The organism is Pseudomonas baetica (assembly GCF_002813455.1).
Lineage (GTDB): Bacteria > Pseudomonadota > Gammaproteobacteria > Pseudomonadales > Pseudomonadaceae > Aquipseudomonas > Aquipseudomonas baetica.
The window spans coordinates 3786045-3897949 of record NZ_PHHE01000001.1; the positions used below are offsets into that span (position 1 = coordinate 3786045).

A 111905-nucleotide genomic window follows, 5' to 3' on the forward strand; every position below is an offset into this window, starting at 1 on the left:
GCCCTCTGCGGTGAGAATCGCCGAGGCTCGCAGGCCTTCGGCTTCAAGGATCTGCGCACGCTTGATTCGTTCGGCTTTCATCTGACCGGACATGGCGGCCATCAGGTCGGCAGGCGGGCTGATGTCCTTGATTTCGATCCGGGTGATCTTGATGCCCCACGGTGCGGTGGCTTCGTCAACGGTGCGCAGTAATCTCTCGTTGATGTTGTCCCGCTGGCTGAGCATGGCGTCGAGCTCCATGGAGCCGAGCACGGTGCGGATGTTGGTTTGCAGCAAGTTGCGAATGGCGTGTTCGAGGTTGTTTACCTCGTAGGCGGCCTGGGCCGTGTTCACCACCTGGAAGAAGCACACGGCATCAATTTGTACCGTGGCGTTGTCGGCGGTGATGACTTCCTGCGGCGGGATATCCAGCACGCTTTCCATCACGTTGATCTTGCGACCGATGCGATCCATCACTGGAATGATGATGTTCAGGCCCGGTTTAAGGGTGTTGGTGTAGCGACCGAAGCGCTCGACCGTCCACTCGAAACCCTGTGGCACGACTTTGAAGCCCATGAACAGAATGGCGATTGCCAGGGCCACAAACAGTAAAAGCACACTTCCGGTCTGCATAACGATTCCTTGTTGGATGGATCAATTGAGGTTGCAATGGCGCAAGTGTAACGGCCTGGAGCGGGGTTACGAACAGATTGATGGCAATCTGCTCATTTCTGCTCACTCTGCGGCGTCACCCGCAGCACCTCCTCAACAGTCGTCAGCCCCGCCGCGACTTTCTGCGCGCCGGACAGACGCAGGCTGCGCATGCCTTCCTTGAATGCCTGACGCCGAATCGCCGTGAGATCGGTGTCCGGGGTGATGAAGGCCTTGAGGCTGTCGCTCAATTGCATGATTTCGTAGACCCCGGCGCGGCCGTGATAACCCGTGTCGCGACACTCCAGGCAGCCAATGGCCCGTTGCGCGTTACTCGGCAGGGGCGCTTGCCAGGGGCGGGTCAGAGTCTGCCAGTCCTCTTCATCGAGGGTCAGGGGCGCCTTGCAATGCGGGCATAAGGTACGCACCAGACGCTGGGCCATGACCCCGAGTACGGTGGCCTTGATCAGGTAATGCGGGACCCCGAGCTCCAGCAGACGGCTGATCGCGCTCGGCGCATCGTTGGTGTGCAAGGTTGACAGTACCAGGTGCCCGGTCAACGCGGCCTGAATCGCCATTTCGGCGGTTTCGAGGTCGCGGATCTCGCCGATCATGATGATGTCCGGGTCTTGCCGCATCAGCGCGCGGACTCCGGCAGCAAAGCTCAGCTCGATGTTGTGCTGGACCTGCATCTGGTTGAAGGCCGGCTCGACCATCTCGATCGGATCTTCGATGGTGCAGAGATTGACCTCCGGCGTGGCGAGTTTTTTCAGCGTGGTGTAGAGCGTGGTGGTCTTGCCCGAACCGGTCGGCCCGGTGACCAGGATGATGCCGTTGGGCTGGCGCGTCATGTCCTGCCAGCGGCGCAGGTCGTCGGCGGAAAAGCCAAGCTGATCGAAGTCCTTGAGCAGTACTTCCGGGTCGAAAATCCGCATGACCATTTTTTCGCCGAACGCAGTGGGCAGCGTTGATAGCCGCAACTCGACTTCGCCGCCGTCCGGGGTCTTGGTCTTGACCCGGCCGTCCTGGGGTTTGCGTTTTTCGGCGACGTTCATCCGCCCCAGGCTTTTCAGGCGACTGACGATGGCCATGGTCACCTGCGGCGGGAATTGATAGACGTTGTGCAGCACGCCGTCGATGCGAAAACGCACGGTGCCTTGCTCGCGACGCGGTTCGATGTGGATATCGCTGGCACGCTGCTGGAAGGCGTACTGGAACAGCCAGTCGACGATGTTGACGATGTGCGCGTCGTTGGCGTCCGGCTCCTGATCACTGGCGCCGAGGTTGAGCAACTGTTCGAAGTTGCCGAGATTGCTGTTTTGCTGGTCGGCATTGCTCGCGCCACTGACCGATTTGGCCAGACGGAAAAACTCGACGCTCAAGCGCTGGATGTCCGTCGGGTTGGCCACCACCCGTTTGATCGGCAGCTTCAAGACGTGGGTCAGGTCGGCTTCCCAGCCGTTGACATAGGGCTGGGCGCTGGCCACGGTCACCGAGTCACGGTCGACCGCCACGGCGAGAATCTTGTGCCGTTGGGCAAAGGCGTAGGACATCAGCGGGGTAATGGCGGCGACGTTGATCTTCAGCGGGTCAATACGCAGGTAAGGCTGGCCGGCCTGTTGCGCCAGCCACAGGGTCAGGCTTTCCAGGTCGAGGTGTTTGCCCGGACGACTGAGGTCGTCCAGTTGCTGGCTGGCGATGAATTCCAGCGGGTGCATCTGGCCATGGGCGGCATTGCGACGACGAGCATTCAGCGCCTGCTCGGCCGAGTCCTGGCAGATAAAGCCTTGGGCGACCAGTTCACGCAACACATCGTTGAGTTCCAGCCAGCGGTCCTGAGTGGCAAGTTGAACGGACATGCGGGCTTCCTTTTGAGCGACAGTGCGAAAAAGGATAGTCGTGGCCCTGCAGACCGTTGGGCCACTACCCGACGAAGCCGTTGCCGGATTTTTCAGCCAGTCGCCTGTGCCCGCGCATCCCACGCGCTGTCGGCGTTTTGCAGATTCACCGAACAGACGCTGATCAGGTTACGAAGTTTTTCCGCAATCACCTGTGCGCGATGCCAGCTCAAGCCGCCCATGACGAGGTCGATCGACAACAGATCGTCCATTCGCTGCACGTTCACTTGCTCAGGCGTAAGAAACTGCAGCGCGAACAGGTTGAGCACGCGCACCAGCAGATCCGGTTCGGCCTCGGCGAGAATCTGATACTGCGCCAGGCAGTGGGCGTTACTGACGTTCCAGACATCGGCGCGGGTCGGGGGCGTGTTGACGGCTTCAAGGTGCGGCATGGCAGGGCTCCAAAATCACTGGAGGAATTTTTACATTCGCTGGCGGGTATTTCTTATCTAAGATGGGCGTTATTGGCGTTTGATCAACTGGATCAATTCGCAGAATGTTCTGTTTGAGGTTTTTCTATGCACAGCGAGCTGGACAGCTACGACCGCAAGATTCTCGCCTTGCTGCAAGAGGACGCTTCGCTTTCGAGCGCGCAGATCGCCGAGCAGGTGGGCTTGTCGCAATCGCCCTGCTGGCGGCGGATTCAGCGGATGAAGGAGGAGGGGATCATTCGCGGGCAGGTAACGTTGCTGGATCGCAAGAAAATCGGCCTGAACACGCAGATCTTTGCCGAAATCAAACTCAACGCGCACGGCCGATCGAACTTCACCGAATTCACCGAGGCGATTCGCGGTTTTCCGGAGGTGCTGGAGTGCTATGTGCTGATGGGCGCGGTGGATTTTCTGCTGCGCATTGTTGCGGCGGACATCGAGGCGTATGAGCGGTTCTTCTTCGAGAAGCTGTCGCTGGTGCCGGGGATTCAGGAAGTGAATTCGATTGTGGCGTTGTCGGAGATCAAATCCACCACCAGCCTGCCGGTTTGAGGCAAGGCAGCTGGCCTCTTCGCGAGCAGGCTCGCTCCCACAGGGGAGTGCATTCCGATGTGGGAGCGAGCCTGCTCGCGAAAGCGGTGTTACATGCGCAGCAGCATTTTCCACGCGCGATTCTGGTAAACCGCAATCGCCTGCTGCTTGCGCGCATCGAGCAATTCGTCAGTGATCGTCGGCTCGTTGGCCAGTTGCGCCAATTTGTTCAGCTCGCCGTACAGGCGATCCATTTCCGCAATATCCAGCAGGTTACGTGCGTGGTGCAGCCAGACCTGAATGCGCTCGATGCGCGGTAGCTGTTCGGCGAGATCTTCCGGCTGCTGCTGGTAGCGCTGCAGTTGCAGGGCTGTGGCTTCTTCGCCCAACAGGCGCGGCAACCAGCTGTGTAGTTGCGCGGCGCCCTGACGGTTGCCACGAACGTTGCGCTCAGCGGTCCAGTTGCGTGCCAGCAACCAACGCGAAGCGTTCAGCGAGAACAGGCCCCAGCGCGGGTCTTCCAGTTCCTCGAGGAACTGCTCCGGCGCGGCTTTGCGCACGTCTTCATCTTCGATACCGACCTGAACCAGAGGGCGCCAGTCTTCCAGCAAAGCGTCGAGTGCCACGCGCAGATCATGGGTCGATGGACGCGGTGCGGCCTGGCCGAGGCTGCTGAGCAGGGCGCGCATTTCGGCGAGGTTCTCGACCCAGTCCAGCAACAGGCGCCAGTGACCGTTGAAACGGTACTGTTCGGCCAGACGCTGACTGCTGCCGAGCAAGTGCCAGCCCAGCGCGGCAAAAGCGTCGTCGAGTTGGGTTTCCGGGGTCAGCTCCGGTGCCGGCAGGCTCAGCGAGTAGCTGTTGGCGTCGTACAGCCGATAGCCGCGCTCGGCCTTGCTGATGTCACATGGCATCAGGGCCAGGGTCTCGGCCAGTTCGGCAGCCAGTTCCAGCAGCGCGGCAGGTTCGCCTTCGCGCAGTTCCAGTTCCAGTTCGCAGATTTCTTCTTTCTGCTTGCCGACCACCACGTGGCCCAGATCCAGAGCGGCTTCGATGACCACTTTGGCCTTGCCGCGACCCCAGGCGATTTCGGCGCGCTCGCGGACGAAATCGGTGGTGAAGATCGGTTTCAGGGTTTTCTTGTCCAGCTCGGCCAGCGACTCGGGCCAGCATTCGCCGTCGAGTTTCTTCACGTCGAGCTTGGCTTTGGGCAGTTTCCAGTCGTACTCGTTACGCTCGGACAGGCCGGCGACGCTCTGGCCGCGGGTCTTGAGGGTCTGAATCACCTCATCGCCATCCTTGCGCAGGCGCAGGGCGACTTTGGCCTGGGCCAGATCGCGCTCTGGAGTGTCGAAGTATTGGTTCATCAACTCACGGCGTTCCCAGCCATTTTTGTTGCGCTTTTTCAGTAACGGGTGCTCGCGCAGGGCAGCGAGGGTTTCGCGGCTGACGCGGAGTTTGATTTCGGTTTCTTTCTGCATGGCCGGAAAATCCAGGATCGGGAGCGCAGCCGGGGGAATGTGTGGCTGCCAAGGCCGTGCAGTGTACAGGACTGAACCTTCCTACGCTTTGCGGCGGTTTATTCCTGGCGCCGGATGGTTCTATGATGGACCTCAATTCGGGAGTTGGAGTCAGCGATGCCTTTGCCATCCATGAAAGACCAGTTCGCTGCGCTGATTGCCGCGCCATCGGTCAGCTGCACCCAACCGAACCTTGATCAGTCCAACCGTGCGGTGATCGATTTGCTCGCCGGATGGCTCGGTGATCTGGGCTTCAGCTGCGATATCCAGCAGGTCAGCCCCGGCAAATTCAACCTGCTCGCCAGTTTCGGTTCAGGCCCGGGTGGTCTGGTGCTGGCCGGGCACAGCGACACGGTGCCGTACGACGATGCGTTGTGGCAGACCGATCCGCTGAAACTCACCGAAGTCGACGGCCGTTGGGTAGGTCTGGGCAGTTGCGACATGAAGGGTTTCTTCGCCCTGATCATCGAAGCGGTGCAGCCATTGCTCGACCAGCCGTTCAGGCAGCCTCTGCTGATCCTCGCCACCTGCGATGAAGAAAGTTCGATGTCCGGCGCCCGCGCGCTGGCCGAGGCCGGGCGTCCGCTGGGCCGTGCGGCCGTGATCGGCGAGCCGACCGGGCTCAAGCCGATCCGCATGCACAAAGGCATCATGATGGAGCGCATCGACATTCTCGGGCAGAGCGGCCATTCGTCGGATCCGCGCCTGGGCCACAGCGCTCTCGAGGCGATGCACGATGCCATCGGCGAACTACGTGGTCTGCGCCTGTTGTGGCAGCGTGAATTCAACAATCCGCAATTCAGCGTGCCGCAACCGACGATGAACTTTGGCTGCATCCATGGCGGCGACAATCCCAACCGCATCTGCGGCCAGTGTTCGCTGGAGTTTGACCTGCGACCGCTGCCGGGCATGGACCCGAAAGTGCTGCGTGCCGAGATTCTGCGCAAGCTCAACCCGGTTGCCGAACGGCATCAGGTGAAGATCGACTACAAGCCTTTGTTTCCCGAAGTACCGTCGTTCGAGCAGTCTGAAGACGCCGAATTGGTGCGCATCGCCGAAAAGCTCACCGGCCACAACGCCGAAGCAGTAGCGTTCGGCACCGAAGCGCCTTATCTTCAGCGCCTTGGCTGCGAAACCATCGTACTCGGCCCCGGCGACATCGCCTGTGCGCATCAGCCCGGCGAGTACCTCGAAATGTCACGTTTGCAGCCTACCGTGCATCTATTACGACAGTTGATTGAACATTACTGCCTGACCCCGGACAAACCCTGATTACCCCTTGGGGGAGCGGGCTTGCTCGCGAAAGCGGTGTGTCAGTCGATATTGATGTACCTGCTACACCGCTTTCGCGAGCAAGCCCGCTCCCACAGGGGAATGTATTTTGTTCGGGCAAACGCTGTAAATTGCCAGCATTCCAACCCGTATTCATGAGGAGAGCGCGCGTGTCGCCAAGCCTGTTCCGACGATAACCATCAGCCCGCTGTGCGTTTTCCGTTTCGCCCCATTTTTCGGCTGCTATTTATTACAGGCCCAGGTTCATGCCCGAATATGTTAATTGGCTTCGTCACGCGTCTCCCTACATCAATGCCCACCGCGACTGCACCTTCGTCGTCATGCTGCCCGGTGACGGCGTTGAGCATCCGAATTTCGGCAACATCGTCCATGACCTCGTCTTGCTGCATAGCCTCGGCGTGCGTCTGGTGCTGGTGCACGGCTCGCGCCCGCAGATCGAAACCCGCCTCGCCGCTCGCGGCCTGACCCCGCATTACCACCACGGCATGCGCATCACCGATGCCGCGACCCTTGAGTGTGTGATCGACGCGGTTGGCCAGTTGCGCATTGCCATCGAAGCGCGGCTGTCGATGGACATGGCTTCATCGCCGATGCAGGGCTCGCGTCTGCGCGTGGCCAGCGGCAACCTGGTTACCGCGCGGCCGATTGGCGTGCTTGAAGGTGTCGACTATCACCACACCGGCGAAGTGCGCCGGGTCGATCGCAAGGGCATCAACCGCCTGCTTGACGAGCGCTCCATCGTGCTGCTGTCGCCACTGGGCTATTCGCCGACCGGGGAGATCTTCAACCTTGCCTGCGAAGACGTCGCCACCCGCGCGGCCATTGATCTGGGCGCTGACAAGCTGCTGCTGTTTGGCGCTGACCTCGGTCTGATCGACGAGAACGGCAGGCTGGTGCGCGAACTGCGTCCGCAACAAGTGCCGGCGCATCTGCAGCGTCTGGGCAGTAGCAGCTATCAGGCAGAACTGCTGGATGCCGCCGCTGAGGCATGTCGTGGCGGCGTGGCGCGTAGCCACATCGTCAGCTATGCCGAGGACGGCGCGCTGCTGACCGAACTGTTCACCCGTGACGGCGGCGGTACGTTGGTGGCGCAAGAGCAATTCGAGCTGGTGCGCGAAGCGGCGATTGAAGACGTCGGCGGTTTGCTCGACCTGATCAGTCCGCTGGAAGAGCAGGGAATTCTGGTGCGTCGTTCGCGTGAAGTGCTGGAGCGCGAGATCGAGCAATTCAGCGTGGTTGAACGTGAAGGCATGATCATCGCCTGCGCGGCGCTGTATCAGATTGCCGATTCGGATGCCGGCGAGCTGGCGTGTCTGGCGGTGAACCCGGAGTATCGCCATGGCGGCCGTGGTGATGAACTACTGGAGCGCATTGAAACCCGTGCGCGGGCGCAAGGTTTGAAGACGCTGTTCGTCCTCACCACCCGTACCGCGCACTGGTTCCGTGAGCGTGGGTTTGAGCCGAGCAGTGTTGAGCGTCTGCCAGCGGCGCGGGCGTCGCTGTACAACTATCAGCGTAATTCGAAGATCTTCGAAAAGACCCTTTAACCGAGTTGCTCCATTCGCGAGCAGGCTCGCTCCCACATTTGGAACGCGGCTTCCTGTGGGAGCGAGCCTGCTCGCGAAGCTTTCATTGCGCCACGAACTTCGTACTGACATACGGCGAATAGTCCGGCAGCACCGTTTCAACCTTGCCCTGTTCCTTCAAAAATTTCGCCGTCTCCCCAATTGCTTTCGCCGTGCCGCCATCCAGCAGCGCAGTGGTTTGCTGCGCCTTGGCATCCGGGAAGGCTGAACCGGCCAGTAATTCCGGGACATCGGCGGCATTGGCACCAGTCAGTTTGGCGATTTTTTTCACGGGCTCCGACTCGGCAGTCCAGCTGTCTTTATGCGCCGCATAATCCGCGAACGAGTCCAGTGTGACCTTGGCAAATTTGGCCACGACCTCAGGATGCTTCTCGGCGAAGTCCTTGCGCGCGACCCAGACTTCGAAAGTTGGCGCGCCCCATTGGCCGACCTGCGCGGCGTCGGTCAGGGTCTTGCCGGTCTTGCGAATTTCACCGAGCGCCGGCGACCAGACGAATGCGCCGTCGATATCCCCACGTTTCCAGGCCGCCGCGATTTCCGCTGGTTGCAGGTTCACCACTTTGACTTTCGAGGTGTCCAGACCCCAGTGCTTGAGGGCGCCGAGCAGGCTGTAGTGGGAGGTAGAGACGAAAGGCGTGGCGATGGTTTTGCCGATCAGATCCTGTGGGCTATTGATACCGCTGCCATTGCGTACCACCAAGGCTTCGGCGGCGTTGATCTGTGCCGAAACGATGAACGCAACAATGGGCAGGTTGCGCGAAGCGGCTGCAGCCAACGGGCTGGAACCGAGATTACCGATCTGTACATCGCCGGAGGCAATGGCTGTCACAACTTCCGGGCCACTGTTGAAGCGGCGCCAGTCGATTTTCTCGCCAATGGTTTTCTCGTAGACGCCGTCGGCCTGGGGGACTTTGCTTGGGTCGATCCCGGTTTGATAGCCAACCGTAATATTGGCTGCTTGGGCTGAAAAAGAAATCAGCGCTGACACACAAACTGTAACAAATTGACTAGATAGTGCGCGTTTGGCCATCATGGCGTCGCCTTTTCGATAGGGTTTGACGATTCGGGGTTGCGCCAAAGCTAATCGATCTAAAAAAAGGCCAATAAATACCATTTAGGAATGAGCTTAGGCGCCGATACGCTGTATCCCGGCGGCGATGGCCAGATAATGGCTATATTCCGAAATGATATGAAAAAGAATTAATAAATTCTTTTTGGGCTTATCAGGAAATCTTTACTCTGCACGGACCAAATCACTGCGATTAGACCTTGGTCGTAGACACACAAAGTTACGATTGACTTGTCAGTCACAGTCTGGCGCTAATCGCGCATCTTAGGACCCAGGGGCGTCAGATCCCGGGCCAGGAACACAAGAATTAGAAACGAGAGGAGCTTTACATGAACAAGTCCACCTTGGCCCTGGCTGTGGCCGTAGGGGTTATGGCGCAGCAGGCAGGCGCCGCCGGTTTCATCGAAGACAGCAAAGCGACTTTGGGGCTGCGTAACTTCTACATCAACAACGATAACCGTGACTCCGGTGCTCACTCTACCCAGAGCAAAGCTGAAGAATGGGGCCAAGGCTTCGATCTGCGCTTCATCTCCGGTTATACCCAAGGCACCGTCGGTTTTGGTATCGATGCGATCGGCCTGTTGGGCGTGCGTCTGGATACTGGCGGCGGCACCAACGGTGCAACCAGCGCCACTTCGTACGGTGGCACGGTTTTTCCGAGCAAATCCAATGGCGAAGCTGTTGATAACTTCTCCAGCCTGGGCCTGACTGCCAAAGCCAAAATTTCTCAAACCGAATTGAAGCTGGGTACGCTGCAGCCAAAACTGCCAGTTATCGTCACCAACGATGGCCGTCTGTTGCCACAAACCTGGCAGGGTGGCCAGATCACTTCCGGCGAGATCAAAGACCTGACTCTGGTCGGCGGTCAGATCGAAGCAGTGAAAGGTCGTAACTCCAGCAACAACGAGAACCTGTCTATCAATGGCGCGGCACCGCGTACCGTTAACAGCAACAAGTTCATCTACGCCGGTGGTGACTACAAAATCACCAAAGACCTGACTGCCCAGTACTACTACGGCAACCTGGAAGATTTCTACAAGCAACACTTCCTGGGTCTGGTTCACAACTGGGCAATCGGTCCGGGCGTGCTGAAGTCTGACTTCCGTTACTTCAACAGCTCAGACGACGGCGCCAACGGCAATACGCCTGCTTACTTCAGCACCGGTAGCTACGCCGGTTTCGCCAACGGTCGCGGCAAAGTCGACAACAACCTGTACAGCGGCTTGTTCCTTTACACCGTTGCCGGTCACACCTTTGGTGGCGGCTATCAGGTAAGTAACGGTAGCAGCGATTTCCCTTGGCTGAACCAGGGCGACGGTTCGTCGAACTACACCATCACCGACATGCAAATCCAGAAGTTCGGCCGTGCCGGCGAGCGCACCTGGCAAGCACGCTACTCCTATGACTTCGCCAAGGTCGGCGTGCCTGGCCTGACCGCTGGCATGGTTTACCTGCGTGGCGACAACATCGATACCTACAACGCCGGTCGTGCGCAAACCTCGAATGGCGCTTCCGAGTGGGAACGCGATTTGACCGTGGCGTACGTTGTTCCGGAAGGCCCGTTGAAGAACGTTGGCTTCATGTGGAAAAACGCTACCTGGCGCAACGACATTGCCGGTCAGCGCGACCAGGATGAAAACCGCCTGATCGTCAGCTACTCGATCCCGCTGCTGTAATAGCGCGTCTCGATTCGCGGATGTAAAAAAGCCCCGTCCGGCATCGCGCCGGACGGGGCTTTTGCGTTTTCGAGTCAGGCCCACCCCCGTAAGCCCTCCTCGACATTTCCCTCTTTACAGCAACTCAAGGCCTTCTCGAACCTTGCGACCGATGTTCGTCTGGATACCCTCAAGCGTCCAGTGAACAGATGTTTAATATTCTCAAATGATCTAGATATCTCATTATTTATTCTTTTTCATGATGGCAAAACCCAAGCTACAGTTGAGGTCTCCAACCACTCATCAGGAGCAGCACCATGAGCCTCAGACTCGGCGACATCGCCCCCGATTTCGAACAAGACTCCAGCGCCGGCAAGATTCGTTTCCACGAATGGCTGGGCGATAGCTGGGGCGTGCTGTTCTCCCACCCGGCGGACTTCACACCGGTGTGCACCACCGAGCTGGGCTTTACCGCCAAGCTCAAGGATGAGTTCAGCAAGCGCGGCGTCAAAGCGATCGCGCTGTCGGTCGACCCGGTGGACTCGCACCACAAGTGGATCGAAGACATCAACGAAACCCAGAACACCCTCGTCAACTTCCCGATCCTGGCTGATGCCGATCGCAAAGTCTCCGATCTCTATGACCTGATCCACCCGAACGCCAACGACACCCTGACCGTGCGTTCGCTGTTCGTGATCGATCCGAACAAAAAGATCCGCCTGACCATCACCTACCCGGCAAGCACCGGGCGCAACTTCCACGAGATCCTGCGGGTGATCGACTCGCTGCAACTCACCGACAACTACAAGGTGGCCACGCCGGCCAACTGGCAGGACGGTGATGAGGTGGTGATCGTGCCGTCGCTCAAAGACGAGGAAGAGATCAAGAAGCGCTTTCCGAAGGGCTATCGGGCGGTAAAACCGTACCTGCGCCTGACGCCGCAGCCGAACAAATGAATCAGTGAGATATTTGTTGTTGCCGCCACCGCTTTCGCGAGCAAGCCCGCTCCCACAGGGGTAACGCATTCCAAAATGTGGGAGCGGGCTTGCTCGCGAAGGCGTCAGTCCGGTCAACAGAGAATTAAGAAACACTAAGCAGGGGATTTCAGGCCGTTTCGACGGCCTTTTTTTTCGCCCGAAACAAAGCAATCTGCATATCTCTAAAACGCATAACCAAATGAATAAATATGATTTATGGATATATAAATCAGCTGGTAAGGTCACTCCCATCGAAGCGAGATCGCAATCCGCGAATCGCCTGTAACGCGCAAGGAATCGTCTGAATGCTGGTCGTCTCACTCGGTGGCAGTCCCAGCCAACGCTCCCGTTCCGGGGTGTTGCTGGAGCGCTCGCAACGCTGGTTGCAGGAGCAAGGGGTGGAAGTGGTGAGCTATCAGGTGCGGGACTTCCCGGCCGAGGATCTGCTCCATGCCCGCTTCGACAGCCCCAAGGTGCTCGACCTGCTGGTGCAGATTGAAAACGCCGACGGCCTGCTCATCGCCACCCCGGTGTACAAGGCTTCCTTCTCCGGTGCGTTGAAGACCGTGCTGGATCTGCTGCCGGAACGCGCTCTGAACCACAAGATTGTTCTGCCGATGGCCACCGGCGGCAGCATCGCCCACATGCTGGTGGTCGACTACGCCCTCAAGCCAGTGCTGTCGGCATTGAAAGCTCAGGAAATGCTCCAGGGGATTTTTGCCGAGGACAGCCAGATCGCTTACGGCGAAGGCAGTGCCCAGGCGCAGTTGGCACCGGCGCTGGAGCAGCGTCTGCATGAAGCGCTGGACCAGTTTGTCAGTGCCATGGCCCGCCGGCCGAAACCGCTGGAGCCGGGCTTGTTGAACGAGCGTTTGTTGAGTGCTCGCTGGAGCATTTAAGCCTTATCGAAACTTGAAGTACTGGCCTTACTCGCCCGCCAACGGGCAAGCAGGTGCAGCCAAAACCCAACAGCAAAAAGGAGAGCGCTATGCGCACTGTATTTTTGCGTCGCGGTCTGGTCGCTCTGTTTGCTGCGGCTGTGTCCTTCGGCGCCATCACTCAAGCTCAGGCCGATACGTTAAGAATCGGTTATCAGAAGTACGGCACGCTGGTGCTGCTCAAAGCCAAGGGCACGCTGGAAAAACGTCTCGCCGCCCAAGGCGTCGACGTGCAATGGACGGAATTTCCCGGTGGCCCGCAACTGCTTGAAGGCCTGAACGTCGGCTCGATCGACTTCGGCGTCACTGGCGAAACTCCACCGGTATTCGCCCAGGCTGCCGGCGCCGATCTGCTCTACGTCGCCTACGAACCGCCAGCGCCAAACAGCGAAGCGATCCTCGTGCCGAAAGACTCACCGATCAAATCGGTGGCCGATCTGAAGGGCAAGAAAGTCGCGCTGAACAAAGGCTCCAACGTCCACTACCTGCTGGTGCGCGCACTGGAAGACGCCGGCCTCAAATACACCGACATCCAGACCGTGTTCCTGCCGCCGGCCGATGCCCGCGCCGCGTTTGAACGTGGCAGCGTCGACGCCTGGGTCATCTGGGATCCGTACCAGGCAGCCGCTGAGAAACAACTGCAAGCGCACACGCTGCGCGACGGCAAAGGCATCGTCGACAACCATCAGTTCTATCTGGCGACCAAGCCTTACGCGCAGAAAAATCCCGAGGTGATCAAGACCCTCGTCGAAGAAGTGCGCGCCGTTGGCGAGTGGTCCAAAGCCAATCCTGAAGACGTGACCCAACAGGTCGCGCCCCTGCTCGGCCTGCCGGCGGACATCACCCTGACCTCGGTCAAACGCCAGGGCTACGGCGCGCTGTTCCTGACCCCGGAAGTGATCGCCGCGCAACAGAAAATCGCTGACACGTTCTTCCAGCTCAAGCTGATACCCAAGCCGTTGAGCATCAAGGATGTGATCTGGACCCCACCGGCCGCTGTGGCTAAAGCGCAGTAATTCGAATCCCCAAGGAGACCACTCCATGAGCCTCAATATCTTCTGGTTCCTGCCTACCCACGGCGACTGCCATTACCTTGGCACCGCCGAAGGCGCTCGCGCTGTTGACCACGGCTATTTGCAACAGGTCGCGCAAGCGGCGGATCGTCTGGGTTTTGGCGGTGTGCTGATCCCTACCGGTCGTTCTTGCGAAGACTCCTGGCTGGTGGCGGCGTCGCTGATCCCGGTGACCCAGCGTCTGAAGTTTCTAGTCGCCCTGCGCCCCGGGATCATTTCCCCGACGGTGGCAGCGCGTCAGGCTGCGACGCTGGATCGTCTCTCTGGCGGGCGGGCGCTGTTCAATCTGGTAACCGGTGGTGATCCGGAAGAATTGGCCGGTGACGGTCTGTTCCTCAGTCACGAGGAGCGCTATCAAGCCTCGGTGGAATTCACCCGCATCTGGCGTCGGGTGCTGGAAGGCGAAACCGTTGATTACGACGGTCAGCACATCAGTGTGAAGGGCGCCAAATTGCTCTATCCGCCGATCCAGCAACCGCGTCCGCCGCTGTACTTCGGTGGCTCGTCGGAAGCGGCGCAGGATCTCGCTGCCGAACAGGTCGAAATGGTTCTGACCTGGGGCGAGCCGCCCGCAGCAGTGGCAGAGAAAATCGAACAGGTACGTGCCAAAGCGGCCAAGCTCGGACGCACCGTGCGCTTCGGCATTCGTCTGCATGTGATCGTTCGCGAAACCAATGCAGAAGCCTGGCAAGCGGCGGATCGGCTGATCTCGCATCTGGACGACGACACCATTGCTCGTGCCCAGGCTTCCCTGGCGCGCTTTGATTCGGTCGGCCAGCAACGCATGGCCGCATTGCACGGCGGCAGTCGCGACAACCTCGAAGTCAGCCCTAACCTGTGGGCCGGTGTCGGTCTGGTGCGCGGCGGTGCCGGCACGGCGCTGGTCGGCGATGGCCCGACCGTGGCCGCGCGGGTGAAGGAATACGCCGATCTGGGCATCGACACTTTCATCTTCTCCGGTTATCCACACCTTGAAGAATCGTACCGCGTCGCCGAATTGCTGTTCCCGCACCTCGACATCGAGCGCCCGGAACTGCCGAAAAGCGCCGGTTATGTCAGCCCGTTCGGCGAGATGGTCGCCAACGACATTCTTCCCAAAGCCGCGTCGCAGAGCTGAGGCGCGCCATGAAGAAAATCATCCACAGCCTCGCGCCCTGGGCGTTGCCAGTGTTGCTGCTGGCGGTGTGGCAGTTGTCGGTGTCGGCGGGCTGGTTGTCGACACGGATTCTGCCGGCACCGGTGGCCGTGATCGAGGCCGGCGTGAGCCTGGTGCGCAGCGGCGAAATAGGGACGCACCTGGCAATCAGCGGCTGGCGCGCCGCGCTGGGCTTCACCATCGGTGGCAGCATCGGTCTGGTGTTGGGCTTCATCACCGGTCTGTCGAAGTGGGGCGAACGCCTGCTCGACAGTTCGGTGCAGATGATCCGCAATGTGCCGCATCTGGCGCTGATTCCGCTGGTGATTCTGTGGTTTGGTATCGACGAGTCGGCGAAGATTTTTCTGGTGGCGCTGGGTACGTTGTTCCCGATCTACCTCAACACCTATCACGGCATCCGCAACGTCGACCCGGCGCTGGTGGAGATGGCGCGCAGTTATGGTTTGAGCGGTTTGAGCCTGTTCTGGCAGGTGATTCTGCCGGGCGCGCTGCCTTCGATTCTGGTCGGTGTACGCTTCGCACTGGGCTTTATGTGGCTGACGTTGATCGTGGCGGAAACCATCTCGGCCAGCTCCGGCATCGGCTATCTGGCGATGAACGCCCGGGAGTTCTTGCAGACCGACGTGGTGGTGCTGGCGATCCTGCTTTACGCGGTGCTCGGCAAACTCGCCGACCTCGCGGCCCGTGGACTTGAACGTGTCTGGCTGCGTTGGCATCCGGCCTATCAGGTTGCCAAGGGAGGTGCGGTATGACTGCTCAACAACCTCCACGCCTGCTGCGCGGGATACCGCTGGCGGTGCGCAATCTGCAAAAGACTTTCGGTTCACGCCAGGTTTTGCGTGACATCGATCTGCACATTCCGGCGGGGCAGTTCGTCGCCGTGGTCGGGCGCAGTGGTTGTGGCAAAAGTACCTTGCTGCGCCTGCTCGCCGGGCTTGATCAGCCGACTGGCGGCGACCTGCTTGCGGGCTCTGCGCCGCTCAGCGATGCGCGGGAAGACACCCGGCTGATGTTCCAGGAAGCACGGCTGTTGCCGTGGAAAAAGATCATCGACAACGTCGGTCTGGGGCTCAAAGGCAACTGGCGTCCGCAAGCACTGGACGCACTGGAAGCGGTGGGGCTAGCGGATCGCGCCAATGAATGGCCGGCCGCCTTGTCCGGCGGACAGAAGCAGCGTGTCGCGCTGGCCCGGGCGCTGATCCACCAACCGCGTCTGTTGTTGCTCGACGAGCCGCTCGGCGCGCTGGATGCGCTGACCCGGATCGAGATGCAGCAACTGATCGAGCGGCTCTGGCAACAACATGGTTTTACCGTGTTGCTGGTGACCCATGATGTCAGCGAAGCGGTGGCGATTGCCGACCGGGTGATTCTGATCGAGGACGGCGAAGTCGGCCTCGATCTGCCTGTGGAACTGCCGCGGCCGCGAGTGCGTGGTTCGCACCGATTGGCGGCACTGGAAACCGAAGTGCTTAACCGCGTTCTCTCCCTGCCCGGCGAACCGCCGGCGCCGGAACCTGTTTCACCACTGCCTACGCAACTGCGTTGGGCTCAATAACTCAAGCAAACGACAGGAATCATTGCCATGACTATCAAAGCCATCAACGTGCGCAACCAGTTCAAAGGCTCGATCAAGGAAATCGTCCTCGGTGACGTGCTGTCGGAAATCGACGTGCAGACCGCTTCCGGCATCGTCACTTCGGTGATCACCACGCGCTCGGTCAAAGAGCTGGAACTGGTGGTGGGCAGCGAAGTGATCGCCTTTGTGAAATCCACCGAGGTATCCATCGCCAAGTTGTAAGGCTGTGGATAAAAAACAACCCCGGAGGGTGTGAGCCCTTCGGGGTTTTTTCATTGCTTGGTATTGGTGGTACTGCCTTCGCGAGCAGGCTCGCTCCCACAGGGGATCGCGTTCCAAATGTGGGAGCGAGCCTGCTCGCGAAGACGCCAGCGAAAGCGCTAGAGATTGCGCTTGGGCAGATACGTCGGCAGGTACAGCCCGATATAAGCATCAAACACGCGCATCCCTTCTTCCGCCATGCGCGGCGTGATTTGCCCATGCTGCTGTACAGAACGCGCATACACCCGGTCGCCCAACTCCATTGCCAGGGCAAACACATCGACATCCTCCGGCAGCCTCGGCAGCTCGAAGTGATGGTCGAACAGCTTGTGCATCAGGTCGCCCAGTTCGATGTCGTGCTGGCGGTCAGCCTGTGTGACCTCAGTCAGACCATGCTGGGCCAGGATCAACTGGCGAGCCGCCGCGTCTTCGTCGTAGATCTCCAGCATCCGTTGCTCAACCAGTCGTGACAGATCACGCCAGTCGCGCAGGGCCTCATGATCAATCGGCGCTTGCAGGCAGGCGCGAAAGGCTGCGTGTACGTCTGCGGTGAGAGCTTCGAGCAGCGCCGGAACGCTGGCGAAGAAGTGGTAGACGGAGGAGGGCGGAATCTGTGCGCGCTCGGCCACGCTGTAGATCGATAGACTCGCCACGCCCTCGGCAGCCAGCAGCGTGCGCGCGGCGTCGAGTATCGAATCGATGCGCGCCTGACTGCGGGCACGGGGTTTGCGAACGGGGGCGGGTCGCGTCATGGAAGTCTCCTGCGGGGCAGCGGGCATTGTACGAGCCGGTTTGTGTGTTGTCTGCCAGTACGCCTTCGGGAGCAAGCCCCCTCCCACAGGGATCTCCAGTGAGATGAAATTTTTGTGTGCACAGTAAACCCCTGTGGGAGGGGGCTTGCTCCCGAACCGCCGCAGGCGGCCATAAAAAAAACGCCGCTGGCTGCGAGAGCCGGCGGCGTTGTGTTTGGCACTACAACCGCTTAAACGGTATGCAGGTACCAGTTGTACTCGAGGTCGGAGATGGAGTGTTCGAACTCCTCCAGCTCGCTCTCTTTGCAGGCGACGAAGATATCGATGTATTTCGGATCGATGTACTTGGCCATCACTTCGCTGTCGTCCAGTTCACGCAGGGCATCGCGCAAGTTGTTCGGCAGGCTTTGTTCGTTCTGCTCGTAGCTGTTGCCTTCGACTGGCGCGCCCGGCTCGATCTTGTTGGTCAGGCCGTGATGCACGCCGGCCAGCACCGAAGCCATCAGCAGGTACGGGTTGGCGTCGGCGCCGGCTACACGGTGTTCGATACGCACGGCATCGGCCGAGCCGGTCGGTACGCGAATCGCCACGGTGCGGTTGTCCAGGCCCCAGCACGGCGAGTTCGGCACGTAGAACTGTGCGCCGAAACGACGGTACGAGTTGACGTTAGGGCACAGGAACGCCATTTGGGCGGGCAGGGTCTCGAGCACACCGCCGATTGCGTGACGCAATGCGGCGTTCTGCTCGGGATCCTCGCTGGCAAAGATGTTCTTGCCTTCTTTGTCCAGAATCGAAATGTGCACGTGCAAACCGTTGCCTGCCTGGCCCGGGTAAGGCTTGGCCATGAAGGTGGTGTCCATTTCATGGTCGTAGGCGATGTTCTTGATCAGACGCTTGAGCAGTACCGCGTAATCGCACGCCTTGATCGGGTCGGCGACGTGGTGCAGGTTCACTTCGAACTGCGCCGGGGCACTTTCCTTGACGATGGCATCGGCCGGGATGCCTTGCTCTTTGGCACCTTCCAGAATGTCCTGGAGGCAGTCGACGTATTCGTCGAGGTCGTCGATCAGGTAGACCTGAGTCGAGTGCGGGCGTTTGCCGGAGATCGGCGAGCGTGGCGGCTGTGGACGGCCGTTCACGTTTTCCTGGTCGATCAGGTAGAACTCGAGTTCGAAAGCGGCGCAGATGGTCAAGCCCAGCTCGTCAAACTTTGCAACAACTTGACGGAGCACTTCGCGCGGATCCGCAAAGAACGGGTCGCCTTCGAGTTCGTGCATGGTCATCAACAGTTGCGCGGTAGGGCGCTTCTGCCATGGCTCGTTGCACAGGGTGTCGGGGATTGGATAGCAGATACGATCGGCGTCGCCGATGTCCAGGCCCAGGCCGGTGCTTTCCACCGTAGAGCCATTGATATCCAGAGCAAATAGAGAGGCCGGCAGGTTGATGCCTTTCTCGTAAACCTTGTGGAGGCTGGTGCGTTCAATGCGCTTGCCGCGCACCACACCATTCATATCCGCAATCAGAAGGTCAACGTACAGAACCTCAGGATGTTCCTTAAGGAACGCGTTCGCTTCGTTGAGCTGAACGGCACGCGGGGGTACCGACATGATGCAACACCTTTGTTGTTAAAAATATCAATCATTGATCTTTTCTGGTTTCAGTCAACCCGAACGGCCTGCCGAAGTCAAGCGAGGCCTTTTTTGCCCTAAAAAAGCGCTGTGAGGGCGTTTATGGGGCAATTTTGGGCGTTTTTTTGTCCTTGGGCGACTGGGCACCCGCAGGCTTGAGCAGGCCGTGTTGTATTTTTTACGGGGGTGTTGTGTAAAAAAATGAACAAGGCTAAGCTCCGATCAAACCCATAACAGCAATAATACCGGGGTGCTTCATGTCTCGCCTGCCGTTAATCGGCATCACCGACTGCTCGCAACAGTCCGGTCTGCATGCTCATCACATCAGTGGCGACAAATCCGTCAGTAGCGCAGCCAGCATGGCGCGCAGCCTGTTGACGCTGCTCTCGTCTGCAGCAGCCCGGACGGCACCGTCCGATATTCTGGACGTACGGGCAAGCATCCGCTTTATGGCGTCTCCTTCCAATATAGATCTCTTTCTCTCCCAAAGCCCGTGCCGCTCTCCTCGTCGTGCTCATGATTGTGCACGTCATGAGTTTGCACAGGAAATGCAACGCCAGCGTAAAGGGCAGGTAAGCTCCTCTTTCATTGTCTATGCGCGGTGCCAGGCGTAAGCCGGCACTGCGCGCAAGCAAGCCCCCTTTAACGCGACGCCCAGGCGTCAAACTTTGCCTGACATCACGTCAGGAGACTCAGCCCAGAGGCATTTATGAGTAACAACCTCGACCAGCTCACCGATTGGTTGAAAGACCACAAGATCACAGAAGTCGAATGCATGATCGCCGACTTGACCGGTATCACCCGGGGCAAGATCTCGCCGACCAACAAGTTCATCGCCGAAAAAGGCATGCGCCTGCCAGAGAGCGTGCTGTTGCAGACCGTGACCGGCGACTACGTCGAAGACGACATCTATTACGAACTGCTCGACCCGGCCGACATCGACATGATCTGCCGCCCCGACCAGAGCGCCGTGTATCTGGTGCCATGGGCCATCGAGCCGACGGCCCAGGTGATCCACGACACCTATGACAAGCAAGGCAACCCGATCGAGCTGTCGCCGCGCAACGTCCTCAAGAAAGTCCTGAAACTCTATGCCGACAAGGGCTGGCAGCCGATCGTGGCGCCGGAAATGGAGTTCTACCTGACCAAACGCAGTGACGATCCTGACTATCCGTTGCAACCGCCAATCGGCCGTTCCGGGCGTCCGGAAATCGGTCGTCAGTCGTTCTCTATCGAAGCCGCCAACGAATTCGACCCGCTGTTCGAGGACGTCTACGACTGGTGCGAACTGCAGGAGCTGGACCTCGACACGCTGATCCACGAAGACGGCACGGCGCAGATGGAAATCAACTTCCGTCACGGTGACGCACTGTCGCTGGCCGACCAGATTCTGGTGTTCAAGCGCACCATGCGTGAAGCAGCACTCAAGCACGACGTGGCCGCGACTTTCATGGCCAAGCCAATGACCGGCGAGCCGGGCAGCGCGATGCATTTGCACCAAAGCATCATCGACATCGAAACCGGCAAGAACGTCTTCTCCAATGAAGACGGGACCATGAGCCAGTTGTTCCTGCATCACATCGGTGGTTTGCAGAAACTGATTCCTGAGTTGTTGCCGCTGTTCGCGCCGAACGTCAACTCGTTCCGCCGCTTCCTGCCGGATACCTCGGCACCGGTGAACGTGGAGTGGGGCGAAGAGAACCGCACCGTGGGCCTGCGCGTACCCGATGCCGGCCCGCAGAACCGCCGTGTGGAAAACCGCTTGCCGGGCGCCGACGCCAACCCGTACCTGGCGATTGCCGCGAGCCTGCTCTGCGGCTACATCGGCATGATCGAAGGCCTGAACCCGAGCGCGCCGGTGGTGGGCCGTGGTTATGAGCGCCGCAACCTGCGCCTGCCACTGACCATCGAAGACGCACTGGAACGTATGGAAAACAGCGCGACCATCGAGAAGTACCTGGGCAAAACCTTCATCACTGGCTACGTCGCGGTAAAACGGGCCGAGCATGAAAACTTCAAGCGCGTGATCAGTTCCTGGGAGCGTGAGTACCTGCTCTTCGCCGTCTGATACGCCGGGCGCGGCTGGCAGCAGCCGCGCCTTCACCGATAACAAGGAGAATTGGCATGACCAGCAACAACCCGCAAACCCGTGAGTGGCAAGCGCTGAGCAGCGACCACCACCTGGCCCCGTTCAGTGACTTCAAGCAATTGAAAGAGAAGGGCCCACGGATCATCACCAACGCCAAAGGCGTTTACCTGTGGGACAGCGAAGGCAACAAGATCCTCGACGGCATGGCCGGCCTGTGGTGCGTGGCCATCGGCTACGGTCGCGATGAACTGGCCGACGCCGCCGCCAAGCAAATGCGCGAACTGCCTTACTACAACCTGTTCTTCCAGACCGCACACCCGCCGGCACTGGAACTGGCCAAGGCGATCGCCGACGTCGCGCCAGAAGGCATGAACCACGTGTTCTTCACTGGTTCCGGCTCCGAAGGCAACGACACCATGCTGCGTATGGTTCGCCACTACTGGGCGATCAAGGGCCAGCCGAACAAGAAAGTCATCATCAGCCGCAAGAACGGTTATCACGGTTCCACCGTGGCCGGCGCGAGCCTGGGCGGCATGACCTATATGCATGAGCAGGGCGACTTGCCGATCCCGGGCATCGTCCACATCGGCCAGCCGTACTGGTTCGCTGAAGGCGGCGACATGTCCCCGGAAGAGTTCGGGATCTGGGCGGCCAATCAGCTGGAAGAGAAGATTCTCGAAGTCGGCGTCGACAACGTCGGTGCCTTTATCGCCGAGCCGATCCAGGGTGCCGGTGGCGTGATCATTCCGCCAGACAGCTACTGGCCGCGCATCAAGGAAATTCTCGCCAAGTACGACATCCTCTTCGTGGCGGACGAAGTGATCTGCGGTTTCGGCCGTACCGGTGAGTGGTTCGGTAGCGATTTCTACGACCTTGCGCCCGACATGATGACCATCGCCAAAGGACTGACCTCCGGCTACATCCCGATGGGTGGCCTGATCGTCCGTGACTCGGTGGTGGCGGTGCTCAACGAGGGCGGCGATTTCAACCACGGCTTCACTTACTCCGGTCACCCGGTGGCGGCGGCGGTGGGTCTGGAAAACATCCGCATCCTGCGCGACGAAAAAATTATCGAGAACGTCCACAACGAAACGGCACCGTATTTGCAGAAACGTCTGCGGGAACTGAACGATCACCCATTGGTGGGTGAAGTTCGCGGGGTCGGGCTGCTGGGGGCGATCGAGTTGGTGCAGGACAAGGCCGCTCGCAAGCGTTACGAAGGCAAGGGCGTCGGCATGATCTGCCGCCAGTTCTGCTTCGACAACGGGCTGATCATGCGCGCCGTGGGCGACACCATGATCATCGCGCCGCCGCTGGTGATCAGCAAAGCCGAGATCGATGAGCTGGTTACAAAGGCACGCAAGTGCCTGGACCTGACCCTCAGTGCATTGCAGGGCTAGGTGCTAGGCTTCGAGCGGGGGAGCTGCGGCGCACTCGCTCGAAGCTGTCAGAAAAGCGGGTCTTTTCTTGAAAGACCGCCTCGGATCTTGCCAGACTAGCCGCGGTTCCAGTTGTCCGGGTTCGGCCGCTGAACAAAGTGGTTCAAAAAAGAAAAATTTGGAGCATGACGCATGAAGGCATTAGGTAAAAAGCTTGCTGGCAAGACACTTCTCGCGCTGTCCATGGCGGGCTTGATGGCGGGTGCGGTTCAGGCGGACGACAAGGTATTGCACGTCTATAACTGGTCCGACTACATCGCGCCGGACACGGTCGCCAATTTCGAGAAGGCCACCGGGATCAAGGTCGTCTACGACGTATTCGACAGTAACGAAACCCTGGAAGCCAAGCTGCTGGCCGGTAAATCCGGTTACGACATTGTGGTGCCTTCCAACAACTTCCTCGCCAAGCAGATCAAGGCCGGTGTTTACCAGGAGCTGGACAAGTCCAAGCTGCCGAACTGGAAGAACCTCGACGAAGACCTGCTCAAGGCCGTTGGCGATGCCAGCGACCAGGGCAACAAACACGCGTTCCCGTACATGTGGGGCTCCATCGGGATCGGTTACAACCCGGAGAAGGTCAAGGCTGCGCTGGGCATCGACAAGATCGATTCCTGGGACATTGTGTTCAAGCCTGAGAACATCGAGAAACTCAAAAGCTGCGGTGTAAGCTTCCTCGATGCCCCGACCGAAATGATTCCGGCGGCTCTGCACTATCTGGGCAAACCGACCAACAGCAAGGACAAAGCTGATCTGAAAGCCGCCGAAGACCTGTTCCTCAAGGTTCGTCCTTCGGTTGCCTATTTCCACTCCTCCAAATACATCTCCGATCTGGCCAACGGCAACATCTGCGTGGCGGTCGGCTATTCGGGTGACCTGGAGCAATCCAAGACCCGCGCCAAGGAAGCCGGTGACAAGGTCAAGCTGGCCTACACCATTCCGAAAGAAGGCGCCGGTACTTTCTACGACATGGTCGCCATTCCCAAGGATGCCGAAAACGTCGAAGCCGCTTACAAATTCATGAACTACCTGCTTGAGCCCGAAGTGATGGCCGGGATCACCAATGCCGTGCGTTTCCCGAACGGCAACAAGGCGGCCACGCCGCTGGTGGACAAAGACATCACCAGCGATCCGAGCATCTATCCGTCGGCTGCAGTGAAGAAACAGCTCTACGCGATCAGCGATCTGGATGCCGCCACGCTGCGCCTGATCACCCGTAGCTGGACCAAGATCAAATCCGGTAAATAAGCCGGTTTGACGCAGCAACCGCTGGCCGTCGTCCCCGCGACGGCGGCCAGCGGGATAATTAAATGACAGAAAGTTTTGCTGGAACGGTTTTTCGAGGGTAAGTTGCGCGCCGGTTTTGTTGCCGGGCAGCCATGGCTGTCATGTAACGCGGGGCAACTTGGGCCCAACTAATTTAGAGGACCTCCACTTGCCTATTTTTTCTTCTTTGCGCAATGCCCTGCTGGCCACTGCCGGTCTGACGATGGCTGTCGGTGCCCAGGCCGCCGGTACGGTGCATATTTATAACTGGTCGGACTACATCGGCGAGACCACCCTGGCCGACTTCCAGAAAGACACCGGGATCAAACCGGTTTACGACGTGTTCGATTCCAACGAGACTCTGGAAGGCAAGCTGCTGGCCGGGCGTACCGGGTACGACGTGGTCGTGCCGTCGAACCACTTCCTCGGCAAGCAGATCAAGGCCGGTGCGTTCCAGAAACTCGACAAGTCGCAGCTGCCCAATTATTCCAATCTCGACCCGGCGCTGCTCAAGCGTCTGGAGCAGAACGATCCGGGCAACCTGTACGCCGTGCCGTACCTGTGGGGTACCAACGGCATCGGTTACAACGTCGATAAAGTGAAGGCCGTGCTCGGTGTCGACAAGATCGACTCCTGGGGCGTGCTGTTCGAGCCTGAGAACATCAAGAAGCTGCAAAGCTGCGGCGTGGCGTTCCTCGATTCGGCTGATGAAATGATGCCGACCGTGCTCAACTATCTGGGCCTGAATGCCAACAGCACCAATCCCGAGGACTACGCAAAGGCCACCGACAAATTGCTCGCGGTGCGTCCTTACGTAACCTACTTCCACTCCTCGAAATACATCGGCGATCTGGCCAACGGCGACATCTGTGTAGCGATCGGTTTTTCCGGCGATATCTTCCAGGCGAAGAACCGCGCGGCAGAAGCCAAGAAAGGCGTGAACATCGCCTACACCGTCCCGAAAGAGGGCGGCGCCCTGTGGTTCGACATGCTGGCGATTCCCAAGGATTCGTCGAACGTCAAGCAGGCCCATGCCTTCATCAACTATCTGCTGAAACCTGAGGTGATCGCCCAGGTCAGTGATTACGTCGGTTACGCCAACCCCAACCCGGGTGCGGACAAACTGATGGAGCAATCCATCCGTACCGATGCATCGGTTTATCCACCGCAGGCTGTGATCGACAAGGCTTACGTGTCGACCGAGTTGCCACCGAACATTCAACGTCTGATGACCCGCAGCTGGACCAAGGTCAAGTCGGGTATGTAAGGCACACACTATCCAGGGTTCGTCCACATTGGGCGAACTGCACTGTTTTTTTCTGGGAGTTTCGTAAATGGCAGTTGCCTCCGGCGCCTATAAGAAAGCCCTCGAGGGCGACCAGACACCGAAACAGGTGTTGGTCAAAATCGACCGGGTCACGAAGAAATTCGACGAGACGATTGCCGTGGACGATGTGTCCCTGGAAATCAAGAAGGGCGAAATTTTTGCCCTGCTCGGCGGTTCGGGATCGGGCAAATCCACTCTGCTGCGGATGCTGGCAGGGTTCGAACGGCCCACGGAGGGGCGCATTTTTCTCGACGGCGTCGACATCACCGACATGCCGCCGTACGAACGTCCGATCAACATGATGTTCCAGTCCTACGCCTTGTTCCCGCACATGACCGTGGCGCAGAACATCGCCTTCGGCTTGCAGCAGGACAAGATCCCCAAGGCCGAGGTCGAAGCCCGTGTGGCCGAGATGCTCAAACTGGTGCAGATGAGCCAGTACGCCAAGCGCAAGCCGCATCAACTGTCGGGCGGTCAGCGTCAGCGTGTGGCGCTGGCGCGTTCGCTGGCCAAGCGGCCGAAGCTGCTGCTGCTCGATGAGCCGATGGGCGCACTGGACAAGAAACTGCGTTCGCAGATGCAGCTTGAGCTGGTGGAAATCATCGAGCGCGTCGGTGTGACCTGCGTGATGGTGACTCACGACCAGGAAGAGGCCATGACCATGGCTGAGCGCATCGCGATCATGCACCTGGGCTGGATCGCCCAGATCGGCAGCCCGATCGACATCTACGAAACCCCGACCAGCCGTCTGGTCTGCGAATTCATCGGCAACGTGAACATCTTCGAAGGCGAAGTGATCGACGACGCCGAAGGCCACGCGACCATCACCTGCAAGGATCTCGACCGGCAGATCTACGTCGGCCACGGCATCAGCACTTCGGTGCAGGACAAGTCGGTCACCTACGCGATCCGCCCGGAGAAACTGCTGGTCACCGCCGACCAACCGACCTGTGAATACAACTGGTCGAGCGGCAAGGTGCACGACATCGCCTACCTGGGTGGTCACTCGGTGTTCTACGTCGAATTGCCGAGCGGCAAACTGGTGCAGTCGTTTGTCGCCAACGCCGAGCGCCGTGGCGCACGTCCAACCTGGGGCGATCAGGTTTACGTGTGGTGGGAAGACGACAGCGGCGTGGTACTTCGCTCATGAACATGCGCAAGTTCAAACGACGGCTCAACCGAATAATTCCCAATGGCCGCCAACTGGTCATTGGGGTTCCGTTCATCTGGCTGTTTCTGTTTTTCATGTTGCCGTTCTTCATCGTCCTGAAGATCAGCTTCGCCGAAGCCGACGTAGCCATTCCGCCGTACACCGAGATCTACACCTACGCCGAGCAGAAGCTGCAACTGCTGCTGAACCTGGGCAACTACGCGATGCTGGCGGGCGACGAGTTGTACATCGCCGCCTACCTCGGCTCGCTGAAGATGGCGCTGATCAGCACCGTGCTGTGCCTGCTGATCGGCTACCCGATGGCCTACGCCATCGCCAGTGCCCGTAAAGAGCTGCAAACGGTGCTGGTGCTGCTGATCATGATGCCGACCTGGACCGCGATCCTGATCCGCGTTTACGCGTGGATGGGCATCCTCAGCAACAACGGCTTGCTCAACGGTTTCCTGATGAGCATGGGCCTGATCGACGAGCCGCTGCAGATCCTCAACACCAACCTTGCGGTGTATATCGGCGTGGTCTATTCGTACCTGCCGTTCATGATCCTGCCGCTGTATGCCAACCTGGTGAAGCACGACAACAGCCTGCTGGAAGCCGCGTCTGACCTCGGTTCGAGCACCTTCAACAGCTTCTGGAAAATCACCATTCCGCTGTCCAAGAACGGGATCATTGCCGGCTGCATGCTGGTGTTCATCCCGGTGGTCGGCGAGTTCGTGATCCCGGAACTGCTCGGCGGCCCGGAAACCCTGATGATCGGTAAAGTGCTCTGGCAAGAGTTCTTCAACAACCGTGACTGGCCGGTGGCGTCTGCCCTGGCGGTGGTGATGCTGGCGATCCTGATTGTGCCGATCATTCTGTTCAACCGCAGTCAGGCCAAGGAAATGGAGGGTAAAGAATGAAGCGCATCCGTTTCTCCAGCCTGATGCTGGTCGTGGGTTTGTTGTTCATCTATCTGCCGATGCTGATCCTGGTGATCTACTCGTTCAACGCCTCGAAACTGGTAACGGTGTGGGGCGGCTGGTCGATCAAGTGGTACGTCGGCCTGCTCGACAACAGCCAACTGATGGGCTCGGTGCTGCGCTCGCTGGAAATCGCCTGCTACACGGCGATTGCCGCAGTGGCGCTGGGTACGCTGGCCGCGTTTGTGCTGACGCGTATTACCCACTTCAAGGGCCGCACGCTGTTCGGTGGTTTGGTCACTGCGCCATTGGTGATGCCGGAAGTGATCACCGGTCTGTCGCTGTTGCTGCTGTTCGTGGCCATGGCGCAGATGATCGGCTGGCCGCAGGAACGCGGCATCGTCACCATCTGGATCGCTCACACGACGTTCTGTGCGGCGTATGTGGCAGTGGTGGTGTCGGCGCGTCTGCGTGAGCTGGACCTGTCGATCGAAGAAGCGGCGATGGACCTGGGCGCACGGCCGTGGAAGGTGTTCTTCCTGATCACCATCCCGATGATCGCGCCGTCGCTGGCGGCGGGCGGCATGATGTCGTTCGCACTGTCGCTGGACGATCTGGTACTGGCGAGCTTCGTCTCCGGTCCTGGCTCGACGACCCTGCCGATGGAAGTGTTCTCGGCGGTGCGTCTGGGCGTGAAACCTGAGATCAACGCTGTGGCCAGCCTGATTCTGCTGGCGGTGTCGATCGTGACCTTTCTGGTCTGGTTCTTCAGCCGCCGTGCCGAAGAAGCGCGCAAGAAAGCCATCCAGCAAGCCATCGAAGAAAGCGCTGCCGATTCGTGGAAACAGCCGGACGTGCGCCGCGCGCCTGCGCCGGAAGCAGCGTAAGCACTACAGGGTTGGCCTCGGTCTTGAGGCCAGCCACAAATCGAAATGTGGGAGCGAGCCTGCTCGCGAAGATGGAGTATCAGTCGACTCAAATATTGACTGATACACCGCTTTCGCGAGCAGGCTCGCTCCCACCTTTCGTTTTATGCAGTCCAGGGGGATTTACGGATGACTTCAACAAAGTTCATCGGCTTGAACCCCGGCTCCTGATCTTTCAGCACATCAGTCTTCACATTGCCGAACGTGGTCTGCGGACGATGGCGCAAGCCGTCGGCAAACGCGCAGATGATGCACGCCTTGAAACCTTCCCCGCGTGGATGCGCATGCACCACCGCTTCGCGCTGCACGCTGCTGAACGCCGCGTAATCCAGGCCCAGCACATCCATTTCCACGCCTGCTGTCACCAGCGCCACGGTCGGGCGCAGATGCTTTGGCACGCCCGGCGTGGTGTGCAGGGCTATCGACAGCCAGACCTGCTCGATGTCGTCATCGCTCAACCCGTAAGGCTTGAGAAACGCCGCGGCGGCGTTGGCGCCGTCGACCTCGAAACGTTCGTCATCGCTGCGGTGACCTTCGACCAGACCAAGGTCATGAAACATCGCGCCGACGTACAACAGCTCCGGATCGTAGGCCAACTGCTGACGCTCGCCGCTCAATGCACCGAACAGAAACACCCGGCGAGAGTGGTGATAGAGCAGGTCGGATTCGATGTCGCGGATGTACTCGGTGGTGGCGCGGGCCAAGGCGCTGTCAGGGATTTTGATGCCGGCAATGGTGGTGTTCATGAGCGGTTTCCTCGTCGAAAACGCCGGGGCGGCGCTGATGGGGAAAGTCTGTTCCCGCGCTGCAACGCGAACAATCGACGCATGGCTGCGATCCTTGCCAATCGACCTGCAAATCGTGCCAAGCTAAAAGATCGCAGCCTGCGGCAGCTCCTACAGAAGCCTGCATTCCCCTGTAGGAGCTGCCGCAGGCTGCGATCTTTTGCTCTTGAAAGGGAATCCACAGTCATGAACAAAACCGTCGCCATCGTCGTGTTCCCGGGCGTGCAATCGCTGGACGTCAGCGGCCCCATGGATGTGTTCGCCGAGGCCAATCGCTTCCTGGCGCCCGAGGATCACTATCGGCTGCAAGTGATCGGCATTGAGCACGGGCCGATGGCCTGCTCCAACGGCCTGACCCTGAATGCCCATCGACATTTCAGCGCAGCCCTTGAGGCTTATGACTTGCTGCTGGTCGCGGGCGGGCCGACGCTGCCGTTCATGGAGTTCGGCAAAACCTTCGATGCCTGGCTGCGTGACGCCTGTGCGCGGGCGCAGCGGTTCGGCTCGATCTGCAATGGCGCGTTCATGCTGGCGCGGGCCGGGTTACTGGAAGGGCGCACGGTGACCACTCACTGGAACGATGCCCAGGCGCTGGCGCAGTTGTGTCCGTCGACGCAGGTCGAGGCGGACCGCCTGTATGTCGAAGACGGCGCGCTCTACACCTCGGCCGGGGTGACGGCGGGGATTGATCTGTCGCTGTACCTGCTGGCCCGCGATCACGGCGTCGAGGTGGCGCTGAGCGTGGCCAAGCGGCTGGTGGTATTCACCCAGCGCTCCGGCGGGCAGTCGCAGTTCAGCCCGTTCCTGACACCGCACGCGGAGCCGACGTCGGCGGTGGCGATGGTGCAGTTGTATGTGCTGGCCAATCTCACCGGGGATCTGACCATTGCCGATCTGGCGCAGGCGGCGAACATGAGTGCGCGCAATTTCTCCCGAGTGTTTGCGCGGGAGGCGAAGGTCACGCCAGGGGAGTTTGTCGAGCGGGCGCGGGTGGATGCGGCGCGGGTGATGCTCGAAAGCACCACGGCGCCGCTGAAAACCGTGGCCTATCAGTGCGGGTTTCGCGACGCGCAGCATATGCGCAGTGTGTTCAATCGAAGGCTGGGCGTGACGCCGCAGCAGTTTCGGTTGAATTTTGCGGTGCTGCTCTGAGGGGTTCGGTGTTGCTGATGGCCCTTTCGCGAGCAAGCTCGCTCCCACAGGAGACCGCATTCCAACGGTGGGAGCGGGCTGGCTCGCGAAAGCGTCCGCCTGAACAGCACAAGATTATTGGGTCGCCCGCGCCGGCAGCAGCTTCAGGGTACTGCGTGTATTCGCCGTCACTTCCTCATCGCTGAAGTGCGCCTGCACATACATCCCGTCCACATACGCCTCAGCCTGATCGTCAAAGTGACTGTCGAACGGCACACCACTCTGGCCCACCGGGTTGATCGTCAAACTGTGCGCCGGATCGGCGAAATCCACCAGGCGCCGGGTCGACGGCCCATAAGTCACCGGCCACGGCGCCGGGCCGATCTTCGCTGACAGGTTGTTCGGCACTTCATGGCTGCCCGGCGCGGCGAACGGCCCGACATTGAAAATACGATCCAGCGGCTTCTGCTGCCCCAGCGGATGACCATGGGTCAACGTATGCGCCGTGCCCCATTGCCAGGCGGACGTGTCGTCGCCGAGGGTCAGCTTCAGGTGCGCCATGCTCGCTTGCCAGGCCGTACGGACAACATCGGCGCGAGTCTCTTTGGTTGGCGTATTGCGGTTATCCCACCACGCGGAATCGGCGTTCGCCGCCAGCCGTGGCAGTGCCGAATCGATCACCCGCGTCGACAGCAGCGTCTCGAAAAAGTCATTGCCCAACTCGTCGCGCATTGCCGCATCGGCGAGGTCGTAGAGGAACTGGTTGAACAGCGTTGCACTGATCGAATCTAGCGGATAGTCGCCTTGCCACTGCGCCAGTTGCTCGACCAGTTTGAGCTGCGCCGGATCGCTCACCACTTCACGCAATACTGGCAACAACGGCGCCAGCAAACGCGGGCCGTAACCGGTGGCGGTGCCCAGTTGCAGTTTCTGGTTAGCTTCATTGGTCCACTTCACGCGCTTGTCGCTGAGCTGCTGATTGAGCTGCTGGCCACGGTCGGCGAGGTTGTAGTAACCCGGAATTTCCATGCCGGTGGGCGAAACAGGCTGGAAGTTGGCCGAGACGATATAGCCGCGCGCCGGGTTTTCTTCCTGCGGGTTGGCGCTGAACGGGTAGTAGCCGTCCTTGTCCGCCTGATTCGTGCTGCCGTCGAGAATGAAGCCCGGTTTGACACCGGTCGGCCGCTTGGGCAGCAACGCCGAAGCCCACCAGGCGATATCGCCCTTGGCGTTGGCGTAAACCAGATTAAGCCCCGGCGCCTGCACTTTGGCGGCAGCAGCGCGGGCCTTTGCCAGGGTGTCGGCGCGGTTGAGCTGGTAGAAGCCTTCAAGGATCGGATTCGGCGTTTCCAGGAATGCCCACCACATGGCGATCGGCGTCTTGCCGGCGGCCGTACCCAGCGCATCGTTGACGATCGGGCCGTGGGGCGACTGGCGCAGGGTGATCGTCACCGGCGCCTGGCCCTTCACATTGATCTGTTGCTCGGTGCTGACCATGTCGGTCCACTGGCCGTGATACCAGACCTGATTCGGGTTGTCCGGGTTGACCTTCTCGGCGATCAGGTCCAGATCGTCGTTCTGGAACATGGTCAGGCTCCAGCCGAAATCCATGTTGTGCCCCAGGAACGCGAACGGCACCAGCGCCTGATGATGGCCGTACAGCTCAAAGCCCGGCGCCGACAGTTGCGCTTCGTACCACACCGACGGCACCGAAAAGCGAATGTGTGGATCGCCGGCCAGCAGCGGTTTGCCGCTTTGGCTGTGACTGCCCGAGATGACCCACGCGTTGCTGCCTTCGAATTGCGGCAGGCCGTTGTCGATCAGCGCTTGCTCGCTGAGGCGGGCGAGGGCGTTGAGGTCTTTCCAGTCATTGGCGGCGAGGGCCGGTTTCGGGGTGGTGCGATCTTTCGCCAGCACACCTTTGGGCTGCCAGTCGAGGTCGAAGACGTTGAGGTAATCGGCGCCGAGTTGATCGCGCACGTAGGTCAGCAGCGGTTCGGTGCGAAACGCCGCGGCAAAGCTGTAGGCCATGTAACCGGCCACGCTAATGCTGTCTTCGGCGGTGAACGGCCGCTTGGGGATGCCCAGCACGTCGAACTCGACGGGCGCGGCGTGGCTGTCCTGATATTGGTTGATGCCGTCCAGATAGGCTTGCAGGCCCTTCCACGCCGGGGATTGTTTATCGAGGTTGGCGACGTAGCTGGCTGCACGTTCGCGGATGCGCAGGCTGCGGAACAGTTTGTCGGTGTCGAGCAGTTTCGGTCCGAGCACTTCGGCCAGTTCGCCCCGGGCGAGACGACGCATGGCTTCCATCTGGAACAAGCGATCTTGGGCATGTACATAGCCGAGGGCACGGTAGAGGTCGGTTTCGTTCTCGGCGCGGATGTGCGGCACGCCACGCTCGTCGTAGCGCACGGTCACCGAACCTTGCAGCTTGCGCAGCTCGACCTGGCCCTGGCGCGTCGGCTGTTTGCTGTAGACGTACCAGCCGGCGCCAGCGAGCAGGACAACGATGAACAAGGCAAGAACGGTGAACACGCGCTTCATGGTGACTCCTTGTGCTGGCGGGATTGCCGCCCGTCGGGCTGCAAACAATTAGCACAGACCTTCTGTGCCGTGCAGCGCTGTCCTTAAAAAGTCCGGAATGCCTTACTGCGCTGGCACCGGCCATGGACAATAGCAGCCGACCGCGAGGGTGTGCGTGGCGTTGACCGGGCGATCGTCCGTCAGGGCATGCAGGATGGGTTCGATGAAGCTGTTGCTGGAGTTGCAGGTCAGGCCTTCGCTGTAAGGGCCGAAGTACGCCAGTTTACCGTTACGATCCCAGATCGCCACGGCCGGGCTGGCGGGGACCTGCTCGGAGCCGGGCAACACGGTGATGGTTTTCAGTGTGCTTAGCGTGGCGGGCAACTGGCCGTGGCTGCCGGCCCTCTGCACTGCAAAGAATTCGACGCCTTTGCCGTTGAACTGCTCGACCATCTCGGTCAGGTGTTGCTGGTTGCCGACATTGCACGGGCAGGCCGGGTCCCAGAAATGCACGAGGCGGATATTGCCAGGCCCGGCCAGTTCATCGGGCAGTCGCAACGGATCGCCGGAAAACACCGCCGTGTGTTCGCTGAACGCGCGCAGATATCGCCCTTGAAACCAGTCATACGCGGCCCACAGCACCCCGGCGCACACAAGCGCGAGCAGGCTGGCAAACAGTGCGGTGCGGTAGGGCGAACGCATGGATTTGTGTCCTCAGAGGCCGGCTAGCTTGCCATGCTTGACTCAACAGATGAATATCGCAGGCCGATAAAGTCTGTTCACCGTTCTGGAAATGCCTCATGCCTGCCACTTTCGACCCCGATCAATTACGCGCCAGCCTCAAGCCTCTGGCCGAGTGGCAGGCGTTGTCCGAGGAGGCGAAAGCGTATCAACGGTTCTACCAGACCGACTTCCCCGAACGCGATGTCTGGCGCGGCATGGGGCGGTTTGCCGTGAACGGTTACGAACTGGTCAGCCATTGCTGGTGGCCAGAGAAGGTCAAGGGCACACTGTTTCTGTTGCACGGTTTCTACGATCACACCGGGCTCTATCGGCATGTGATCGAGTGGGCGCTGGACCAGGATTTTGCGGTGATTGCCTGCGATTTGCCGGGGCATGGTCTGTCGAGTGGGGTGCGGGCGAGCATCCGTGATTTCTCGGAATATCAGGACACCCTGCAAGCGTTGTTCGCCGAGGCCAATTCGATCGCGCTGCCGCAGCCGTGGCACTTGTGCGGGCAAAGTACCGGCGGGGCGATCGTGGTCGACCATGTGCTCAACCATGGTGAGAACAGTCCGGCGCAAGGTCACTTGATTTTGCTGTCGCCGCTGGTGCGACCGCGGGCGTGGGGCTGGTCGCAGCTCAGTTACTACCTGCTGCGGCCGTTTGTGCGGGGCATTGCCCGGCGCTTTAGCGAAAACTCCAATGACCCGGACTTCCTGCCGTTTCTGCTGGCCGATCCGTTGCAGCCCAAGCGCTTGCCGACCGCGTGGGTCGGCGCCTTGTCACGCTGGATCAGTCGGGTCGAGTACGCGAAAAAAAGTCCGCGACGGCCGCTGATCATTCAGGGGCAGGCGGACATGACTGTCGACTGGCAGCACAATTTGCAGGTGTTGAAGTGGAAGTTCGATCGGCCGCAGATTTTGCTGTTGGCGCAGGCGCGGCATCATCTGGCCAATGAGACGGCTGACATGCGTGAGGAGTATTTCGAGTTCTTGAGCAAGCGGATCAGGGGCCGGAATCTCTAGCGTCTGTCAGGGCCTCTTCGCGAGCAGGCTCGCTCCCACAGGGGCACGCGTTCCCAAATGTGGGAGCGAGCCTGCTCGCGAAGGCGGCGATCAGACAGCGCAGATCATTGGTTGAGATTCGAAGTGTTCTGCCCCACCGCCAACCCCGCCCGAATCGCCGCCAGCGCCGCTTGATAGTAAGCCTTGCCCTCGGTCGACTCGGCAAACGTCGCAAACTCTTCCAGCTCTTCATCCGACAGGTCGCGATACACGTAGAGCAGCGTGTTGTTCATGTCCGCGCCAATCTGATCCATCAGGCGCTGGCGCTGACCGTTCAACATGCCTTGTGCCTGACCACCACCGAGCAGTCCCGGGATCATCGAACTCAAACTGTCCGCCGCCACGCCGGCAATCGCCAGGCTGACTTCGGCGCCGGCTTCACGGGCAGGCAGGGCTTGGGCGAGATGGCCGATGATCAGCAGGCGGCTGTCGCTGGCCGGCATTTTCGGCAGGCCTTTGGCATTCTTCGCCAGTTGATCGCGACGGGTTGCGAGCAATTCGGCGGCGACGATTTTCTTGCCCAGCGGCGACTGGAAAAAGGACAGGGCCGGTTTCGGATCGGCGAGGTTCTGCCGCAGCTGTGCTTCGGCACGCTGATCCATGGCCATGGGGGCGAAGCGCTGATTGCTGTTGTTGACCAGTGCTTGAAATACGGCAGGCGGCAGGCTGTTCTGATAGCGCTGCTGCGCTGCACTCAGGGCGTCATTGAAATGCGCACGTTGATCTGGCCAGCCGGCGATCTTGTACAACTGATCGTAGCCGTCCGCCCAGGCGGGCAAAACACAGAACATCAACAGTGAAAAAAGCAAACGGCGCATAGGGACTCCTGTCAGCAGCGGACTATTCTCCGTGCGGTGCAGTTACTTGTCGAGAATTCGTATCCAGCCGCTGCGTGGCTCTGTCGGATTTGTTGCCGCCGACATACTATGCGCGCCATGCAAATATCCTCTGAACACCCGCTGCTGTTACGTATCGTCGACGACCTGGCCGAGCACGGCTGGTCGCAGCAGAACATTTTCCTGCCCGCGGGTTTGACCCGCGAGCTGGCGGCCGAGTGCCGTAAACGTGAGGCCGAGGGTGAGCTGGCGCCGGCGGCGGTGGGTCGCGGGCCGTTTTCGGAGATTCGCGAGGGTATTCGCGGCGACCACATCCAGTGGATCGATCCGGGCCAGGCCGAGGCCAGTGACCGCTATCTGGAGCTGATGGACAGTCTGCGCGAGGCACTCAACCGGGGCTTGTTCCTCGGGCTGGAAGACTTCGAATGCCATTTCGCGCTGTATCCGCCGGGTGCGTTCTATCGCAAGCACGTTGACCGCTTCCGCGATGATGACCGGCGCATGGTGTCGGCGGTGGTCTACCTCAACGAGGCCTGGCTGCCGGAAGATGGCGGTCAGTTGCGCATGTACCTGGACGATGAGCGCGTCTACGACGTGCAGCCCACCGGCGGCTGCCTGGTGGTGTTTCTGTCTGGCGAAGTCCCGCATGAAGTGCTGCCGGCCAATCGTGAGCGCTTGTCGCTGACGGGCTGGTTCCGCCGTCGTGGCAACGAGCCGTTCTGATCATGGAAAAGATTCTGGTCAGCCGCTGCCTGTTGGGTCACCGCGTGCGTTACGACGGCGGGGCCAGCGGACCGTTCGATTTGCTTGAGCAGTGGATTGCCGAAGGGCGCGTGGTGCCATTGTGTCCGGAAGTGGCGGGTGGTTTGCCGACGCCACGGGCGGCGGCGGAGATCCCAGGCGGGCAGGGTAGTGAAGTGCTCGATGGCGTTGCTTCGGTCATCACTACCGAAGGCGAGGATGTCAGCGCGCAGTTTCTGGATGGTGCTCGGCAGGCGCTGGAGTTGGTGCACAAACACGGAATCCGCGTGGCGGTGCTCAAAGCCAATAGCCCATCGTGCGGCAATCTGCTGACCTATGACGGCACGTTCAGTGGAGTGAAAGTCAGTGGTGAAGGCGTGACGGCTGCGTTGCTCAAACGCCATGGCGTGCAGATTTTCAGCGAGCTCGAACTGCCGCAGGCTGCAACAGCCCTGACACAACTCGATTAAAACCCCACCCCGAATCCCCGTGTGGGAGGAGGCTTGCTCGCGAAAGCGGTGGGTCATTCAACATGTGCATTGACTGACACGACGCCTTCGGGAGCAAGCCCCCTCCCACAGGGTTTTGTGTTCACTCGGGTTCGGGGAACCATTTCGCCGACAGCGCCGCCAGACGCCCATCCGCTTTGATCCGCTGCATCGCGCTCGCAAGGCTGGCCTGAAACGCCGGATTACCCTTCTGAAACGGAATCGCCAATTCCACCGGTGCACTCACAGCAGGCTTCTCCTCGGTCAACGCCTGCACCAGTACCATCGGGCGTGGCTGCTCATCCTTCTTCGCCAGCAACTGCGAATCGACCTTGCCGTATGGCGTACTGAAGTCGAAACGATCCTTGAGTTCAGGTGTCAGTGCTATGTGGTTGAGCGCGACGTCGTACTTGCCGCTTTCAACGCCCTGGAGCAGGTCGCCCGCATCGGTGACGATGAAGTCGGCGCGAACATCCAGCTCCTTGGCCAGCAGTTGCCCAAGCTCGACTTCGAACCCCGTGAGTGTGTCGCCGTTCTTGTAATTGAAGGGCGGTGTATTAGCCTCAAGGGCAATGCGCAACTCGCCACGGTCGTTGACGTCATCAATCAGTTCGGCGTGAGCCAGTGGGCTCAAAAGGGGTAGCAGGCAGATCAGGCCAGGCAAAAAGCGCATGGTCACTCCTTTGAAATCATTAACGCGACGCTCTGAGTCAGGCTCGCTTTGCTATGGTTGTCGAGTGCCTTCGACAACGAATGGTCATGAAGTTGTCATGACCGGACGGATTTTACGGAAAAACTGGAGAAGAAAATGAAAAGCTTTATGTCACGTGCAGCGTTGGCGGGTGTACTGATGGGCGTTTCGGTGCTGGCCAGTGCGGCTACCCCGGCTCCAAAGGGTGCCGAAGTGTTCATCGTTTCTCCCGAAGACGGGGCGAAGGTTTCCCAAGAGTTCAAGGTCAAGTTTGGTACCAAGGACGTCGCGCTGGCCCCGGCCGGTGACGTTACCAAGAACACCGGTCACCATCACTTGCTGATCGACGTCGACAAACTGCCGGCTGCCGGCGCGCCGATTCCGAACGATGCGAACCACATGCACTTTGGCAAGGCGCAGACCGAAGCCACAATCAAACTGGCCCCTGGCAAACACACTCTGCAACTGGAGCTGGGTGACAGCGGCCATATGCCATTCGATCCACCGATCGTTTCGAAGAAAATCACCGTCAACGTCGAATAAATTTTCGGCGTTGTCTAGTCCTGAAATAGGTTTACACCTGTTTCAACCTCAAAACGCCCGATGCACCGCATCGGGCGTTTTGTATTTCAGCGACAGATGAGGCCGCTCGTTGTTATAGATCTGCACCGACTCGTCCACCATCCGGATGGCATCTGCAAAATCTTTGGGCCGATGCAGCATTAACTCGTTTTTCAAAATTCCATTCACACGCTCAGCCAATGCATTTTGGTAGCAGTCGTAGCCATCGGTCATTGAGCAGGTGATGCCGTACTTGGCATGCAGCCGCTGATAAAGCTCGGAGCAGTATTGAACGCCTCTGTCCGAGTGGTGCACCAAGTGTTGTTCCGTTGTCCGCTGCTTCAGGGCTTTGTTGAACGCCTGGATCACCGATTCGGTGTGCAAGCTTTCATGGACATGGTGACCCACGATTTTTCGAGAGTACGCATCGGTGATCAAACTCAGATAAGCCACACCCGTTTGCGTTGGTAAGTAGGTGATGTCCGCAACCCATACTTGCTCTGGTGCCTTGGCGACTACCTGAATCGGCCCATCTTTGAGCAGGTTTGGATGCCGGCGAAAGCGATGATGACTGTCTGTTGTTTTGTGATAGGCCCGCCTGCGAGGAACCAGTTCGCGCCGATCTCGCAAGATATTGAATAAACGGTCTCGACCAACCTTTACGGACATTTCTGGCTCAGTGCGCATTAGATTGTGAAGTTTTCGGGTGCCAAGGCGCGGTTGCCTGAGTCGCTTTTCCCTCACGAATCCCATCACTTCCTGAGCATGACGGGCCCGGGCATCACACGCCCGGTTGCGCTTGTAATAAGCCTGACGGGAAATCCCCATGAATTGGCAAGCCCGACTAATGCTCAGGCCTTGGATCTGCTCTTGGGAGAGGACTTGCCGGATCGCTTTTTTACGACAGAAACACCGAAGTCGTTCTTCAAAACATCAACGACGGCTTCGAAAAACTGAGCTTTCTGGTTGGCTTGGGCAAGCTTTTCTTCAAGCTCTTTGATTCGCTGTTCGGGTGTCAGCGGTTTATCGGGCTTATCCATGGAACGGGGTCTCTTGGAGCGAATGGACGCGCCTTGACTCCAGTCCTGCCGACCATGCCTGCGTAACCAGTTCAGTACGGTCGTTTTACCCTGAATGCCATAACGCTCTTGAGCCTCTTTATAACTCAGCTCACCTTTTTCGACTTGATCGACGACCGACAATTTAAAGGTCAGCGTGTAATCACGCTGACTGCGCCTTTCTCCCGTATTCATTACTCCCTCCTGAGAATGGGTCAGAAGGTGTAAACCTTATTCAGGACGGGACACGTGCATGAAAAAGGGAGCCCGAAGGCTCCCTTTTTTGTCGCTCAGCGTGCGATCAGAACAACACACGGCTACGGATAGTGCCGTTGATGTGCTGCAGCTTCTCTTGCGCCAGGTCCGAGTACTCGGCGTCGACGTCGATCACCACGTAGCCAACCTTCTCGTTGGTCTGCAGGAACTGACCGGAGATGTTGATGCCGTTTTCGGCGAAGACCTTGTTGATCTCGCTCATCACACCCGGGATGTTCTCGTGGATGTGCAGCAGACGGTGCTTGCCAGGGTGAGCGGGCAGCGCCACTTCCGGGAAGTTGACCGACGAAACGGAAGTACCGTTGTCGCTGTACTTGACCAGTTTTTCCGCCACTTCCAGACCGATGTTGGCTTGCGCTTCGGCAGTCGAACCACCGATGTGCGGGGTCAGGATCACGTTGTCCAGGCCACGCAGCGGGCTTTCGAACTCTTCGTCGTTGGAGCGTGGCTCCACCGGGAATACGTCGATGGCCGCGCCGATCAGGTGCTTGTCCTTGATCGCGTCCGCCAGGGCGTCCAGTTCGACCACGGTGCCGCGCGCCGCGTTGATCAGGATGCCGCCCTTCTTGATGGCGCGGATTTCCTTCTCGCCGATCATCCACTGGGTCGCAGCGGTTTCCGGAACGTGCAGGGTGACGATGTCGGACATGCCCAGCAGCTCGTTCAGGTTACCGACCTGAGTGGCGTTGCCCAGCGGCAGCTTGGTCACGGTGTCATAGAAGAACACCTGCATGCCCAGTCCTTCAGCCAGAACCGACAACTGAGTACCGATCGAGCCGTAGCCAACGATGCCGAGTTTCTTGCCACGGATCTCGAAAGAGTTGGCCGCGGACTTGATCCAGCCGCCACGGTGGCAGGAAGCGTTTTTCTCAGGGATGCCGCGCAGCAGCAGGATGGCTTCGGCCAGTACCAGCTCAGCCACGGAACGGGTGTTGGAGTACGGCGCGTTGAACACGGCGATACCGCGCTCGCGGGCAGCACTGAGGTCAACCTGGTTGGTGCCGATGCAGAAACAGCCGACCGCTACCAGCTTCTTCGCGTGATCGAAGATCTCTTCGGTCAGTTGGGTGCGCGAACGAATGCCGATGAAGTGAGCGTCAGCGATCTTTTCCTTGAGCTGGGCTTCCGGCAAGGAACCTGTCAGGTATTCGATGCTGGTGTAGCCCGCCGCCTTGAGGACGTCGACAGCCGATTGGTGGACGCCTTCGAGAAGAAGGAACTTGATCTTGCTCTTATCGAGAGAAGTCTTGCTCATCTGCGTAAACCTGTATCCCGGAGAAAAATGGCAGGAAATGGTCAACAGACATTGACCTGGACGGCAAGAAAGCCGTCGCCGCAGAACTGGCCTTGGGCACTGGCCTGCGGGGTCGGTATGCTAGCATAGCCGCCCCGCTAAACACTCATTCCTGCGACGTGAAGCGTTCTCAGGATGACCATGAATTGTTCGAGAGTTCTGTCGATGACCAATCCTGCCCTGATTGATGAACTGAAGACCCTGGTCGAGCCTGGCAAGGTCCTGACCGACGCCGACTCCCTGAACACGTATGGCAAGGATTGGACCAAGCACTTCGCCCCGGCCCCGACGGCCATCGTGTTCCCCAAGACCATCGAACAAGTGCAGGCCATCGTCCGTTGGGCCAACGCGCACAAGGTCGCGCTGGTGCCCTCGGGCGGGCGCACCGGGTTGTCCGCCGCCGCGGTGGCCGCCAATGGCGAAGTGGTCGTGTCGTTCGACTACATGAACCAGATTCTCGACGTGAACCTCACTGACCGTACCGCTGTTTGCCAGCCGGGCGTAGTCACTGAGCATTTGCAGAACGTCGCCGAAGAAAAAGGCTTGTACTACCCAGTGGATTTCGCTTCCGCCGGATCGAGTCAGATTGGCGGCAATATCGGCACCAATGCCGGCGGAATCAAGGTTATTCGCTATGGCATGACCCGCAACTGGGTCGCGGGCATGAAAGTCGTCACCGGCAAGGGCGATGTGCTGGAGCTGAACAAGGACCTGATCAAGAACGCCACCGGTTACGACCTGCGGCAATTATTCATCGGCGCCGAAGGCACCCTCGGTTTTGTCGTCGAAGCGACCATGCGCCTGGATCGCGCGCCGAAAAACCTCACCGCGATGGTCCTTGGTACCGCCGATTTCGACTCGATCATGCCGGTACTGCACGCCTTCCAGGGCAAGCTCGACCTGACCGCGTTCGAATTCTTTTCTGACAAAGCCCTGGCCAAAGTCATGGGCCGTGGCGACGTGCCGGCGCCGTTCGAGACCGACTGCCCGTTCTACGCACTGCTGGAATTCGAAGCGACCACTGAAGAAGTGGCCAACAGCGCGCTGGAAACCTTCGAACACTGCGTCGAGCAGGGCTGGGTGCTGGACGGTGTGATGAGCCAGAGCGAAACCCAGTTGCAGAACCTGTGGAAACTGCGCGAGTACATCTCCGAGACCATCTCGCACTGGACGCCGTACAAAAACGATATCTCGGTGACCGTGTCGAAAGTGCCTGCGTTCCTGAAGGAAATCGACGCGATCGTCGGCGAGCACTATCCCGACTTCGAAATCGTCTGGTTCGGCCACATCGGCGACGGCAATCTGCACCTGAACATCCTCAAGCCGGAAAACCTGAGCAAGGACGAGTTCTTCGCCAAGTGCGCCACCGTCAACAAGTGGGTGTTCGAAACCGTTGAGAAGTACAACGGTTCGATTTCCGCCGAACACGGCGTGGGCATGACCAAGCGCGATTACTTGACCTACAGCCGTTCGCCGGTTGAGATCGAATACATGAAAGCGGTCAAAGCGGTGTTCGACCCGAACGGCATCATGAACCCGGGCAAGATCTTCGCGGTTTGATCTGTAATTCTTGATGAATCAATGAAGGCAGGAGTCGGTAAATGAGCTATCAGCACCAGTACGTCGACGGCACGCGCATTCACTTCCCGATCGGGAAAGTCGTGTGCATTGGCCGTAATTACGCCGAACACGCCAAGGAACTGGACAATCCGGTGCCTACCGAACCGCTGCTGTTCATCAAACCGGGCAGTTGCGTGGTGCCGCTGGAAGGTGGTTTCAGCATTCCGACCGAGCGCGGCTCGGTGCATTACGAAGCGGAAATTGCCGTGTTGATCGGCAAGCCGCTGTCGACCAAGCCAAGCCGTGAAGAAGTGCTCGACGCGATCTCCGGTTTCGCCCCGGCGCTGGACCTGACCTTGCGCGACAAACAGGCCGAGCTGAAAGCCAAGGGCCTGCCGTGGGAAATCGCCAAGTCGTTCGACGGCGCGGCAGTGCTGGCACCGTTCGTGGTCGGCAGCACCTTCGCTGACCTGACCGACATCGGCATTCGCCTGACCATCAACGGCGAAGTGCGTCAGGACGGTAACAGCAGCGCAATGCTCAACCCGATCGTGCCGATGATCCAGCACATGGCCGGCTGCTTCTCGCTGCAGGCCGGTGACGTGATCCTCACCGGCACGCCAGTGGGCGTCGGCCCGCTGAACGTCGGCGACGACATCGTGCTGGAACTGGTCGGCGCCAGCAGCTTCAACAGCAGCGTGCGCTAACCGCAACACTGCAACACCCTGTGGGAGCGAGCCTGCTCGCGAATGCGTCAGATCTGTCGACATCATCGTTGCCTGACACAATGCTTTCGCGAGCACGTTCGCTCCCACAATGGTTGTGGGTGACCTGAAGATTGGGGACAGCACACGGCAATCGCGCCATTTGCCGTTTTTTTCACATCCTGTCTGGATAATTTCCGCAATTCTGGCGTCTTAGTCCGCCTCTTTATGCTATTACCCATAGCCTGAATTTTCGGAACGCGTCCCTCGATGTCATCTCAAACTCAGCTCAAATCCCCACGCCGCTCACGCTTCGCCATGCGTTGGTATTCCTGGCTGTTGCTGGCGATCGCCGCTGCTTACGGTCTGGCGTACGCCATGCACTGGGACGACCGCGGCGTACTGTGGGTGCTGGAGCGTTTCGAGAGTACGGCTGAGCAGAGCGAAAGCGTGTGGTTGCCGGACTATCGCGTGGTGATCGATGCCAAAGTGCTACCGGGCATGGAAAAAGACGAAGCTTCGGACCTGGCGTACAACCCGCAGACCAAAACCCTGTTTTCGGTGATGGGCAAGAATCCGTTCCTGGTCGAGCTGACCCTGCAAGGCGATGTGTTGCGCAAGATGCCTCTGGTGGGCTGGAGCAATCCGGAAGGCCTGACGGTCATGGAAAACGGCCTGATGGCGATCGTCGATGAGCGTGAACACATACTGTCGATCGTCAAAGTCGATGCCGATACCCGCGAACTCAATATCACTCATTTCCCTAAATACGACCTCGGCCCGTCGAAAGACCAGAACAAGGCATTCGAAGCCATCGCCTGGGACTCGCGCAATCAGCAACTGTGGCTGGGCGAGGAGCGGCCAGCGGCGCTGTTTACCTGGAAAAGCGACGGCAGCCAGACTCTCAAGGGTGACAAGCAGAAACTGGCCAGCGATGAGCTGGATATCCGCAATCTCTCGGCGTTGGCAATCGATCCGCGCACCGGCCACACGCTGGTGCTGTCTGCCGATTCGCATCTGCTGCTAGAGCTGGACGAGAAAGGCGAGCAAGTCAGCTTCATGACCTTGCTCGGCGGTTTCAATGGCCTGAAGAAAACCATTCCCCGCGCCGAAGGCGTGACCATGGACGAGGCGGGCACGTTGTATATGGTCAGCGAACCGAACCTGTTCTATCGCTTCGAAAAACAGAAATAGCAGCCTTTATCGATTCCAATGGAGCTGCCGCAAGGGTTGTCTTGTGGTTTGAGGCTACTGGCCATTAAGCTTCAATTCAGACGGGCGTGATATTTCATCCGCCTGTTTTGATTCCGAGCCTGCCCGAATGCGTCGACTTGCCCGCCCCAAGCCTCTGTTTGTCATCCTCTCAGTGATTGCCTTGATCATGCTGATCGCGATTGGCCAATACATGCGCCTGTTCGAGCGCGCCTGGTTCAACCTGCACGTCCTGTGGCAGCCGTTGAGCAGTGAGGCCATCGACCTGGATCAGTATCGGGTGGCGATTGAAGCGCGAGTCATCGAAGGCTTGAACGACGATGTCTCGGCCTTGACCTACGATCCCGTGCGTAAAAGCCTGTTCACCGTCACCAACAAGAATGCCGAACTGGTCGAGCTGTCGCTGGAAGGCAAGATCCTGCGCCGTATTGCCTTGATTGGTTTCGGTGATCCGGAGGCAGTGGAGTTCATCAGTGCTGACACTTACGTGGTGACTGACGAGCGTCAGCAGCGCCTGATCAAGATTCATCTGGAGAAAGACACCACTTTCCTCGACGCGGCGGACGCCGAGCAAATGACCCTGGGCGTGCACCTGAGCGGCAACAAAGGCTTCGAAGGGTTGGCATATGACTCGGTGGGCAAACGCCTGTTCGTGGCGAAAGAGCGCGATCCGATGCTGATCTACGAAGTACACGGTTTCCCGCACTTCAACCCGGAAAAGTCCTACGCGGTGCACGTGATCAACAACCCTAAACGTGATGCCGGGATGTTTGTGCGTGACCTGTCGAGCCTGCAATACGACGAGCGCAGTGGGCATTTGCTGGCGCTGTCGGATGAATCGCGGCTGATTCTGGAGCTGGATGTGGACGGGCGCCCGTTGAGCACGATGTCCTTGAGCAAGGGCCGGCAAGGCTTGCAGAAAACCGTGCCGCAGGCGGAAGGCATTGCGATGGATGATGACGGGACGTTGTATCTGGTGAGTGAGCCGAACCTGTTTTACGCCTTCAAAAAGCCTGCGCAACCTTAACCCACACCACAAAACACTGTGGGAGCGAGCCTGCTCGCGAAGGCGTCGTGTCAGCCAATGAAGATGTTGGCTGAACTGGCGCTTTCGCGAGCAGGCTCGCTCCCACAGGTTTATTCGTCTGCCCACAAATATGTGGGTGACTGGGCTTACTCAGCCTTAAGGGTTTTCACGCCTTCGCTGGTACCCAGCAACAGCAGATCCGCCGGACGCGCGGCGAACAAACCGTTGGTGACCACGCCGACAATCGCGTTGATCTGTGCTTCCAGCTCCACCGGGTTGGTGATCTGCATATTGAACACGTCGAGGATGATGTTGCCGTTGTCGGTCAGTACACCTTCGCGGTACACCGGGTCGCCGCCCAGTTTCACCAGTTCGCGCGCGACGTGGCTGCGGGCCATCGGGATCACTTCGACCGGCAGCGGGAACTCGCCCAGCACCGGCACCAGTTTGCTCGCGTCGGCGATGCAGATGAAGGTCTTGGCTACGGCCGCGACGATCTTCTCGCGGGTCAGGGCGGCGCCGCCGCCCTTGATCAGGTTCAGGTGCGCGTCGCTTTCGTCGGCGCCGTCGACGTAGAACTCCAGGTCGCTGACGGTGTTCAGCTCATACACCGGAATCCCGTGGCCCTTCAGGCGCGCGGCGGTGGCTTCGGAACTGGCGACCGCGCCATCGAACGCACCCTTGTGCTGCGCCAGCGCATCAATGAAGCAGTTGGCGGTGGAGCCGGTGCCGACCCCGACGATGCTTTTGTCGTCGAGTTTCGGAAGGATGAAGTCGACGGCGGCCTGAGCCACTGCCTGTTTGAGTTGATCCTGGGTCATGCGGGCTCCGGAAGCGGGCAAGGTAAGAACGGAAAGGCCGGCATTATAGCCTCAAGCCGGGTTAAAACCTCTGCAATCGTGTGGTCGTACGGGCAAAAGCCGGGTTAGACTCCTTGGCCCTGCCCAACCCGCTCAGTGATGCTTTCCGATGCTCGAACAGTACGTCAAAAAGATCCTCACCTCGCGCGTTTATGACGTTGCCGTAGAAACCCCGCTGCAGAACGCTCGCCAGCTCTCCGAGCGGCTGGGCAATGACATCTGGCTCAAGCGCGAAGACTTGCAGCCAGTGTTCTCGTTCAAGATTCGCGGCGCCTACAACAAGTTGACCCAACTGACCGAAGAAGAGCGCGCCCGTGGCGTGGTCACCGCTTCGGCGGGCAACCATGCGCAGGGGCTGGCCCTGGCGGCGAAAGTGCTGGGTGTCAAAGCGACTATCGTGATGCCCAAGACCACCCCGGAAATCAAGGTCGAAGGCGTGCGCTCGCGCGGCGGCAAAGTGGTGCTGCACGGTGACTCCTTCCCCGAAGCGCTGGCCTACTCGCTGAAACTGGTCGACGAAAAAGGCTACGTCTACATCCACCCCTACGACGATCCGCACACCATTGCCGGGCAGGGCACCGTGGCGATGGAGATTCTGCGTCAGCACCCGCAGCCGCTGGACGCGATTTTCGTGCCGGTTGGCGGTGGCGGTCTGATCGCCGGCATCGCTGCATACGTTAAGTACTTGCGTCCGGACATCAAAGTCATCGGCGTCGAGCCCGACGACTCCAACTGCCTGCAAGCCGCCATGGCCGCGGGTGAGCGCGTGGTGCTGCCGACCGTAGGCATCTTCGCCGACGGTGTGGCGGTGGCGCAGATCGGCCAGCACACCTTCGATATCTGCAAAGACTACGTCGATGAAGTGATCACCGTCAGTACCGACGAGATCTGCGCGGCAATCAAGGATATCTACGATGATACCCGCTCGATCACCGAGCCTGCCGGGGCCCTGGGCGTGGCCGGGATCAAGAAGTACGTTGAATTGCGCGGCGTCAGCGGCCAGACCTTCGTCGCCATCGATTCCGGCGCCAACGTCAACTTCGACCGCCTGCGCCACGTCGCCGAGCGCGCCGAGCTGGGCGAAGGCCGCGAAGCGATCATCGCCGTGACCATCCCCGAGAAGGCCGGCAGCTTCAAGGCGTTCTGCGAAGCCATCGGCAAACGCCAGATCACTGAATTCAACTATCGCTATAACACCGGTAGCGAAGCGCACATCTTCGTTGGTGTGCAGACCCACCCGGAAAACGACCCGCGCAGCGCATTGCTGGCGAGCCTGACCGAGCAGGGTTTCCCGGTGCTCGACCTGACCGACAACGAACTGGCCAAGCTGCACATCCGCCACATGGTCGGCGGGCGTGCCGCGCAGGTGGTCGATGAAGTGGTGCTGCGCTTCGAGTTCCCTGAGCGGCCTGGGGCGTTGTTCAACTTCCTCAACAAACTCGGCGGGCGCTGGAATATCTCGATGTTCCACTACCGCAACCACGGCGCGGCCGATGGCCGAGTGGTCGCGGGCCTGCAAGTGCCACACGACGAACGCCATCTGGTACCGGCGGCGCTGGCGGAAATCGGCTACCCGTACTGGGACGAAAGCGACAACCCGGCCTATAAGCTGTTTCTTGGCTGAGCGGCTACGCTGATGGGCATGGCCCAAGGATGAGAAATACATGGAAACCCTGACCACCCTGACAATCCTTCACGTCGCGGCGACCGTGGTGATAATCGCGAGCGGGCTGGGGCTTGCCGCCCTGACCTGGCGTAATCGCAGCGAAGGGCCGGCCAGCACGATGCAGCGTCCGTGGCTGTTTATCTGGTGTTTGATGCTGATCGGCATGTTTAGCATGCCCTTCACCGGCTGGTGGCTGGTGCACCTGGTGGGCTGGCCCTTGGGTCAGTTCTGGATTCTGGGCTCCAGCGTGATCTATGCCGTGGCCACGTTCAGTGCGGTCTGGCTACTTGTTCGGCTGAATCGGCTGTGGACAAGCGGGGTTGGCAATCGCAAATTCAATCTGGCGCTGGCGATTGTCAGCGGTGTCGGATTTTTCGCCATTGCGGCGTTGATGGGGGCCAAGCCGGTTTAGGGCTTGAGACCGAGTCGGCACTATTCGCGAGCAAGCCCGCTCCCACATTGGATCTGTGAACGACACAGATCCAATGTGGGAGCGGGCTTGCTCGCGAAGGCGTAATCAGTCGCGCAACGAAATCACCGGCCAGCCACGCTTCTGGGCTTCAGCACGCAGATTCGGATCCGGATCCACCGCCACCGGGTTCGCCACCTGCTCCAGCAGCGGCAAATCATTCATCGAGTCGCTATAGAAGTAGCTGTCTTCCAGCGAATACCCGGTCTCTTCCAGCCAGCGGTTCAGGCGCGTTACCTTGCCTTCGCGAAAGCACGGAATGTCAGTGCTGCGCCCGGTGTAACGGCCATCGACCATCTCGCATTCGGTGGCGATCAGGGTTTCAACGCCCAGACGCACGGCAATCGGCGCGGTAACGAAACGGTTGGTCGCGGTGATGATCACCAGCTTGTCGCCGGCGTCGCGGTGCTTTTTCAGCAGCTCCAGCGCTTTGGGCAGCACGATCGGCTCGATGCAGTCGCGCATGTAATCGCTGTGCCATTGATCGAGCACGGCCATTTCGGTGCGCCCGAGGATCTCCAGGCAGAAATTCAGGTAGGCGGCGTTATCCAGCTTGCCGGCCAGGTAATCCTGATAGAACTCGTCATTGCGCGCCTTGTATGTGATCGGGTCGAGGAAGCCGCGTTCACACAGATAGTCGCCCCAGGCGTGATCGCTGTCGCCGCCCAGAAGGGTGTTGTCCAAATCGAAGAGTGCCAGGCGCATTGCAGTTACCCGCTGATAAGTCAGTAAAAAGGCGACAAGAATACGGTCTTTTCACAAGAGTGCACATAAGGTAGGAAGCTTCGTTGCCGCCTTATCAAGCTTTGTGGAACAATGCGGCGACATGCGTTTGCGAGGTTGTTGCCGTGATCGACCCCGATGGTTTCCGTCCCAATGTCGGGATCATTCTGACGAATGACGCCGGCCAGGTGCTATGGGCTCGCCGTATCAATCAAGATGCCTGGCAGTTTCCACAGGGGGGAATCAACCCTGAAGAGACGCCGGAGGACGCCTTGTACCGCGAGCTGAACGAAGAAGTTGGCCTGGAACGTGAAGATGTTGAAATACTCGCCTGTACTCGGGGCTGGTTGCGCTATCGTTTGCCGCAACGTCTGGTGCGTACCCACAGCCAACCGCTGTGCATCGGCCAGAAACAGAAGTGGTTTCTCCTGCGCCTGATCTCCAATGAGCAGCGGGTGCGGATGGATTTGACCGGTAAACCGGAATTCGATGGCTGGCGCTGGGTCAGCTATTGGTATCCGTTGGGCCAGGTGGTGACATTCAAGCGCGAGGTGTATCGCCGCGCCCTCAAAGAGCTTGCCCCGCGCCTTTTAGCGCGCGACTGACGACGGAGTTCGACCCCGAGCCATGCTCAATACGCTGCGCAAGATCGTCCAGGAAGTTAACTCCGCCAAGGATCTCAAGGCGGCGTTGGGGATTATTGTGTTGCGCGTCAAAGAGGCCATGGGCAGCCAGGTCTGCTCGGTCTACCTGCTTGATCCCGAGACCAACCGCTTCGTCCTGATGGCCACCGAGGGCTTGAACAAGCGCTCGATCGGCAAGGTCAGCATGGCACCCAACGAAGGTCTGGTCGGTCTGGTCGGCACGCGTGAAGAACCCCTGAACCTCGAAAACGCCGCGGATCACCCGCGCTACCGCTACTTCGCCGAGACCGGCGAGGAGCGCTACGCCTCGTTCCTCGGTGCTCCGATCATTCACCACCGCCGCGTCGTCGGCGTGTTGGTCATCCAGCAAAAAGAACGCCGCCAGTTCGATGAAGGTGAAGAAGCCTTCCTCGTAACCATGAGCGCGCAGCTCGCTGGCGTTATCGCTCATGCCGAGGCCACCGGTTCGATCCGTGGCCTGGGCCGTCAGGGCAAAGGCATTCAGGAAGCCAAGTTCGTTGGCGTGCCGGGCTCGCCGGGTGCGGCGGTCGGTACCGCGGTGGTCATGCTGCCGCCCGCCGATCTGGACGTGGTGCCGGATAAAACCATCACCGACATCGACGCTGAACTGGCGCTGTTCAAGACCGCTATCGAAGGCGTACGCGCCGACATGCGTGCGTTGTCGGCCAAACTGGCGACCCAGTTGCGCCCGGAAGAGCGCGCGCTGTTCGACGTCTACCTGATGATGCTCGACGATGCCTCGCTGGGCAGCGAAATCACCACGGTGATCAAGACCGGCCAGTGGGCCCAGGGCGCGCTGCGTCAGGTGGTCACGGAACACGTCAACCGTTTCGAACTGATGGACGACGCCTACCTGCGGGAGCGTGCCTCGGACGTCAAAGACCTCGGTCGCCGCCTGCTCGCCTATTTGCAGGAAGAGCGCCAGCAGAACCTGGTCTACCCGGAAAAAACCATTCTGGTCAGCGAAGAACTGACGCCGGCGATGCTCGGCGAGGTGCCGGAAGGCACGCTGGTCGGTCTGGTGTCGGTACTCGGTTCGGGTAACTCCCACGTGGCGATCCTCGCCCGGGCCATGGGCATTCCGACGGTCATGGGTCTGGTCGACCTGCCGTACGCCAAGGTCGACGGCATCGAAATGATCGTCGACGGCACCCGCGGCGAGGTCTACACCAACCCGAGCGACGTGCTGCGCAAGCAGTTCTCCGAGGTGGTGGAAGAAGAGAAACAACTGGCGCTGGGCCTCGACACCCTGCGCGACCTGCCGTGCGTGACCCTCGATGGTCACCGCATGCCGCTGTGGGTCAACACCGGCCTGCTGGCAGACGTGGCGCGGGCGCAGAAGCGCGGCGCTGAAGGCGTCGGCCTGTACCGCACCGAAGTGCCGTTCATGATCAACCAGCGTTTCCCGAGCGAGAAGGAACAGCTGGCGATCTACCGCGAACAGCTCGCCGCGTTCCATCCGCAACCGGTGACCATGCGCAGCCTCGACATCGGCGGTGACAAGTCGCTGTCGTACTTCCCGATCAAGGAAGACAACCCGTTCCTCGGCTGGCGCGGCATTCGCGTCACCCTCGACCACCCGGAAATCTTCCTGGTGCAGACCCGCGCGATGCTCAAGGCCAGTGAAGGCCTGAACAACCTGCGGATTCTGCTGCCGATGATCTCCGGCACCCATGAACTCGAAGAAGCCCTGCACCTGATTCACCGGGCCTGGGGTGAAGTACGCGACGAAGGCACCGACGTGCCGATGCCGCCAATTGGCGTGATGATCGAGATCCCGGCAGCGGTGTATCAGACCAAGGAGCTGGCGCGGCAGGTGGACTTCCTGTCGGTCGGCTCCAACGACCTGACGCAATACTTGCTGGCGGTTGACCGCAACAACCCGCGCGTCGCCGATCTCTACGACTACCTGCACCCGGCGGTGCTGCAAGCCCTGCAAAACGTGGTGCGCGACGCCCATGCCGAAGGCAAGCCGGTGAGTATCTGCGGCGAGATGGCTGGTGATCCGGCAGCGGCCGTGCTGTTGATGGCGATGGGCTTCGACAGCCTGTCGATGAACGCCACCAACTTGCCGAAGGTCAAGTGGATGTTGCGTCAGGTGAACCTGAGCAAGGCCAAGGAATTGCTGGCCGAGCTGATGACCATCGACAACCCGCAAGTTATCCACAGCTCGCTGCAATTGGCGCTGAAGAACCTTGGGTTGTCGAAGATCAATCCGCCGGCGGTCAACAAAGCCCTCTAAAAGGCTGCTGGCCCCATCGCTGGCAAGCCAGCTCCCACAGGGGAATTGTGTCGATCACAGATCCAATGTGGGAGCGGGCTTGCTCGCGAAGGCGTCAGTCCAGCCACCGTTAAACCAGAATCTCCACCTCACCCAAATGCCCGCCATACGGCCCAAAGCTCCGCTCTACCATCCGCCGCGTCCCGTCCGCCTGCACAATCAGCGCCGTACTCGCCCGCGTCCCATAACTCTGGCTGGCAATAAACACACTCGACAGCAATGACTCAGTCGCCAGCCCGACGCCGGTATCCGGCAACTCGGCAAACGGCGCCGTCTGCGCATCGCTCAATATGTCCAGCAACCGCGCAGGCGTCGGATCCTCCAGCACCGCGCTCAACGCCGCCTTGGCCTTGAGCAACTTCGGCCACGGCGTATCCAGCCCGGCATTGGATAACCCATAGACCCCGGGCTCCAGCATCACCGCCTCAGACATCCGCGCATTGAAATGCCAGAGTTCATGGCTGTTGCCGAGCAGTAGATTGAACCCGGCATACTCCGGCGAGCGACCGACCACATCGCTCAAATAGTCATCAATCGACAGATCACCGGTGAGAAATCGCGCCACCAACTCGCCCCGCGACTTGCGCGCTGGCGGCTGATGCGGATCACGGATGTTGGTCAGCGCAGCCAAACGCCCATTGGCGCCGATCCCAAGCCAAGTCCCGCCGGCCTCAAGATCACGTCCGGCATGCACGTGCGGCGCCTCTGGCCATTGCGCTAGCGGCAGGCTGGGTCGGGCGTAGAACTCGTCACGGTTGGCCGCGACGATCAACGGCTGGGCATGGCCGGGGCGCCAGGCAAAAACAATCAGGCACATAAGGTGATCCTTGTGTGTTTTTTGCTCACTCTACGCATCCGGCGTCCGTGCATCCATCGCCAGTGGAGCACAAGGCTATGCATCCGTTACCATGCCGCTCCGGTTTTGGGATGCGTCTGGGAGAAGGACATGGAATTTCTGCTCTATCTGGCGCTCGGCGCCTGTGCTGGCGTGCTGGCCGGGCTGTTCGGCGTCGGTGGTGGGATCATCATTGTCCCGGTGCTGGTGTTCAGTTTTACCTTGCAGGGCTTTGACCAGTCGATTCTGACCCACCTGGCGGTCGGCACGTCGCTGGCGACGATCATCTTCACTTCGGTCAACGCGGTGCGGGAGCATCACCGTCGTGGCGCGGTGCGCTGGCCGATCTTCATGTGGATGACCGTGGGCATTTTGCTTGGCGCCGGTTTTGGTGCGTTGACGGCCGAAGCGATTTCCGGGCCCAACCTGCAAAAAATCATTGGTGTGTTCGCCTTGGTGATCGCCGTGCAGTTGGCGCTGGACGTCAAACCCAAGGCCAGCCGAACCGTGCCGGGCAAACTCGGTCTGACCGTGGCCGGCAGTGTGATTGGCTGGGCGTCGGCGATTTTCGGCATTGGCGGCGGCTCGCTGACCGTGCCGTTCCTGACCTGGCGCAGCGTGCCGATGCAGCAGGCCGTGGCGACATCTTCGGCCTGCGGTTTGCCGATTGCCCTGGCCAGTGCATCAAGTTTCATGATTCTGGGCTGGCATGATCCGTTGCTGCCGGCCCATAGTCTCGGTTTTGTTTATTTGCCGGCGCTGTTGGGCATTGCCCTGACCAGCATGGTGTTCGCCCGTCTCGGCGCGCGTTTGGCGCACAGGTTGTCGCCGCGCTTGCTGAAACGGCTATTCGCCGCTTTGCTGTTCTGCGTGGGTTTAAGCTTTCTGCTTTGATCGCGTCGCAATCCTGGCTTAATCCTGAGGTGGCAGCGTCGCCCGGGAATTCTGCTTTCAACTCTAACGAGGAGTCGCAATGCTGCCTTACCCGCAGATCGACCCGGTGGCCCTGGCCATCGGTCCGCTGAAAATCCATTGGTACGGTCTGATGTACCTCGTCGGCATTGGCGGTGCGTGGCTGCTGGCGTCGCGCCGGCTCAACCGTTTCGATCCGACCTGGTCCAAGGAGAAGCTCTCCGATCTGATCTTCTGGCTGTCGATGGGCGTGATTGTCGGCGGACGTCTGGGCTATGTGCTGTTCTACGACCTGAGCGCTTACCTGGCCAACCCGACGCTGATTTTCGAAGTGTGGAAGGGCGGCATGTCGTTCCACGGCGGTTTCATCGGCGTCATGCTGGCGGCCTTGTGGTTCGGCAAGCGCAATGGCAAGTCGTTCTTCCAGTTGATGGACTTCGTCGCGCCGATGGTGCCGATCGGTCTGGGCGCCGGGCGTATCGGCAACTTCATCAACGCCGAACTGTGGGGCAAGGCGACCGACGTGCCGTGGGCCATGGTCTTCCCGCCGTTCAGCGACCCGGCGCAACTGCCGCGTCACCCCTCGCAGCTGTATCAGTTCGCGCTCGAAGGCGTGGCGCTGTTCCTGATCCTGTGGATTTTCTCGCGCAAGCCGCGCCCGACCATGGCCGTTTCCGGCATGTTCGCGCTGTTCTACGGCATCTTCCGATTCATCGTCGAGTTCGTCCGCGTCCCGGATGCGCAACTGGGCTATCTGGCCTGGAACTGGCTGACCATGGGCCAGGTACTCTGCGTACCGATGATTGTCGGCGGGCTGTTCCTGATCTGGCTGGCCTATCGTCGCGCGCCGGCGGCACCGCTCGCTCCGACGGCTTAAACTACGAACCCCGGCGCGCGACGCCGGGGCTCTAAGGACACAGGTAACTCATGAAGCAATATCTCGAACTGGTCTCGCACGTTATCCAGAACGGCACCAAACAGGCCAACCGCACCGGCATCAACACCATCAGTTTCCCGGGGGCGATGCTGCGTTTCGATCTGCAGGAAGGTTTCCCGGCGATCACCACGCGCAAAATGGCCTTCAAATCGGCCATCGGCGAGATGTGCGGCTTTCTGCGTGGCGTGAACAATGCCGCGCAATTCCGTGAGCTGGGCTGCAAGGTCTGGGACCAGAACGCCAACGAAAACGCCCAGTGGCTGGCCAACCCGTTCCGTCAGGGCGACGACGACCTCGGCGAAATCTACGGCGTGCAATGGCGCAAGTGGCCGGCGTACAAACAGATCCCGCTGAGCAACACAGCGGCCATCGAACAAACGTTGAGCAATGGCTACAAGCAGATCGCTCAAGGCGAGGAAGACGGCCAGGCCTACGTGGTGCTGTACAAAGCCATCGATCAGGTGCGCCAGTGTGTCGACACGATCATCAAGGATCCGGGCAGCCGTCGCATTCTGTTCCACGGCTGGAACTGCGCCCAGCTCGATGAAATGGCCTTGCCGCCGTGCCATCTGCTGTACCAGTTCCACCCGAATGTCGAGACCAAAGAGATTTCTCTGACCCTCTACATCCGCTCCAACGACCTGGGTCTGGGCACGCCGTTCAACCTCACCGAAGGCGCCGCGCTGCTGAGCCTGATCGGTCGCCTGACCGGTTACACGCCGCGCTGGTTCACCTATTTCATCGGTGACGCCCACGTCTACGAAAACCATCTGGACATGCTCAACGAGCAGCTCAAGCGCGAGCCGTTCGCGATGCCGAAGCTGAAAATCTCCGATCGCGTGCCGGAGTTTGCCAAGACGGGCGTGTATCAGCCGGAGTGGCTGGAACTGGTCGAGCCGAGTGATTTTTCGCTGGAAGGCTACGAGCATCACGCGCCGATGACTGCGCCAATGGCGGTCTAAGCCACAACGCAGTAACCCTTGTGGGAGCGGGCTTGCTCGCGAAAGCGGTGTATCAGTTAACGATGATGTCGACTGATACGCCGCTTTCGCGAGCAAGCCCGCTCCCACATTGGTTATCGGGTGTTCTTAATGGCCGTGGCTACGGCCCACATGGGAATGCTCAACCTCCGTCGCCACAACCCCGCCACTCACTTCCAGCCGCTGCAAAATCCCGCACTGATCGGCCCCCGGCCCTTCGCCACAGCGTTGGCGCAGGTCGAGCAACTGTGTCTGTAACGCCAATAGCCCATCAATCCGCGCCTTCACATGCTGGATGTGCTCGTCGATCAGGGTGTTAACGCTTTCGCACTGATCCTGCGGGCTGTCACGCATGGCCAGCAGGCTGCGGATTTCTTCGAGGGTCATGTCGAGGGTGCGGCAGTTGCGGATGAAGGTCAGGCGTTCGGCGTGAGCCTGGGTGTAGACGCGGTAGTTGCCGTCGCTGCGGGCCGGCTCCGGCAGCAGGTTTTCGCGTTCGTAGTAGCGGATGGTTTCCACGGCGCAGTCGGTGAGTTTGGCCAGTTCTCCGATCTTCATCTCGGCAATCTCCAAAAGGGTGCTTGACCCTATAGTGGCTACAGGGTCTTTACTTGGCAACAGGCACCTTCATGGACGCGACCCGATGAGCGATTCTCAGCACTCCCATAAGCCCGGTGACGGGCACGATCATGGCCACAGCCATAAATTGCAGCCTGTGCATAAACATGACCACGGCGGCGATTCCTGCTGCGCGTCGAAAGCGGCGGCACCTGCGCTGGTGCAACTGAGCGAGGCGAAAAGCGCCGACGCCCGACTGAGCAGCTTCCGCATCGAGGCGATGGACTGCCCGACCGAGCAGACGCTGATCCAGAACAAGCTCGGCAAACTCGCCGGCGTTGAGCAATTGGAATTCAACCTGATCAACCGCGTGCTCGGCGTGACCCACACGCTGCCGGGTACCGAGCCCATCACCGAGGCGATCAAATCCCTCGGCATGCACGCCGAACCGCTGGAGACGGGCGTCGAAACCCCAACTGCTGCGCCGGTGAAAAAACACTGGTGGCCGTTGGCGCTGTCCGGTGTCGGAGCGCTTGCCGCCGAAGTCATCCACTTCACCAACGCCGCGCCGACCTGGGTGGTGGCGATCATTGCGCTGGTGTCGATCCTCAGCGGCGGCCTGAGCACTTACAAAAAGGGCTGGATCGCCCTGAAGAACCGCAACCTCAACATCAACGCGCTGATGAGTATCGCCGTGACCGGTGCCATCCTCATCGGCCAGTGGCCGGAAGCGGCGATGGTGATGTTCCTGTTCACCGTGGCCGAGCTGATCGAAGCGCGTTCGCTGGACCGTGCGCGTAACGCCATCGGCGGCCTGATGCAGATGACGCCCGAGCAGGCCACCGTGCAGCAGGCCGACGGCACTTGGCTAGAACAGGAGGTTAAAAGCGTCGAACTCGGTGCCCGCGTGCGGGTAAAACCCGGCGAGCGCATCGCGCTGGACGGTGAAGTCGTCAGCGGCAGTTCGACCATCGATCAGGCACCGATCACCGGTGAGAGCCTGCCGATAGAGAAAACCGTGGGCGATAAAGTCTTCGCCGGCACCATCAACCAGGCGGGTTCGCTGGAATACACCGTGACCGCAGCGGCGAACAACTCGACGCTGGCGCGCATCATCCACGCCGTCGAACAAGCCCAGGGTGCGCGGGCGCCGACCCAGCGCTTCGTCGATCAATTCTCGAAAATCTACACCCCGGTGGTGTTCGTTCTAGCCTTGGCTGTGGCGATCATCCCGCCGTTGTTCATGGGCGCCGTGTGGTTCGACTGGATCTATCGCGCACTGGTGTTGCTCGTCGTCGCCTGCCCATGTGCCTTGGTGATTTCCACCCCGGTGACCATCGTCAGCGGCCTCGCGGCAGCGGCGCGCAAGGGCATTCTGGTCAAGGGCGGCGTGTACCTGGAGGGCGGTTTCAAGCTCGACTATCTGGCGCTGGATAAAACCGGGACCATTACCCACGGCAAACCGGTGCAGACCGATTACCTGTCCCTCGACCCGACCGCCGACGCCACAGCCCCGGCAATTGCTGCCGCACTGGCCGGTCGCTCCGACCACCCGGTGTCGCTGGCCATCGCCAATGCTGCTGTGGATAAAAACTTCACTGCGCTGAGTGTGGATAACTTCGAAGCGCTGGGCGGGCGTGGCGTCAAAGGTGAAATCGACGGCCAGACCTATCACTTGGGCAACCATCGTCTGGTTGAAGAACTGGGCCTGTGCTCGCCGGCACTGGAAGAAAAGCTCTTTGCGCTGGAGAAACAGGGCAAATCCGTGGTGCTGCTGCTCGACAAGTCCGGCCCGTTGGCGCTGTTTGCCGTGGCCGACACCGTCAAGGAGACCAGTCGCGAAGCGATCCGTCAGCTCCACGAACTCGGGGTGAAAACCCTGATGCTCACCGGCGACAACGTCCACACCGCACAGGCGATTGCCGCGCAGGTTGGCATCGATCAAGCCAAGGGCGACTTGCTGCCAACTGACAAACTGCAAGCCATCGAGGAGCTTTACGGTAAAGGTCATCGCGTGGGCATGGTCGGCGACGGCATCAACGACGCCCCGGCACTGGCCCGCGCCGAGATCGGTTTTGCCATGGCCGCCGCCGGCACCGATACCGCGATTGAAACCGCCGATGTCGCCCTGATGGACGACGATCTGCGCAAGATCCCGGCTTTCATCAGCCTGTCGCGCGACACCGCGAGCATCCTGAAACAAAACATCGCGTTGGCGCTGGTGATCAAAGCGATCTTCCTTGGGGTAACCTTTGCCGGACTCGCCACCATGTGGATGGCGGTGTTCGCCGACATGGGCGTGAGCCTGCTGGTGGTGTTCAACGGTTTGCGCCTGCTGCGCAAATAGAAGAGAGGGACGGTTGTGCTGAGTGCCGAGCTGAAAGCGTTTTACATGGTCGCCCGTCTGGGCAGCATCACGCTGGCGGCGAAAAAACTCGGCCTCAGTCAACCGACCGTGACCACGCAGATCCGCAATCTGGAAAGCCAGTATTCGGTGGAGCTGTTCTACCGCGGCGGCCGCCGCCTCAGCGTCAGCGACGAAGGCGCGCGGTTACTGCCGATGGTCAAGGCGCTGCTGCAGCAGGAGGCCGATATCGAGTTCTTCCTGCGCAACAGCGGTCAGGTGCAGGGCACGTTACGCATCGCCGCCACCGCGCCGTATTACATTCTTGATCTGGTGAAGACCTTTCGCGAGCGCCTGCCACAGGTGGAGGTGTCGGTGGAAATCGGCAACTCGCAGCAAGTGCTCGAAGCGCTGGAAGATTACCGGGTGGATGTCGCGGCTTCTTCGCAGTTGCTCGATGACGCGCGGTTGATCCGGCGGGTGCTTGGCACGGATCCGCTGGTGCTGGCGGTGCATCGCAATCATCCGCTGGCGGTGCATGAGCATGTGGCGTTGAGCGCGTTGGCCGGGCACACGTTGTTGATGCGTGAGTCGGGTTCGACCACGCGGCGCCTGACCGAGGAGTTGCTGGCCGGCGCCGGGGTGAGTTTCGGGCCGTTGCTGGAGATTGGCAGCCGTGAATCGATTCGTGAAGCGGTGCTGCGCAATATCGGCATCAGTATCATTGCCCGCCAGGAAGTGCCGCATGATCCGCAGCTGCGGGTGCTGACAATCGAGAATGCGCCGCAGATTCCTGAATATCTGTATTGCCTGAAAGAGCGCAAGGGCGCGCGGTTGCCGGCGGCGTTCCTGGGCTTGGCACAGGAAATGTCCCCGGCCTGAGATCTTCAGTGTGCGAGCTGGCCTCTTCGCGAGCAGGCTCGCTCCCACGTTGGATTTGGGTTGTGAACACTATCCCCTGTGGGAGCGGGCTTGCTCGCGAAGGCGTCAGCCCAGGCAACACACAATCTGAACCAAAATCCCCGAATACCACTATCACCAGTTTTTGCCTCACTGCCACATGACGGACGCATTACAACTCTAGGATTGGCCTCATCTGCTTGATGAGGTCTGTCCCATGAATCCTGCCATCGCAACCACCCTGACCCACCCCGGCGCACCGATGAAAGTGCGCGGCGTGCAGAAACACTTCGGTGCGTTCACTGCCCTGGATAACGTCTCCCTCGACGTCGCCGCCGGTGAACTGGTCTGTCTGCTCGGCCCGTCGGGCTGCGGCAAGACCACGCTGCTGCGTTGCATCGCTGGGCTGGAAAAACAGGACAGCGGCGAGTTGTACCTCGGTGACCGCGACGTCTCGCACCTCGCCCCGCAAGCTCGCGACTACGGGATTCTGTTCCAGTCCTACGCGCTGTTCCCCAATCTGAGCGTCGAAGCGAACATTGCCTACGGCCTCGCCGGCAGTGGTCGCGACGAAGTACGCCGTCGTGTCAGTCAGATGCTGGAACTGGTCGGCCTCATCGGCAGTGAGAAAAAGTACCCCGGCCAATTGTCCGGCGGTCAGCAACAGCGCGTTGCGCTCGCTCGGGCCTTGGCCCCGGCACCGTCGCTGCTGTTGCTTGATGAACCGATGTCGGCCCTCGATGCCCGAGTCCGCGAGCACCTGTGCACCGAGCTGCGCCAACTGCAACGCAACCTCGGCATCACCACCCTGATGGTCACCCACAATCAGGACGAAGCCATGCTGATGGCGGATCGAATCGCGGTGATGAATAACGGCCGTGTCGAGCAATATGCCACCCCGCAGGAAATCTACAACCGCCCGGCCACACCGTTCGTGGCCGAGTTTGTCGGTCAGGGCAACTGGCTGCCGTTCCAGCGCAGCAGCGCCAGTCACGCCCGGGTTGGCGGGATGGATGTGCGTCTGGCGGATGGCAGTGTGAGCGGCGCCTCGGGCCGACTGTTCTGCCGCCCGGAAGCGATCAACGTCAATCCGCTGGTGCATGAGGAAAACCTCTTTCCGGCGAAAGTCCGTGAGATCACCTTCCTCGGCAACCGCTGCCGCATGAGTTTCGAACTCGACCAATTGCCCGGCCATGCACTGCTCGCTGAACTGGCCCCGGAAGCCATGCCGCGCCTCGGCGCCCAGCAGATCATGGTCGCCTTGCCGCCGCGCAGCCTGCAGGTGTTCGCCTGATGAACAGCAACCTCGCGCTGCCGCTACCGCACAAGCAGGTGCGGCAGACTTCCCGTGCCGAAGTCGGCGACCGCATCTTCGTCGTCGGCGGCAAACTCCTGCTGCTGGTATTGCTTGGCGTCGCGGTGCTGCTGCCGTTGCTGGCGATCTTCTGGCGTGGCTTCAGCAATGAGGCCGGGCAGGGCGGTGGCTGGGTCGCGGCGAAGGAGTTGGTGACCAGCGAGAATTTCCACTGGCTGCTTGGCAACAGCCTGAAAGTTTCCCTCAGCGTTGCGGCCATCGTCGTACCGCTGGCCTACCTGTTTGCCTACGCGCTGCAACGCACGCTGATTCCGGCCAAGGGCATCTGGCGCGGGATTTCCCTGCTGCCGCTGATGGCACCGTCGATGCTGCCGGGGATTGCACTGGTCTATCTGTTCGGCAATCAGGGCATGTTGCGCGGCTTGCTCTCGGACAATATCTACGGGTTCTGGGGGATTGTGCTGGGTGAAGTGATTTACACTTTTCCCCATGCGCTGATGATTCTGCTCTCGGCGCTGTCGCTGGCCGATGCGCGGCTGTTCGACGCCGCGTCGAGCATGGGTGCCAGTCCGGCCAAGGCGTTTCGCAGCATCACCTGGCCGGCGACCCGACAGGCCGTGTTCGCCGCGTTCTGTCTGGTGTTCACCCTGACCATTACCGATTTTGGTGTGCCGGTGGTGGTCGGTGGCGATTATCAAGTGCTGGCGCTGGAAGCCTACAAAGCCGTGGTCGGCCAGCAGCAGTTCGGTCGTGGTGCGTTGATCGGCATGGTGCTGTTGCTGCCGGCGCTGTTCAGCTTCGGCGTCGATGCCTGGTTGCGTCGGCGTCACGGCGACTCGATGAGTGGCCGCGCGCAGGTGTTCAAACCGGCACCGTCGAAACGGCGTGATGCCTGCTATCTGGCGATTGTTTTGCTGATCAGTGCGGCATTGATTCTGGTGTTCGGCATGGCGGTGTTCTCCTCTCTGGTGAAGTTCTGGCCATACAACCTGTCGCTGTCGCTCAACCACTACCAGTTCAACGAAACCGCCGGCGGTGGCTGGCTGGCCTACAGCAACAGTTTGAAGATGGCGCTGGGCACGGCGCTGATCGGCAGCGTGCTGATCTTCACTGGCGCGTATCTGATGGAGAAGACCCGCACACAACGTGGCCTCAACCTGACTCTGCGCATGCTCAGTTTCATCCCGATGGCGGTGCCGGGGCTGGTGCTCGGTCTGGGTTACGTCTTCTTCTTCAACCTCACCGGCAACCCGTTGCACGTGCTCTACGGCACGATGACGCTGCTGATCGTCTGCACCATTGCGCATTATTTGACCACCGCACAAATGACCGCGACCACTGCGCTGCGCCAACTCGACGCCGAGTTCGAAGCCGCCGCGCTGTCGCTCAAGGCGCCGCTGTATCGGCACTACCTGCGCGTGACCGTGCCGATCTGCCTGCCGGCGCTGCTGGACATCGTGCGCTACCTGTTCGTCTCGGCGATGACCACGGTTTCCGCAGCGATCTTCCTTTACAGCCCCGACACCATCCTCGCGGCGGTCGCGGTGCTGAACATGGATGACGCCGGCAACGTCGGCGGCGCGGCGGCGATGTCGACCCTGATTCTGTTCACCTCGGCGGGCGTGTCCTTGCTGCTGGCGTGGGCTTCGCGCGGCTTGCTGCGCCGTTCTCAAGCCTGGCGGCAAACCGCGCCCGGCCACTGATTTTCCCAAACCCTCAACTCAAAGACAGGAAAACGATCATGTTCAAGCCTATGGCCCTGGCCGCTGCTGTGCTCGCGACTTTCAGCCTGAATGCCTTCGCGGCAAAAACCGAGTTGACGGTGTACACCGCCCTCGAAGCCGAGCAACTGAAGTCCTACAAAGAAGCCTTCGAAAAGACCAACCCGGACGTCGAAATCAAATGGGTGCGCGATTCCACCGGGATCATCACCGCCAAACTGCTCGCCGAAAAGGCCCGTCCACAGGCTGACGCGGTGTGGGGCCTGGCTGCTTCGAGCCTGGCGATCCTTGATCAGCAAGGCATGCTGCAAAGCTATGCGCCGAAGGATCTCGGCAAGATCGGCGCGAACTACCGCGACGCCGCCAACCCGCCAGCGTGGGTCGGCATGGATGTGTGGGCCGCGACCATTTGCTTCAACACCGTCGAAGCGGAGAAGCAGGGCCTGAGCAAACCGGTGAGCTGGCAGGACCTGACCAAGCCTGAGTACAAGGGCAAGATCGTCATGCCGAACCCGGCGTCGTCCGGCACCGGTTTCCTCGACGTCAGCGCCTGGCTGCAAACCTTCGGCGAGAAACAGGGCTGGGCTTACATGGACGGCCTGCACCAGAACATCGGCCAGTACGTTCACTCCGGTTCCAAGCCTTGCAAACTGGCGGCGGCGGGGGAGTTTCCGATTGGTATTTCCTTTGAATACCCGGCGGTACAGCTCAAACGTCAGGGCGCGCCGCTGGACATTATTTTGCCGAAGGAAGGCCTGGGCTGGGAGATCGAAGCAACGGCCGTGATCAAAGGCACGCCGCATGAAGAGGCAGCGAAGAAACTGGCTGACTTCTCCGCCAGCGCCGAAGCGATGGATCTGTACAAGGAAAACTTCGCCGTCCTCGCCCAGCCGGGGATTGCCAAGCCGCAGACCGAATTGCCGGCCGATTACGAGCAGCGTTTGATCAAGAACGACTTCGCCTGGGCCTCGAAGAACCGCGACGAGATCCTGGCCGAGTGGCGTAAGCGTTATGACGGCAAGTCCGAGAAAGTGGCGGCCAAGTAAGATCTTTATCGACTGACAGGGCCCCTTCGCGAGCAGGCTCGCTCCCACATTGGATCTTCAGTGAACACAACGTCCGTGGGCACCAAAAATCCCCTGTGGGAGCGAGCCTGCTCGCGAAAGCGGTCTCTCATTCAGAGCACCTCTAAATGACACAACACCAAGACCTGCTCATCATCGGCGCCGGCATCCTCGGCCTGTCCCACGCCTACGCCGCCGCCAAACGCGGTCTCAAAGTCACGGTTTTCGAACGCACCGCCGCGCCCCTCGGTGCTTCGGTGCGCAACTTCGGTCAGGCGCTGGTCACCGGCCAGCCCCCCGGCCCGATGCTCGAACTGGCCAAGGCCAGCCGCGAGATCTGGGGTGACTGGGCGCAACTCGCCGGCCTGCAAATCAAGCGCAACGGCTCGTATCTGTTCGCCCGAACCGAAGCCGAAGAGCACTTGCTTGAGGCCTTCTGCGCCGGCCGCGCCGTGGAAGACGGTTACAACGTGGACTTGCTGCGCGGCGCCGCGTTGCGCGATCTGTACCACGGCCAGTTCAGCCATCACCGCGCCGCACTCCACGGCATGGACGACCAACAGCTGTATTCGCGTGAAGCGATTCCGGCGCTGATCAATTACCTGCGCCGCGACCTCGGCGTCGAATTTCACTTCTCCACCCTGGTGCGCGACGTCGAACCGGGGCGTCTGCACAGCACGGCCGGCACTTTCACCGCCGGGCAAATCATCGTCTGCTCCGGCCACGATTATCAGACCTTGCTGGCCGAGCCGATTGCCGCGCTCGACCCGCAAATCTGCCGCTTGCAGATGCTCCGCGCCAAACCGCAAGTCGAGCTGAATCTGCAACACGCATTGCTCACCGGCCTGAGCTGCGTGCATTACGGTGCTTTCGCTGACTTGCCGGAAGCAGCCGCAGTGCAGGCGCAAATCCTGCGTGATCAACCGCACCTGCACGAAAACGGCATTCACTTGCTGATCAGCCCGACGCCCTGCGGCGAGCTGATCATCGGCGACTCGCACCATTACGGCAGCGACCCTTCGCCGTTCAATGCCGAGCAAGTGGACGACTGGATGATTGAACTGGCCGAACAGACGCTGGGCTGCAAGGTACAAGTGGTCGAGCGCTGGCAGGGTGTCTATGGTTCCCGGGGGCCGGGGCCGTTTTCGTTTCTGCGGCCGGCGTCGGGGCTGAGTGTGGCGCTGATGCACACCGGCGTCGGCATGAGCGTCGGCCCGGCCATGGCCGAGCGCAATGTGGCGCAGTTGCTGGAGGAAATCTGATGGTGGGTCACGCGCAAGTCATTGATCGGGTGTTCGGGTTGTATGAGCGATTCGGTACGAATGATTACATCGGCGAACCGGTTTCGCAGATCGAGCACATGTCTCAGGCAGCGCAGTTGGCGATGGCTGAAGGGTTTGATGATGAAGTGGTGCTCGCCGCGTTCTTCCACGACATCGGCCATTTGTGTGCCGAGGGCGCGCAGAACATGGGTGGCTACGGCGTGGTCAGCCATGAACGGCTTGGCGCGGATTACTTGCGTGAGGCCGGGTTCAGCGAGCGCATGGCGCGGTTGGTGGAGTATCACGTTGAGGCCAAGCGCTATCTGACGTTGCGTGAGCCGGGGTATTTCGAGCGGTTGAGTGAGGCGAGTCGCAGGACGCTGGACTATCAGGGCGGAGTGATGACGGAGGCTGAGGCGGATACTTTCGAGCGTGATCCCTTGTGTGCCGTCAGTCTGCGGATGCGCCAGTGGGATGAGTTGGCGAAGGAGAGGGCGGTGCCGGTGATGGACCTTCGGGTGTTGAAGGAGAAAGCGGTGCGGCTGCTGGCTGTGCGTAATCCGTGCCACTGAGTAGCGCTATTCGCGAGCAGGCTCGCTCCCACAAGGTTTGGTGTTGTTACCACGATCCAGTGTGGGAGATTCTATGGTTGAGGGGAAGCCCTCAACTGACTTTTGTCTGATATTCGCTTTGCCCTTTCAGCAAGGCGAATACCACCCGAGCAAGTTTGCGAGCCAGCATCACCAACGCCTGCGTGGTGCTGAAACCCCGTGCTCTCTGGGCTTCGTAAAACCCTTTCCAGGCTATCGTACGGCTAGCCGACATCGCTGCGTTGTGCAAAAGTCGGCGGGCCTCGGGGTCTCCGCGCTTGGTCAAGCTGCGGCGACCGTCCTTTTGCCCTGATTTCGATACCCGTAAATCCATGCCCAGGAAGGCGATAAACGCATCCGCGTTGCTAAATTCTCCCCGCTGAAACGCCGTGAGCAGGCGCGCTCCGGTCAGAAATCCAATGCCCTCAACTTTCAGGCAACGCTTCAATTGGCCGAGCAAACCGGCTTGTTTGAGCTGATCGTTGATCGTCTTTTCGATCATCGTTTCAAGCCGCTGCATGGATTTTATTTGTTCAGCAAAAGCTGCCTTCAACAGCGGCTCATTCGACCAGCTCTGCACCAGGCCGACCCTTGCCTGGACCAAAGCCGCGCGGCGGCGGAAAAGGCTCAGGAGCTGGCGGTACAGCGGTGATGGCGGGGTCCAGGGGTGCAACTCCTCGGCTTCGTTCTTCAGGTAACGGGCCAGCAGCTTGGCGTCCAAGGCGTCGGTTTTGGCGCGGATCTTCACGCCTTCGCGGTAGTGTTTGAGTTCATAGCCGCCCACCATGTAAATCGTGCAACCGGCCGCATAGGCCAAATCAGCGAATTCCAGGTGGTAGATGTTGGTTGCCTCAATGGCAATAGACACGGGGACGAGCAAGGCCTTCAGCCACTGCTTGATGGATGTTTTGGTATTGGGAATCGCTTCAAGCAGATCGCTATCGGCCTGATAAATCACCAGTTCATTTTTGGCGACATCCACGCCAACGATCGGATTTGATAGAGCGACTGGCATTGCCACAGGATTTCCTCCGGGATAAGGTTTGAGCACTTGAAGGGTTCACCCAGAGGCGCAGGCTTGTTCCTATCGTCGGTCTAGCCAGATGCATTCTTTATCGGCGCTTGGGTGAAAGGAGGAGGGGCGAAATCTCCCACGGTCTGTGCTGCGTCAACAGTCAGAATCGAGCCTTGTCCCTCCTCCTCCCTTCAAGTCCTACCATACAAGCGAGCCTGCTCGCGAAGAGGCCGGCTCAGGCGCTACAAATCTTCAGCCAAAGACTCAATCTGCTCCTGCCGCTCCGCCTGATTCAACTTCGCATGCGGATTCAACGCCGACCACTGCGGATGCGCCCGCGCCTTGCTCAGCGCCTCGGGCAACTTGCCCTCGCGCCAGGTTTTGTCCTGCGGTGTCGCCACCTGAACCGCGTCCATTGCCGCATGCCCGCGAGTATTCAAGGCCTGGAGCAATTGCCGTTGGCGCAACGCCAACAACCGCAACACCCCGTCATCCACGGTCAATTCCCGTTGTCCTTTGATCTTGCCCAGCAAGCGACTGCCATAACTGCGCGCGGTTTGCAGCGCGCCACCGGCAATCGCACCGGCCAACGCGGCGGCGCCGAGGGTAATCCCGCCCACCAGCAAATCGACGCCAGCCCCGGCCGCCGCGCCGGCAGCGATCCCGCCACCCACGCGCACGCCGAGTTGCTTGAGGGTTTCCGGGTTAAACAGGTCATCGCCCCAACGTCCGTCGAGCAGCGGCAAGTCACTGGCCGCCGCATCTTGCGGGCGAAACGCATAGAGCTTGAGCAACGCTTCGACACAACGCTGCTCACGCTGACGCACAGCCTTGCGCAATTCGCTGATGGCTTGCTGTTCCTGTTCGGCCTCGCTGACCACACTGCGCCGGCACGCGGCGCAATCGATCAGTAACTCGGCGATCAACCGCGCTGCACTTTGCTGACGGGCGAGGCGCTGAGCCTGCTGATCAGCAATCAGGCGTTCCAGTTGCGGCCGGGCATTTTCCAGCAGCAGTGCGAGGCTTTCGTACAGCCGCCGCTCGCCATCCTCCGGCGGTGCGACGCTGTCGAAGCGCACCAGCGCGTGCAGCCCCAATCGCGCCAACGCCTCACGCCAGTCGGGCTCACGGTGGTTGGCACTGCTGACAAAATTCAGCACCGGCAGCAGCGGTTTGCCGCAACTGGCCAGCACTTCCAGTTCATCGCGGTACTTGGCCAGCACCGGTTCGCGGGCGTCGATCACATACAAACCAGCGTCGGAGGCGAGCAGTTGCCGCAGCACTTTGGCTTCCTGTTCGAAACGCTGGCGCGCCTCGCTGCCGTCGAGAAACCGCGCCAGCCGTGCCGGGCCGTCGAGGCGTTCGCCGGGGCGCTCCAGGCGCTCGAGAAAATCCAGCAGGGCGATGGCGTCTTCCAGGCCCGGCGTGTCGTAGAGGTCGAGCAATGGCTCGCCGTCCACCGACAACCGCGCGCCCTCGACATGCCGGGTGGTACTCGGCCGATGTGAGACTTCGCCGAAGCCAACGTCGCGAGTCAGCGTGCGCAGCAGCGAAGTCTTGCCGACGTTGGTGTGGCCGACCACCGCGAGTTTCAGCGGCGCTTTGAAGGCATCAGTCATGACCGTTCTCCAGCCAGTTCAACGGCGCGCAATCGGCGAATGGCAGTTCCAGCTGTTGCAGCGCGACGTGCCAGTCACCGAGGCGTTCAGCATCCAGCGCTTCGCCGGGTGGCGCCTGTAGCAGCCAGACGCGGGTGGCGCTGGCGTTGCGCGCCAGTTCGGCGATCAGCGCAAGGCTGCCGCGATCCGGCGAGCGCCGAGGATCACAGGCAATCGCCAGGCGCGCCGGAGGAAAGCGACTGAGTTGTTCGAGGAGTTTGTTGCGCGATTCGCGGCTGTCGAGGATGCCGGCGTTGCTGACATTTTTCGGCAGCGCCGGCGGCCATGGGCGTTGCTCGTCGAGTTCGATGGCCACCAGCAATGCGCCGTCGCTGGCGTGTTCGCTGACGCTGCTTTCCACCCGATGCAGATGCTCTGGTGCCGCGTCGGTGACGCCTAGGCGTTCGCTGGTCGGCATCAGGCGTTCGCGCAGTTGCGCGTAGCCGGGCAGGTTCAGGTCCAGATGCAAGCGGTCACGTCCCCGTTTCCAGCGCCAGCGGCAGAACAACATCAGTATCAGACGCGGCAAGACACCATAGATCAGCACCGCGCCCACCAGCCAGATGGCCCACCACTGGCGAACAAGCGCACGGTTGTAGTCGGTGTCCAGCGTCACGCGAATCATGTCGACGCGCGGCGCACTCCAACCCAAGGCATGCGGAATGACCGTCAACGCATCCGTCAGGGCGGCGAAGAAGTCGGCGCCTAACAGCGTGCTTTCCCAAATGAAGTCATAGCGCCGGGCAGCCATCATCAACACCAGCATGCTCAGAGCGCTGAGCATGATCAGCAGCCACAGGCCATTGACCAGCGTGCCGATCGCCCAACGATTGAGTTTTTGCCGTTGCAACAACACGAGCAACGCTGGGGGCAACTGTGCGGCTTTGGCGTCACGGGCGAATTTTTCGCTGAGCCAAAGCCAGAGCCGGCCGAGTGCGGCGCCATGTTCCCCGGCGAACAACAGTCCCAGCGCCCAACTCAACAGCAAAATCAGATTCACCCCGAGCAACGTACCCAGCGCCCAGAAAATATTCACCGGTCGCGTGCCGTCACCCAGCGTGGAAAACGCCATCCCTGCGCCGGCAAAACAGGCCAGCACCACCATCAACAGCAGCGCCAGACGCGCGCCTTGCAGCCAGTGTTTGAGTGCGCTGGTCAGCCCGTCACGCTCAGCCAGCCACAAGGCACGGCGCTGAATCCGGCTCGGCAGATCGCCGCCAGCCGCGCGGGCCAGGCGATTGGCTTCCAGATCATCCAGAGGACCTGCGTGTTCTTCGCGCAGGCGCACGGTTTCGGTCAACCAGAGGTTTTGCAGTGGAGTCAGTTGTGTCACGCGGCATCCCGTCGCTCAATTGAGCCGTGAGCATAACCGCTGTGGCGCTTATCGGGTCAAGCGAGGCTCTGGTATCCTCGCCGGCATGACTAAATCACTCCCCTTAAGCCTGATCGCAGCCCTCGGTGAAAACCGCGTGATCGGCGTCGACAACAGCATGCCCTGGCACCTGCCGGGGGACTTCAAATACTTCAAGGCCACGACGCTCGGCAAGCCGATCATCATGGGTCGCAAGACCTGGGATTCCCTCGGTCGTCCGCTGCCGGGCCGGTTAAACATCGTGGTCAGCCGTCAGGTCGATCTGGTGCTCGAAGGTGCGGAGGTTTATCCGTCGCTGGAGGCTGCAGTGGTTCGCGCCGAAGAGTGGGCGAAAGCGCAGGGCGTCGATGAGCTGATGCTGATTGGCGGCGCGCAGTTGTATGCGCAAGGGCTGGCGCAGGCGGATCGTCTGTACCTGACCCGTGTGGCGCTGAGCCCGGAGGGCGATGCGTGGTTTCCGGAATTTGATTTGAACCAGTGGAAGCTGGTGTCGAATGTGCCGAATCCGGCTGAGGGTGATAAGCCGGCGTACAACTTCGAAGTCTGGGAAAAAGCTTAAGAGCTTCTTCGTCGGAACGCCGCCCGGAGCAAGCTCGCTCCCACAGGGGATTTGTTTCGATCACAGATCCAGTGTGGGAGCGAGCCTGCTCGCGAAAGCGGTCTGTCAGGCGCTACTTAAGTCTGCGCCAACTCCGCATGCTCATCGGCATCCAGCAGTTCTTTATCCGTCTGCTGCATCACCTGACTGGTAATCGCACCGGCGGTGATCGCGCCACTCACGTTCAACGCCGTACGACCCATGTCGATCAGCGGCTCAACCGAAATCAGCAACGCCACCAACGACACCGGCAAGCCCATCGCCGGCAGCACGATCAGCGCGGCAAACGTCGCACCGCCACCCACGCCCGCCACACCGGCCGAACTCAGCGTCACAATCGCCACCAACGTCGCGATCCACAGCGGATCGAGCGGGTTGATGCCCACGGTCGGCGCAACCATCACCGCCAGCATCGCCGGGTACAGACCTGCGCAACCGTTCTGGCCGATGGTCGCACCGAACGAAGCGGCGAAACTCGCCACCGATTGTGGAATGCCCAGACGACGAGTCTGCGCTTCAATGCTCAGCGGAATGCTCGCGGCGCTGGAACGGCTGGTGAACGCGAACGTCAGCACCGGCCAGATCTTGCGGAAGAAACGCAGCGGGTTGATCCCGGCCGCCGACACCAGCAAGCCGTGTACAACAAACATCAGGCCCAGACCGAGGTACGACACCACCACGAAACTGCCGAGCTTGATGATGTCTTGCAGGTTGGAGCCGGCGACCACTTTGGTCATCAGCGCCAGCACGCCGTACGGGGTCAGCTTCATCACCAGGCGCACCAGGCGCATCACCCAGGCTTGCAGGGTGTCGATGGCGTTGATCACTTTTTGACCTTTCTCGACGTCATCCTTGAGCAGTTGCAGCGCGGCAACCCCCAGGAATGCGGCGAAGATCACCACGCTGATGATCGAGGTCGGTTTGGCCCGGGCCAGGTCGGCGAACGGGTTTTGCGGGATGAACGACAGCAGTAGCTGCGGCACATTCAGGTCGGCAACCTTGCCGGCGTAGTCACTCTGAATGGTTTGCAGGCGGGCCATTTCCTGGGTGCCGGCGACCAGACCTTCTGCGGTGAGGCCGAACAGATTGGTCAGGCCTATACCGATCAGCGCCGCAATCGCGGTGGTGAACAGCAGCGTGCCGATGGTCAGGAAGCTGATCTTGCCCAGCGACGACGCGTTGTGCAGACGCGCCACGGCGCTGAGGATCGAAGCGAACACCAGCGGGATGACGATCATTTGCAGCAACTGCACGTAACCGTTGCCGACCAGATCGAACCAGCCGATCGAGGCTTTCAGCACCGGGTTGCCGGCACCGTAAACGGTGTGCAGGGCCACGCCGAACGCTACGCCCAACACCAGCGCGAGCAGGACTTTTTTCGCCAGGCTCCACGAGGTGTGGCGGGTTTGCGCCAGACCGAAGAGCAGGGCGAGGAACACCAGCAGGTTGAGAATCAGCGGTAGATTCATGAGAACTCCAGAAAAGACTTTGCCAACAGCCTTCCGGGGCTGCTGCGAACCGGCAAGCCTAACAGTTTGATTTCCAATGAATTAATACCGAAAACGTATGGTGATAGTCGCTTTTGGAATAAGCCGGTGTCGCTTTGGGGAATGCATCTGGCGCGATGGGGACGCGGACGGTCGCTGACAGACGAGGGCTGTCACACTTATTTGTTAGCGTCGATGTCTTTAGCTCAGGGAGAAAGCATCGATGAAATTTGCACCGAAATTTCTGGCTGTCGCACTGACGGTCATCCCTTTCAAGGTCTTAGGTAAAATCCCCTGATACTTCAGCCAGGAGGACCCGAACGATGTGGGCCGATGTTCTAGCGCGTTTCGAGAAAAAAGCACCTGCCAGTGTCATGGCCAAATTGGCGCTGGAGCAGGCCATTGCGCCTGAGTGGATTGATCAGGTCTTCGAAGAGCATCGGCAACGGCAGTATTCTCGTGAGCTACTGTTCTCGACCATCATCAAGCTGATGTCCCTTGTTTCATTGGGCTTGAAGCCATCCCTGCACGCCGCCGCGCGGCAACTGGAAGATCTTCCTGTCAGTTTGGCTGCCCTCTACGACAAGATCAGTCGTACTGAACCTGCGCTGTTACGCGCTCTGGTCACAGGTTGTGCGCAACGTCTGACTCCGACCATCAAGGAGCTGGGCTGCACCAAAACGTTGCCGGGCTGGCAGCTTCGAGTGGTGGACGGCAATCATTTGGCTTCCACTGAGAAACGTCTGGGCGCTCTACGCCATGAGCGAGGCGCCGCTCGTCCTGGCTTTTCGGTGGTTGTTTACGACCCCGATCTCGATCAGGTCATCGACCTTCAGGCGTGTGAGGATGCCTACGCAAGCGAGCGTGTTTGCGTGCTGCCTCTACTGGCCAATGCCGAGCCAGGCCAAGTGTGGCTGGCTGATCGACTCTATTGCACGCTCCCGGTCATGGAGGCTTGTGAGCAGGTCCAGACATCCTTTGTCATTCGTCAGCAAGCCAAACATCCACGCCTGATTCAAGAGGGTGAGTGGCAAGAACCCGTGCCTGTGGAAACAGGCACTGTGCGTGAGCAGATCATCCAGGTCAGAGGCGGTTACCAATGTCGGCGTGTCGAACTGACGCTTCATTCGCCAACAGACTCGGGTGACAGCAGCTTGATGTTCTGGAGCAATCTACCCCAAAGCGTCAGCGCACAGCAGATCGCGCAACTCTATCGCCGTCGCTGGAGCATTGAAGGCATGTTCCAGCGACTGGAAGCGATCCTGGAAAGTGAAATCGAAACTCTTGGCAGCCCAAAGGCTGCCTTACTCGGGTTCGCCACTGCGGTGTTGGCCTACAACGTCCTGGCCGTCCTCAAACGAAGCGTCGAGCAAGCTCACCGGGATACCCAGCCTGACGGCTGGGAAGCCTCGATCTATCACTTGGCGGTTCAGGTCAGGAGTGGTTATGAGGGAATGCAGATTGCGCTGCCTTCGGAATATCTTCCCGTCATTCCTCTGGAAAAACTGGCCCAGCGCTTACTAGAGCTGGCCAGCAACATCCAACCCAAACAAGTTGCGAAAAGCCCCCGTGGCCCCAAAGTGCCTAAGCCCAAGACATGGGTCCAAGGCACGGCGGTGCATGCGCATGTTTCAACGGACAGAGTAATCAAGGCTGCCAAAACTAAAAGACCTTGAAAGGGATGGCACTGACGGTAGGTTTGGGCCTGGCCGGTCAGGCTTTCGCCACTGACCTCAAACACTGGCCGGCCGATCAGGCCAAGGCACTGGACGCGATGATCGCCGCCAACGCCAACAAGGGTAACTACGCGGTGTTCGACATGGACAACACCAGTTACCGCTACGACCTTGAAGAATCCTTGCTGCCGTTCATGGAAAACAAGGGCCTGATCACCCGCGACAAGCTCGATCCCTCGCTGAAACTGATGCCGTTCAAGGACACCGCTGACCACAAGGAAAGCCTGTTCAGTTACTACTATCGCCTCTGCGAAGTCGACGACATGGTCTGCTACCCGTGGGTGGCGCAGGTGTTCTCCGGGTTCACCCTCAAGGAACTCAAAGGCTACGTCGATGAGCTGATGGCCTCGGGCAAGCCGGTGCCGGCAACCTATTACGAAGGCGATGTGGTCAAGAAGCTCGACGTCAATCCGCCGAAGATCTTCACCGGCCAGCAAGAGCTCTACAACAAGCTGATGGAGAACGGCATCGAGGTCTACGTGATGACCGCGGCCTCTGAAGAACTGGTGCGCATGGTCGCGGCCGATCCGAAGTACGGCTACAACGTCAAACCGCAAAATGTCATCGGCGTGAGTCTGCTACTCAAGAATCGCGAGACCAATGAGCTGACCACCGCACGCAAGCAGATCACCGCTGGCAAATATGACGAGAAGGCCAACCTTGGCCTCGAACTGACGCCATACCTGTGGACCCCGGCGACCTGGATGGCCGGTAAGCATGCGGCGATTCTGACCTACATCGACGAATGGAAAAAACCGGTACTGGTCGGTGGCGATACCCCAACCAGTGACGGCTATATGCTGTTCCACGATGTGGATGTGGCCAAGGGCGGCATTCATTTGTGGATCAACCGCAAGGACAAATACATGACCCAACTCAACGGCATGATGGCCAAGCACGCGGCAGCGCAGGCCAAGGAAGGGTTGCCGGTGACGGCGGACAAGAACTGGGTGATCGTCAAGCCTGAGGAAATCCAGTAACAGACACAGGGCCAGTGTGGGAGCGAGCCTGCTCGCGAAAGCGTAGTGTCAGTCACCATCTCTGTTTCTGACATACCGTATTCGCGAGCAGGCTCGCTCCCACAGTTTGATCTGCCGTGACTTTGGGATTTCGGTCAGACACAAAAATGCCCCGCACTCAGGCGGGGCATTTTTTTATTCGACGCTTAAGGTTTACAGCCCGTCGAGCATCGCCTTGTTACGCACAGCACCCTTGTCGGCACTGGTCGCCAGCAGGGCGTAGGCCTTCAGTGCGGTGGTCACTTTGCGTGGACGCACTTCAACCGGTTTCCAGCCTTTTTTGTCCTGCTCGGCGCGGCGTGCAGCCAGTTCTTCGTCGCTGACCAACAGGTTGATCGAGCGGTTCGGAATGTCGATCAGCACTTTGTCGCCGTCCTGCACCAGACCGATTGCGCCGCCGGCCGCAGCCTCTGGCGAAGCGTGGCCGATCGACAGGCCCGAGGTGCCGCCGGAGAAGCGACCATCCGTGAGCAGGGCGCAATCCTTGCCTAGGCCTTTGGATTTCAGGTACGAGGTCGGGTAAAGCATTTCCTGCATGCCCGGGCCGCCTTTCGGGCCTTCGTAGCGGATGATCACGATGTCGCCGGCCTTCACTTCATCGGCGAGGATGCCGCGTACGGCGCTATCCTGGCTTTCGAAGATCTTCGCGTTGCCTTCGAAGACGTGGATCGACTCATCGACACCGGCGGTTTTCACCACACAGCCATCGAGGGCGATGTTGCCGTACAGCACGGCCAGGCCGCCTTCTTGCGAATAGGCGTGCTCGAAGCTGCGGATGCAGCCGTTTTCACGGTCGTCATCCAGGGTTTCCCAGCGAGTCGACTGGCTGAACGCGGTCTGGGTCGGAATACCGGCAGGGCCTGCCTTGAAGAAGTGGTGCACCGCTTCATCGGTGGTCTGGGTGATGTCCCACTTGGCGATGGCTTCTTCCATGCTGCGGCTATGCACGGTCGGCAGGTCGGTGTGCAGCAGGCCGCCACGGGCCAGCGAACCGAGGATGCTGAAGATGCCGCCAGCGCGGTGCACGTCTTCCATGTGGTACTTCTGGATGTTCGGCGCAACCTTGCACAGCTGTGGAACGCTGCGCGAGAGGCGGTCGATGTCGCGCAGGTCGAAATCGATCTCGGCTTCCTGGGCGGCAGCCAGCAAGTGCAGGATGGTGTTGGTCGAACCGCCCATGGCGATGTCGAGCATCATCGCGTTCTCGAACGCCTTGAAGTTGGCGATGTTGCGCGGCAGAACCGATTCGTCGTTCTCGCCGTAGTAGCGCTTGCACAGCTCGACGATGGTGCGGCCGGCCTGCAGGAACAGCTGTTCACGGTCGCTGTGGGTGGCGAGCGTCGAACCGTTGCCCGGCAGTGCGAGGCCGAGGGCTTCGGTCAGGCAGTTCATCGAGTTGGCGGTGAACATGCCGGAGCACGAACCGCAGGTCGGGCAGGCGCTGCGCTCGTATTCAGCGACTTTCTCGTCAGAAGCGCTGGAGTCGGCGGCGATCACCATGGCGTCGACGAGGTCGAGGCCGTGGGACGCGAGTTTGGTCTTGCCGGCTTCCATCGGACCGCCGGAAACGAAGATCACCGGAATGTTCAGGCGCAAGGCAGCCATCAGCATGCCCGGGGTGATCTTGTCGCAGTTGGAGATGCACACGATGGCGTCGGCGCAGTGGGCGTTGACCATGTATTCGACGGAGTCGGCGATGATCTCGCGGCTCGGCAGCGAATAGAGCATGCCGTCGTGACCCATGGCGATGCCATCATCCACGGCGATGGTGTTGAATTCCTTGGCCACGCCACCGGCGCGTTCGATTTCACGGGCAACCAGTTGACCGAGGTCTTTCAGGTGCACGTGGCCCGGAACGAACTGGGTGAAGGAGTTGGCAATGGCGATGATCGGCTTCTTGAAATCGTCATCTTTCATCCCGGTGGCGCGCCACAGTGCGCGGGCGCCGGCCATGTTGCGGCCGTGGGTGGATGTTTTCGAACGGTAATCTGGCATGGAGCACTCCGGGCGGCTAATCACTTACTAATCAGGTGCAAAAGGGGAGAGAGCTTCTATTGACGTCTGGAACACTCAGAAATGGCCGTGTGTCCTGAAGTTGCCGATGGCTTTGCGGGATCGCCGCTTGCCTCAGCCTGAGCTCATAAACCCGCCGGGGGATGAATGGCGATGAATCTGGCGATTCTACACCGCTGGCGTCTGGAGGGAATGGCGCAAAGTGTTGTTCCAGTGCCGACGGTGCGTGTGGGATGACGACCGGCAGATTATTCGCTTTCCGGCTGTGCAGTGGCATTGGCCAGAAGGAGACTGGCACGACGGCTGATTTGGCGGTTGACCGCCAGCGCCACGCCGCTGATCAGCACAAAGCTGTACCCGAGCGTAGATTGCAGATTGGCCGGGCTCAGACTGATCAAGGCACTGATCAAACCACCGCAGATGAAAATGATCGTGCTGCCAGCCGATGCCGAAGTACCCGCAATCTCCGGGAACAGGTCCATGGCGCGGGAGGTCGCTGCCGGGCGGGCGATGGTTGTGCCAGCGGTGCAGATCAGCATCGGCATCAGCACTGTCGCCGCCGACAGTGCGAAGTTCGATGACAGGTAAAGCAGCATCAGCCCTGACAGCAGGATCAGGCTCAGGCCAGCAATGATTTGATGGTCCGGGGTCATCCTGCGGCTCAACACCGCCGCAACGATTCCGCCGACAATATAGGCTGCGCCGTAAATCAGCAGAATCAGCGAGAAGTCATAGGCCGTCATTTGCAGTTGGTCCATGAAGATCAGTGGTGAAGTCACGATGAACGAGAAGTGACAGGCAAACGCGAAGGCTGAAATCAGCCAATAGCCGACGAAGTCAAAGTCTGCGAACACTCGTCGGTAGCCCTTGAGGAAACCGGTCGCGTTGCCCTTGGTCAGTGGTCGTGTGTTTTCCAGAAACAGCCAGGCTTTGAACATTACGACGGCGGCCAGTGCGGTGAATACCCAGAAGCTGCCACGCCAGCCAAGGCTGGCCTGCAAAAAGGTGCCGGCCAACGGCGATACGGAGATGAAAATCCCGGTGGCCGTGACCATCAGAATGCGCAAGCGATCACGCTCTTCACCCTCGAACAGATCCTGAACCAGCGCCTGGGACAGCACGAAGCAGCCACAACCCAATGCCTGCAGAATCCGGAACAGTAGAAACAACGTGTAATCGTTGCTCAGCACACAGCCGACGGCACCGAGCATCGAGACACTCATGCCGGCGAGCAACAAGCCTTTGCGCCCGATCAGATCGGAAAGCGGTCCGATCAATAATTGAGCAAATGCCACGCCTACGGCGAACAGGCTGATGGACAGGGCGATGTCCGTCGGGGTGCTGCGAAAGTGCCCGGCCAGCGCCGGAAACGAGGGCAGCAGAACATCCAGTGGGAATACGCCCAGAAGAACCATCGCCAGCAGCAGACTCACAGCCCCGCGTCGTTCTCGGGCGGTTACCACAGGTTGTCCGTTAGCCATCGATCAATCCTGCCTTGGCAAAAAGTTTCTGATTATTGGGCAAGGCAAAGAATCCGGCTTTTCTCAGCGCATCCAGCGTTGCTGTTGCACCGTTTTTCGCTCGCTGACAGCTGGCTTGCCGATGGGTCAAGCTGTCGAGAATCTCCCTGACCGCCGTTTCGCCAATACCGGCGCCATGCAGGCTCTTTTGCAGCCAGCGCTCATCAACTTCAAAGAAGAGGGTGATGATCTCCAGCAGTGTTTTTGCGCTGAATGTTCGTTGGCGGCTGTTCAGCGTCAGCCACAGATAGTGGAAGACCTCTGCAAAATAGCGGCTATGGCGGGCCTCGTCGGTCAGATGATCACGCAACATGTCGTTGACGCTGCTGACCAGGCTTTCGCGGCAGACATCCAGCAGTTCCCGGGCAATGATGGTTTCCGAAACGAAACCCAGCAGAAACCATGCAAGCGGGCGGTTGCTGGCACTGGTGCGGGCAATCAAGGCGTTGAATCGGGTAATTCGTAGCGGCATTACCGGGCGTTCGGCGATGCCGTAAAGTGCGGCGATCTGTTCTGCCAGACGATGGGAAAACAGCGCGTGATAACCCTCGTCCGTGTACAGCTGCAGGGCGGCGTTTTTCATCCGGGGAGGGACGAAAGCGGGTAATTCGCCATGAATGATGGTTTCGACGGCGCGGTTGACGATGCGATGTTCGAGCAGCGTGGTGTAGTCGAGAAAGTGCACCAGATGATTGGCTGTCAGACGATGCAGGACGGCCCTGCCTTCTGCCTCGATGGCAGGGTGCGACAGGTAGGGCAGAAAAGCCGGGGGAAACCAGTAGCGGGTTTCCAGTTGTTGCTGCACATCCTCGGGCAATTGGTAGTCATCCTGACTGACGCGCACCGAGGCATGGCTGTTCCAGTCGCCAAGGGTAAATCGCAGGGCCCAGGACACAGGGACTTGATCCTGCTCGCCGGTGAGCGTGCTCATGGCTGTACCTCGTTCAGCAGGTCGTGCATTTCCTGGCACATCGCCTGCCCGTCACTTTCGCCGCAGCCGACGAAAAACAACGGTTGTTCCGCGCCTTCTATCTTGAGCAGTGATTGCACCTGATCGTCGTCGAATGCCCCGGTCAGCCAGGTATTGAGGCCCAGTGCCGTAGCCACCAGCTGGAACGATTGCGAAAGGTGGCCCGCTTCGATAAAGGCCATCCGGTAGGCGCGCGAATGTTCGTATTTCCACCAGAGCCTGTCGAACCGGGCGGTGATGAATAATCCCAACGGCAAGTTGTTGATGAAATGCTGTCCTGCCAGCACTTGTCCCAATGGACACTGCGGCCAGGGATTCACCAGGCTCAAGGCATGTTCGGCGGGATGGTAGGCATAGATGCCAGGTTCCAGACCTTCGATGTTTTGCGCCAGCAGAAAGCATTCGCAGGCGTTCAGGCCGCCCCCGGAAGGGCTGCTGCGGCGCGCGCCGAGACCTGCGGCAATATTGTCTTGAGTGGTCTCGCGTGTATGCAGGTAGCCGAAAGACAGGTGCAGCAACGTGCTGACGTCGTCGAGCGCGATCGCGGCTCCGGTGAAGGTGCGGCAGGTTTTCCGTTGATGCAGGGCTCGGTTCAGGCTGTCGTCATTCGGGGCGCTAGGGGCGGGCAAGGCAATGCGTCGGGTGGCGATGTCGAGCGCGCGGTCGGCCTTGGGCGGGGTGATGGCCAGAACCTGATTGCAGTGCTCCAGGTATTGTCTGGACCACTCGTGACTATCTTGCGGAACCTGCTCGCAGGGAATGTTTCGTGTGCCGATGTGATAAATCTTTGAGAGTTCGTCCCAGCCCCATTCCATAGTGTCTACTTTTGAAACGGTAAGTATTCCCGCATTCATTAGTTGTATGTCTATAGTGTTGCGACTGTCGAATAGATCGGGGTCGTGGATGAGTTGGCTGAGGCGTAATGAAAAATCCAGATCAAGTTCGTGCTGGATATGATCTTTGTAGTTCCAGATAATTTGTGCAGGCGTGCGCGGCAATATGAATAAATAGGGATTGATGTGCATGTTTGATGTTTCACTCTGGTTGAAGTTTGTAAAGACGCCGGGTTGCCGGCACTCCCCGGCGTCTAGACTTGCTTAGCGGGCTTTAGGCGCTACCAGAAAAGCCAGGTTTGCGATTTTGTTTGTTTCCATAGAGATAACTTTCATTGTGAACTCCTTGTTCGTTTTTAATGATGAGTGCCACCTCGTGGTGACAAATTAATAATAGTTTGTAATGGGTTTTTGGCAAGCGGATATTAAGTAGGAATATTCCAGTAATTTTGTCGGACTGATCTTTGGGCTATTATTGGTGTGTGAGAGGAAGTTTGATAAATTAAAGGTGTGAGGAAGTTTCCTACATCTTCGGCGGAAAGATGGGTGTAGGAAAATATAATATTGGGGGGATGTTCAAAGCGACAAACAGGGTTTGCACAAAGCAAACGGGGAGCCGTTGGGCTCCCCGTCAATTGGCCAATCAGCTGTTGGGCAGCAGGCGGCAGGTGATGCTCTTGATATAGCGGGTTTCGGCGATTGCCGGGTGTACCGGGTGATCCGGGCCCTGGCCGCCACGCTCCAGCAGCTGGATGTTGCGATCCAGGTGACGGGCGCTGGTCAGCAGGATGTTCTGCAGATCATCTTCCGGCAGGTGCATCGAACACGAAGCGCTGACCAGGATGCCGTCCTTGTTGAGCAGGCGCATGGCTTGCTCGTTCAGGCGACGGTAGGCGCCTTCACCGTTTTTCATGTCTTTCTTGCGCTTGATGAACGCTGGCGGGTCGGCCACGATCACGTCGAAGCGTTCTTCGCTGGCCTTCAGCTCTTTCAGGGCTTCGAAAACATCGCCTTCGATGCAGGTCATCTTGTCGGCGAAGCCGTTCAGTGCAGCGTTGCGTTCCACACCGTCGAGGGCGAAGGCCGAGGCATCGACGCAGAACACTTCGCTGGCGCCGAATGCGGCAGCCTGCACGCCCCAGCCACCAATGTAGCTATAGAGGTCGAGTACGCGTTTGCCTTTGGCGTAAGGTGCCAGGCGTGCGCGGTTCATACGGTGATCGTAGAACCAGCCGGTTTTCTGACCCTGAATGACCGGTGCTTCGAACTTCACGCCGTTCTCTTCCAGCGCCACCCACTCCGGCACCAGGCCGAATACGGTTTCGACGTAGCGGTTAAGGCCTTCGGCGTCACGGGCGGCGGAGTCGTTCTTGAACAGAATGCCGCTTGGTTTGAGCACTTGGGTCAGCGCGGCGATCACGTCGTCTTTATGCGCTTCCATGGTTGCCGAGGCGATCTGTACCACGAGGATGTCGCCGAAACGATCGACCACCAGACCTGGCAGCAGGTCGGAATCGCCGTAGACCAGACGATAGAACGGCTTGTCGAACAGGCGCTCGCGCAGGGACAGGGCGACGTTCAGGCGATGCACCAGCAGCGATTTGTCCAGCACGACCTTGGTGTCGCGCGACAACAGGCGGGCGCAGATCAGGTTGTTCGGGCTCATCGCCACGATGCCCAGCGGCTTGCCACCGGCTGCTTCGAGAATCGCCTGATCGCCGGCATTGAAGCCGTGCAGTGGCGTGGCGGCCACGTCGATTTCGTTGCTGTAGACCCACAGGTGACCGGCGCGCAGGCGACGGTCGGCGTTGGCTTTGAGGCGCAAGCTAGGCAGGGACATGACGTCGCTCCGGAAAAAAGAGCGGGAGTATACCGTGTTGCGACTTGTGTCGGGTTTGGCGTGCGATGAAACGCTGATGGCCCCTTCGCGAGCAAGCTCGCTCTCACACTGAAAATTTGTTTCAAATGGAGGAGCGAGCCTGCTCGCCAAAGCGGTCGCGAAGGCTATGCCGACAGAGCGTCGATCAACTCACGACTGAACGCCGGAATATCATCCGGCTGACGGCTACTGATCAAGTGACCGTCCCTGACCACTTCCTGGTCGACCCAGTTGGCACCGGCATTGACCAGATCATCCTTGAGGGTTTTGTAACTGGTCATTTTTTTGCCATTGACCAGCCCAGCCGAGATCAGCAGCCACCCGCCATGGCAGATCACTGCAATCGGTTTGCCGGCGGAAGTACCGGTCTTGACCAGATGCTGGGCATCCTGATCGATGCGAATGGTGTCGGAGTTCTGTACGCCGCCTGGTAGCACGATGGCGTCATATTGTTCGCTGCTGGCGGCCTGGAAAGTCTGGTCGACCTTGAAATCATCCGCCGGTTTGTCGTGGTTCCAGCCTTTGACCGTGCCTTCTTCGGCCGAAAGGATGTCGACTTGGGCACCGGCCTGTTCCAGGGCCTGCCTGGGCCCGGTCAATTCGACCTGTTCGAAACCATCGGTTACCAAAAAAGCGACGCGCTTGCCATTGAGGGACGTGGCCATGGATAAGCTCCTGAGACTATGGGAATTTGCTGGCGCTGCGGACCGAAACAGTCCGTCGGCTATTACAGAGTCCGAAGCCTCGTCTTGGATGAAAGTTCCTGACAATTGCCCACTGGTGTGTCGTCTCGCGGTTTTTAGAGGTTAGAATCGCCGCCTGTCCCAGAGCGTGTACTTATGTCCCAAGAGCTGACCACCGAACAGATTCAACAATCCCTGCAAGGCATCAGCGTGCCTGCGCAGCCGCAGATCATGGTGGATCTGCAAATGGAGCAGTACATGCCCGACCCGGACCTGGAGGTGATCGCCAAGCTGATTGCCCAGGATCCCGGCCTGTCCGGCTCGTTGCTGAAAATCGTCAACTCGCCGTATTACGGCCTTAGCAACAAAATCACCTCGATCCAGCGCGCGGTGAATCTGTTGGGCAGCCGCTCAATCATCAACCTGATCAACGCGCAGTCGATCAAGGGCGAGATGAACGACGACACCATCGTTACCCTCAACCGTTTCTGGGACACCGCCCAGGACGTGGCGATGACTTGCCTGACCCTGGCCAAGCGCATTGGTACTCAGGCGGGCGATGAAGCCTACGCCTTGGGCCTGTTCCACGATTGCGGTGTGCCGTTGATGCTGCAACGTTTCCCCAACTACATGTCGGTTCTGGAAAAGGCCTACGCCAATGCCAGCCCTGAATGTCGGGTGGTGGACACGGAAAACGCCGAGTTCAACACCAACCACGCCGTGGTCGGTTATTACACCGCCAAATCCTGGCGTCTGCCGGAGCATGTCAGCACGGCCATCGCCAATCACCACAACGCCCTGGCGATCTTCAACGACGAGTCGTCGCGCAACAGTCAGATGAAAAACCTGCTGGCGATCCTCAAGATGGCCGAGCACATTTGCGCGTCCTACCGCGTGCTGGGCAATCAGACCGAAGACTACGAGTGGAACAGCATCGGCCCGCAGATCCTCGATTACGTCGGTTTGTCGGATTACGATTTCGAAACCCTGAAACAGACGATCCGCGACCTCGGCGCGCATTGATTCGAGGACGCCATGCCTGAACTGCCGGAAGTCGAAACCACCCGCCGGGGCATTGCCCCGCACCTGGAAGGCCAGCGTGTCAGCCGGGTGATTGTGCGTGACCGCCGGTTGCGCTGGCCGATCCCCGAAGATCTCGATGTGCGCCTGTCCGGGCAGCGCATCGTGCTGGTCGAGCGGCGGGCCAAGTATCTGTTGATCAATGCCGAAGTCGGTACGCTCATCAGCCATTTGGGCATGTCGGGCAATCTGCGTCTGGTCGAGGTCGGGTTGCCGGCGCTCAAGCATGAGCATGTCGATATCGAACTGGAGTCGGGTTTGGCTCTGCGCTATACCGATCCGCGGCGTTTTGGCGCGATGCTATGGAGTACCGATCCGCTCAATCACGAATTGCTGATACGTCTCGGGCCGGAGCCGTTGACCGATCTGTTCGACGGGGAACGTTTGTTTCAGCTGTCGCGCGGGCGTTCGATGGCGGTCAAACCGTTCATCATGGACAACGCAGTGGTGGTCGGGGTCGGCAATATCTATGCGACCGAAGCGCTGTTCGCCGCCGGCATCGATCCACGCCGCGAGGCCGGGGGCATTTCCCGGGGGCGTTATCTGAAACTGGCGATCGAGATCAAACGCATTCTTGCCGCCGCCATCGAGCGTGGCGGCACCACGTTGCGTGATTTCATCGGCGGTGACGGGCAGCCGGGGTATTTCCAGCAGGAGTTGTTTGTCTATGGCCGTGGCGGTGAACACTGCAAGGTCTGTGGCACGGGTCTGCGCGAAGTGAAGCTCGGTCAGCGTGCCAGTGTGTTCTGCCCGCGCTGTCAGACCTGAGGCAAAGGGCGAAAAAGTCCTACGGTCTATAGTGAGGTGTCTCACTGTTCAGCCCGAAGGATCGTGCCATGAAATCCTTGCAAGCCCTCTTCGTCACCCTGCTACTGTGTTCCAGCCTGGCTGTTCACGCCACGGAAAGCGGCAGCGGTGATCCGCGTTACACCATTCAGAATCCACCGGCCTACGCCATGCTTGGCGACTTGCTGATTGCCCGACCTTTGCTGGTTGTGGCGACGGTGATCGGTGCAGGGGCATTTGTGGTGTCGCTGCCGTTTACCGCGCTAGGCGGCGGGATTGGTGATGCGGGGCAGGCGCTGGTGGTTGATCCGGCGAAGGCGGCGTTTGTGCGGTGTCTGGGGTGTATAGGGGAAGGGTTTGAGCAGCGCGAATGAGCTGATCAGGATTGCGTGGTGTTGCTGATGGCCCTTTCGCGAGCAGGCTCGCTCCCACAGTTTGAAATGCATTCCAACTGTGGGAGCGAGCCTGCTCGCGAAGAGGGCCAAGCGGGCGCTGAAGAACTCAGGCCTTGCCGGTAATCTTGCGGTACTTCTCCATCAACTGTTCTTCAGTCTCCGGATGAGCTTCGTCCAGCGGGATGCAATCCACCGGGCAGACCTGCTGGCACTGCGGTTCGTCGTAGTGGCCGACACACTGGGTGCACAGGTTCGGGTCGATCACATAGATCTCTTCGCCCTGGGAAATGGCGGCGTTCGGGCACTCGGGTTCGCAGACGTCGCAGTTGATGCAATCGTCGGTGATGATCAGGGACATGCTAACTCCAGCCGGGGCGGCAGGCCCGGGCGCTATAAATCAATGCGCGCAATTGTGCCGCATTGGCGCCCGCAGTGCACGCGGGCGCCGTTTGAACGGTCGTTACTTCTTGAAGCGCAGGGTCAACGCGTCGGCCACGGCCGGGTGGACGAACTTGCTGATATCGCCACCCAAGGCAGCGATTTCGCGGACCAACGTCGAGGAAATGAACGAATAACGCTCGGAAGGGGTGAGAAACAGGCTCTCCACATCCGGGGCCAACTGGCGGTTCATGTTGGCCAGCTGGAATTCGTATTCGAAATCCGACACCGCGCGCAGACCACGCAGGAACACGTTGGCGTTCTGCTCTTTGGCAAAATGCGCCAGCAGCGTCGAGAAGCCGACCACTTCCACGTTCGGCAGGTGTTTGGTGACCTCGCGAGCCAGTTCAACCCGTTGTTCCAATGGGAACAGCGGATTTTTCTTCGGGCTGGCGGCGACCGCAATGATCACGTGATCGAACAGGCGCGAGGCGCGTTCGACCAGATCGCCATGGCCCTTGGTAATAGGGTCGAAGGTACCTGGGTACAACACTCGGTTCATCGCGTCGTCCTGGCGGGAGTCCGTTGGGGAGTCGGATGGTATCGCAGCCGTCCCGGTCGGCCAAGTCGCCTGTTGGGTAAGAAAGCACTATAGACGATCGCAATAATACGGTTTTTCATGGATTTCTCAGGCGATCGGCGAGGGACGTCGCCAATTGTGCTGTCAGACCATACACCGACAACTGTGGGTTGGCGCCGATGCTGGTGGGGAACAGCGAGCCATCGTGAATCGACAGATTGCTCAGTTGATGATGGCGGCCGAGGCTGTCGGTGACGGCGCTCTTCGGGTCTTCACCCATTGCGCAGCCGCCCATGACGTGGGCGCTGCCAAGGCGCGTGCGATACAGCTCAAGACTTAATCCATCGATCAGCGTGCGCGCCTCGGCCAGGGTTTTCACGTAGCGCGCGTCCGCGTGCATCGGCATCACCGCTTGGGCGCCGCCGGCGAACTGGATCTCGGCCATGCTGTGGAATGCGCGGCGCAAGCCTTCCCAAGCATACGGCGAGACTTGGTAATCGAGCACCGGCGAGCCGTCGCCGCGCAACTCGACACTGCCGCCCTGGCTGTCCGGGTGAAAGCCGTCGCGCAGTAGCGCGAGCATCGCGTGGGTGTGCGGCAGGTCGGCCATGTGCTCCGCGTTCTGCTGGCCAAAACCGCCGAGCAGTGTAGCGGCCAGTGCCGGGTGTAGCGGTGGCACTTCGAGTTTGTAGCCCATCGGCCCGGTGGCGCCGTCCTTCCACTGGAAATAGTCCGTGTAGATCGACTGTGGCGCGCCGTAGAACGGATTGATCACCTCATCGAAGCGCCCGGCGGACATGTTCACCAGATGCAGAAACGTCCGTTTGCCGAGGGTTTTATGCGGATCCGGCGCATCCGAACGCAGTAATAATGCCGGGCTGTTGATACCGCCGCCGGCCAGCACGTAGTGCCGCGCCTTGATGGTGATTTTGCGGCCGGTCGGTTCGACGCAGCGCTCGTCCATGGCCACGCATTGCAGGCTGGTGATTTTATCGCCGCTGATCTGCAGCTTTTCCGCCCGGGCCAGATAGAGTAACTCGCCACCCTTTTCCAGCGTTGCCGGAATGGTCGTGACCAGCATCGATTGTTTGGCGTTGGTCGGGCAGCCCATGCCGCAGTAACCAAGGTTCCAGCAACCGCGCACGTTGCGCGGGATCACGTGCCAGCTGTAGCCGAGTTGCTCGCAGCCTTTGCGGATCACGTCGTTGTTGGCGTTGGGCGGAACCATCCATGGGGCGACGCCGAGGCGCTGCTCCATTTTTTCGAACCATGGCGCCATCTCGTCGGGGCTGTGGCCTTTGACGTTGTGCTCTTTGGCCCATTGTTCGAGAGTCGGCTGCGGTGTGCGGAAACTCGATGTCCAGTTGATCAGCGTGGTGCCGCCGACCGCGCGGCCCTGCAGGATGGTGATTGCGCCGTCCTTGCTCATGCGGCCGATACCTTCCTGATAAAGGCTGCTGTAGGCCTGGTCTTCGAGCATTTTGAAATCGGAACTGGTTTTCAGCGGGCCTTCTTCGATCAGCAGCACTTTATAGCCGGCGGCGCTGAGGATTTCTGCCGTGGTGCCGCCACCAGCGCCGCTGCCGATGATCGCAACATCGGCTTCGAGCGTCAGGTCATCGGTGAGCCGGGCGCCGTTGTAGGTTTTCCAGCCTCGGGCCAGGCCTTCGCGGAAGGGGTCGGGTACGGGCATCGATCAGGTTCTCTTGTTTTTGTAGTTCTTGCGGGCCCCTTCGCGAGCAGGCTCGCTCTCACAGGGGAATGCGTTTCAAATGTGGGAGCGGGCTTGCTCGCGAAGGGCGCGCCTCGGTTTCAGACAGTGGGCGGACCGGGGTAGCCGCAGTGCGCCCAGGACTCGGCGCGGGTGTACCAGGCCATCATCACCATTTGCTTCAGAGAGCTGTGGCCCATGCGCAGGAGACTCAATGTGCTGTTTTCCCAGCGATCGAGGAAATGGCGCAGCGCCTCGGGCGTGGCGTTTTCCCAACTGCCCCAGATCCCGGTCAGCGGCCCACGGGTCACGGCCATGCCCAATACATCAAACAATTGTCGGGTGAGTTTGAGCATTTCCGGCGACAGATGATCAAGGCTGTAATCCAGCGATTTGAGCGTGCCATCAACGGCCCCCGGCATCTTCTCGGCCGCTACGGCGCCGTCGAGCATCACTGGAATCAGTGCACGCAAAAACAGCAGGTCGCCGTCGCGCAAGGTCACGAAACCATTGGCCGCGACGCTCGACGAACAGCCGCTGAGGCTGGCGCCAAGCCCGGCGGTGGCAAGAAACGCCGTGGCGCCGAGGCTGAATTTCAGTACGCTACGGCGTGACAGTGCAGGTGTATCGGTCAGGCTTGGGTGCATTGTTTTTATTACCCGGCGGCGATGACGAGGTTTAGCGAATGAACAGCTTCTGGATCAGTTTCTGAATCGACTTTCCGTAAGGCGGATAAATCAGCCTGGCCGCATTGAAGCGCTGTTTAATCAACACGCCTTTGGCTTTGCTGAACGTCAGGAAGCCTTCGTGACCGTGGTAATGACCCATGCCCGAGGCGCCGATGCCGCCGAAGGGCATGTCGTCCTGCGCCACATGCAGCAGGGTGTCGTTCAGGCACACGCCGCCGGAGTGGGTTTCGTGCAGCACGCGGTTCTGTTCGCGTTTGTCGTAGCCAAAGTAGTAAAGAGCCAGAGGTCGCGGGCGCTGATTGATGTAAGCAAATGCCTGCTCCAGATCCCGGTACGGCACGATCGGCAAGAGCGGGCCGAAGATTTCGTCCTGCATCACGGTCATCTCGTCGCTGACATTCAATAAAACGCTGTGCGGCATGCGCCGGCCCTGAGCCTGATCGAACAGCGGAATCAGCAGCGCGCCTTTGCTGGTGGCATCGCTGACGTAGCCGTTGAGCCGGGCCAGTTGGCGCTCGTTGATGATCGCGGTGTAGTCCGGGTTATCGGTGAGGGTCGGATAAAAACCCTGAACCGCCTGGCGATAGGCTTCGACGAAGCCGCCGACCCGGTCTTCCGGCACCAACACGTAATCGGGTGCGACGCAGGTCTGCCCGGCGTTGAGGGTTTTGCCGAAGGCGATGCGCTCGGCGGCGTCCTTCAACGGCACGTCGCGGGAGACGATGGCAGGGGACTTGCCACCCAGTTCGAGCGTGACCGGCGTGAGGTTCTCTGCGGCCGCGCGCATCACATGCTTGCCGATACTGGTGGCACCGGTAAACAACAGGTGGTCGAAGCGCAAACGGGAAAACGCCACGCCGATATCGGCTTCGCCCAGCACTACACACACCAGGTCTTCGGGGAAAATTCGCGCGAGCAACGCTTTGAGTAGCTGGCCGGTGGCCGGGGTCGATTCGCTGAGCTTGAGCATCACCCGATTGCCTGCCGCCAAGGCGCCGACCAGCGGGCCCATGGCCAGATACAGCGGGTAATTCCACGGCACGATGACGCCGACCACGCCCAGCGGCTGGTAAACCACTTTTGCCGAAGCAGGCTGGAACGCCATGCCGACCTTGCGCCGCGAAGATTTCATCCAGCCCCTGAGATGGCGGCTGGCGTAGTGAATGCCATGCAGGCTCGGCATCAACTCGGCGAGCAGGGTTTCATCGGCACTGCGATGGCTGAAATCGGCGCTGATCGCCTCGATCAACGCCTGACGCTCATTGCTCAGCAAATCGCGCAGCGCCTTGAGCCATTGCTGGCGTTGAGCGGCGGGTGGCATCGGATTGGCGGCATAGGCGGCCCGCTGCGCCTCGAACAGCCGATCCAGTGCCACCAGTGGCTGTTGCAGCGTTTGCAGGTAGGCAATGTCGGCAGTCATCATCAGCTCCGGATTTATTGTAGTGAGGCACTTTTTAGAGTCTATGCTCTATAAAGTCAAATCACTTCCTGTCACAGCTTTGTTTTATCCATTTCCGGTTAGGTCGTAAGATGCCCGTCACCGCACTCTGAATTAAAGCTCAAGCCATGGCCCCACGAATAAAAACCAGCGAGCGCATCGTGCAGAACAGCCTCGAGCTGTTCAATCAACAGGGCGAGCGCAGCATCAGCACCAATCACATCGCCGCACACATGGAGATTTCTCCGGGCAACCTGTACTACCACTTCCCGAACAAGCAGGCGATCATCGCCGTGTTGTTCAGTGAGTACGAAAGCCTCGTCGACAGCTTCCTGCGCCCGCCGCACGGGCGCGCCGCAACGGTCGAAGACAAGCGTTTCTACCTCAAGGAACTGCTGTCGGCGATGTGGCGCTACCGATTTTTGCACCGCGATCTTGAGCATCTGCTCGACAGCGATCAGGAACTGGCCGCCCGTTATCGCCGTTTTTCCCAGCGTTGTGTCATTCAGGGTGCCGCGATCTACGAAGGCTTTGTCGCCGCCGGGATCCTGAAGATGGATCGCGTGCAGATCGAGTCCCTGACCCTCAATGCCTGGATCATCCTGACGTCGTGGGTACGTTTCCTGTGCACCACCCGGGAAAACTCCAATCACCTCAGCGAACAGGCCGTTAAACGCGGCGTGTATCAGGTGTTGGTGCTGGAAGCCGGTTTTGTCACCGATCAGGCACGCGATGAGGTTAATGCGCTGTTTGATGAATTTTATGTACCGCTGGCCCAGGCCCTCGAAGACGTGAAATAAACAGTGCCGTTGATATTCCACAGGAGCTCGTTATGCCGATTGCGCAACTGATCAGCCCGCAGACACTGGACGCCCGCAAGGAACAACCGGGGCTGGTGATTCTCGATTGCCGCTTTGCCCTCGAAGACCCGGATTACGGGCAACGCAGTTACGCCGAAGGGCACATTGCCGGGGCAAGTTTCGCCGATCTTGAGCGTGACCTCAGTGGCAAAGTGATCAAAGGCCAGACTGGTCGCCATCCGCTGCCTGATCCGGCCACGTTGATCGAGCGGCTGCAGGCATGGGGCATCAACGCCGACAGCGACGTGGTTCTGTATGACGACGGCCCTGGTGCCTACGCCGCGCGGGCGTGGTGGCTGCTGGCATGGCTGGGTAAGCGTGACGGCGTGTTCATTGTCGATGGCGGCCTCAAGGCCTGGCACGCCGCCGGGTTGCCACTGAGTCTCGATGCGCCGTCGGTCACTCGGGGTAATTTCAGTGGTGAGCCGGACACGCGCCTGCTGCTCAGTGCCGAGCAGTTGCAGCGGCGCCTCGGCCAGCCGACGCTGACCCTGATCGACGCCCGCGCGCTACCTCGCTTCAAGGGGGAAGTGGAACCGATCGACCCGATTGCCGGGCACATTCCCGGCGCGCAATGTGCGGCGTTTACTGACAACCTCGGGAGTGACGGGCGCTTCCTTCCGGCAGACCAGCTCAAGCAGCGCTTTGCTGCGAAACTCGGCGAGCGTTCGCCGGCGGAACTGGTGGCTTATTGCGGCTCGGGGGTGACGGCGTGTCATAACCTGTTTGCGCTGTGTCTGGCGGGTTATCCGTTGGGTTCGCTGTACGCCGGGTCGTGGAGTGAGTGGATCAACGAGCCGTCGCGCGGTATCGCCACCGGCGAATAACCAACACCTGTGGGAGCGAGCCTGCTCGCGAAGGCGTCGGATCAGTCGACATCAATGTTCAATGAACAACCGCTTTCGCGAGCAGGCTCGCTCCCACATTGGTTATTCGTTATCTGAAAGAACCTGTCGGGCACTGCGGTACACGGCGGGCCCGACGCCATAAGCCTGCTTGAACTGCCGGCTCAAATGGCTCTGATCGGCGAAGCCCAGTCGCGTGGCGACTTCCACCGGCAAGCAGCCGTGCTGCAGGAGTGCGCGAGCCTGGGCGATGCGCTGTTGCATCAGCCAGGTGTGCGGTGGCATACCCGTAGCGCGGCGGAACACCCGGGCGAAATGGAACGGAGACAGATTGACCGCCGCCGCCAGTTCTTCCAGTGACGGTGGCGCTGCCAGTTGTGCGTGCAGCAGTTCTTTGCCCAACAGCACCGCGCGGTGTTCCTTGCCGGCTCGTCCGGGCACCGGCACTGCCGCATGGCGCTGCAATAGCCGCAACATCATCTCGCGCCACACCGTTTGCTGTTGCAGCGCGGTGGCCGGGCTTTCGAGCAAATGGTGCAACCGGGAAAACCCGGTGACCAGATCCGCATCGCGATACAACGTGGCGCCGAACGCCGGCAGGTTCGTGGTGGACAGTTCCAGCTCATCCAGCAGCGAAACGATTTGCGCGGTGTCGGGATAAAACGCCCGATACAGCCAGCCATCCTCGGTGCCCTTGTGCCCGGTGTGCAATTCGTCCGGGTTGATCAGCACCAGCGTGCCGCTGCCGGCCAGATGTTCGGCGCCGCGATAGCGATAACGCTGGGCGCCGGCCATGATCATGCCGATCACATAGCCGTCATGTACATGGGGGGCGAAACGATGCTCGATGTAGCGCGCCGACAGCAACTCGACCCCGGCCAGTGGCACGGTTTGCCAGAAACGGATCGACTCGCCCTGATCGCTCATGCGGGCACGCGCGCCAGCCATCGTGGTATGCGACGTTCCAGGTAATAGCCGGGCTGACGAATCGAACCGTCGACAAAGCCGACATGCCCGCCGCGTGCCTGCAATTCGAAGGCGGTTGAAGCCGACAGCTCACTGGCCTGCGGCAGACTGTGCGGGAACACGAAGGGATCGTCTGCGGCCTGAATGATCAGGGTCGGCGTGCGAATCTCGCCGAGAAAGTAGCGGCTTGAAGCGCGGCGGTAGTAATCCTCGGCATCCTCAAATCCGTGCAACGGCGCGGTCACCCGGCCATCGAAATCCCAGAAGGTGCGCATGTTTTCCAGCGAGCCAAGGGCTGCCAGTGCGGCGAGTCCGTCTTCACGCCCGTCATGTTGAAACTGCCGTTGCTTGTTCTTGATGTAGGCGAGCATCTCGCGCATGAAGTGCGCCTGATAGACCTTGGAAAACCCCCGGCCGATGCGGTCGGCGCATTGGTCGAGTCGAAACGGCACCGACACCGCCACCGCGCCGAGTACGCCACTGTCGCTGCCGGTTTCCCCGAGGTGTTTGAGCAGCACGTTGCCGCCCAGGGAGTAGCCCACGGCATACAACGGCGCCAACGGGCGTTTGGCGCGCAGATGCCTGATGGTTTCGGCGAGGTCTTCGCTGGCGCCAGAATGGTAGCTGCGTGGCAACAGATTCGGCTCGCCCGAGCAACCACGCCAGTTCAGCGCGACGCTGGCCCAGCCTTGATCGGCCAACGTTTTCTGGATGCCGGCTACGTAAGGCGAATTGGAGGAACCGGTCAATCCATGCAGTACCAGCACCAACGGCGCATCGGCTGTGTGCGAACCATGCCAGTCGAGGTCAAGAAAATCGCCATCCTCAAGCCACAGGCGTTCGCGTTCACGTTCGATATGTACGGTTTTGCGCCACAGCGGCCCCCACAAGGTTTGCAGGTGCGGATTGCCGAGGCCGAAGGCGGGGTTGAAGTGTTCTGAAGGAGCGGACACGAGGGTTCTCGATGCAGAGCGGCGACCTTGCTGGAAGGGGCGCCGCATATTCAGGCCGGTCGGTTAACCGGCGATCTCTGCCGTACGTTGCCACAGCGCGTAGTAAACCCGGCCGGATTTCTGTTCGCGGTGCAGGCGCCAGTTGCCTGGCAGGCCGAGGGTCGACGGCGCGGTTTCGCTTTCAGTGTAGATCCACGAGTCCGGCGCAAGCCACTGGCGTTCTTCGAGCAAGGTGCACACCGCCGGCAGCAGGTTCTGGTTGAACGGCGGATCGAGGAACACCAGGTCGAACGCAGTCGCGGTCTGGGTTTCCAGGTAGCGCAACGCGTCGGCGGTCTGCACCTGGCCATTGGTGCATCGCAGGGTGCCAAGGTGTTCTTTGAGGCTGGAGACCGCAATATTGCTGGCATCCAGTGCCTGTCCCGTGGCCGCGCCCCGGGACAGCGCTTCGAGGAACAGCGCACCGCTGCCAGCGAACGGGTCGAGCACCTTGGCCCCTTCAACGTACGGCGCTAGCCAGTTGAACAGGGTTTCACGCACGCGATCAGGTGTCGGGCGCAGGCCCGGCGCGTCGGGGAAGCTCAGCTTGCGACTGCGCCATTGGCCGCCAATGATGCGTAACTGGTTCACACCATTGTGGACATTTTGCGCAGGTTTTTTGGGGGATCGAGTTGCCATTAATGCTCCGGAACCCCGAGCGGTTGCTCGGCAGGTTTATCAGATGGGGCCGGTAACGGCTTTTGCGGCACGGTCGGGCCAGCAGTGACGATGACCATTTTGTCCGTGCTCAGGTGTTTGTTCAGGGCGTCGCGGACTTGCTCCACGGTCAGGCTCTGCGACTGCTTCATGAAGTCGTCCAGATAGCTCAACGGCAGATTATAAAAGCCCATGGCACCGAGTTGGCCGACGATGTCGGCGTTGCTCGCGGTGGACAGCGGGAAGCTGCCAGCCAGTTCGCGCTTGGCGTCGTCGAGTTCTTTCTGCGTCGGGCCGGTTTTCAGGTAGTCGGCGAGTACGTCCTGCACCAGTTTCAGGGTGCCTTCGCTCATTTGCGCGCGGGTCTGCAGGTTGATCATGAACGGGCCACGGGCCTGCATCGGGCTGAAACCCGAATACACACCGTAGGTGAGGCCGCGTTTCTCGCGCACTTCGCTCATCAGACGAGTACCGAAACCACCGCCGCCGAGGATCTGGTTGCCCATCGACAGTGCAGCGTAATCCGGGTCGTCACGGTCGATGCCCAGTTGCGCGAGCATCAGGTTGGTCTGCTTCGACGGAAACTCGATATGGCCAGTGCTGGCTTTCGGCTCCTGCGGCTGAGCGATCTTCGCCAGCGCCGGACCCTTCGGCAGGGCGGCGGACACCTGATTGGCAATCGCCTCGGCGTCAGCGCGAGACAAGTCGCCGACCAGCGCGATCACCACATTGCCGGCGGCGTATGCCTTGGCGTGGAACTCACGCAGTTGCGCGAGGGTGATCTTCGGCACGCTTTGCGGATTGCCGTCGCTGGAATGCGCGTACGGGTGATCGCCATACAGACGCTTCATCAGTTCGAGGCTGGCGAGTTTGCCGGGGTTCTGCTTCTGGTATTCGAACCCGGCGAGCATCTGGTTCTTGATGCGCGCGAACGAGTCGGCCGGGAAGGTTGGTTTGCCCACCACTTCCGAGAACAGCTTCAGCGCCGGCTCACGTTGCTCGGCGGCACTCAGGCTACGCAACGAAGCCAGCGCCATGTCCTTGAACGCACCGTTGCCGAAATCTGCACCCAGGCCTTCGAAGCCTTGAGCGATGGCGCCGACGTCCTTGCCAGCAACGCCTTCGTTGAGCATCGCGTTGGTCAGCACTGCCAGGCCCGGCGCGTTGCCGTCCTGACTGCTGCCAGCGGAAAAGATCAGGCGCATGTCGAACATCGGCAGCTCGTGAGCCTCGACGAACAGCACCTTGGCGCCTTCGGCGGTGTTCCAGGTCTGCACATCGAGCTTGCGGCTGGCCGGGGCTTTACCGTCGAGTTCGGCCAGTGATTGCAGCTTTTGGCTGGACTTGGCGTTGTCCAGCGCTTCGCTGGCCTTGCTGTCAGCGCTTGGCGACAGATAGACAGCAGCGGAGCCGATCACGGCGACCGCAATCAGGCCGAGCAAAAACAGGCGTGGGGTTTTGCGCTCACTCATGAGTCGTCTCCAGTGGCAGGACGTGGGCGACGCTGAGACGTTCGCGGGTGAAGTACAGCTTGGCGGCATTCTGGATGTCTTGCGGGGTCACGCTTTCCAGATCGGCGAGTTCGGTGTCCATCAGTTTCCATGACAGACCCACCGTCTCCAATTGGCCGATGGCGGTGGCCTGGCTGGTGATCGAGTCACGTTCGTAGACCAGGCCGGCAATCACCTGGGCCCGCACGCGTTCCAGCTCTTCGGCGGACGGTGCAGTGGTTTTCAACTGGTCCAGCAGTTTCCACAGACCAGCCTCGGCTTGCGCCATGGTCTTTTTCTTCTGGGTGTTCGGCGTAGCCGACAGGGTGAACAGGCTGTCGCCGCGGGTGTAGGCGTCATAGCTCGACGAGCCGCCGGACACCAGCTCTTCGCCGCGCTCCAGTTGCGTCGGGATGCGACCGCTATAACCGCCGTCGAGCAGCGCCGAGATCAGGCGCAGGGCATTGACCGAGCGTTTGTCTTCGGCGGTAGCAATGCTCGGCACGTTGAAACCGAGCATCAGGCTCGGCAGTTGGGTCTGCACATGCAGGGTGATCTGCCGTTCGCCGGGTTCGGCCAGTTCCAGCGGTTGCTTCGCTGGAGGCACATCGCGTTTGGCGATGGGCCCGAAATAACGCTGGGCGAGGGTTTTCACTTCATCCGGGGTGACGTCGCCGACCACCACCAGCGTGGCGTTGTTCGGCACATACCAGGACTGATACCAGTGACGCAGCTCTTCGACCTTCATCCGGTCCAGGTCTGCCATCCAGCCGATGGTCGGCGTGTGGTAGCCGCTGGCCGGGTAGGCCATCGCCTTATAGCGCTCGTAGGCTTTGGACATCGGCTTGTCATCGGTGCGTAGGCGGCGCTCTTCCTTGATGACTTCGATTTCCTTGGCGAACTCGTCGGCCGGCAAGCGCAGATTGGCCATGCGGTCGGCTTCCAGTTCGAAGGCCACGCCCAGGCGATCGCGGGCCAGCACCTGGTAATAAGCGGTGAAGTCGTCGCTGGTGAAGGCGTTCTCGTCGGCACCGAGGTCGCGCAGGATCAGCGAGGCTTCGCCGGGGCCGACTTTTTCGCTGCCCTTGAACATCATGTGCTCAAGCGCGTGGGACAGGCCGGTCTGGCCCGGGGTTTCGTAGCTGGAACCGACCTTGTACCAGACCTGCGATACCACCACCGGCGCGCGATGGTCTTCGCGCACGACGACCTTGAGGCCGTTGTCGAGGGTGAATTCGTGAGTCGGTTGCGGGTCGGCCGCCAGGGCCGAAAGGGGCAGGCAGACTGTGCTGAGCAGCAGGCCTGCAGCGCGGCGGGCTAGAGCATTCATTCGTTTTTTAACCTGTTGGGCTGCCCGCTTGGTCTTAGCGTCGGCGGGCGAGAGGGTGCTAGGATACTGATCCGTTTTACTGGCGGCCACGCCTATCAGGCCTCTGATCGCTCGATAGGTTGTATGGGTTTCCGGCAGAAGCTTTGAGTTTGTCAGCTAAACTCTGCGTTTTCGCCGACGATGCCGTTCCAGTCCTTCGTAATAATCGACCTTTGAGGTGTCCTTGGCGCCTCGACAAAATGTTGCGCGTGAACAAGCTGGATGAAACACAGTCTGTTCTGCATCGAATATTTATTTGCCGGGGCGCCCTTATGGCGCGTCGCTACCGTGAGATAGCCGTCCTCCATGTTTGGTTCCAACGACGACAAGAAGACCCCAGCTGCGGCTGGCGAGAAGAAAAGCCTGTTCGGATGGCTGCGTAAGAAACCGCAGGAACCCGTCGTCGAACAGCCGCCCGCGATTCCTGAACCGGCCCCGGCGCCGGCTCCGGTAATAGAAGAAGAGCCGGCACCGATCGTTCTGCCGATTGCCGAGCCGGTGCTGCAACCGGCGGCCGAGCTTAAGCCTGAGCCGGAAGTGGTTGCCGAGTTGCCACTGACCCCGGTTGCAGAGCCGTGGCTGACCTTACCGGTGGCTGAAGAGCCGGTGGCACTGGTGGAAGAGGCCGCACCCCATGTGACGCCGCCAATTCCTGCGCCTGCCGCGTTTGTTCCCGAGGTCGCTCCGGCGCCGGTGGTTGAACCGGTTGTCGAGCCTGCGCCGGTTGCTCCAGAGCCGGTTGCCCCGGTTTTCGTTGCGCCGGTCGTTCAACAACCTGAGCCAGCACCCGTCGTCGTTGCGCCGGTTGTGCCGGTTGAAGTGCCAGTCGAGACGCCTGTCGAAGCCCCGCGCACCGAGGAAACCAAAGCCGGTTTCTTCGCCCGCCTCAAGCAAGGCCTGTCGAAAACCAGCGCCAGCATCGGCGAGGGCATGGCCAGCCTGTTCCTCGGCCGCAAAACCATCGACGACGACTTGCTCGACGACCTCGAAACCCGTCTGCTGACCGCCGACGTAGGCGTCGAAGCCACCACGCAGATCATCCAGCGCCTGACCCAGAAGGTCGCTCGCAAGGAGCTGGCCGACGCCGACGCGTTGTACAAATCCCTGCAGGCCGAGCTGGCTGCGATGCTCAAACCGGTCGAGCAGCCGCTGAAAATCGTTTCGCAGAACAAACCGTTCGTGATCCTCGTGGTCGGCGTCAACGGCGCCGGCAAGACCACCACCATCGGCAAACTGGCGAAGAAGCTGCAACTGGAAGGCAAGAAAGTCATGCTCGCCGCCGGTGACACCTTCCGCGCCGCCGCTGTGGAGCAATTGCAGGTCTGGGGTGAACGCAACAAGATTCCTGTGATCGCCCAGCACACCGGCGCCGATTCGGCTTCGGTGATCTTCGACGCCGTGCAAGCCGCCAAGGCCCGTGGCATCGACGTGCTGATCGCCGACACCGCCGGTCGTCTGCACACCAAAGACAACCTGATGGAAGAACTGAAAAAGGTTCGCCGGGTAATCGGTAAGCTCGACGCCGACGCGCCGCACGAAGTGCTGCTGGTGCTCGACGCTGGCACCGGCCAGAACGCCATCAACCAGGCCAAGCAATTCAACCAGACCGTCGAACTGACCGGCCTGGCGCTGACCAAGCTCGACGGTACCGCCAAGGGTGGGGTGATTTTCGCCCTGGCCAAGCAGTTCGGTCTGCCGATCCGCTACATCGGCGTCGGTGAAGGCATCGACGATTTGCGTACCTTTGAAGCCGAACCCTTTGTCCAGGCATTGTTTGCCGAGCGGGAGCGTTCATGATTCGTTTCGAACAGGTCGGTAAACGCTACCCGAACGGTCACGTCGGCTTGCATGAGCTGAGCTTTCGAGTCCGTCGTGGCGAGTTCTTGTTTGTCACCGGCCATTCCGGCGCCGGTAAATCCACGCTGTTGCGCCTGTTGCTGGCAATGGAACGTCCGACCAGCGGCAAGCTGCTGCTGGCCGGGCAAGACCTGAGCACCATCAGCAACGCACAGATTCCGTTCCTGCGTCGGCAGATCGGCGTGGTGTTCCAGAATCACCAGTTGCTGTTCGATCGCACGGTGTTCAACAACGTCGCGTTGCCGCTGCAGATTCTCGGGCTGTCCAAGGCCGAGATCGCCAAGCGTGTGGACTCGGCGCTGGAGCGCGTGGCGCTGTCGGATAAAACCGATCTGTACCCGGGCGACCTGTCCACCGGTCAGCAACAACGCGTCGGCATTGCCCGCGCCATCGTTCACCGCCCGGCCTTGCTGCTGGCGGACGAACCGACCGGTAACCTCGACCCGCGCCTGGCGGCCGAGATCATGGGCGTGTTCGAAGACATCAACCGGCTGGGCACCAGCGTGCTGATCGCCAGTCACGACCTGGCACTGATCGCGCGCATGCGTCACCGCATGCTGACCTTGCAACGCGGTCGATTGATCGGCGACGGGGAGGCAGGCGAATGAGTGCGACACGCAGTCCGAAGGTTTCCGAGCGCGTGGCCCCCAAGGCCGCCGATCCGCAACCGGCGAAGAAGAAAAAACATGACGATGATGACGGGCCGGACTTCGCCACGCTGTTCCGCGCCTGGGTCGAAAGCCATCGCGCCAGCCTGCTCGACAGCCTGCGTCGTCTGGGCAAACAGCCAATCGGCAGCTTTTTCACCTGCATGGTGATGGCTGTGGCGCTGAGCCTGCCGATGGGCTTGTCGCTGCTGCTCAACAACGTCGAACGTCTGGGCGGTTCGTGGCAGCGTGCGGCGCAGATTTCGCTGTATCTGCAACTCGATGCCAGCCCAGCGCAGGGCGAGGCGTTGCGCGAGCAGATCAAAGGCATGCCTGGCGTAGCTGATGCCGAATATGTCGGCCGCGATCAGGCGTTGGAAGAGTTCCAGCAGCAGTCCGGCTTGGGCGAAGCCCTGCGCGAGTTGCCGGAAAACCCGTTGCCGGGCGTAGTGCTGGTCACGCCGAACGAAGTTGACAAGTCGACCCTGGAAGCATTAAGACAAAAACTTTCCGAGCTGCCCAAGGTACAACAGGCGCAACTTGATCTAGTCTGGGTCGAGCGTCTGGCTGCCATCCTCAAGCTTGGTGATCGTTTTGTCTTCGGTCTGACGGTGCTGCTGGTTTCTGCATTACTTTTGGTGATAGGCAATACCATTCGTCTTCATATTGAAAACCGCCGCACCGAGATAGAAGTGATTAAACTCGTCGGCGGCACTGACAGCTATGTGCGTCGCCCTTTCCTTTATATGGGCGCGTTGTATGGCTTCGGTGCGGGACTGTTGTCCTGGGGCGTATTGGCGTTCGGCCTGAACTGGCTGAACGATGCGGTGGTTGGACTGGCCGGCTTGTACGGCAGTGATTTCGCGCTGGCCGGAGTGCCAGTTGCCGACGGTCTGTCGCTCTTGCTTGGCGCGGTGCTGTTGGGTTATATCGGTGCATGGATTGCAGTCGCACGTCATCTCAGGGAGCTGGCGCCGAAGTAGAATCTTTTTTGCGCGTGATTGGCCTTGCGGTTTTTTTGGGAACTTGTACTTGAGTTTCCGGTCAATTTTTCGCAGTGCCGAAAGGCGCGAGTTATGTAAGTGGGAGGTTTTTTCGTATGACCAATTCTTTGCAACCTGCGTACGCGTTGGTTCCGGGTGCGAACCTGGAAGCCTATGTGCACACCGTGAACAGCATTCCATTGCTGACCCCGGAGCAGGAGCGTGAACTGGCCGAGAGTCTCTACTATGAGCAGGATTTGGGGGCGGCTCGGCAGATGGTGCTCGCCCACCTGCGTTTTGTCGTACACATTGCCCGTAGCTATTCCGGCTACGGTCTGGCTCAGGCTGACCTGATCCAGGAAGGTAACGTCGGCCTGATGAAGGCTGTAAAGCGCTTCAACCCGGAAATGGGTGTGCGTCTGGTGTCGTTCGCCGTGCACTGGATCAAGGCGGAAATTCACGAGTTCATCCTGCGCAACTGGCGCATTGTGAAAGTCGCGACCACCAAGGCCCAGCGCAAGCTGTTCTTCAACCTGCGCAGCCAGAAGAAACGTCTGGCGTGGCTGAACAACGAAGAAGTCCACCGTGTGGCGGAAAGCCTCGGCGTCGAACCGCGGGAAGTGCGCGAGATGGAAAGTCGCCTGACCGGCCATGACATGGCCTTCGACCCGGCTGCGGAAGCGGACGACGACAGCGCTTTCCAGTCGCCGGCCAACTATCTGGAAGACCACCGGTACGACCCGGCGCGTCAACTGGAAGATGCCGACTGGAGCGACAACTCCAACCATAACCTGCATGAAGCACTGGAAGTGCTGGACGAACGCAGCCGTGACATCCTCTACCAGCGTTGGCTGGCAGAAGAAAAAGCCACGCTGCACGACCTGGCGCAGAAGTACAACGTGTCGGCCGAGCGTATTCGTCAGCTCGAGAAGAGCGCGATGAACAAACTCAAGTTGTCGATTGCCGCATAACCGGTATTTCGGCAATAAAAAACGCCCCGATCAGCGATGATCGGGGCGTTTTCATTTGTGCGGACATGCTGGCCCCTGTGGGAGCGAGCCTGCTCGCGAAAGCGGTGTGTCAGTTTGCATTGATGTTTCTGGTACACCGCTTTCGCGAGCAGGCTGGCTCCCACATGGGATTTTCAGGATTTGGAAGATTGGTGACTGGCTATCGAGCCCAAGGTGCCCGGCGCGAATCATTGAGCCCGAGCAGATAACTGGTCCCACCCAACTGACTCATCTGCTGGCGAATCCACCCGGCCCGCCGCGACACATAAGCCGTCGGATGGCTGGCGCTCCAGACCCGAGGATTCGGCAGAACAGCGGCCAGATAACTCGCCTGCTGCCGCGACAACGACTTCGCGCTCACACCAAAGTGATGCCGCGCCGCCGCCTCGGCGCCAAATACCCCGTCATCCCACTCGACGCTGTTCAGGTACACCTCGAGAATCCGCTGCTTGGGCCAGAACACCTCGATCAGCGCGGTAAACCAAGCCTCCAGGCCTTTGCGCAGATAGCTACGACCGGCCCAAAGAAACAGGTTCTTCGACACTTGCTGGCTCAGCGTACTGGCGCCGCGAATCGAGCCGCCGAGTTCATTGTGGGCCAGCGCGGCCTGAATGGCGCTGAAATCAAAGCCCCAATGCTCTGGAAACTTCTGATCCTCACCGGCCATGACGGCCACCTTGAGATCATCGGAAATCTCGTCCCAGGGCTTCCAGCTGCGCTGCAGGTCGATCGGCTCGCCGTCGACCCAGGATTCGACCTTGCGCTCGACCATCAGCGCCGTGCCCGGCGGCGGCACGAAGCGAAACAACAGGACCAGCAAAACGCTGCCGCCCGCGAACCAGAGCAGGGCCTTCGTGAGACGACGGAAAATTGAACGCAGCATAGAGATGGCTTGGCCGAACCCGTGGAGCGGGCCATTATACAGACCCTGCCGATCGAGTCTGACTGGAGTTCCACATGCTGCGTGGCTTTCTGATGCTGGCCGCTTTCTTTGGTTTTACCGGGGTTGCATTGGGTGCATTCGCCGCCCATGGCCTGAAAAACCGTCTGACGCCGGAGTATCTGGCGATTTTCCACACGGGCGTCACCTATCAACTGGTGCACACGCTGGCGTTGTTTGGCGTTGCACTGCTGGCTACGCAGATTCAGGGGCGGCTCGTCACATGGGCTGGCGTCTCCTTCACCGTCGGCATCCTGCTGTTCTCCGGCAGTCTCTACGTACTGACCACCACCGGCATCAGCAAGCTAGGCATCATTACCCCGTTCGGTGGCCTGGCCTTCCTGATCGGCTGGCTGTGCCTGGGGCTTGCCGCCTGGCGGCTGAGCTGACCGGGTAGTCCATTTCACGATGAATGGCTTGGGTCGCCCCGTCTGATCGGGCTAGAATGCCAGCCCCTAAAAATGATGGCGGCCTTGCGCATGCGCATTCAGTTGAACGGCGAATCCCTTGAACTGCCCGACGGTGAAACCGTTGCGGCCCTGCTGACCCGTCTGGATCTGACCGGACGCCGGGTAGCAGTCGAACTCAATCTGGATATCGTCCCGCGCAGCCAGCATGCCGACACCACGCTCAACGACGGCGACAACGTCGAAGTGGTACACGCCATCGGCGGCGGCTAATTGCCCGGCCCGCAAGGGCACCGAATTCTGCAAGACCCTCACCCCTAAAGAGGATTCCCCATGAGCATCGTTCGTAGCGACAAGCCTTTTGTGCTGGCCGGTCGTACTTACCAGTCGCGTTTGCTGGTTGGTACCGGCAAGTACCGTGACATGGAAGAAACCCGCCAGGCCATCGAAGCCTCGGGTGCCGAAATCGTCACCTTCGCCGTGCGCCGCACCAACCTGGGCCAGATCGAAGGCGAGCCGAACCTGCTCGACGTACTGTCGCCGGATCGCTACACCTTCCTGCCGAACACCGCCGGTTGCTACGACGCCATCGAAGCCGTGCGCACCTGCCGCCTGGCCCGTGAGCTGCTCGACGGCCACAACCTGGTGAAGCTGGAAGTGCTGGCCGACCAGAAAACCCTGTTCCCCAACGTGATCGAAACCCTCAAGGCCGCTGAAACGCTGGTCAAGGAAGGTTTCGACGTGATGGTCTACACCAGCGATGACCCGATCATCGCCCGTCAACTGGCGGAAATTGGCTGCATCGCGGTGATGCCGCTGGCCGGTCTGATCGGTTCCGGTCTGGGGATCTGCAATCCGTACAACCTGCAGATCATCCTCGAAGAAGCCAAGATCCCGGTGCTGGTCGATGCCGGTGTTGGTACTGCTTCCGACGCCACCATCGCGATGGAGCTGGGTTGCGACGCCGTTCTGATGAACTCGGCCATCGCCCACGCCCAGCAGCCAGTGATGATGGCCCAAGCCATGCAACACGCGATCGTCGCAGGCCGTCTGGCCTACCTCGCCGGCCGCATGCCGAAAAAACTCTATGCCAGCGCCTCTTCGCCGCTGGATGGTCTGATCAAGTAAGAGCCATTGATGACTGAATCGAACGACACGCCTATCCAGACGGAAGAGGGCGACGAGCGCCAACGCCGCCGCATCAAGAGTTTCGTGATGCGCGCCGGGCGCATGACCGAAGGCCAGCAACGTGGTCTGGATCAGGGCGCGCCGCTGTACGTGCTGCCGCTGGCCGACGCGCCGGTGGATTACGATCAGGTGTTCGGCCGTTCGGCGCCGCGCTCGCTGGAGATCGGTTTCGGCATGGGCCACTCGCTGCTGGAAATGGCCGCGGCGGCACCGGAGCAGGATTTCATCGGCGTTGAAGTTCACCGTCCGGGTGTCGGCGCGCTGCTCAACGGTGTGCTGACTCAGGGCCTGACCAACCTGCGGGTTTACGATTGCGACGCGATCGAAGTGCTCAACCGCTGCATCGCCGACAACAGCCTCGATCGCCTGATGCTGTTCTTCCCGGATCCGTGGCACAAGAGCCGTCACCACAAGCGTCGCATCGTTCAGGCGTCGTTCGCTGAACTGGTGCGCAGCAAGTTGAAGGTCGGCGGCATTCTGCACATGGCCACCGACTGGGAACCGTATGCCGAATACATGCTGGAAGTGATGAACGTCGCCCCGGGCTACCGCAACCTCGCCGAAGACGGCAAGTGCGTCCCACGCCCGGCCGAACGCCCGATCACCAAGTTCGAACGCCGCGGCGAACGTCTTGGCCATGGCGTTTGGGACCTGAAGTTCGAAAAACTCGCTTAAGCATCACGCAACAAAACCTGTGGGAGCGAGCCTGCTCGCGAAAGCGGATGTTCATTCAACACTGATGTTGACTGACACACCGTATTCGCGAGCAGGCTCGCTCCCACAGTTGTTTTGGGGTGTTTGCGGAATCAGCGGCGGTCGGCGACTACGCCGATCAGCACCAGTACCACCAACAACACCGGTGCCAGACTGTAGTTGTTGAACTGGCTCAACCCCTTGATCACCCACGGTGTGGCGTAGATCAGCGCAGCGCCGCTGCCAATCATGCACAGCAGGGCCATCAGTGGCACGCGCAGGGCGCCGGCGATGCTGCCCAGGCGTTGCTCGACCCAGCCTTTGAAGTCGGCGCCGAACAGCACCAGCAGGCAGCCCACCAGCGCCAAGGCGATTTCCGAGAGGTTGCTGCGGCTCCAGCGGGAGACGGTGGCGAGCAGGTCGAGTATCAAATCCATGCGTTTTCCCTTGGGACAGAAGTTGAGGGTTGGGCTCAGTTCAGAAATTGTTGCAGCAAGTCGTTGAGGAACAGCTGTCCGCGCTCGGTGGCCGCCAGACGTGACGGTTCGACCTGCAACAGGCCGCTTTGTTCTGCCGCTGCCCGGCCTTCGGCGAGGCTTTCCAGCGACAGCCCGGTGCGCTGCGGATACAGGCGCGATTCGACGCCAGCGGTCAGGCGCAAGGCGTTCATCAGGAACTCGAACGGCATCTCATCGTTGGTCAGGGCTTTCTCGCCGGCCTGAAAGCATTTCGCCGGGTTGAGATAGTCCTTCGGCAGGCGCGTCTTCCAGGTGCGCACGATGCGCCCGTCCGGGTGGCTGAGCTTGCCGTGGGCGCCAGCGCCGATGCCGATGAAGTCGCCGAAACTCCAGTAATTGAGGTTATGCCGCGCCGGGCGTCCGGCCTGCGCATAAGCCGACACTTCGTATTGCGCGTAACCGTGCTCGGCCAGCAGCGCCTGCCCGGCCTCTTGAATGTCCCACAGCGTGTCGTCTTCCGGCAGCTCTGGCGGCTGGTTCCAGAACACCGTGTTCGGCTCCAGCGTCAGTTGATACCAGGAAATGTGCGTCGGCTTCAGTTCGATGGCCTGGCGCAAATCGCTCAAGGCATCGTCCAGCGACTGATCGGGCAAGCCGTGCATCAAGTCGAGGTTGAAGTTATCGAACCCGGCCTGACGCGCCATGCCGGCGGCGCGCACCGCTTCATCGCCGTTGTGGATGCGGCCGAGCGCTTTGAGCTTCTCCTGCTGGAAACTCTGGATACCGATCGACAGGCGATTGATCCCCAGCTTGCGGTACGCGACGAACTTCTCTTGCTCGAACGTGCCGGGATTGGCTTCCAGAGTGATTTCGATGTCGTGGGCAAATGGAATGCGCTGTTCGACGCCTTCCAGTAAACGCCCAAGGGCTTCGGCGCTGAACAGGCTCGGTGTGCCGCCACCGAAGAAAATCGAGCTGATTTCACGGCCATACACCGCGTGCAGATCCTGATCGAGATCGGCCAGCAACGCGTCGACGTATTCCTGCTCCGGCAGCACCGGGCTGGCGGTGTGCGAGTTGAAGTCGCAATACGGGCATTTGCGCACACACCACGGGATGTGGATGTACAGCGCCAGGGGCGGCAGGGTTGGTAGCGGCGCCCGAGGCGAAGAAGCGGCGCCGCCGATGATCAGCGACGACGCAGAGGGGCTGTCGGTCATTTCAGGCCCAGACGCTGGCGCAGCAGATCCATTGCGCGGGCGCGGTGGCTGATCTGGTTCTTGTCGGCCGGGCTCAGTTCAGCGCTGGATACGTCACGTTCCGGCACCCAGAACAGCGGGTCATAACCGAAACCGTGTTCGCCGCTGGCGGCGGTCAGGATGCGTCCGTGCCACAGGCCTTCGCAGAGGATCGGCAACGGATCATCGGCGTGACGGACCAGTGCCAGCACGCAGACGAATTGCGCGCCGCGTTCCGCTTCAGGCACGTCTTTGAGGGCGTCGAGCAGTTTGGCGTTGTTCGCTGCATCACCCTTGCCGTCGGCATAGCGCGCCGAGTAGATGCCCGGCGCACCGCCGAGGAAATCCACCGCCAGACCGGAGTCGTCGGCCAGCGCCGGCAGCCCGGAAATGCGTGCGGCGTTACGCGCCTTGAGGATCGCGTTCTCGACGAACGACAGGCCGGTTTCTTCCGGCTCGACCTTGCTCCATTCGCCGATCGAGCGCAGTTGCACCGAGTCGCCGAGCATGGCCTGGAGTTCTTTGAGTTTGCCGGCGTTATGGCTGGCCAGTACGAGTTGCTTGAGGTTCATCATTCGCCGGGAAAGAGTTCTTGGTTGAAATTGATGGTGTTGATCTTGTCACCGTTCTGCACCTTGATTTCAAAGGTGCGGGTTTCCTGCTGCTCCACCGGGTACTGGGCGATGTAGTAGATCGCACCTTGTTCGGTCACCTGGCGGAAATTCAGCGGTACGCTCTGGCTGGTCAGGTCTTTGACCGTGCCGGTAACGTTGGCGACCAATGGCTTGCCGTCCTTGATCACCGAGACATTGATCACGCCTTGGTGTTTGCTGCGGACAAGCTCTGCTGCCTTGGCGATGTCCGGGGTCAGAAACGTGGAATTGAAGGTGTTGTAGTGCACCGTCACGTCGCCGAAGGTTTCCTTGCGTTCGCCCTTGATGACGTCGGCCGCCATGGCGCTGACGCTCAGGCAGGCTGTGAATAACAACAACGCTAAACGACCCATGTTCGTCTCCTCGAAATGTCGTGGCTCAGACAGCGACCCGGTGATCTGCAAGCACCGGGCTGCTGACGCGGTAGATACCAATCTCACCTAACAGATTAGGCCATAGCTTACTGGCCCACCCGTGGCGGTGCTGTTGATCCACAGCAAGCCGATCAATGACCTTCGCATCACGTTCGCGGCAAAGTTCTTCAAAGTCTTCGAAGGTGCAGAAGTGGATGTTCGGCGTGTTGTACCAGGTGTACGGCAGAAACTCGGACACCGGCATGCGGCCCTTGCTCGCCAGGTACCAGCGGCAGCGCCAGTGACCGAAGTTGGGGAAGGTGATGATGCACTGCCGGCCAACGCGCAGCATTTCGTCGAGGATCTTGTCCGGGTAATGCACGGCTTGCAGGGCCTGGGTCATCACCACGATATCGAAACTGTTGCTGGCGAAGTTGCCCAGCCCTTTGTCCAGATCCTGCTCGATGACGTTGACGCCTTTGGCCACGCATTGAGCGATGTTGTCGGCGTCGTTTTCCAGGCCATAGCCGGTGACCTGCTTGTGGTCGCGCAGCCAGGTCAGCAACTCGCCGTCACCGCAACCCAGGTCGAGGACGCGGCTGCCGGCGGGGATCCATTCCTGGATGATTTCCAGATCAGCTCTCATGGCTTGCTCACACCGTAATTCGGTTCATGTAATTGCCGAACGCCTGCAAGTAGCGCGGGATCGGAATCAGGAAGGCGTCGTGGCCCTGTGGTGCGTCGATTTCCAGATAGCTGACGTCTTTGCGCGCCGCCATCAGTGCGTCTACGAGCTCCCGCGAACGGGCCGGGGAGAAGCGCCAGTCGGTGGTGAACGACATCACGCAGAACTTGGCCGTGGCATTCTCGAAGGTTTTCGCCAGGTTATCGTCGAAGTTCGCCGCCGGATCGAAGTAATCCAGCGCCTTGGTCATCAACAGATAGGTGTTGGCGTCGAAGCGTCCGGAGAACTCTTCGCCCTGATAACGCAGATAGCTTTCGACCTGGAACTCGACGCTGTGGAAGTCGTAGTTGAGCTTTTCGCTCTTCAGGCCACGGCCGAATTTCTCGCCCATGGAGTCGTCGGACAGGTAAGTGATGTGCCCGACCATCCGCGCCAGCATCAGGCCGCGTTTGGGGATCACACCGGCTTCCTGAAACGAACCACCGTGGAATTCCGGGTCGGTGAGGATCGCCTGGCGCGCCACTTCGTTGAAGGCGATGTTCTGCGCCGACAGCTTGGGCGCCGAGGCGATGGCCAGGCAGTGACGTACGCGATCCGGATAAGTGATGGTCCATTGCAGGGCCTGCATACCACCGAGGCTACCGCCGATCACCGCTGCCCACTGGCCGATGCCGAGCAGGTCGGCCAGACGCGCCTGGCTGTGTACCCAGTCTTCCACGGTGAGCACCGGGAAGTCGGCACCGAACGGTTTGCCGGTCTCAGGGTTGATGCTGCTCGGGCCAGTGGAGCCGTTGCAGCCGCCCAGATTATTCAGGCTGACCACGAAGAACTTGCTGGTGTCGATTGGCTTGCCGGGGCCGATGCAGCTGTCCCACCAACCGGGCTTGCGGTCGTCGGGGCTGTGATAGCCGGCGGCGTGGTGATGGCCGGACAAGGCGTGGCAGATCAGCACGGCGTTGTTCGCCTGTGCGTTGAGCGTGCCGTAGGTTTCGTAGATCAGGTCATAAGCGGGCAGCGAACGGCCACAGGCCAAGGCCAGAGGTTCGCTGAAGTGCGCCGTTTGCGGCGTCACCAGACCAACAGAATCGGGGGGAAAGGCAGCTGGCATCGACCCTGCTCTCGTTGAAATGAGGCGTAAGTCTAATGACCACGGGGGTTAGCAGCAAGCAACGATCGGGCCTGATGTGTTCGCTTCTGACCGAGGTGCAGCCATTCGCGAGCAAGCCCGCTCCCACAGGGGATCGCATTCCAATGTGGGAGCGGGGTTGCTCGCGAATGGGGCGACTCGGTGCTTCAGTTTGGGCGCACCAGGTCAGGCAAATCCGGCAACTTCTTCGGCGAGCAAATCTTCACCCGCTTCTGCCGGTTCAACTCGCCGCTGAGCAAACTGACCTGGCTCTTGGAAACCCCAAACGCCTTGGCCAGAAAACCCATCAGATAAGCATTGGCCTTGCCCTCGACCGGCGGCGCGGTCAGGCGAATCTTCAGACGATCACCGTGCAGCCCGCAGAAATCATCGCTACGGGCCGCAGGTTGCAGGTGACACTCCAGAATCAGGTCGTCACCGTCCCAACGAAACCAGCTCACATCAGCAGACGGAGGATTTCCGGCATCATCGTCATCGCCGCGAGGTTATTGATCACCAGCATGTCGATCAGCTTCAGCGCCAGAAACGCGAAGATCGGCGACAGATCCAGCCCGCCGAGGTTTGGCAGGAACTTACGGAACGGCGCCAGCGCCGGTTCGCAGATCTGGTTGACCAGCTCAGCGCCCGGATTGTGGCTGCCCGGGGCGACCCACGAGAGGATCACGCTGATGATCAGGGCGAAGAAGAAGATCTTCAGGAACAGCGCGGTCACGCCGATCAGCGACCAGATAAACAGTTGCAGCGGGTTACCGGTGGTGCCGTAAGTCAGCAGCAAGGTCAGCGCCATCAGCGCCAGTTGCACCAGAATCGCCAGCACCAGCGACGACATGTCCAGACCGAACATGCTCGGGATGATCCGGCGCAGTGGCTTGAGTAGCGGCTGAGTCGCTTTGACGATGAACTGGCAAAGCGGGTTGTAGAAGTTCGCCCGCACCAGTTGCAGGACGAAGCGCAGCAGCACGATCAGCAGATACAGGCTGCCGAGGGTTTGCAGCACGTAAACCGCTGCGGTGTTCAATCCAATCATGTAAGGCTCCTTATTTGCCCAGTTGTTCGGCCATTTCGGCCGAGCGGTGCGCGGCGGCGCCGAGTGCTTTTTCCACCAGGGCTTCGAAACCACCGGCCTGGAACGATTTGATTGCAGCTTCTGTAGTACCGGCCGGCGAGGTCACGCGGCGGCGCAGTTCGGCGGCATCGACATCACTGGATACCGCCATGTGCGCGGCGCCCAGAGCCGTTTGCAGGGTCAGTTGTTCGGCTGTTTCTTTCGGCAGGCCGAGTTTGACGCCAGCAGCGGTCATGGCTTCGATCAGCAGGAAGAAGTACGCAGGGCCGGAACCGGACACCGCAGTCACGGCGTCCAGTTGCTGTTCTTCGTCCAGCCACAGGGCGATGCCGACGGCGGACAGCAGCTCTTCGGCTTGCTGGCGTTGTTCGGCAGTCACTTCGCTCGTGGCGTACAAACCGCTCACGCCCTGACGCAGCAGCGCCGGGGTGTTCGGCATGCAGCGCACGATCGGCTGTTCGCCGAGCCATGCGGTCATGCTCGCACAAGTGATGCCGGCGGCAATCGATACCACCAGCTGATTCGGTTTCAAGCTCGGGCGAATCGCTTCGCACACGGCTTTCATCGCCTGTGGCTTGACCGCCAGCACGACGACGTCGACGCCATCGATAGCCTCGGCGTTATCGGCAAAGGTTTCGATGTCGTGTTCGGCACTGACTTTGGCGCGAGTTTCTTCGCCCGGATCGCTGGCGCGGATGTGCGCGGCTTCCAGACCCTTGGCCCGCAGGCCGCCGATCAGGCTGGCGGCCATGTTGCCGGCACCGATAAAGGCAATACGTGTGTTGCTCATGTCAGGTCCTTATCTGGAAAGTTTCAAGATTGGGAATAGTCGCGAGCGCCAAACAGGGCCGTACCGATACGAACCCAGGTGGCGCCTTGGGCAATGGCCGACTCGAGGTCGTGGCTCATGCCCATGGAAAGTGTGTCGAGCGGCAGATTCAGGCTGTCCTGCAAACGTTGCACAGCAGCAAATGCGGCGTCCTGTTCGGCGCGATCTTCGGTCGGCTCGGGAATTGCCATCAGCCCGCGCAGTTTCAGGCGCGGCAAGGCGTTGATGGCTTCGGCCAGGGCCGGCAGGTCGGCCGGGGTGCAGCCGGACTTGCTGGCTTCGCCGCTGACGTTGACCTGAATGCAGATATTCAGCGGCGGCATGTCGGCCGGGCGCTGTTCGGACAGGCGTTGGGCAATTTTCAGGCGATCCACGGAATGCACCCAGTCGAAATGCTCGGCAATGGCGCGAGTCTTGTTCGATTGAATGGGGCCGATGAAGTGCCAGATCAAGGGCAGGTCGGCCAGTTCGAGCTGTTTGCCCAAGGCTTCCTGCAGATAGTTCTCGCCAAAGTCGCGCAGGCCGGCGGCGTAGGCTTCACGCAGGGCTTCGGCGGGTTTGGTCTTGCTGACAGCCAGCAACTGCACGTTGTTTTCAGTGCGCCCGGCCGCTGCGGTGGCAGCCTGGATGCGCGAACTAACCAGTTGAATGTTGTCTGCTATCGTGGACATCAAGAGGCGCCGGCGGTCTGAAGGTTCGCGGCATTCTACTGGAATTGAGGAGCGCTATGGATATCACTGAATTGCTGGCCTTCAGCGCCAAACAGGGCGCTTCCGACCTGCACCTGTCGGCCGGTCTGCCGCCGATGATCCGCGTCGATGGCGATGTGCGGCGGATCAATCTGCCGGCGCTGGATCATAAGCAAGTGCACGAATTGATCTACGACATCATGAACGACACCCAGCGCGTCGACTTCGAGAAACATCTGGAAACCGACTTTTCCTTCGAGGTGCCGGGTGTGGCGCGGTTCCGGGTCAATGCCTTCAACCAGAACCGTGGCGCTGGCGCGGTATTCCGCACCATTCCATCGAAAGTGCTGAGCATGGAAGACCTCGCCATGGGCGACGTCTTTCGCAAGATCACCGACGCCCCACGCGGGCTGGTGCTGGTGACCGGGCCGACCGGTTCCGGAAAGTCGACCACGCTGGCGGCGATGATCGATTACCTCAACACCCATCGCCATCACCACATCCTGACTATCGAAGATCCGATCGAATTCGTTCACGAATCGCGCAAATGCCTGATCAACCAGCGCGAAGTCCACCGCGATACCCGCAGTTTCGCCACGGCGTTGCGTTCAGCGCTGCGGGAAGACCCGGATGTGATTCTGGTCGGCGAGATGCGTGATCTGGAAACCATTCGCCTGGCGCTCACCGCCGCCGAGACCGGGCATTTAGTGTTCGGCACGCTGCACACCACTTCAGCGGCGAAAACCATCGACCGGGTGGTGGACGTATTCCCCGGAGACGAGAAGTCGATGGTGCGTTCGATGCTGTCGGAGTCGTTGCTGGCGGTGGTCTCGCAGACGCTGATCAAGAAGATCGGCGGCGGGCGTGTGGCGGCGCACGAGATCATGCTGGGCACGTCGGCGATCCGTAACCTGATCCGCGAGGACAAGGTGGCGCAGATGTATTCGGCGATTCAGACGGGCGGGTCGCTGGGGATGCAGACACTGGACATGTGCCTGAAGGATCTGGTGACCAAAGGCTTGATCAGCCGCGAGCATGCGCGGGAGAAGGCGCGTACGCCGGATAATTTCTGAGAGAGGCTTGTGTTGCTTTCACTGGCCCCTTCGCGAGCAAGCCCGCTCCCACATTGGATCTGTGTCGTTCACAAATCAAATGTGGGAGCGGGCTTGCTCGCGAAGGGGCCAGTACTGCTTGAACAG

110 protein-coding genes (1 of these 110 only partly in view) are annotated in these 111905 nt (G+C 60.2%); 60 read left to right on the plus strand and 50 right to left on the minus strand.

From position 1 onward, the window contains the following. The 3 genes from ATI02_RS17275 to ATI02_RS17285 all read right to left on the minus strand — a co-directional run. On the minus strand, positions 1-612 hold the 5' portion of the coding sequence (locus tag ATI02_RS17275) for an SPFH domain-containing protein (protein ID WP_064116343.1). It extends 309 nt beyond the left edge of the window; only the first 612 of its 921 coding nucleotides appear in the window; it begins with the start codon at positions 610-612; its stop codon lies off the left edge, out of view. A 92-nt stretch (positions 613-704) separates the two neighbouring features. Further along, complete coding sequence (gene tfpB / locus ATI02_RS17280; protein WP_095186907.1) at positions 705-2489, minus strand: type IV pilus assembly ATPase TfpB; 1785 nt, start codon at positions 2487-2489, stop codon at positions 705-707. A gap of 92 nt (positions 2490-2581) precedes the next feature. Then, a complete protein-coding gene (locus ATI02_RS17285) occupies positions 2582-2920 on the minus strand; it encodes an ACT-like domain-containing protein (RefSeq protein ID WP_095186908.1) in 339 nt (112 codons plus the stop codon). 126 nt (positions 2921-3046) lie between these two features. On the opposite strand from ATI02_RS17285, the gene ATI02_RS17290 reads away from it, so the two are divergent. After that, entirely contained in the window at positions 3047-3511 is a 465-nt protein-coding gene (locus tag ATI02_RS17290) for an Lrp/AsnC family transcriptional regulator (RefSeq protein WP_016983809.1), read from the plus strand. 89 nt (positions 3512-3600) lie between these two features. Here the strand turns inward: ATI02_RS17290 and ATI02_RS17295 are convergent, their stop codons facing one another. Then, complete coding sequence (locus ATI02_RS17295) at positions 3601-4971, minus strand: CYTH domain-containing protein (RefSeq protein WP_100846891.1); 1371 nt, start codon at positions 4969-4971, stop codon at positions 3601-3603. A gap of 156 nt (positions 4972-5127) precedes the next feature. Between ATI02_RS17295 and argE the strand changes: the two genes are divergently transcribed. Further along, positions 5128-6282, plus strand: a complete 1155-nt coding sequence (argE, locus tag ATI02_RS17300; RefSeq protein WP_100846892.1) for an acetylornithine deacetylase — start codon at positions 5128-5130, stop codon at positions 6280-6282. A gap of 266 nt (positions 6283-6548) precedes the next feature. Beyond that, the gene (gene argA, locus ATI02_RS17305; RefSeq protein ID WP_100846893.1) at positions 6549-7850 is read left to right on the plus strand and encodes an amino-acid N-acetyltransferase; all 1302 of its coding nucleotides are present in this window, start codon (positions 6549-6551) and stop codon (positions 7848-7850) included. Positions 7851-7932: 82 nt separating this feature from the next. Here the strand turns inward: argA and tauA are convergent, their stop codons facing one another. Then, positions 7933-8919, minus strand: a complete 987-nt coding sequence (gene tauA, locus ATI02_RS17310) for a taurine ABC transporter substrate-binding protein (protein WP_167394914.1) — start codon at positions 8917-8919, stop codon at positions 7933-7935. Positions 8920-9287: 368 nt separating this feature from the next. Here tauA and ATI02_RS17315 point away from each other — a divergent pair, with 368 nt between their 5' ends. The 8 genes from ATI02_RS17315 (at position 9288) to ATI02_RS17350 (ending at position 16555) form a co-directional block, all read left to right on the plus strand. Next, the gene (locus tag ATI02_RS17315) at positions 9288-10634 is read left to right on the plus strand and encodes an OprD family porin (RefSeq protein WP_095186914.1); all 1347 of its coding nucleotides are present in this window, start codon (positions 9288-9290) and stop codon (positions 10632-10634) included. Between the two features lie 296 nt (positions 10635-10930). Beyond that, a complete protein-coding gene (locus ATI02_RS17320) occupies positions 10931-11569 on the plus strand; it encodes a peroxiredoxin (protein WP_095186915.1) in 639 nt (212 codons plus the stop codon). A 326-nt stretch (positions 11570-11895) separates the two neighbouring features. Next, positions 11896-12489, plus strand: a complete 594-nt coding sequence (ssuE, locus tag ATI02_RS17325) for an NADPH-dependent FMN reductase (protein WP_095186916.1) — start codon at positions 11896-11898, stop codon at positions 12487-12489. An 89-nt stretch (positions 12490-12578) separates the two neighbouring features. Next, positions 12579-13544, plus strand: coding sequence for a sulfonate ABC transporter substrate-binding protein (locus tag ATI02_RS17330; protein ID WP_100846895.1), 966 nt, complete (start codon positions 12579-12581; stop codon positions 13542-13544). Between the two features lie 25 nt (positions 13545-13569). Beyond that, the gene (gene ssuD / locus ATI02_RS17335) at positions 13570-14718 is read left to right on the plus strand and encodes an FMNH2-dependent alkanesulfonate monooxygenase (protein ID WP_100846896.1); all 1149 of its coding nucleotides are present in this window, start codon (positions 13570-13572) and stop codon (positions 14716-14718) included. Positions 14719-14726: 8 nt separating this feature from the next. Further along, on the plus strand, positions 14727-15509 hold the full coding sequence (ssuC, locus tag ATI02_RS17340; protein ID WP_100846897.1) for an aliphatic sulfonate ABC transporter permease SsuC: 783 nt from the start codon (positions 14727-14729) through the stop codon (positions 15507-15509). Further along, positions 15506-16312, plus strand: a complete 807-nt coding sequence (gene ssuB / locus ATI02_RS17345; protein ID WP_100846898.1) for an aliphatic sulfonates ABC transporter ATP-binding protein — start codon at positions 15506-15508, stop codon at positions 16310-16312. Before ssuC ends, ssuB begins: the two co-directional genes overlap by 4 nt. 27 nt (positions 16313-16339) lie before the next feature. Beyond that, positions 16340-16555: a TOBE domain-containing protein gene (locus ATI02_RS17350; RefSeq protein ID WP_003229256.1), complete on the plus strand. Its 216-nt coding sequence runs from the start codon at positions 16340-16342 to the stop codon at positions 16553-16555. A gap of 158 nt (positions 16556-16713) precedes the next feature. Here ATI02_RS17350 and ATI02_RS17355 read toward each other — a convergent pair whose 3' ends face one another. Together ATI02_RS17355 and ATI02_RS17360 are read right to left on the minus strand one after the other, a co-directional pair. Then, positions 16714-17346 (minus strand): TetR/AcrR family transcriptional regulator, encoded by a 633-nt coding sequence (locus ATI02_RS17355; protein WP_100846899.1) that lies wholly within the window; start codon positions 17344-17346, stop codon positions 16714-16716. Positions 17347-17576: 230 nt separating this feature from the next. After that, complete coding sequence (locus ATI02_RS17360; RefSeq protein ID WP_038358985.1) at positions 17577-18953, minus strand: glutamine synthetase family protein; 1377 nt, start codon at positions 18951-18953, stop codon at positions 17577-17579. 278 nt (positions 18954-19231) lie between these two features. On the opposite strand from ATI02_RS17360, the gene ATI02_RS32040 reads away from it, so the two are divergent. From ATI02_RS32040 to ATI02_RS17395, 8 genes are all read left to right on the plus strand, one after another. Next, positions 19232-19588 (plus strand): glutamine amidotransferase, encoded by a 357-nt coding sequence (locus ATI02_RS32040; RefSeq protein ID WP_141233054.1) that lies wholly within the window; start codon positions 19232-19234, stop codon positions 19586-19588. Positions 19589-19683: 95 nt separating this feature from the next. Then, complete coding sequence (locus ATI02_RS17365; RefSeq protein WP_100846900.1) at positions 19684-21042, plus strand: glutamine synthetase family protein; 1359 nt, start codon at positions 19684-19686, stop codon at positions 21040-21042. 56 nt (positions 21043-21098) lie between these two features. Continuing rightward, on the plus strand, positions 21099-22463 hold the full coding sequence (locus tag ATI02_RS17370; protein WP_100846901.1) for an aspartate aminotransferase family protein: 1365 nt from the start codon (positions 21099-21101) through the stop codon (positions 22461-22463). Positions 22464-22634: 171 nt separating this feature from the next. Further along, positions 22635-23747 carry a polyamine ABC transporter substrate-binding protein gene (locus ATI02_RS17375; protein WP_100846902.1) on the plus strand — a complete coding sequence of 371 codons (1113 nt, stop codon included), beginning with the start codon at positions 22635-22637 and terminating at the stop codon, positions 23745-23747. 187 nt (positions 23748-23934) lie between these two features. Further along, complete coding sequence (locus ATI02_RS17380) at positions 23935-25032, plus strand: polyamine ABC transporter substrate-binding protein (RefSeq protein ID WP_100846903.1); 1098 nt, start codon at positions 23935-23937, stop codon at positions 25030-25032. A 67-nt stretch (positions 25033-25099) separates the two neighbouring features. Next, positions 25100-26242 carry an ABC transporter ATP-binding protein gene (locus tag ATI02_RS17385; RefSeq protein ID WP_100846904.1) on the plus strand — a complete coding sequence of 381 codons (1143 nt, stop codon included), beginning with the start codon at positions 25100-25102 and terminating at the stop codon, positions 26240-26242. A gap of 35 nt (positions 26243-26277) precedes the next feature. Continuing rightward, entirely contained in the window at positions 26278-27159 is an 882-nt protein-coding gene (locus tag ATI02_RS17390; protein ID WP_170947196.1) for an ABC transporter permease subunit, read from the plus strand. Continuing rightward, on the plus strand, positions 27156-28046 hold the full coding sequence (locus ATI02_RS17395; protein WP_095186927.1) for an ABC transporter permease subunit: 891 nt from the start codon (positions 27156-27158) through the stop codon (positions 28044-28046). The genes ATI02_RS17390 and ATI02_RS17395 overlap by 4 nt, the downstream gene beginning before the upstream one ends. A 143-nt stretch (positions 28047-28189) precedes the next feature. Here the strand turns inward: ATI02_RS17395 and ATI02_RS17400 are convergent, their stop codons facing one another. Then, the gene (locus ATI02_RS17400) at positions 28190-28831 is read right to left on the minus strand and encodes an HD domain-containing protein (protein WP_100846905.1); all 642 of its coding nucleotides are present in this window, start codon (positions 28829-28831) and stop codon (positions 28190-28192) included. On the opposite strand from ATI02_RS17400, the gene ATI02_RS33085 reads away from it, so the two are divergent. Both ATI02_RS33085 and ATI02_RS17405 read left to right on the plus strand, forming a co-directional pair. Further along, the gene (locus tag ATI02_RS33085) at positions 28830-28958 is read left to right on the plus strand and encodes a hypothetical protein (RefSeq protein WP_279629439.1); all 129 of its coding nucleotides are present in this window, start codon (positions 28830-28832) and stop codon (positions 28956-28958) included. The genes ATI02_RS17400 and ATI02_RS33085 overlap by 2 nt on opposite strands. A gap of 98 nt (positions 28959-29056) precedes the next feature. Beyond that, complete coding sequence (locus ATI02_RS17405; protein WP_100846906.1) at positions 29057-30022, plus strand: GlxA family transcriptional regulator; 966 nt, start codon at positions 29057-29059, stop codon at positions 30020-30022. 114 nt (positions 30023-30136) lie between these two features. On the opposite strand, the gene ATI02_RS17410 is transcribed toward ATI02_RS17405, so the two are convergent. Beyond that, positions 30137-32548 carry a penicillin acylase family protein gene (locus ATI02_RS17410; RefSeq protein WP_100846907.1) on the minus strand — a complete coding sequence of 804 codons (2412 nt, stop codon included), beginning with the start codon at positions 32546-32548 and terminating at the stop codon, positions 30137-30139. Positions 32549-32650: 102 nt separating this feature from the next. Continuing rightward, positions 32651-33229, minus strand: coding sequence for a DUF6436 domain-containing protein (locus ATI02_RS17415; protein ID WP_100846908.1), 579 nt, complete (start codon positions 33227-33229; stop codon positions 32651-32653). Positions 33230-33327: 98 nt separating this feature from the next. Here ATI02_RS17415 and bipL point away from each other — a divergent pair, with 98 nt between their 5' ends. Beyond that, on the plus strand, positions 33328-34275 hold the full coding sequence (gene bipL / locus ATI02_RS17420; RefSeq protein WP_095186932.1) for a phospholipase BipL: 948 nt from the start codon (positions 33328-33330) through the stop codon (positions 34273-34275). 104 nt (positions 34276-34379) lie between these two features. On the opposite strand, the gene ATI02_RS17425 is transcribed toward bipL, so the two are convergent. After that, positions 34380-35132, minus strand: a complete 753-nt coding sequence (locus ATI02_RS17425) for a DUF2059 domain-containing protein (RefSeq protein WP_095186933.1) — start codon at positions 35130-35132, stop codon at positions 34380-34382. A gap of 108 nt (positions 35133-35240) precedes the next feature. On the opposite strand from ATI02_RS17425, the gene ATI02_RS17430 reads away from it, so the two are divergent. Beyond that, positions 35241-35873: a 2OG-Fe(II) oxygenase gene (locus tag ATI02_RS17430; protein WP_095186934.1), complete on the plus strand. Its 633-nt coding sequence runs from the start codon at positions 35241-35243 to the stop codon at positions 35871-35873. 2 nt (positions 35874-35875) lie between these two features. Next, complete coding sequence (locus tag ATI02_RS17435; protein WP_095186935.1) at positions 35876-36361, plus strand: 2-thiouracil desulfurase family protein; 486 nt, start codon at positions 35876-35878, stop codon at positions 36359-36361. 121 nt (positions 36362-36482) lie between these two features. Here ATI02_RS17435 and ATI02_RS17440 read toward each other — a convergent pair whose 3' ends face one another. Continuing rightward, the gene (locus tag ATI02_RS17440; protein ID WP_100846909.1) at positions 36483-37052 is read right to left on the minus strand and encodes a transporter substrate-binding domain-containing protein; all 570 of its coding nucleotides are present in this window, start codon (positions 37050-37052) and stop codon (positions 36483-36485) included. 135 nt (positions 37053-37187) lie between these two features. Between ATI02_RS17440 and ATI02_RS17445 the strand changes: the two genes are divergently transcribed. Continuing rightward, complete coding sequence (locus ATI02_RS17445; protein WP_085612012.1) at positions 37188-37613, plus strand: DUF4399 domain-containing protein; 426 nt, start codon at positions 37188-37190, stop codon at positions 37611-37613. Positions 37614-37661: 48 nt separating this feature from the next. Here the strand turns inward: ATI02_RS17445 and ATI02_RS17450 are convergent. Together ATI02_RS17450 and serA are read right to left on the minus strand one after the other, a co-directional pair. Further along, positions 37662-38884 (minus strand): IS3 family transposase gene (locus ATI02_RS17450; RefSeq protein ID WP_095190254.1). Its coding sequence is split into 2 segments (ribosomal slippage): positions 37662-38533 and positions 38533-38884, totalling 1224 coding nucleotides; the frame shifts between segments, so codons are not numbered across the junction. Between the two features lie 106 nt (positions 38885-38990). Beyond that, positions 38991-40220: a phosphoglycerate dehydrogenase gene (serA, locus tag ATI02_RS17455; protein WP_095186937.1), complete on the minus strand. Its 1230-nt coding sequence runs from the start codon at positions 40218-40220 to the stop codon at positions 38991-38993. A gap of 204 nt (positions 40221-40424) precedes the next feature. On the opposite strand from serA, the gene ATI02_RS17460 reads away from it, so the two are divergent. The 4 genes from ATI02_RS17460 to ATI02_RS17475 all read left to right on the plus strand — a co-directional run bounded on the left by ATI02_RS17460 (position 40425) and on the right by ATI02_RS17475 (position 44762). Next, the gene (locus tag ATI02_RS17460; RefSeq protein WP_095186938.1) at positions 40425-41819 is read left to right on the plus strand and encodes a D-2-hydroxyglutarate dehydrogenase; all 1395 of its coding nucleotides are present in this window, start codon (positions 40425-40427) and stop codon (positions 41817-41819) included. 41 nt (positions 41820-41860) lie between these two features. Then, positions 41861-42526 carry a fumarylacetoacetate hydrolase family protein gene (locus ATI02_RS17465; RefSeq protein ID WP_095186939.1) on the plus strand — a complete coding sequence of 222 codons (666 nt, stop codon included), beginning with the start codon at positions 41861-41863 and terminating at the stop codon, positions 42524-42526. A 267-nt stretch (positions 42527-42793) separates the two neighbouring features. Continuing rightward, positions 42794-43717, plus strand: a complete 924-nt coding sequence (locus ATI02_RS17470; RefSeq protein ID WP_100846910.1) for an SdiA-regulated domain-containing protein — start codon at positions 42794-42796, stop codon at positions 43715-43717. 127 nt (positions 43718-43844) lie between these two features. Continuing rightward, entirely contained in the window at positions 43845-44762 is a 918-nt protein-coding gene (locus ATI02_RS17475; protein WP_100846911.1) for an SdiA-regulated domain-containing protein, read from the plus strand. Positions 44763-44908: 146 nt separating this feature from the next. Here ATI02_RS17475 and rpiA read toward each other — a convergent pair whose 3' ends face one another. Further along, positions 44909-45583, minus strand: a complete 675-nt coding sequence (rpiA, locus tag ATI02_RS17480) for a ribose-5-phosphate isomerase RpiA (protein ID WP_100846912.1) — start codon at positions 45581-45583, stop codon at positions 44909-44911. A 148-nt stretch (positions 45584-45731) separates the two neighbouring features. Between rpiA and ilvA the strand changes: the two genes are divergently transcribed. Then, a complete protein-coding gene (gene ilvA, locus ATI02_RS17485) occupies positions 45732-47246 on the plus strand; it encodes a threonine ammonia-lyase, biosynthetic (RefSeq protein ID WP_095186943.1) in 1515 nt (504 codons plus the stop codon). Between the two features lie 40 nt (positions 47247-47286). Beyond that, complete coding sequence (locus ATI02_RS17490; RefSeq protein WP_100846913.1) at positions 47287-47700, plus strand: DUF2269 family protein; 414 nt, start codon at positions 47287-47289, stop codon at positions 47698-47700. Positions 47701-47805: 105 nt separating this feature from the next. Here ATI02_RS17490 and ATI02_RS17495 read toward each other — a convergent pair whose 3' ends face one another. Continuing rightward, positions 47806-48462, minus strand: coding sequence for a histidinol-phosphatase (locus ATI02_RS17495; protein ID WP_095186945.1), 657 nt, complete (start codon positions 48460-48462; stop codon positions 47806-47808). A 143-nt stretch (positions 48463-48605) separates the two neighbouring features. Between ATI02_RS17495 and ATI02_RS17500 the strand changes: the two genes are divergently transcribed. Together ATI02_RS17500 and ptsP are read left to right on the plus strand one after the other, a co-directional pair. Further along, the gene (locus ATI02_RS17500) at positions 48606-49085 is read left to right on the plus strand and encodes an RNA pyrophosphohydrolase (protein ID WP_003229203.1); all 480 of its coding nucleotides are present in this window, start codon (positions 48606-48608) and stop codon (positions 49083-49085) included. A 22-nt stretch (positions 49086-49107) separates the two neighbouring features. After that, complete coding sequence (ptsP, locus tag ATI02_RS17505; protein ID WP_100846914.1) at positions 49108-51387, plus strand: phosphoenolpyruvate--protein phosphotransferase; 2280 nt, start codon at positions 49108-49110, stop codon at positions 51385-51387. A gap of 109 nt (positions 51388-51496) precedes the next feature. Here ptsP and ATI02_RS17510 read toward each other — a convergent pair whose 3' ends face one another. Further along, the gene (locus ATI02_RS17510; RefSeq protein WP_100846915.1) at positions 51497-52243 is read right to left on the minus strand and encodes an NRDE family protein; all 747 of its coding nucleotides are present in this window, start codon (positions 52241-52243) and stop codon (positions 51497-51499) included. Positions 52244-52372: 129 nt separating this feature from the next. Here ATI02_RS17510 and ATI02_RS17515 point away from each other — a divergent pair, with 129 nt between their 5' ends. From ATI02_RS17515 to ATI02_RS17525, 3 genes are all read left to right on the plus strand, one after another. Beyond that, the gene (locus ATI02_RS17515; protein ID WP_095186948.1) at positions 52373-53155 is read left to right on the plus strand and encodes a sulfite exporter TauE/SafE family protein; all 783 of its coding nucleotides are present in this window, start codon (positions 52373-52375) and stop codon (positions 53153-53155) included. A gap of 79 nt (positions 53156-53234) precedes the next feature. Beyond that, positions 53235-54050, plus strand: a complete 816-nt coding sequence (lgt, locus tag ATI02_RS17520; protein ID WP_095186949.1) for a prolipoprotein diacylglyceryl transferase — start codon at positions 53235-53237, stop codon at positions 54048-54050. Positions 54051-54100: 50 nt separating this feature from the next. Beyond that, complete coding sequence (locus tag ATI02_RS17525) at positions 54101-55072, plus strand: thymidylate synthase (RefSeq protein WP_100846916.1); 972 nt, start codon at positions 54101-54103, stop codon at positions 55070-55072. Positions 55073-55198: 126 nt separating this feature from the next. Here the strand turns inward: ATI02_RS17525 and cadR are convergent, their stop codons facing one another. Beyond that, positions 55199-55648: a Cd(II)/Pb(II)-responsive transcriptional regulator gene (cadR, locus tag ATI02_RS17530; RefSeq protein WP_008088440.1), complete on the minus strand. Its 450-nt coding sequence runs from the start codon at positions 55646-55648 to the stop codon at positions 55199-55201. A gap of 85 nt (positions 55649-55733) precedes the next feature. Here cadR and ATI02_RS17535 point away from each other — a divergent pair, with 85 nt between their 5' ends. The 7 genes from ATI02_RS17535 (at position 55734) to ATI02_RS17565 (ending at position 64826) form a co-directional block, all read left to right on the plus strand. After that, entirely contained in the window at positions 55734-57995 is a 2262-nt protein-coding gene (locus ATI02_RS17535; protein ID WP_100846917.1) for a heavy metal translocating P-type ATPase, read from the plus strand. A 15-nt stretch (positions 57996-58010) separates the two neighbouring features. Next, positions 58011-58874, plus strand: a complete 864-nt coding sequence (locus ATI02_RS17540; protein ID WP_095186952.1) for a LysR family transcriptional regulator — start codon at positions 58011-58013, stop codon at positions 58872-58874. Between the two features lie 235 nt (positions 58875-59109). Beyond that, a complete protein-coding gene (locus tag ATI02_RS17545) occupies positions 59110-60186 on the plus strand; it encodes a putative 2-aminoethylphosphonate ABC transporter ATP-binding protein (RefSeq protein WP_100846918.1) in 1077 nt (358 codons plus the stop codon). Next, entirely contained in the window at positions 60186-61910 is a 1725-nt protein-coding gene (locus ATI02_RS17550; RefSeq protein ID WP_100846919.1) for a putative 2-aminoethylphosphonate ABC transporter permease subunit, read from the plus strand. The genes ATI02_RS17545 and ATI02_RS17550 overlap by 1 nt, the downstream gene beginning before the upstream one ends. A gap of 38 nt (positions 61911-61948) precedes the next feature. After that, the gene (locus tag ATI02_RS17555) at positions 61949-62974 is read left to right on the plus strand and encodes a putative 2-aminoethylphosphonate ABC transporter substrate-binding protein (RefSeq protein WP_100846920.1); all 1026 of its coding nucleotides are present in this window, start codon (positions 61949-61951) and stop codon (positions 62972-62974) included. Between the two features lie 146 nt (positions 62975-63120). After that, positions 63121-64254 (plus strand): TIGR03364 family FAD-dependent oxidoreductase, encoded by a 1134-nt coding sequence (locus ATI02_RS17560; RefSeq protein WP_100846921.1) that lies wholly within the window; start codon positions 63121-63123, stop codon positions 64252-64254. Continuing rightward, entirely contained in the window at positions 64254-64826 is a 573-nt protein-coding gene (locus tag ATI02_RS17565) for a phosphonate degradation HD-domain oxygenase (RefSeq protein WP_100846922.1), read from the plus strand. The genes ATI02_RS17560 and ATI02_RS17565 overlap by 1 nt, the downstream gene beginning before the upstream one ends. Before the next feature lie 91 nt (positions 64827-64917). Here ATI02_RS17565 and ATI02_RS17570 read toward each other — a convergent pair whose 3' ends face one another. The 3 genes from ATI02_RS17570 to ATI02_RS17580 form a co-directional block, all read right to left on the minus strand. Next, positions 64918-65859 carry an IS110 family transposase gene (locus ATI02_RS17570; protein ID WP_100846149.1) on the minus strand — a complete coding sequence of 314 codons (942 nt, stop codon included), beginning with the start codon at positions 65857-65859 and terminating at the stop codon, positions 64918-64920. A 242-nt stretch (positions 65860-66101) separates the two neighbouring features. Beyond that, positions 66102-67478 carry a GTPase/DUF3482 domain-containing protein gene (locus ATI02_RS17575; RefSeq protein WP_100846923.1) on the minus strand — a complete coding sequence of 459 codons (1377 nt, stop codon included), beginning with the start codon at positions 67476-67478 and terminating at the stop codon, positions 66102-66104. Then, a complete protein-coding gene (locus ATI02_RS17580) occupies positions 67471-68850 on the minus strand; it encodes a DUF2868 domain-containing protein (protein ID WP_100846924.1) in 1380 nt (459 codons plus the stop codon). The genes ATI02_RS17575 and ATI02_RS17580 overlap by 8 nt, the downstream gene beginning before the upstream one ends. An 85-nt stretch (positions 68851-68935) precedes the next feature. On the opposite strand from ATI02_RS17580, the gene ATI02_RS17585 reads away from it, so the two are divergent. Next, positions 68936-69448, plus strand: coding sequence for a dihydrofolate reductase (locus tag ATI02_RS17585; protein WP_095186959.1), 513 nt, complete (start codon positions 68936-68938; stop codon positions 69446-69448). A 116-nt stretch (positions 69449-69564) separates the two neighbouring features. On the opposite strand, the gene ATI02_RS17590 is transcribed toward ATI02_RS17585, so the two are convergent. Next, positions 69565-70956 carry an L-cystine transporter gene (locus tag ATI02_RS17590; RefSeq protein ID WP_100846925.1) on the minus strand — a complete coding sequence of 464 codons (1392 nt, stop codon included), beginning with the start codon at positions 70954-70956 and terminating at the stop codon, positions 69565-69567. Between the two features lie 392 nt (positions 70957-71348). Between ATI02_RS17590 and ATI02_RS17595 the strand changes: the two genes are divergently transcribed. Then, positions 71349-72650 carry an IS4 family transposase gene (locus ATI02_RS17595; RefSeq protein ID WP_100848404.1) on the plus strand — a complete coding sequence of 434 codons (1302 nt, stop codon included), beginning with the start codon at positions 71349-71351 and terminating at the stop codon, positions 72648-72650. Positions 72651-72655: 5 nt separating this feature from the next. Then, positions 72656-73690 carry an HAD family hydrolase gene (locus ATI02_RS17600; RefSeq protein ID WP_100846926.1) on the plus strand — a complete coding sequence of 345 codons (1035 nt, stop codon included), beginning with the start codon at positions 72656-72658 and terminating at the stop codon, positions 73688-73690. Positions 73691-73882: 192 nt separating this feature from the next. Here ATI02_RS17600 and ilvD read toward each other — a convergent pair whose 3' ends face one another. From ilvD to ATI02_RS17630, 6 genes are all read right to left on the minus strand, one after another. Further along, positions 73883-75724 (minus strand): dihydroxy-acid dehydratase, encoded by a 1842-nt coding sequence (gene ilvD, locus ATI02_RS17605; protein WP_095186962.1) that lies wholly within the window; start codon positions 75722-75724, stop codon positions 73883-73885. A gap of 266 nt (positions 75725-75990) precedes the next feature. Beyond that, positions 75991-77223, minus strand: coding sequence for an MFS transporter (locus tag ATI02_RS17610; protein ID WP_100846927.1), 1233 nt, complete (start codon positions 77221-77223; stop codon positions 75991-75993). After that, positions 77216-78193, minus strand: coding sequence for a diiron oxygenase (locus tag ATI02_RS17615; protein WP_095186964.1), 978 nt, complete (start codon positions 78191-78193; stop codon positions 77216-77218). The genes ATI02_RS17610 and ATI02_RS17615 overlap by 8 nt, the downstream gene beginning before the upstream one ends. Beyond that, the gene (locus ATI02_RS17620) at positions 78190-79257 is read right to left on the minus strand and encodes a SagB family peptide dehydrogenase (RefSeq protein WP_100846928.1); all 1068 of its coding nucleotides are present in this window, start codon (positions 79255-79257) and stop codon (positions 78190-78192) included. The genes ATI02_RS17615 and ATI02_RS17620 overlap by 4 nt, the downstream gene beginning before the upstream one ends. A gap of 451 nt (positions 79258-79708) precedes the next feature. Beyond that, positions 79709-80905 carry a class I SAM-dependent rRNA methyltransferase gene (locus ATI02_RS17625; RefSeq protein ID WP_100846929.1) on the minus strand — a complete coding sequence of 399 codons (1197 nt, stop codon included), beginning with the start codon at positions 80903-80905 and terminating at the stop codon, positions 79709-79711. Between the two features lie 164 nt (positions 80906-81069). Then, positions 81070-81609: a type 1 glutamine amidotransferase domain-containing protein gene (locus tag ATI02_RS17630; protein WP_095186967.1), complete on the minus strand. Its 540-nt coding sequence runs from the start codon at positions 81607-81609 to the stop codon at positions 81070-81072. Between the two features lie 228 nt (positions 81610-81837). Between ATI02_RS17630 and ATI02_RS17635 the strand changes: the two genes are divergently transcribed. The 3 genes from ATI02_RS17635 (at position 81838) to ATI02_RS17645 (ending at position 83867) form a co-directional block, all read left to right on the plus strand. Beyond that, complete coding sequence (locus ATI02_RS17635) at positions 81838-82650, plus strand: HDOD domain-containing protein (RefSeq protein ID WP_170947197.1); 813 nt, start codon at positions 81838-81840, stop codon at positions 82648-82650. 12 nt (positions 82651-82662) lie between these two features. Next, positions 82663-83475 (plus strand): bifunctional DNA-formamidopyrimidine glycosylase/DNA-(apurinic or apyrimidinic site) lyase, encoded by an 813-nt coding sequence (gene mutM, locus ATI02_RS17640; protein WP_095186969.1) that lies wholly within the window; start codon positions 82663-82665, stop codon positions 83473-83475. A 68-nt stretch (positions 83476-83543) separates the two neighbouring features. Next, positions 83544-83867, plus strand: coding sequence for a multidrug transporter (locus ATI02_RS17645; RefSeq protein ID WP_095186970.1), 324 nt, complete (start codon positions 83544-83546; stop codon positions 83865-83867). A 127-nt stretch (positions 83868-83994) separates the two neighbouring features. On the opposite strand, the gene ATI02_RS17650 is transcribed toward ATI02_RS17645, so the two are convergent. The 5 genes from ATI02_RS17650 to ATI02_RS17670 form a co-directional block, all read right to left on the minus strand. Then, entirely contained in the window at positions 83995-84246 is a 252-nt protein-coding gene (locus tag ATI02_RS17650; protein ID WP_003195146.1) for a YfhL family 4Fe-4S dicluster ferredoxin, read from the minus strand. Between the two features lie 102 nt (positions 84247-84348). After that, positions 84349-84828 carry a pantetheine-phosphate adenylyltransferase gene (gene coaD, locus ATI02_RS17655; protein ID WP_003229157.1) on the minus strand — a complete coding sequence of 160 codons (480 nt, stop codon included), beginning with the start codon at positions 84826-84828 and terminating at the stop codon, positions 84349-84351. A gap of 115 nt (positions 84829-84943) precedes the next feature. Beyond that, a complete protein-coding gene (locus ATI02_RS17660; RefSeq protein ID WP_100846930.1) occupies positions 84944-86539 on the minus strand; it encodes a GMC family oxidoreductase in 1596 nt (531 codons plus the stop codon). Positions 86540-86658: 119 nt separating this feature from the next. Next, positions 86659-87204, minus strand: coding sequence for a twin-arginine translocation pathway signal protein (locus ATI02_RS17665; RefSeq protein WP_100846931.1), 546 nt, complete (start codon positions 87202-87204; stop codon positions 86659-86661). A gap of 31 nt (positions 87205-87235) precedes the next feature. Continuing rightward, positions 87236-88666, minus strand: a complete 1431-nt coding sequence (locus ATI02_RS17670; protein WP_100846932.1) for a coniferyl aldehyde dehydrogenase — start codon at positions 88664-88666, stop codon at positions 87236-87238. A 146-nt stretch (positions 88667-88812) separates the two neighbouring features. Here ATI02_RS17670 and ATI02_RS17675 point away from each other — a divergent pair, with 146 nt between their 5' ends. Then, entirely contained in the window at positions 88813-89484 is a 672-nt protein-coding gene (locus ATI02_RS17675; RefSeq protein ID WP_095186974.1) for a TetR/AcrR family transcriptional regulator, read from the plus strand. A 32-nt stretch (positions 89485-89516) separates the two neighbouring features. Next, positions 89517-90371 (plus strand): sulfurtransferase, encoded by an 855-nt coding sequence (locus ATI02_RS17680; protein WP_095186975.1) that lies wholly within the window; start codon positions 89517-89519, stop codon positions 90369-90371. A 102-nt stretch (positions 90372-90473) separates the two neighbouring features. On the opposite strand, the gene ATI02_RS17685 is transcribed toward ATI02_RS17680, so the two are convergent. The 6 genes from ATI02_RS17685 to ATI02_RS17710 form a co-directional block, all read right to left on the minus strand. Further along, positions 90474-91316 carry an AraC family transcriptional regulator gene (locus ATI02_RS17685; protein WP_095187138.1) on the minus strand — a complete coding sequence of 281 codons (843 nt, stop codon included), beginning with the start codon at positions 91314-91316 and terminating at the stop codon, positions 90474-90476. Then, positions 91313-92308: a hydrolase gene (locus ATI02_RS17690; protein WP_095186976.1), complete on the minus strand. Its 996-nt coding sequence runs from the start codon at positions 92306-92308 to the stop codon at positions 91313-91315. Before ATI02_RS17690 ends, ATI02_RS17685 begins: the two co-directional genes overlap by 4 nt. 63 nt (positions 92309-92371) lie before the next feature. Continuing rightward, a complete protein-coding gene (rsmD, locus tag ATI02_RS17695) occupies positions 92372-92986 on the minus strand; it encodes a 16S rRNA (guanine(966)-N(2))-methyltransferase RsmD (protein ID WP_095186977.1) in 615 nt (204 codons plus the stop codon). Continuing rightward, the gene (locus ATI02_RS17700; protein ID WP_100846933.1) at positions 92986-94476 is read right to left on the minus strand and encodes a M16 family metallopeptidase; all 1491 of its coding nucleotides are present in this window, start codon (positions 94474-94476) and stop codon (positions 92986-92988) included. The genes rsmD and ATI02_RS17700 overlap by 1 nt, the downstream gene beginning before the upstream one ends. After that, positions 94469-95824 carry a M16 family metallopeptidase gene (locus ATI02_RS17705; protein WP_100846934.1) on the minus strand — a complete coding sequence of 452 codons (1356 nt, stop codon included), beginning with the start codon at positions 95822-95824 and terminating at the stop codon, positions 94469-94471. The genes ATI02_RS17700 and ATI02_RS17705 overlap by 8 nt, the downstream gene beginning before the upstream one ends. Before the next feature lie 152 nt (positions 95825-95976). Then, positions 95977-96171 carry a hypothetical protein gene (locus tag ATI02_RS17710; protein ID WP_095186980.1) on the minus strand — a complete coding sequence of 65 codons (195 nt, stop codon included), beginning with the start codon at positions 96169-96171 and terminating at the stop codon, positions 95977-95979. Between ATI02_RS17710 and ftsY the strand changes: the two genes are divergently transcribed. The 4 genes from ftsY to rpoH all read left to right on the plus strand — a co-directional run bounded on the left by ftsY (position 96170) and on the right by rpoH (position 100321). Further along, positions 96170-97660, plus strand: coding sequence for a signal recognition particle-docking protein FtsY (gene ftsY, locus ATI02_RS17715; protein ID WP_095186981.1), 1491 nt, complete (start codon positions 96170-96172; stop codon positions 97658-97660). The genes ATI02_RS17710 and ftsY overlap by 2 nt on opposite strands. Next, positions 97657-98328: a cell division ATP-binding protein FtsE gene (ftsE, locus tag ATI02_RS17720; RefSeq protein ID WP_008065082.1), complete on the plus strand. Its 672-nt coding sequence runs from the start codon at positions 97657-97659 to the stop codon at positions 98326-98328. Before ftsY ends, ftsE begins: the two co-directional genes overlap by 4 nt. Then, positions 98325-99350, plus strand: a complete 1026-nt coding sequence (gene ftsX, locus ATI02_RS17725) for a permease-like cell division protein FtsX (protein WP_100846935.1) — start codon at positions 98325-98327, stop codon at positions 99348-99350. Before ftsE ends, ftsX begins: the two co-directional genes overlap by 4 nt. A 116-nt stretch (positions 99351-99466) precedes the next feature. After that, positions 99467-100321, plus strand: coding sequence for an RNA polymerase sigma factor RpoH (rpoH, locus tag ATI02_RS17730; RefSeq protein WP_003229146.1), 855 nt, complete (start codon positions 99467-99469; stop codon positions 100319-100321). 199 nt (positions 100322-100520) lie between these two features. Here the strand turns inward: rpoH and mtgA are convergent, their stop codons facing one another. Next, positions 100521-101243 carry a monofunctional biosynthetic peptidoglycan transglycosylase gene (gene mtgA / locus ATI02_RS17735; RefSeq protein ID WP_100846936.1) on the minus strand — a complete coding sequence of 241 codons (723 nt, stop codon included), beginning with the start codon at positions 101241-101243 and terminating at the stop codon, positions 100521-100523. A 74-nt stretch (positions 101244-101317) separates the two neighbouring features. Between mtgA and ATI02_RS17740 the strand changes: the two genes are divergently transcribed. The 4 genes from ATI02_RS17740 (at position 101318) to trmB (ending at position 103570) form a co-directional block, all read left to right on the plus strand. Beyond that, a complete protein-coding gene (locus ATI02_RS17740; protein ID WP_095186984.1) occupies positions 101318-101689 on the plus strand; it encodes a DUF423 domain-containing protein in 372 nt (123 codons plus the stop codon). Between the two features lie 90 nt (positions 101690-101779). After that, complete coding sequence (thiS, locus tag ATI02_RS17745) at positions 101780-101980, plus strand: sulfur carrier protein ThiS (RefSeq protein ID WP_167394879.1); 201 nt, start codon at positions 101780-101782, stop codon at positions 101978-101980. A 60-nt stretch (positions 101981-102040) separates the two neighbouring features. Next, complete coding sequence (locus ATI02_RS17750) at positions 102041-102835, plus strand: thiazole synthase (protein WP_047297148.1); 795 nt, start codon at positions 102041-102043, stop codon at positions 102833-102835. Between the two features lie 9 nt (positions 102836-102844). Continuing rightward, entirely contained in the window at positions 102845-103570 is a 726-nt protein-coding gene (trmB, locus tag ATI02_RS17755; protein ID WP_100846937.1) for a tRNA (guanosine(46)-N7)-methyltransferase TrmB, read from the plus strand. A gap of 131 nt (positions 103571-103701) precedes the next feature. Here trmB and ATI02_RS17765 read toward each other — a convergent pair whose 3' ends face one another. From ATI02_RS17765 to ATI02_RS17810, 10 genes are all read right to left on the minus strand, one after another. Beyond that, entirely contained in the window at positions 103702-104025 is a 324-nt protein-coding gene (locus ATI02_RS17765) for a DUF3392 domain-containing protein (protein ID WP_095186985.1), read from the minus strand. A 35-nt stretch (positions 104026-104060) separates the two neighbouring features. Next, positions 104061-105266: a radical SAM family heme chaperone HemW gene (hemW, locus tag ATI02_RS17770; protein ID WP_100846938.1), complete on the minus strand. Its 1206-nt coding sequence runs from the start codon at positions 105264-105266 to the stop codon at positions 104061-104063. Continuing rightward, positions 105263-105859, minus strand: coding sequence for an RdgB/HAM1 family non-canonical purine NTP pyrophosphatase (gene rdgB, locus ATI02_RS17775; protein ID WP_095186987.1), 597 nt, complete (start codon positions 105857-105859; stop codon positions 105263-105265). The genes hemW and rdgB overlap by 4 nt, the downstream gene beginning before the upstream one ends. Further along, entirely contained in the window at positions 105856-106290 is a 435-nt protein-coding gene (locus ATI02_RS17780) for a DUF4426 domain-containing protein (protein WP_100846939.1), read from the minus strand. Before ATI02_RS17780 ends, rdgB begins: the two co-directional genes overlap by 4 nt. Positions 106291-106315: 25 nt before the next feature. Then, positions 106316-106936, minus strand: a complete 621-nt coding sequence (gene metW, locus ATI02_RS17785) for a methionine biosynthesis protein MetW (protein ID WP_095186989.1) — start codon at positions 106934-106936, stop codon at positions 106316-106318. A gap of 7 nt (positions 106937-106943) precedes the next feature. Continuing rightward, positions 106944-108083: a homoserine O-succinyltransferase MetX gene (gene metX / locus ATI02_RS17790; protein ID WP_100846940.1), complete on the minus strand. Its 1140-nt coding sequence runs from the start codon at positions 108081-108083 to the stop codon at positions 106944-106946. 185 nt (positions 108084-108268) lie between these two features. After that, positions 108269-108562, minus strand: coding sequence for a DUF167 domain-containing protein (locus tag ATI02_RS17795; RefSeq protein ID WP_095186991.1), 294 nt, complete (start codon positions 108560-108562; stop codon positions 108269-108271). Beyond that, a complete protein-coding gene (locus tag ATI02_RS17800) occupies positions 108559-109149 on the minus strand; it encodes a YggT family protein (RefSeq protein ID WP_095186992.1) in 591 nt (196 codons plus the stop codon). Before ATI02_RS17800 ends, ATI02_RS17795 begins: the two co-directional genes overlap by 4 nt. Positions 109150-109159: 10 nt before the next feature. Next, entirely contained in the window at positions 109160-109978 is an 819-nt protein-coding gene (proC, locus tag ATI02_RS17805; RefSeq protein WP_100846941.1) for a pyrroline-5-carboxylate reductase, read from the minus strand. Positions 109979-110001: 23 nt separating this feature from the next. Continuing rightward, positions 110002-110688: a YggS family pyridoxal phosphate-dependent enzyme gene (locus ATI02_RS17810; RefSeq protein WP_100846942.1), complete on the minus strand. Its 687-nt coding sequence runs from the start codon at positions 110686-110688 to the stop codon at positions 110002-110004. A gap of 56 nt (positions 110689-110744) precedes the next feature. Between ATI02_RS17810 and ATI02_RS17815 the strand changes: the two genes are divergently transcribed. Next, positions 110745-111779 (plus strand): type IV pilus twitching motility protein PilT, encoded by a 1035-nt coding sequence (locus ATI02_RS17815; protein ID WP_007953348.1) that lies wholly within the window; start codon positions 110745-110747, stop codon positions 111777-111779. The last annotated feature ends 126 nt before the right edge of the window (positions 111780-111905 follow it).

Coding starts and splice junctions, on each gene's coding strand:
- ATI02_RS17780 (WP_100846939.1), bottom strand. CDS start 106,290: ATGGGTCGTTTAGCGTTGTTGTTATTCACAGCCTGCCTGAGCGTCAGC.
- ssuD (WP_100846896.1), top strand. CDS start 13,570: ATGAGCCTCAATATCTTCTGGTTCCTGCCTACCCACGGCGACTGCCAT.
- ATI02_RS17560 (WP_100846921.1), top strand. CDS start 63,121: ATGACACAACACCAAGACCTGCTCATCATCGGCGCCGGCATCCTCGGC.
- ATI02_RS17315 (WP_095186914.1), top strand. CDS start 9,288: ATGAACAAGTCCACCTTGGCCCTGGCTGTGGCCGTAGGGGTTATGGCG.
- ATI02_RS17815 (WP_007953348.1), top strand. CDS start 110,745: ATGGATATCACTGAATTGCTGGCCTTCAGCGCCAAACAGGGCGCTTCC.
- ATI02_RS17750 (WP_047297148.1), top strand. CDS start 102,041: ATGAGCATCGTTCGTAGCGACAAGCCTTTTGTGCTGGCCGGTCGTACT.
- ATI02_RS17510 (WP_100846915.1), bottom strand. CDS start 52,243: ATGTGCCTGATTGTTTTTGCCTGGCGCCCCGGCCATGCCCAGCCGTTG.
- ATI02_RS17620 (WP_100846928.1), bottom strand. CDS start 79,257: ATGCACATCAATCCCTATTTATTCATATTGCCGCGCACGCCTGCACAA.
- ATI02_RS17740 (WP_095186984.1), top strand. CDS start 101,318: ATGCTGCGTGGCTTTCTGATGCTGGCCGCTTTCTTTGGTTTTACCGGG.
- ATI02_RS17600 (WP_100846926.1), top strand. CDS start 72,656: ATGGCACTGACGGTAGGTTTGGGCCTGGCCGGTCAGGCTTTCGCCACT.
- ATI02_RS17700 (WP_100846933.1), bottom strand. CDS start 94,476: ATGAGTGAGCGCAAAACCCCACGCCTGTTTTTGCTCGGCCTGATTGCG.
- ilvD (WP_095186962.1), bottom strand. CDS start 75,724: ATGCCAGATTACCGTTCGAAAACATCCACCCACGGCCGCAACATGGCC.
- ATI02_RS17545 (WP_100846918.1), top strand. CDS start 59,110: ATGAATCCTGCCATCGCAACCACCCTGACCCACCCCGGCGCACCGATG.
- rdgB (WP_095186987.1), bottom strand. CDS start 105,859: ATGATGAACCTCAAGCAACTCGTACTGGCCAGCCATAACGCCGGCAAA.
- mtgA (WP_100846936.1), bottom strand. CDS start 101,243: ATGCTGCGTTCAATTTTCCGTCGTCTCACGAAGGCCCTGCTCTGGTTC.
- ATI02_RS17675 (WP_095186974.1), top strand. CDS start 88,813: ATGGCCCCACGAATAAAAACCAGCGAGCGCATCGTGCAGAACAGCCTC.
- ATI02_RS17355 (WP_100846899.1), bottom strand. CDS start 17,346: ATGACGCGACCCGCCCCCGTTCGCAAACCCCGTGCCCGCAGTCAGGCG.
- ssuB (WP_100846898.1), top strand. CDS start 15,506: ATGACTGCTCAACAACCTCCACGCCTGCTGCGCGGGATACCGCTGGCG.
- ATI02_RS17350 (WP_003229256.1), top strand. CDS start 16,340: ATGACTATCAAAGCCATCAACGTGCGCAACCAGTTCAAAGGCTCGATC.
- ATI02_RS17810 (WP_100846942.1), bottom strand. CDS start 110,688: ATGTCCACGATAGCAGACAACATTCAACTGGTTAGTTCGCGCATCCAG.
- ATI02_RS17365 (WP_100846900.1), top strand. CDS start 19,684: ATGAGTAACAACCTCGACCAGCTCACCGATTGGTTGAAAGACCACAAG.
- ssuE (WP_095186916.1), top strand. CDS start 11,896: ATGCTGGTCGTCTCACTCGGTGGCAGTCCCAGCCAACGCTCCCGTTCC.
- ATI02_RS17295 (WP_100846891.1), bottom strand. CDS start 4,971: ATGCAGAAAGAAACCGAAATCAAACTCCGCGTCAGCCGCGAAACCCTC.
- ATI02_RS17465 (WP_095186939.1), top strand. CDS start 41,861: ATGAGCTATCAGCACCAGTACGTCGACGGCACGCGCATTCACTTCCCG.
- ATI02_RS17665 (WP_100846931.1), bottom strand. CDS start 87,204: ATGCACCCAAGCCTGACCGATACACCTGCACTGTCACGCCGTAGCGTA.
- ATI02_RS17650 (WP_003195146.1), bottom strand. CDS start 84,246: ATGTCCCTGATCATCACCGACGATTGCATCAACTGCGACGTCTGCGAA.
- thiS (WP_167394879.1), top strand. CDS start 101,780: ATGCGCATTCAGTTGAACGGCGAATCCCTTGAACTGCCCGACGGTGAA.
- proC (WP_100846941.1), bottom strand. CDS start 109,978: ATGAGCAACACACGTATTGCCTTTATCGGTGCCGGCAACATGGCCGCC.
- coaD (WP_003229157.1), bottom strand. CDS start 84,828: ATGAACCGAGTGTTGTACCCAGGTACCTTCGACCCTATTACCAAGGGC.
- ATI02_RS17555 (WP_100846920.1), top strand. CDS start 61,949: ATGTTCAAGCCTATGGCCCTGGCCGCTGCTGTGCTCGCGACTTTCAGC.
- ATI02_RS17590 (WP_100846925.1), bottom strand. CDS start 70,956: ATGAATCTACCGCTGATTCTCAACCTGCTGGTGTTCCTCGCCCTGCTC.
- ATI02_RS17435 (WP_095186935.1), top strand. CDS start 35,876: ATGGAAAAGATTCTGGTCAGCCGCTGCCTGTTGGGTCACCGCGTGCGT.
- ATI02_RS17515 (WP_095186948.1), top strand. CDS start 52,373: ATGGAATTTCTGCTCTATCTGGCGCTCGGCGCCTGTGCTGGCGTGCTG.
- rpiA (WP_100846912.1), bottom strand. CDS start 45,583: ATGACCCAGGATCAACTCAAACAGGCAGTGGCTCAGGCCGCCGTCGAC.
- ilvA (WP_095186943.1), top strand. CDS start 45,732: ATGCTCGAACAGTACGTCAAAAAGATCCTCACCTCGCGCGTTTATGAC.
- ATI02_RS17385 (WP_100846904.1), top strand. CDS start 25,100: ATGGCAGTTGCCTCCGGCGCCTATAAGAAAGCCCTCGAGGGCGACCAG.
- ATI02_RS17460 (WP_095186938.1), top strand. CDS start 40,425: ATGACCAATCCTGCCCTGATTGATGAACTGAAGACCCTGGTCGAGCCT.
- ATI02_RS17625 (WP_100846929.1), bottom strand. CDS start 80,905: ATGTCCCTGCCTAGCTTGCGCCTCAAAGCCAACGCCGACCGTCGCCTG.
- ATI02_RS33085 (WP_279629439.1), top strand. CDS start 28,830: ATGAGCGGTTTCCTCGTCGAAAACGCCGGGGCGGCGCTGATGGGGAAA.
- ATI02_RS17410 (WP_100846907.1), bottom strand. CDS start 32,548: ATGAAGCGCGTGTTCACCGTTCTTGCCTTGTTCATCGTTGTCCTGCTC.
- ATI02_RS17330 (WP_100846895.1), top strand. CDS start 12,579: ATGCGCACTGTATTTTTGCGTCGCGGTCTGGTCGCTCTGTTTGCTGCG.
- argE (WP_100846892.1), top strand. CDS start 5,128: ATGCCTTTGCCATCCATGAAAGACCAGTTCGCTGCGCTGATTGCCGCG.
- ssuC (WP_100846897.1), top strand. CDS start 14,727: ATGAAGAAAATCATCCACAGCCTCGCGCCCTGGGCGTTGCCAGTGTTG.
- bipL (WP_095186932.1), top strand. CDS start 33,328: ATGCCTGCCACTTTCGACCCCGATCAATTACGCGCCAGCCTCAAGCCT.
- ATI02_RS17475 (WP_100846911.1), top strand. CDS start 43,845: ATGCGTCGACTTGCCCGCCCCAAGCCTCTGTTTGTCATCCTCTCAGTG.
- lgt (WP_095186949.1), top strand. CDS start 53,235: ATGCTGCCTTACCCGCAGATCGACCCGGTGGCCCTGGCCATCGGTCCG.
- ATI02_RS17595 (WP_100848404.1), top strand. CDS start 71,349: ATGGCCAAATTGGCGCTGGAGCAGGCCATTGCGCCTGAGTGGATTGAT.
- ATI02_RS17680 (WP_095186975.1), top strand. CDS start 89,517: ATGCCGATTGCGCAACTGATCAGCCCGCAGACACTGGACGCCCGCAAG.
- mutM (WP_095186969.1), top strand. CDS start 82,663: ATGCCTGAACTGCCGGAAGTCGAAACCACCCGCCGGGGCATTGCCCCG.
- ATI02_RS17430 (WP_095186934.1), top strand. CDS start 35,241: ATGCGCGCCATGCAAATATCCTCTGAACACCCGCTGCTGTTACGTATC.
- ATI02_RS17425 (WP_095186933.1), bottom strand. CDS start 35,132: ATGCGCCGTTTGCTTTTTTCACTGTTGATGTTCTGTGTTTTGCCCGCC.
- ATI02_RS17495 (WP_095186945.1), bottom strand. CDS start 48,462: ATGCGCCTGGCACTCTTCGATTTGGACAACACCCTTCTGGGCGGCGAC.
- ATI02_RS17375 (WP_100846902.1), top strand. CDS start 22,635: ATGAAGGCATTAGGTAAAAAGCTTGCTGGCAAGACACTTCTCGCGCTG.
- ATI02_RS17360 (WP_038358985.1), bottom strand. CDS start 18,953: ATGTCGGTACCCCCGCGTGCCGTTCAGCTCAACGAAGCGAACGCGTTC.
- ATI02_RS17585 (WP_095186959.1), top strand. CDS start 68,936: ATGACTAAATCACTCCCCTTAAGCCTGATCGCAGCCCTCGGTGAAAAC.
- ftsE (WP_008065082.1), top strand. CDS start 97,657: ATGATTCGTTTCGAACAGGTCGGTAAACGCTACCCGAACGGTCACGTC.
- argA (WP_100846893.1), top strand. CDS start 6,549: ATGCCCGAATATGTTAATTGGCTTCGTCACGCGTCTCCCTACATCAAT.
- ATI02_RS17705 (WP_100846934.1), bottom strand. CDS start 95,824: ATGAATGCTCTAGCCCGCCGCGCTGCAGGCCTGCTGCTCAGCACAGTC.
- rpoH (WP_003229146.1), top strand. CDS start 99,467: ATGACCAATTCTTTGCAACCTGCGTACGCGTTGGTTCCGGGTGCGAAC.
- ftsX (WP_100846935.1), top strand. CDS start 98,325: ATGAGTGCGACACGCAGTCCGAAGGTTTCCGAGCGCGTGGCCCCCAAG.
- ATI02_RS17535 (WP_100846917.1), top strand. CDS start 55,734: ATGAGCGATTCTCAGCACTCCCATAAGCCCGGTGACGGGCACGATCAT.
- ATI02_RS17710 (WP_095186980.1), bottom strand. CDS start 96,171: ATGGAGGACGGCTATCTCACGGTAGCGACGCGCCATAAGGGCGCCCCG.
- ftsY (WP_095186981.1), top strand. CDS start 96,170: ATGTTTGGTTCCAACGACGACAAGAAGACCCCAGCTGCGGCTGGCGAG.
- ATI02_RS17615 (WP_095186964.1), bottom strand. CDS start 78,193: ATGAGCACGCTCACCGGCGAGCAGGATCAAGTCCCTGTGTCCTGGGCC.
- ATI02_RS17490 (WP_100846913.1), top strand. CDS start 47,287: ATGGAAACCCTGACCACCCTGACAATCCTTCACGTCGCGGCGACCGTG.
- ATI02_RS17290 (WP_016983809.1), top strand. CDS start 3,047: ATGCACAGCGAGCTGGACAGCTACGACCGCAAGATTCTCGCCTTGCTG.
- ATI02_RS32040 (WP_141233054.1), top strand. CDS start 19,232: ATGTCTCGCCTGCCGTTAATCGGCATCACCGACTGCTCGCAACAGTCC.
- ATI02_RS17575 (WP_100846923.1), bottom strand. CDS start 67,478: ATGACTGATGCCTTCAAAGCGCCGCTGAAACTCGCGGTGGTCGGCCAC.
- trmB (WP_100846937.1), top strand. CDS start 102,845: ATGACTGAATCGAACGACACGCCTATCCAGACGGAAGAGGGCGACGAG.
- ATI02_RS17415 (WP_100846908.1), bottom strand. CDS start 33,229: ATGCGTTCGCCCTACCGCACCGCACTGTTTGCCAGCCTGCTCGCGCTT.
- ATI02_RS17670 (WP_100846932.1), bottom strand. CDS start 88,666: ATGACTGCCGACATTGCCTACCTGCAAACGCTGCAACAGCCACTGGTG.
- tfpB (WP_095186907.1), bottom strand. CDS start 2,489: ATGTCCGTTCAACTTGCCACTCAGGACCGCTGGCTGGAACTCAACGAT.
- ATI02_RS17630 (WP_095186967.1), bottom strand. CDS start 81,609: ATGGCCACGTCCCTCAATGGCAAGCGCGTCGCTTTTTTGGTAACCGAT.
- ATI02_RS17660 (WP_100846930.1), bottom strand. CDS start 86,539: ATGCCCGTACCCGACCCCTTCCGCGAAGGCCTGGCCCGAGGCTGGAAA.
- ATI02_RS17470 (WP_100846910.1), top strand. CDS start 42,794: ATGTCATCTCAAACTCAGCTCAAATCCCCACGCCGCTCACGCTTCGCC.
- ATI02_RS17645 (WP_095186970.1), top strand. CDS start 83,544: ATGAAATCCTTGCAAGCCCTCTTCGTCACCCTGCTACTGTGTTCCAGC.
- ATI02_RS17440 (WP_100846909.1), bottom strand. CDS start 37,052: ATGCGCTTTTTGCCTGGCCTGATCTGCCTGCTACCCCTTTTGAGCCCA.
- ATI02_RS17285 (WP_095186908.1), bottom strand. CDS start 2,920: ATGCCGCACCTTGAAGCCGTCAACACGCCCCCGACCCGCGCCGATGTC.
- ATI02_RS17570 (WP_100846149.1), bottom strand. CDS start 65,859: ATGCCAGTCGCTCTATCAAATCCGATCGTTGGCGTGGATGTCGCCAAA.
- ATI02_RS17320 (WP_095186915.1), top strand. CDS start 10,931: ATGAGCCTCAGACTCGGCGACATCGCCCCCGATTTCGAACAAGACTCC.
- ATI02_RS17565 (WP_100846922.1), top strand. CDS start 64,254: ATGGTGGGTCACGCGCAAGTCATTGATCGGGTGTTCGGGTTGTATGAG.
- cadR (WP_008088440.1), bottom strand. CDS start 55,648: ATGAAGATCGGAGAACTGGCCAAACTCACCGACTGCGCCGTGGAAACC.
- ATI02_RS17400 (WP_100846905.1), bottom strand. CDS start 28,831: ATGAACACCACCATTGCCGGCATCAAAATCCCTGACAGCGCCTTGGCC.
- ATI02_RS17525 (WP_100846916.1), top strand. CDS start 54,101: ATGAAGCAATATCTCGAACTGGTCTCGCACGTTATCCAGAACGGCACC.
- ATI02_RS17685 (WP_095187138.1), bottom strand. CDS start 91,316: ATGAGCGATCAGGGCGAGTCGATCCGTTTCTGGCAAACCGTGCCACTG.
- ATI02_RS17800 (WP_095186992.1), bottom strand. CDS start 109,149: ATGATTGGATTGAACACCGCAGCGGTTTACGTGCTGCAAACCCTCGGC.
- ATI02_RS17550 (WP_100846919.1), top strand. CDS start 60,186: ATGAACAGCAACCTCGCGCTGCCGCTACCGCACAAGCAGGTGCGGCAG.
- metW (WP_095186989.1), bottom strand. CDS start 106,936: ATGAGAGCTGATCTGGAAATCATCCAGGAATGGATCCCCGCCGGCAGC.
- tauA (WP_167394914.1), bottom strand. CDS start 8,919: ATGGCCAAACGCGCACTATCTAGTCAATTTGTTACAGTTTGTGTGTCA.
- ATI02_RS17405 (WP_100846906.1), top strand. CDS start 29,057: ATGAACAAAACCGTCGCCATCGTCGTGTTCCCGGGCGTGCAATCGCTG.
- ATI02_RS17765 (WP_095186985.1), bottom strand. CDS start 104,025: ATGGATTTGATACTCGACCTGCTCGCCACCGTCTCCCGCTGGAGCCGC.
- ATI02_RS17370 (WP_100846901.1), top strand. CDS start 21,099: ATGACCAGCAACAACCCGCAAACCCGTGAGTGGCAAGCGCTGAGCAGC.
- ATI02_RS17445 (WP_085612012.1), top strand. CDS start 37,188: ATGAAAAGCTTTATGTCACGTGCAGCGTTGGCGGGTGTACTGATGGGC.
- ATI02_RS17395 (WP_095186927.1), top strand. CDS start 27,156: ATGAAGCGCATCCGTTTCTCCAGCCTGATGCTGGTCGTGGGTTTGTTG.
- ATI02_RS17610 (WP_100846927.1), bottom strand. CDS start 77,223: ATGGCTAACGGACAACCTGTGGTAACCGCCCGAGAACGACGCGGGGCT.
- serA (WP_095186937.1), bottom strand. CDS start 40,220: ATGAGCAAGACTTCTCTCGATAAGAGCAAGATCAAGTTCCTTCTTCTC.
- rsmD (WP_095186977.1), bottom strand. CDS start 92,986: ATGGCAACTCGATCCCCCAAAAAACCTGCGCAAAATGTCCACAATGGT.
- ptsP (WP_100846914.1), top strand. CDS start 49,108: ATGCTCAATACGCTGCGCAAGATCGTCCAGGAAGTTAACTCCGCCAAG.
- metX (WP_100846940.1), bottom strand. CDS start 108,083: ATGCCAGCTGCCTTTCCCCCCGATTCTGTTGGTCTGGTGACGCCGCAA.
- hemW (WP_100846938.1), bottom strand. CDS start 105,266: ATGACCGACAGCCCCTCTGCGTCGTCGCTGATCATCGGCGGCGCCGCT.